This is a genomic window from Streptomyces lasiicapitis, assembly GCF_014646335.1.
Classification (GTDB): domain Bacteria; phylum Actinomycetota; class Actinomycetes; order Streptomycetales; family Streptomycetaceae; genus Streptomyces; species Streptomyces lasiicapitis.
The window spans coordinates 57,672-170,291 of record NZ_BMNG01000020.1 but is presented as its reverse complement, the minus strand read 5'-3'; the positions used below and the strand labels follow the sequence as shown (position 1 = coordinate 170,291).

The following is a 112,620-nucleotide window of genomic DNA, read 5'->3' as shown; positions in this document are numbered from 1 at the left end:
ACGGCGAGGTGCTCGAATTCGAAGAGTACGTCCGCACTCGGCAGGACGCCCTGCTGCGCAGCGCCCGGCGGCTCGTCCCGGACCCTGTCGACGCGCAGGACCTGCTGCAGACGGCGCTCGTGCGGACCTACGGCCGCTGGGACGGCATAGCCGACAAGCGCCTCGCGGACGCCTATCTGCGCCGCGTCATGATCAACACACGGACCGAGTGGTGGCGTGCCCGCAAGCTCGAAGAGGTGCCCACCGAGCAGCTTCCGGACGCGTCCGTGGACGACTCCACCGAGCAGCACGCGGACCGCGCCCTCCTGATGGACATCATGAAGGTGCTCGCCCCGAAGCAGCGCAGCGTCGTCGTGCTGCGACACTGGGAGCAGATGTCCACTGAGGAGACGGCCGCCGCGCTTGGCATGTCGGCCGGCACGGTCAAGAGCACGCTGCACCGAGCGCTCGCGCGGCTCCGTCAGGAGCTGGAGAGCCGCAACGCCGACGAGTCGTCGGCCGACCCCGCGCGCGTGCTCGAACGTGAGGAGCGGGAGCGTTGCGCGGCCTGAGTGCCCGGACCGGACCATGGCGCCGGGCCACACATGAGTGGAAGGCGGGGAGCGCGGCAGTGGCCGTGCTCGCCGCCCTCGGCCTTTTGGTCGCCGTCACCGGATGTGCCACGGGTGGTTCCGGCACGCGGGACGAGGGCCCGGCGAAGACCGGCCCGGTGGCCTCTGCCGCGCCGACGGGACCGTCCGCCTCGCCCTCGCCGAAGGACGTGGACGCGGTCCGCCTCGTGAAGAACGACCCGAAGGTCAGCGTGGCCGTCAAGCGCGATCTGAAGCCGTGCGTCGAGGACGAGTATCCGGTGGACGTGTCCTACGGCAACCTGACCGGAGCATCCTCCTCCGATGTCGTCGTCAACGTCCTGACCTGTGGGGACGCCGTCGGCGTCGGCAGTTACGTGTATCGCCCCGAAGGCAAGACGTACAAGAATGTCTTCACGGACGAGCAGCCTCCGGTCTACTCCGAGATTGACAACGGCAGGCTGGTCGTCTCCAAGCAGCTCTACGAGGAGGGCAGCTCGGTGTCCGACCCATCCGGCGAAGAGGTCATCACGTACCGCTGGTCCAAGGACCACTTCGCCCTGCGGGACCGCACGCGCAACAACTACAGCAGCGCGGTGAGCGGCGAGACCTCCGCCCCGGCCGAGAACTGAGAGCACCCGATGGCAGAACACACCCATGTCCTGTTCGTCGAGGACGACGACGTCATCCGCGAGGCCACGCAGCTCGCCCTGGAGCGCGACGGCTTCGAGGTCACCGCCATGCCCGACGGCCTGTCGGGCCTCGAGGCGTTCCGGGCCGACCGGCCCGACATCGCGCTGCTCGACGTGATGGTGCCCGGCCTGGACGGCGTGAGCCTGTGCCGCCGCATCCGCGACGAGTCGACCGTGCCGGTGATCATGCTGTCGGCGCGGGCCGACTCGATCGACGTGGTGCTCGGCCTGGAGGCCGGCGCCGACGACTACGTGACCAAGCCGTTCGACGGCGCCGTCCTGGTGGCCCGCATCCGCGCCGTGCTGCGGCGCTTCGGGCACGCCAGCGGGCCCGGTTCGGCCGCGCCCGCCGCGGAGCAGGGCGAGACCAGCGGCGGCGGCATGCTGGCCTTCGGCGATCTGGAGATCGACACCGAGGGCATGGAGGTGCGCCGCGGCGGCGAGACGGTCGCGCTGACGCCGACCGAGATGCGGCTGCTGCTCGAGTTCTCGTCCGCGCCCGGCACGGTCCTGTCCCGCGACAAGCTCCTGGAGCGCGTCTGGGACTACGGCTGGGGCGGCGACACGCGCGTGGTCGACGTGCATGTGCAGCGACTGCGTACGAAGGTGGGCCAGGACCGCATCGAGACGGTCCGCGGATTCGGCTACAAGCTCAAGGCGTGAGCTTGCGGCGTGCGGGAACACAAGGGTCTGCCATGGGTGGGGGCATGAACGGGGGTGCGAACAGGGCGTCATCGCCGGGCGGTACGCCGCGCGGGCGGCTGCGCTCGCGGGGGCTGCGCGACAGGCTGCGCGACCTGCGGCGGCCGGACGGACTGCGCGATCTGCTCGGCGCGCGGCTGCGCACCGGCGTGCGCTGGAAGATCGCCGCGGCCATCGGCATGGTCGGCGCGCTCGTCGCGGTGGCGCTGAGCCTCGTCGTGCACAACGCCGCGTGGGTGTCGATGCTCGACAACGCCCGCGACCTCCAGGACGAGCGCGTACAGCTCGCCCTGCGCACCTATCAGACACGCGGCACCACCAACGCCGTCTACGGCGCCAAGATCGAGGACCCGCAGCTCCCCGACGAACTGCGCCAGCGCGTCCTCACCGGCCGCCGCGCCACCTTCGTGCAGGAGCACGCCACCGGAGAGCCGGACATCTGGGGCGCGGTGCCGCTGAGCGACGGCCGCGTCCTGTCGGTGCACTCCCCCTTCACCGACCGCAGCGCCGCCATCATGAAGGACCTCGACCAGGCCCTCGTCATCGGCTCCATCGCGGTCGTCTTCGGCGGCGGCGCCATCGGTGTGCTCATCGGCGGCCAGATAGCGCGGCGGCTGCGCAAGGCGGCGACCGCCGCGGGCGAGGTCGCGCAGGGCCAGACCGACGTGACCGTCCAGGAAGCCATCGGCGGATACGTACGCGACGAGACCGACGATCTCGCCCTGGCCGTGGACGCCATGGCCGACGCCCTCAAGCAGCGTCTGGAGGCCGAGCGGCGGGTGACCGCCGACATCGCGCACGAGCTGCGCACGCCCGTGACCGGGCTGCTCACCGCCGCCGAACTGCTGCCCCCGGGGCGGCCGACCGAGCTGGTCAAGGACCGCGCCCAGGCGATGCGCACGCTCGTCGAGGACGTACTGGAAGTGGCCCGGCTCGACTCCGCGTCCGAGCGGGCCGAGATGCAGGACATCGTGCTCGGCGAGTTCGTCAGCCGCCGGATGGCCGTGCTCAGCCATGACGTGCGGGTGACGGTGGTGCACGAGTCGGAGGTCACCACCGACCCGCGCCGCCTGGAGCGCATCCTCGGCAACCTCGTCGCCAACGCCGCCAAGCACGGCAAGCCGCCCATCGAGGTCAGCGTCGAGGGCCGCGTGGTCCGGGTGCGCGACCACGGGCCCGGCTTCCCCGAGGCGCTGCTCGCCGACGGTCCGTCCCGCTTCCGCACCGGCTCCGCGGACCGCGCGGGGCGCGGGCACGGCCTGGGCCTGACGATTGCGGCCGGCCAGGCGCGGGTGCTCGGCGCGCGCCTGACCTTCCGCAACATCCGCGCGCCCGGTGCCTCGCCCGACGAGGCCGCCGAGGGGGCGGTGGCGGTGCTGTGGCTGCCGGAGCACGCGCCGACCAATACCGGGAGCTATCCGATGCTTCAACTTCCGGACAAATGGGACAAATAACTGCCCCTGGAGCTCAGCAGCCCCAGTCCTTGTCCAGGTCGAGCTCGCCCTCGTGCGCCTGCGTGAACGAGAACCAGTTGCCGGAGTCGTCGCGGAAGATCGCCTCGATTCCGTACGGCCGCTCCTGCGGGTCCTGGAGGAACTCGACGCCGCGCGCCTTCAGCTTCTCGTAGTCCCCGTGGATGTCGTCCGTGCTGAGGGCGCCCCCGCCGAGCACGCCCTTGGTGACCAGCTTGCGCATCGCCTCGGCCGACTCGGCGTCCATGCCCGCGCCGCCCGGCACCATCAGGGCCAGCATCAGCTCCGGCTGGTCCTTGGCGCCGACGGTGAGGAAGCGCATGCCGCCCTCGCCGAGCGTCATGTCCGTACGGACTTCCAGGCCGAGCTTCTCCGTGTAGAACTCCTTGGCCCGGTCCTGGTCGAGGACCCAGACGGTGGAGATGGCGAGTCCCTTGATCATGATGTGCTCCTGGTGAGGGGGTGCTGCGGGGGCTTTTCTGCTTGCTCGGCCACCGTAGGCAGGGCGGTTGCCGGGTCGCTTCTCAAGAATTGCGCTCCTCGCCGGAGTCGCGCTCCGCTCCGCCGGGCCCGGTCCCGCTCCTGGCCCCCGCCCCGGTCCCGTCCATCCCTGCCCGCGCGGGAAACCCCCCGGCCCACAGCAGTGCCCAGCACCCGGGGATCAGCGCCGCCCCGCGCCCCACGTGCTTGGCGCGGTACTCGCTCGGGGTGAGGCCCGTCTGCCGTTTGAAGGACGACGAGAACGTGCCGAGGCTGGTGAAGCCGACGAGCATGCAGATCTCGGTGACCGCGAGGTCGGCCGAGCGGAGCATGTCCTCGGCTCGCTCGATGCGGCGGCGCGACAGATACTGCCCGGGCGTCTCCCCGTACGCCTCCTTGAAGGCGCGCAGGAAGTGATAGCGCGAATAGCCGGCGTGGGCGGCCACCGCGGCCAGGTCGAGGGCGGGGTCGGCCCAGTCACGGTCCATCGCGTCCTTCGCGAGGCGCAGCTGCCGCAGTCTCTCCACGTATCCGATGCTGGCACGCGGCACTGACAATGGCCGCCCGGCCGACGGCGAAGGCCTCGGCCGCACGACGACGGCCCCCGACACCGAAGCGTCGGGGGCCGTACGGCCGGGCGGACCAGCGGGGTCAGACGGCCTCTGCCACCGTCTTCTCCCGCTCGCCGCGCGCGGAGTCCCCATCCGCGTCACCGGCCGGCTTCGTGTCCGCGGACGAGTTGTCCGCAGGCGTCTTGTCCCCGGGTGCGGCGCCCCGCAGCGGCGTCTCCTTCACGAAGAACGCCGCGATCAGCGCGCCCACGGCCATCGCCGCGGCGAGCAGGAACGCCACGTGCGTACCGGCGGAGACCGCGTGCTGGTAGGCCTCGCGCGCCGCCTCCGGGAGCTTGGCGAGGCTCGCCGCGTCGAGCTGGGCGGAGTGCTCGGTGACCTTGGCGGCGCCGCCGGCACCGGCCCCAGCGGACTCCGCCATCTCGTCCTGGACCCGGTTGTTGAACAGCGCGCCCATGATCGCGACGCCGAAGGACGAGCCGAGGGTGCGGAACAGCGTGGCCGAGGACGAGGCGACGCCCATGTCCTTCATCTCGACGCTGTTCTGCGCCACCAGCATGGTGATCTGCATCAGGCAGCCCATGCCGGCGCCGAGCACGGCCATGTAGATCCCGGTCGTGACGCGCGAGGTGTCGGTGTCCATCTGCGCCAGCATGAACAGCCCGACGGCCATCAGTACGCTGCCCGCGATCGGGAACACCTTGTACTTGCCGGTGGCCGTGGTGAACCGGCCCGCGATCATGGAGACCGCCATCATCGCGAGCAGCATCGGCATCAGGAGCAGCCCGGAGTTGGTCGCCGAGGCGCCCTGCACCGCCTGCTGGTAGAGCGGCAGGAAGAGCATCGCGCCGAACATCACGAAGCCGGTGAGGAAGCCGACCACGGACATCAGGGAGAAGTTGCGGCTGCGGAAGATGTGCAGCGGCATGACCGGCTCGGCGGCCTTCTGCTGGACGAACCAGAAGCCGACGAGGGAGGCGACGCCGAGCCCGATCAGCTCCATGATCACGGCCGAGTTCCAGTCGTACTCCGTACCGCCCCAGGTGGTGACGAGGACGAAGGAGGTGATGCCGATGGTAAGGAGCGCGGCGCCGAGGTAGTCGATGCGGCCCTGGGCGCGCTTCTTCGGCAGGTGCAGCACGGCGCTCACCATGAAGAAGGCGACGATGCCGAGCGGCAGGTTGATGTAGAAGGCCCAGCGCCAGCCGAGGTGGTCGGTGAGGGTGCCGCCGACGAGCGGTCCGCCGATCATCGCGACCGCCATCACGCCGGTCATCATGCCCATGTACTTGCCGCGCTCCCGCGGCGGCACGAGCTCTCCGATGATCGCCATGACGCCGACCATCAGGCCGCCCGCGCCAAGGCCCTGCACGGCCCGGAAGCCGATGAGCTGCCCCATGTCCTGGGCGAGTCCGCTGAGCGCGGAGCCGATCAGGAAGATCACTATGGAGGCGAGGAAGGCGCCCTTGCGCCCGTACATGTCGCCGATCTTGCCCCAGATCGGGGTGGAGGCGGCGGTCGCGAGGGTGTACGCGGTCACGACCCACGAAAGGTGCTCCAGGCCGCCGAGATCGCCGACGATGGTCGGCATCGCGGGGGCCACGATCATGTTGTCGAGCATCGCGAGCAGGATCGCAACCATCAGCGCGAAGATCACCACTCGTACGCTGCGGGGCTGCGGCTCGGCCGCCGCGCCCCGGTCCGTCCCGGCCTCTGCCGCCTGCCCGGCCTGTTTCTTGATGTCTGCCACGGTCCCCGCTCCCCTGTCCTCGTACTCATGCGCCCGCCGTACTTACTTGCCGCCCGGCAAGTTGGCTACAGTAGGGGAAAGTAGACCCCCAACTAGCCGGGCGTCAAGTAAGTTCCGGTGAGCACGGGGAGAAGTGCGAGGATCGCCACCATGGGCAGCACAGGCAAGCAGCGGCGCCGCGGGGACACCCGCCAGCGCATTCAGGACGTGGCGCTCGAACTCTTCGCCGAGCAGGGGTACGAGAAGACGTCACTGCGCGAGATCGCGGAGCGCCTGGACGTCACGAAAGCGGCCCTGTACTACCACTTCAAGACCAAAGAGGACATCCTCACCAGCATCTTCGACGATCTGACGCGACCCATCGACGAGCTGATCGTCTGGGGCAAGGAGCAGCCGCGCACGCTGGAGACCAAGCGCGCGATCCTGACCCGCTACAGCGAGATCCTCACCGACGCCGCCCCGCTCTTCCGCTTCATGCAGGAGAACCAGGCGACGATGCGCGACCTGAAGACGGGCGAGAGCTTCAAGGACCGGATGTTCCAGCTCCTGGACATCCTGAGTCACGACGACCCGTCGGTGCCGATGACCGCGCAGGTGCGCTGCTTCAGCGCGCTGTTCACCATGCACGGCGGAATGTTCGTCCTCAAGGACGCCGATGGCGACCCCGAGGTGAAGCGCAAGGCCATCCTCGAAGTCGCCATCGATCTGGTGACCCAGGCGCACAACGGCACCTGAGTCGGGGCGTCACACGCGGGGGATCAGACGCGGACGCCCTGCTCGCGCAGGAAGTTGACCGGGTTGACGGCCGAGCCGTAGTTCGGCGTCGTACGGATCTCGAAGTGCAGGTGCGGGCCGCTGGAGTTGCCGGTGTTGCCGGACAGGGCGATGCGCTGACCGGTGCCGACGGTCTGGCCGGGGCGGACCTCGACCTTGGACAGGTGCGCGTACTGCGAGAACGTGCCGTTGGCGTGCTTGATCACCACGGCGTTGCCGTACGCGGGGCCGTCACCGGCGCCGTTCGGGCCGGCCTTGACGACGGTGCCGCCGTGCACGGACTTGACCACGGTGCCGATCGGGACGGCGAAGTCCTGGCCGGAGTGCTTGCTGGACCACATGCTGCCGCCGAGGCCGAAGCTGGCGGAGAGGCGGTAGTTCTCGACCGGGTCCTGCCAGGCGGCGACCTTCTTGGCGGCGGCCTGCTTGGCCTGCGTGGCCTTCTTCGCCGCGGCCTGCTCGGCCTGCTCGGCGGCCTTGGCCTGGGCGGCGGCCTGCGCGCCCACGGAGGAGGCGGTCACCGACTGGACCCCGCCCTTGGCGTCGGCGGCGGCCGCGATCCCGGCACCGAGCACCGTCGTCACGCCGACACCGGCGGCGAGGACGGCCGCCCGGGTGCGACGCAGGGACGGGCCGGAATGGTGGGACTTGGCGCGCTTCGACATGGGGGAACCTCCGGGACAAGGCGTGGGGACGGGGGTACGGGATGTACCGGGTGTTGCGGGGTGGTGCTGGGTACTGCGGTGCTGCGGGTGCTGCCGGGTACTGCGGGCAAAAGGGAATCCGGCACGCGGACTGCGCATGCCGGACGGCCATCCCTTGGTAACCCCCACCCCGCCCCGCCCCCAAAACGCCCCTCTACTAGGCGCGGCCGTACCAGGACCCGCCCACGACGGCGGCCGAGGCGGCCGGTTCCGGGCCGAAAGTCCCGTCCGCGCGGCCGAAGAGCACACCGAAAAGCACCACTAATCCGCCTCGTATGTGACGTATGCCCTGTGCGTCATGTCACCGGCGGGCAAGATCCACCGCCCCGGGAGTGTGACCCCCGCTACGCCCACTACGCTCGCGCGCATGGACCCCGCGGCCCTTGGCATCCGAATCGCGTCCGGCGTCGTCACCCCGCTGATCAAGAAGCTGTTCGCGCGGCCGGGGCCTGGCGCGGGGCTCGTGGACAAACCGGTACGTATCGACGGTCTGGTGTCCTTCCGGGGCGAGCGGCGTGAGCTCGCGGAGCAGGACGTACGCGGCCTCGTGGCCGAGCTGGCCCGCCAGGCCCTGCGCACCGGCGAGCGGCACCTGCCCGAGGACGAGGTCGAGGCGGTCGTGCACGCCCTGACCCGCACGCTGCTCGCCCTCGGAACCCTCACGCTCACGGACGTGGAGGCGGTGTCCCTGGGGCACGAGGAGCTGGCGCGCCGGCTGCGGCGGGCCGGTGAGCGGCCGGAGCGCGATCTGTCGGCGGACGCGACGTACTTCTACGAGCGGCTGCTGCACACGGCCTGTCTGCACATCCTGAACTTCTTCACCCAGCGGTCGACCTTCGTACCCCGCACCCTGGTGGAGCAGAGCCGCCGCCAGGCGGAACTGATAGCCAAAGTTGACGAGTTGATCGCCAGGGACCCGCTTCGGGGTGCGGTGGACGCTGCCTTCGAGCGGCGTTATCTCGCCTACCTGGCGAAGAAGCACGGCAAGTTGACGATCTTCGGGATCGATCTCGCCGACTCGCCGGGGAAGTGGCCGCTGGACGCGGCGTATCTGAGCCTGCGGGCGACCGGGCGCGAGCAGCACCTGGGGGACATCCGGCTCGGGGACGAGTGGCGGCCCGTCTTCGAGGCGGACCTGGACACCGCCGCCCGCCCCGCCGACGAGGCCCTCGCCGCCCACGACCGCGTCCTGCTGCGCGGCGAGGCGGGTTCCGGCAAGACGACCCTCGTCCAGTGGCTGGCGGTCTCGGCCGCACGCCAGGTCCTGGACGAGCGCGACGACCGCATGGCGTACCTGTACGACCGCGTCCCCTACGTGCTCCCCCTGCGCACCCTGACCCGCCACGGCGAACGCCTCCCCGCGCCCAAGGACTTCCTCCCCGCCGTCGGCTCCCCGCTGGCGGGCACGCAGCCCGACGGCTGGGAGTCCCGCATCCTGACCGCAGGGCGCGCGCTCGTCCTGGTCGACGGCATCGACGAGGTCCCGGACACGGAACGCGCCCGCACGCGCGCGTGGCTGACGGATCTCATGGAGGCCTACCCCGGAAACCGCTGGCTGGTGACCTCGCGCCCCTCCGCCGTGCGCGAGGACTGGCTCGCCGACGAGGAGTTCACGGAGCTGACCCTCGCGCCGATGCGCGGGGCGGACGTGGCCGCGTTCATCGGGCGCTGGCACACCGCCGCCGCGACGGGCGCGCCGGACGACGAGGCCGCCGCCCTCGCCTCGTACGAGACCCAGCTCCTGGAAGCCGTGGGCACCAAGCCCGACCTGGGCCGCCTCGCCACCAACCCGCTGATGTGCGGCCTGATCTGCGCGCTGCACCGGGACCGCCGCGGCTTCCTCCCCCTCGGCCGCAAGGACCTCTACACGGCGGCCCTGTCCATGCTCCTGATCCGCCGCGACCGCGAACGCCACATGGACGTACCGGAACTGCGCGAGGAGCCCCAGCTCCAGCTCCTGCAGCGCCTCGCGTACTGGCTGATCCGCAACGGCCGCACGGAGATGGACCGTTCCCGCGCCCGGACGATCATCGCGGACGCGCTGCCCGCCGTGCCGGAGCTGGCCTCCCTGGGCGACGCGGACGCGGTGTACGCCCATTTCCTGCACCGCAGCGGTCTGCTCCGCGAACCCGGGCCGGGGACGGTGGAGTTCGTGCACCGGACGTTCCAGGACTTCCTGGGGGCGCGGGCGGCCGTGGACGAGGGGGACTTCGGCGTCCTCGCCGGGCACGCGGCCGACGACCAGTGGGAGGACGTCATCCGCATGGCGGTGGCCCAGGCCCGCCCCCGCGAACGGGCGGAACTCCTCGGCGGGCTGCTCGCGTACGGCGACGCCCACCGCGACGAGTCGGCCCGCAAGCGGGCGCATCTGCTGGCGGCGGCCTGCCTGGAACACGCGGCGGAGCTGGCGCCTGCCGTGCGGGGCGAGGTGGAACGGCGGACGGCCGAGCTGATTCCGCCCCGCAGTGCGGAGGAGGCGCGGGAGCTGGGGGCGGTGGGGCCGATGGTGCTTGGGTTGCTGCCTGGGCCTGAGGAGTTGGGGAGGTTGGAGGGGCTGGATGGGCTGAGAAGGCCGGACAGTCCAGGGAGGCTGGAGGGGCTGGAGAGGCTGGAGAGGTCGGACGGGCCAGGCAGGCCGGATGGGTCGGGCGGGCCGGACGGTTCGGGAGAGCGGGATGGCTCGGGCAGGCACGAAGGCTCGGGCAGGCCGGAAGGCTCACGCAGGCAAGAAGGCTCAGGCAGGCCGGAAGGCTCACGCAGACCGGACGGGTCCGGCAGGTCCGGCGAGCCGGACGAGGAGGTGGCCCGCCTCGTCGCCGTCGCGGCGACCCACGTCCGCTCCGACGCGGCCATCCCCTTCCTCGCCCGCTACACCGCCCATCCCTCCCTCGCCGTACGCAGCCAGCTCATGTGGGGCTGGCAGCGCTTCGACTGCCGCCGCTACGCCGAGCAGGTCATCAGCCGGCTCGACGACGGGGTCACGCACTTCACCCTGCGCACCGAGGAACAGATCGCGGAACTCGACCGGTTGGGCCTGCGCCCCAAGCACCTCGACATCCGGGCCGACCTCGCCCCCGAGACGGTGTCCCGCCTGCTCACGGACTGCGCACCGGAGACCCTGATGCTCTGGACCCCGCCCGCGCGGCTCACCCCCGAGGCGCTCGCGGCGCTGCGCGGTCTCAAGGCGCTGCGCGTGTTCGACGTCGAGGAACCCTGGAGCCTCGGCATGTTCCCGGCCGAGGCTCCCCTGAAGACCCTCGGTGTGCTCGGTCCCCGGCGGTACGTGGCCGACCTGGACGCCATGGACAGGTGGCCGGAGCTGGAGTGGGTCGTCTACGACCGCGACGACGGGCCGGGCTCGGACGCGGAGTGGCACGTACTCGCCCGGCTCCCCCGCCTCGACAAGCTGTACCTGTCGGCCGACAGCCTGTGGGACGCGCCGGAGGACCTGAGCCTGCCGCACGTCACCCAGGTGCATCTGGACCACACCGGGGCGTGGCACGAGGTCCCGGCCCGCCTCGCGAAGGTCTTCCCGGCTCTGGCCCTGCTCTACGTGAACCTCCGCTCGCGCGACGTCTCGCCCATCGACGCCGCCGGTCTGGCCGCCGCCCTGCCGACGCTGCGCGGCATCCGCGTGCCCGCCCCCCTGACGACGGGGCTCGACGCCCTCCCCGACCACCTCCACGTCGACGCGTACGACTTGGAGCCCGCGCCGGCCGGAGCCGCGCCCGCGCGGCGCCCCCGCGAGGCGGCGCCCCGCACCCGCCCGGCAGCACCGTGACGACCCATGACCTCCTGGCGTCACATCCGAACTCCCGCTCCACCCCCACACGTTCGGATGACCCGACACGGATCACCCTCCTGTAAAGCACCGCCTGCGCAAACCTCGACCCCATGTACCCCACGTACAAGGACACCGAAGCCATGGCACCCGCCCCACCGGACCCCGCCGACCCTTCGGCGTACGACGACCTCCTCGGGCAGGCCCGGGACACCGTCACCGCCGCACGCACCCGCACGCGGCAGGCGGTGAACGCCGAGCTCGTCCAGACGTACTGGCAGATCGGCAAGCTGCTGCTGTCCCACGAGGAACAGGCCGACCGGGGTGACCCGGAAGCCCCGGACGACCGGGACACCGACTTCGTGGCCCGCCTCGCCGCCGACCTGAAGGCCGCCCACCCGACCCAACGCGGCTTCTCCCGGCGGAACCTGACACACATGCGCAAGCTGGCCCGCACCTGGCCGGGACGGATCGCGCAGCGCCCCGTCGCCCAGCTCCCCTGGGGCCACATCACCGTACTGATGGACCGTCTGGAGACCCGCGCGGAGCTGGACTTCTACGCCACCGAGGCCGTCCAGCGGGGCTGGTCCCGCGCCGAACTCGACGAAGCGATCCACCGGCACCTGCACCGCGCCCACGGAGCCATTCCGCTGGACCTCGACGTGACGCTCCCCGAGGACTCGCCCGCGCAGACGGAGCTGGCCGGGGACCCGTTCCGCCTTGACTTCCTGCGGCTTGACGGCTGCGGGGACGATGCCCGCGGGGGCGCGGACGAAGGCCGCACCCCCGACGGTCGCGGCACCGACGAACGTGGCGTCGACGCCACCCCGCGCCCATGAGACGCTGCCGTGCCGCAGGGCGCACCGTTCACGGTCCACGTCACAGGGGGACACACCGCACATGGATCCCGCACTGCTCGGCACGCGGCTCGCGGCGTCCGCCGTGGCACCGCTCCTGAAGAAGCTGTTCCGCCAGGACGGCCCCGGCGCGGGCCTCACCGAGGGGCCCGTGCGCCTGGCGTCCCTCGTCTCCTTCCGTGGCGAGAAACGCACCCTCGCGGAGCCCGACGTACGGAAGCTGGCCGCCCGCCTGGTCGAGCGGGCCGCCGCGTCGCCCGGCGAACGGCCGGTGCCCCCGGACGAGGAGACGGCCGTCGCCGACGCCCTCGCCCGCACCCTCCTCGGCCTCGGCGACCTGGAGATGGACGACGTCCAGGCGGTACGTCTCGGCCACCGGGAACTCGCCCGCGAGCTCCGCGCCCGCACCCCCGCCCCGGCCCATCTCTCCGCCGACGCCACCGCCTTCCTCGACTCCCTCACCGAGCTGGCCTGCGTCCACGTCGTCCACTTCTTCACCCAGCGGTCGACCTTCGTGGCCCGCACCCTGGTGGAGCAGACGCGCAGCCAGGCGGAACTCATAGCCAAACTTGACGAGTTGATCGCCCGGAACCCCCGCCCGGACGTGGCCGCCGCCGCGTTCGAGCGCCGCTACCTCGACCACATCGCCGAGAAGCACAACCGCATCACCATCTACGGCATCGACCTCCGCGAGTCCCCCGACCGCTGGCCCCTGGAAGTCGCCTACCTGAGCCTGGAGGCGACCAGCACCGAAAGCCGCCCCCACGACGACCTCGAAGCCCTCCTCGACGCAGGGCCCGTCACCGTCCATCTCCCCGCCGACGCGGCCCTCGCCGAACACCCCCGCGTGCTGCTGCGCGGCGACGCGGGCTCCGGCAAGACGACGCTCGTCCAGTGGCTCGCCGTCAGCACCGCCACCCGCACCCGCGCCGCCCCCACCCCGTCCGCCTCCGACCGCGTCCCCTTCGTACTCCCCTTACGTACGCTGATCAGAACCGGAACCCTGCCCTCCCCGGACGCCTTCCTCACCGCCGTCGGCTGCCCGCACACGCCGCCCGACGGCTGGGCCTCGGGCGTCCTCCGCGCCGGCCGCGGGCTCGTCCTGATCGACGGCGTCGACGAGGTGCCCGCCGCCGACCGCGTTCGCACCCGCGACTGGCTCCTCGACCTCACCCACGCGTATCCCGCCAACCAGTGGCTGGTCACCTCGCGTCCCACGGCCGTCCGCCCCACCTGGCTCGCCGAGCGCGACTTCCGCGAGCTCGCGCTCGCGCCGATGAACCGCGCCGACGTCGCCACGTTCGTGCACCGCTGGCACACGGCAGCGGACGCCGAGCCGTACGCGGAACAGCTCCTTTCCTCCCTGCGCGCCAAACGCGACCTGGCCCGCATGGCCACCAACCCCCTGATGTGCGGCCTGATCTGCGCCCTGCACCGCGAACGCCGTGGCTTTCTCCCCCAGAGCCGCAAGTCCCTCTACGACGCGGCCCTCTCCATGCTCCTCACCCGCCGCGACCGCGAACGGGGTATGGGCGCGCCCGACGGCATCGAGCTCACGGAGGAGGCCCAGCTCGACCTCCTCCAGTCCCTCGCGTACGGCCTGACCCTCAGCGGACGCACGGAAATGGACCACGACGGCGCGCTGCTGTTGCTGGAGCGCGCCCTCCCGAACATCGCCTCCGCCGCCGAACAGGGCGACGCCGCGGCCGTCTTCCGCCACCTGCTGCACCGCAGCGGGCTGCTGCGCGAACCCGGTCCCGACGCCGTCGACTTCGTCCACCGCACCTTCCAGGACTACCTGGGCGCCCGCGCCGCCGTGTCCGAGGGCCACCTCGACGCCCTCGTCTCCCACGCCGACGACCCCCAGTGGGAGGACGTGATCCGCATGTCGGTGGCCCACGCCCGCCCCACCGAACGCAACACGCTGTTACGCAAGCTGCTGTCAGCCGACACCGGCCCCCGAGTCGCCCTCCTGGCCCTGGCCTGCCTGGACGACGCGACGTCCCTGTCCCCCGCGGTACGGCAGGAGGTGGAGGCCCGGGCGGCGGGCCTCATACCTCCACGCACGGCAGCGGAGTCCCGCGCGCTGGCGGAGGCGGGGCCCTTGGTCCTTGAGCTGCTTCCGGGCCCGGAGGGGCTTTCGGATGATGAGGCGTTGGGGGTGGTCCATACCGCGCGGCTCGTGGGCACGGACGCCTCTCTGCCTGTGCTGAAGCAGTTCCGGGGCCATACTGAGTCAAGTGTCCGCGTGCAGCTCCTCCAGACCTGGGAACAGTTCGACGCCGATGAGTACGCCGACGAAATCCTTTCCGGGGTGTCTCCGCAGGGCGTGTTCTTCACAGCAAAGAACAGGGCACAGGCGCGAGCATTGCGCCGGATCGGTGCACAGCCTCTGGTCACCATTTTCGGCGCTTACACAGCGCGGGACCTGCTCACTTTTGTCACCCCGGACACGCTCACCCACCTGCACGTCATCGACAACCCCGAGCTGTCCGATCTCACCCCGTTCACATCCCTGCAGCGGCTCAACGCCCTCGGGCTTTCGTCGTGCCAGGCACCGTTGGATCTCAGCCCACTCGCCACGCTGGAGTTGTCCTCGCTGACCCTGGGCACTGCCGTGCGGGGTCTGGAGCGTCTGACGACTCTGCGCACCCTTTACATCAGCTCGCTGTTGGAAGGCGGAAATCTCAACGCATCGTTGCCCACCTGCGCGCCTTTGGAGTTCCTCACTCTCATCGGCAGGGCAACGGTCAGCAATAGGCTGCGAGGCTTGGGACATTGGCAGACTCTGAGACACCTCGCCTTGGTCGCCCCCGAGGGTGAACTCACCTCTGAGCACTTCGAAGAGATGGCCGCTCATCCTTCCCTCAACGAACTCAGCCTGGAAAGGGGCCTTCTCCCTGCGTTCACGCAGTCCCCAGAACTCCTCGGAATCGAAACGCTCCGCCTATCCGGGCTGCATGGAACCGAGGACCTCACCCACCTGAGCAGGGTGTTCCCAGGAGTACGCACAGTCACCATTGGCGCCAACGGAGATCACCGATTGTCGGCCGATCGCTACACCAGCCTGTTTCCGGAAGCCAACGTCGAGGTGCGCAACACCTTCTGGAACACGCCACCCGCCTGACAAAAAGGGGCTGCCCCGAACCGTAAGGTCCGGGGCAGCCCCAAGCATGCCGCTCAGCAAAGCGCCAGCGTCACGCCTCCTTGCTCAGGTTGGGCCCAGCCCCACCCGCAGCGGACTCGATCGGCGGCACGTCCGGCAGTGCCGCCTTCTCCTCGCCACGGAACGTGAACGTGGCGGTCTCGCCCTCGCCCTCCGTGTCGACGACGACGATGTGCCCGGGGCGCAGCTCGCCGAAGAGGATCTTCTCGGAGAGCGTGTCCTCGACCTCGCGCTGAATGGTGCGGCGCAGCGGCCGCGCACCCAGGACGGGGTCGTACCCCTTCTTGGCGAGGAGCTCCTTCGCGGACTGGGAGAGCTCGAGGCCCATGTCCCGGTCCTTCAGGCGCTCGTCCACCTTGCCGATCATGAGGTCGACGATCTCGAGGATGTCGCCCTGGGTGAGCTGCGGGAAGACGACGACGTCGTCCACACGGTTGAGGAACTCGGGCCGGAAGTGCTGCTTGAGCTCGTCCGAGACCTTGTTCTTCATGCGCTCGTAGTTGGACTTGGTGTCACCCTGCGCGGCGAAGCCCAGGTTGAAGCCCTTGGAGATGTCCCGCGTGCCGAGGTTGGTCGTCATGATGATGACCGTGTTCTTGAAGTCGACGACGCGGCCCTGGGAGTCGGTCAGGCGACCGTCCTCCAGGATCTGGAGCAGCGAGTTGAAGATGTCCGGGTGGGCCTTCTCGACCTCGTCGAAGAGGACCACGGAGAACGGCTTGCGCCGCACCTTCTCGGTCAGCTGACCGCCCTCTTCGTAGCCCACGTAGCCGGGGGGCGAGCCGAAGAGGCGCGAGACCGTGTGCTTCTCGCTGAACTCCGACATGTCGAGGGAGATCAGCGCGTCCTCGTCACCGAAGAGGAACTCGGCGAGGGCCTTGGAGAGCTCGGTCTTACCGACACCGGAGGGGCCCGCGAAGATGAACGATCCACCGGGGCGCTTGGGGTCCTTCAGACCCGCTCGCGTACGCCGGATCGCCTTCGAGAGCGCCTTGACGGCGTCCTTCTGGCCGATGACGCGCTTGTGGAGCTCGTCCTCCATGCGCAGCAGACGGGAGGACTCCTCCTCCGTCAGCTTGAAGACCGGGATGCCGGTGGCCGTCGCGAGGACCTCGGCGATGAGCTCGCCGTCGACCTCGGCGACGACGTCCATGTCGCCGGCCTTCCACTCCTTCTCGCGTTTGGCCTTGGCGGCCAGGAGCTGCTTCTCCTTGTCGCGCAGGGAGGCGGCCTTCTCGAAGTCCTGGGAGTCGATCGCCGACTCCTTGTCCCGGCGCACGCCCGCGATCTTCTCGTCGAACTCGCGGAGGTCCGGCGGCGCGGTCATCCGGCGGATGCGCATCCTGGAGCCGGCCTCGTCGATCAGGTCGATCGCCTTGTCGGGCAGGAAGCGGTCCGAGATGTACCGGTCGGCCAGGGTGGCGGCCTGGACCAGGGCTTCGTCGGTGATGGAGACGCGGTGGTGCGCCTCGTACCGGTCGCGGAGGCCCTTGAGGATCTCGATGGTGTGCGGGAGGGAAGGCTCCGCCACCTGGATCGGCTGGAAGCGGCGCTCGAGGGCCGCGTCCTTCTCAAGGTGCTTGCGGTACTCGTCCAGAGTCGTCGCGCCGATGGTCTGGAGCTCGCCGCGGGCCAGCATGGGCTTCAGGATCGAAGCCGCGTCGATGGCGCCCTCGGCGGCACCCGCACCCACGAGCGTGTGCAGCTCGTCGATGAACAGGATGATGTCGCCGCGGGTGCGGATCTCCTTGAGGACCTTCTTCAGGCGCTCCTCGAAGTCACCGCGGTAGCGCGATCCTGCGACCAGGGCGCCGAGGTCCAGGGTGTAGAGGTGCTTGTCCTTGAGGGTCTCGGGCACCTCGCCCTTGACGATGGCCTGGGCCAGGCCCTCGACGACCGCCGTCTTGCCGACGCCGGGCTCGCCGATGAGGACCGGGTTGTTCTTCGTACGGCGGGACAGCACCTGCATGACCCGCTCGATCTCCTTCTCGCGCCCGATGACCGGGTCGAGCTTGGACTCACGAGCGGCCTGGGTGAGGTTCCGGCCGAACTGGTCGAGGACCAGGGACGTGGAGGGCGTGCCCTCGGCAGGACCGCCGGCGGTGGCGGTCTCCTTGCCCTGGTAGCCGGAGAGCAGCTGGATGACCTGCTGCCGCACCCGGTTGAGATCGGCACCCAGCTTGACCAGGACCTGGGCGGCGACGCCCTCGCCCTCACGGATCAGGCCGAGCAGGATGTGCTCCGTGCCGATGTAGTTGTGGCCCAGCTGAAGGGCCTCGCGGAGCGACAGCTCCAGGACCTTCTTGGCACGGGGGGTGAAGGGGATGTGCCCGGACGGAGCCTGCTGGCCCTGCCCGATGATCTCCTCCACCTGCTGGCGGACCGCCTCAAGCGAAATGCCGAGGCTCTCCAGGGCCTTTGCGGCGACACCTTCACCCTCGTGGATCAGGCCCAGGAGGATGTGCTCGGTGCCGATGTAGTTGTGGTTGAGCATCCGGGCTTCTTCCTGAGCCAGGACGACAACCCGCCGCGCGCGGTCGGTGAACCTCTCGAACATCGTTAATCGCTCCTCAGAGCGGTCAGGCAGTAAGGGGACGCTCCCCTCCCTGTCCTTCCGCAGCTTAGTCCCGCAAGCGGGGACCGCTCATTCCAACTGCCGACACCCGTCCGGATCACCCTCACTACGGTAGAGAACGCTTCCTGACTCCAACGCCGACATATGCTCCAACCTGATGGTGCGAGACGATGTTCCCGCAGGCCAGGCAGTTACCCTCACCGGCAGTACGCCGTTGGCGAACGTGAGACGCCTGAACACCGCGTGTCGCCCCTCCCCACTAGGGATGTCTTACCCGTATGCACTGACACTCCATGCAGCGCGCACCGGTTCCCTCCGCTACGGGCGAACACCCTTGCGCGACCGAGTACGCCATCACGCCCCCCTTTCGACCACCGTACGCATCCGTGTCGACACCCAGCGTGACGTGGACCGTAACCCCAGCGTGCCTCGCGCTGTTGCTCGGGGCATGGCCCTCAGCGTTCCCCACCCCAGGCCGCCGGTCGACGAGCGCGGCCCGCACGGCGCGGCCCCATGGGATCCGGCGGCGGTGCGGTGCTGGTACGAGAACGGCCTGGGCTGGGCCGTGACTCCCGGGCCGGACATCCGGCTGCTCACGGGGCTGCGCTTCGACGTGTTCGAGCTGCCGGCCGAGGCGGGATTCGCGGCGCTGCGGCATGTGGGCCCGAAGGCGCCCGTGGCCCTGCACGGCGAGACGATGCGGCTGTTCGTGGCCGCGGGCAGCGCGGACGAGCTGCCGGGGCTGCTCGACTGGCTGGAGTGGGGGGACATCCCCCTGGACCTGAAGGCGATCGGCGCGGGCGGTCTGGTCGACGCGCCCACCCCTCCCGGCCCGCCCGGTCCGCGAGGGGCCGCCGTCTGGCTGCGGCCCCCCGAGCCCGGCTACGAGGTGGAGGCGACGCTGCCGTCACTCACGGCCGCGGCGACCCTGGCGCCGAGCGCGGCCCTGTGCGCGGGCGGCAGCGGAACCGACCCCCATTCCGGCTCCGCCGCGGGCTCCGATCTCGTACGCCTCGTGGACACGGCGGCAACGCAGTGCCACCGGGTCCGGCTGTGGCGCACGAGCAGTCAGCCGTTGGCCTTCTCGTAGGCCTCGCGGATGGACGCGGGGACGCGGCCGCGGTCGTTGACCTCGAAGCCGTTGTCCTTCGCCCACGCGCGAATCTGCGCCGTGTCCTGGCTGCCGCCCGAAGCCGCGGCGCGCGCCTTGCCGCGTCCGCTGGAGCGGCCCCCGGTCCGACGGCCGCCCTTGAGGTACGGCTCGAGAAGACCGCGCAGCTTGTCGGCGTTCGCGGTGGTGAGATCGATCTCGTACGACTTGCCGTCCAGCGCGAACGTCACGGTCTCGTCCGCCTCGACGCCATCGAGGTCATCGACAAGAAGGACCTGAACCTTCTGTGCCACCGGATTTCCTTTCATCGATAACTTCAGGGCCGAACCGTGCGGCATGAGCCGCAGATTCCCCGCCCCCTGTTATATGCAGCACTGCAGTACGTCGGAAAGCAAACCGCTTTTCCTGGAAAAACACAAACCCCTGGGAGAGACCGGCTGCACGAGATCCCGGGAAACATGCGCGTTTCGGACATAGGGCACCCGGGCATGTGACTGCCCGGAATAGCTCGGTCACGATCACAGATGCAGAAGCATCCGGCTGTTGCCCAAGGTGTTCGGTTTCACTCGTTCGAGGCCGAGGAACTCCGCGACGCCCTCGTCATAGGAACGCAGCAGCTCGCTGTAGACATCTGTGTCGACCGTATCGACGGGCGTCTCACCGATCTCCACGAAGCCGTGCTTGGCGAAGAAGTCCACTTCGAAGGTGAGGCAGAAAACCCGCCGGACACCGAGCCAGCGGGCGGTCCGCAGCAACTCACCGAGCAGCCGATGCCCCACGCCCGCGCCCTTGACCTGTGGATTCACCGCCAGCGTGCGTACTTCGGCAAGGTCTTCCCACATCACGTGCAGCGCGCCGCAGCCGACCACAGGACCCGCTTTGCCGTCCTCCGCCGCGCGTTCCGCGACCCAGAACTCCTGGATGTCCTCGTAAAGCGTGACCGTCGCTTTGTCGAGCAGGATGCCCCGGCGGACGTACGGGTCGAGCAGGCCCCGGACCGCGGGCACATCGGCGGTGCGGGCCCTGCGTACGGAGACCGCATTTGCCGGGAGCACACCGCGCGCGCCGAGTTCGCCGGGCGCCTGCGGGAGTTCGTCGGGCTGTGCTGGCATGAGCGGACGCTATCGTTCGGACCCCGGCTCGGGGGCTGTGGGGTTCTGCTCGGCTTCCGCCTCGCGTTCGGCCCCGGCTTCGGCTTCCGCCCTTCGATCCGCTTCGGCTTCCGCCTTGCGATCCGTGTCGCCTTCCACCATGCGAACGGCGTCGCTCAGCGCTTCCCGCTGCTGCGGCGACATCATCCCGAAGAAGGCGACGAGAGCGGCCGCCGGGTTGTCACTCTGCGACCAGGCTTCGTTCATCAGTGCGGCGGCGTACGCGGCACGCGTGGAGACCGCCTCATATCGATAGGCCCGGCCTTCCGCTTCGCGGCGCACCCAGCCCTTCTGATGGAGATTGTCCAAAACGGTCATGACGGTCGTGTACGCGATGGACCGTTCCTGCTGAAGGTCTTCCAGGACTTCTCGAACGGTCACGGGGCGGTTCCACTTCCACACCCGGGTCATCACTGCGTCTTCGAGTTCTCCCAATGGGCGAGGCACGCTTGAACAATAGTGGGCGAGGTCACTAATGGCGTGATGGACGTGGCATACCGGGCATTTCCGCAACAAAAAGGGCGTACGACTCGGTGTCGAGTCGTACGCCGGGGGCATGGCGGGCGGGCGAGCGCTCAGGCGTCGCCGGTCTTCGGGGTCTGCCGGACCGACTCGGCGCGGGCGATCGCCGCGTCGACGGCGGCGTCCTCCTTGGCCTTGTTGGCGCCGCCCTGGGTCTTGACGATCGTCACGATGAGGCCGACGAAGAACACGGCCATCACTACGGGGGGCACGAGCGCGGAGACGTAGTCCATGCCCCCAGCGTAGCTAGCCCGCGGCGAGCTCCTGCGCCGGGGCGGCAGGCGGTGCCGGGCGTTTGGGCGGGAACACCTCGGCCGGGGTGGGCACGGGGCGGGGCCGCTCCTGGGGTGTCGCGGGGGGCTCGGCGGGCGGGGTCGGGCGGGGGGCGGGCCTCTGGTCCTTCTCGGTCTTCTCGTCGGCGGCCGTGAGCCCGCCGGGCAGGGCGAGCAGGCGGGTGCGGGACGGGGGCACCGCGGGACGGGTCTTCGCGGACGGGCCCTGCGCGGGCCGCGACGCGGGCACCGCGGGTCTGCCCGCGCCGGTCCGGGCAACGTTGCCCCTGGCCTCCGTGGCCGCCGCGAGGCGCGCCCGCACGGCCTCCTCCGCGAGCGTCCGGCAGCGGTCGAGCAGCGCGGCAGCGCGCGGGTTGCCGCGCAGGGCGCGCAGCGCCGCGAGGTCGTCGGCGCCCGGCCGGTACCCGGTGGGGAGCACGTCCTCCAGGAGCTCCAGATACCCGGCCGCGGTGCCGGGCAGCGCGGCCCGGTAGCGCGCGAGATCGGCCACCAGGAAGGCGCGCAGCCGGGCGCCCTCGCGCACCGCCTCGTCGATGTCGTCGGCGAGGCGCACGCAGGCCTGCACGGTCTGGTCGTCAAGGACACGAACGGTACTGGGGTGCAGGGCGTGGGCCAGAGCACGGCGGAGCACTCGCAGCTCCTGCGCGCCGAAGGCCATGCCGCCCCGGGATCCGTATGGCGTGGGCATGGGGTGACGATACGCGGAAGACGAACAAAATCCTCTTAACGGACACCCGTCGGGGTGGCGGCCCGGGTGGCGGCCCCTCCCCGTCGGGTCAGTCCTGTCGGCGCCGGATCAGTCCTGTCGGCGCCGGGTCGTCGCGAACGCGACCGCTCCCACGCCGAGCGCGCCCGCCGCCCCGGCCACGATCCACGGAACGATCCCCGCCCCGGTGTCCGCCATGCGCCCCGCGGGGGCCTGGGTGGACGCGGGCGACGGGGTCGCTGTCGCCTCGGGCGGGCCCGGCGTCGGCGACGAGACGGCCGGACCGTCGGCCGCCGCCACCGTCACGGGTGCCGTCACCACGGGCTCCGCCGCCAAGGACACAGCCGCCACGGGCGCCACTCCCCCCGTCAGCGCCACCACCGCGACCGCCGCCACGACACCCAGCCGTGTCTTGCCCCTCATCCGCCCCACGCTCATCAGACACCCGCACCAGACACCCGGTCAGAACCCCCCGCAGCACAGACTCTTGGAGGAGGACCCGGGTTGTCCCGCGGATGCGAAAACTTGGCGACCGTCCGCGCCTCGCGGCGTGAAACGCGCGCTCAGCCGCGTGACACGTTCCGTTCGTAGACGAGCCGAAGGCCGATCAGCGTCAGCCAGGGCTCGTGCTCGTCGATGACGGCCGCCTCGCCGAGCACCATCGGCGCGAGCCCGCCCGTCGCGATCACGGTCACTTCCTCGGGGTTGCCGTCCGGCCCCGCCAACTCGCGCGCCATGCGCTGCACGACGCCGTCGACCTGCCCCGCGAAGCCGTACAGGATGCCCGACTGCATGGCCTCCACGGTGTTCTTGCCGATGACGCTGCGCGGCCGGGCCAGCTCGATCTTGCGGAGCTGCGCGCCGCGTACGCCGAGGGCCTCCACGGAGATCTCGATGCCGGGGGCGATGACACCGCCCGCGTACTCCCCGCGCGCGGAGACCGCGTCGAACGTCGTCGCCGTACCGAAGTCCACGACGATCGCGGGGCCTCCGTAGAGCTCGACCGCCGCGACCGCGTTGATGATGCGGTCGGCGCCGACCTCCTTGGGGTTGTCCATGAGGATCGGGACGCCGGTCTTGATGCCGGGCTCTACCAGGACGGCGGGCACGTCTCCGTAGTAGCGCCTTGTGACCTCGCGCAGCTCGTGCAGGACCGACGGGACGGTGGAGCAGATCGCGATGCCGTCGATGCCGTCGCCGAGTTCCTCGCCGAGCAGCGGGTGCATGCCCATCAACCCGTTGAGGAGCACGGCCAGTTCGTCGGCGGTGCGGCGGGCGTCGGTGGAGATGCGCCAGTGCTCGACGATGTCCTCGCCGTCGAACAGGCCGAGGACGGTGTGGGTGTTGCCTACGTCGATGGTGAGCAGCATCAGCCCGCGGCCTCTCCGGAGACCGTGGCTTCGCGGAGGTCCAGGCCGATGTCGAGAATCGGCGAGGAGTGGGTGAGGGCGCCCACCGCGAGGTAGTCGACGCCCGTGCGCGCGTACGTCGCGGCGTTCTCCAGGGTGAGGCGGCCGGAGGACTCCAGGAGGGCGCGGCCGCCCACGAGGGCGACGGCCTCCTCGGTCTCGCCGGGCGTGAAGTTGTCCAGGAGGATCAAGTCGGCGCCGGCGTCGACGACTTCGCGGAGCTGGTGCAGGGTGTCGACCTCGACCTCGACGGCCAGGCCCGGGAACATCTCCCGTACGGCCTTGAAGGCCTGTGTCACGCCGCCCGCGGCGACCACGTGGTTGTCCTTGACCAGGGCGGCGTCGGCGAGCGACATGCGGTGGTTGACGCCGCCGCCCATGCGGACCGCGTACTTCTCCAGGGAGCGCAGTCCCGGTGTCGTCTTGCGGGTGTCGCGGACCTTGGCGGCGGTGCCCTCCAGGGCATCCGCCCACGCGCGCGTGGCGGTCGCGATGCCGGACAGGCGGCACAGCAGGTTCAGGGCGCTGCGCTCGGCGGTGAGCAGGTCGCGGGTGTGCGCGGTGACGCTCAGGAGCACGTCGCCGGCCTCGATCCGCTCGCCGTCCTCGACGTGCCGCTCGACCTCGAACTCGTCCTGGCAGACGACGGAGAGCACGGCCTCCGCGACCCGCAGGCCCGCGACCGTGCCCGCCTCGCGCGCGGTGAAGTCGGCCGTGGCGACGGCGTCTTCGGGGATGGTGGCGACGGTCGTGACGTCCACGGCGTCCGGCGAGAACTCCATGTCCTCGGCGATGGCGAGGTGCGCGATGTCCTCGATCTGGACGGGGTCGAGGCCCGCGTCGTCCAGCATCCGGGCGAGCGTGGGGTCGAGGCCGCACTCCATCGCGTCGGGCGCCGCGTCGCCGCAGCCGCAGGCGTCGCCGCAGCCGCCGGTACCGCCGGCGAGGGGGAGGTCGGGGGTGCTCACGTCGGTCACTGCTCCTGGGTGCTGGGGAAACGGGCGTTGTCGGTGGTGCGGGTGGCGAGGGTCCGGTCGGGATTGAGGCGTACGACGATGTGGCGTCCCCATGCCGCGTCGTCGCGGTCCGCGTGGTCCTCGCGCCAGTGGCAGCCACGAGTCTCCTCGCGCCGCCGTGCCGCCGCCACAAGAACGCGGGCGACGCACAGGAGGTTGGTGGTCTCCCAGGCCTCCACACCGGGCTCTGCGGTCTTGCCGTCCTCGGCCAGCGCGCCCGCCGCGTCCGCGTGGACGGCGGCGAGCCGGTCGGCGGCCTCGGCGAGGGACGCGGCGGAGCGCAGCACTCCGGCGCCCCGGGTCATCACGCGCTGGATGGTGAAGCGGGCCTCCGGGGGCAGCAGCGGGTGGGCGGGCCGCTCCGGGGTCGCGGTGTCGGCGGGCACGCGCGCGTGGAGGGCGCCATCGGAGTGCAGGGCGGTGATGTCGTCCGCGATGCGCTCTGCGTAGACCAGGCCCTCCAGGAGGGAGTTGGAGGCGAGCCGGTTGGCACCGTGCACACCCGTGCAGGCGACCTCGCCGCACGCGTACAGGCCCGGCACCGTGGTGCGGCCGTACAGGTCGGTGCGGACGCCGCCGGAGGCGTAGTGGGCGGCCGGGGAGACCGGCACTGGCTCGGTGACCGGGTCGATGCCGTGGGCGCGACAGGCGGCCAGGATCGTCGGGAAGCGGGTGGCCCACATGTCGGCGCCGAAGTGGCGGGCGTCCAAGTACATGTGCTCGGCGCCCTGTTCCTGCATGCGGCGCGTGATGCCCTTGGCGACGATGTCGCGCGGTGCCAGCTCGGCGAGCTCGTGCTGGCCGACCATGAAGCGCACGCCGTCGGCGTCGACCAGGTGGGCGCCCTCGCCGCGCACGGCTTCGGAGACGAGCGGCTGCTGGCCCTCCGCGTCCGCCCCCAGGAAGAGCACGGTCGGGTGGAACTGCACGAACTCCAGGTCGGAGACCTCGGCGCCCGCGCGCAGGGCGAGTGCGACGCCGTCGCCCGTCGACACGGACGGGTTCGTGGTCGCGGAGAACACCTGGCCCATGCCGCCGGTGGCGAGCACCACGGCGGGCGCGTGCACGGCGCCCACGCCGTCGTGCTGGCCCTCGCCCATGACGTGCAGGGTGACGCCGGCGGTGCGCCCCTCGTCGTCCGTGAGGAGGTCGAGAACCAACGCGTTCTCGACCGTCGGTATCCCCCGCGCGCGGACCGCTTCGACGAGGGCGCGGGAGATCTCCGCGCCGGTGGCGTCGCCGCCCGCGTGCGCGATGCGGCGGCGGTGGTGGCCGCCCTCGCGGGTGAGCGCGAGGGCGCCCTCCTCGGACTCGTCGAAGTGCGCGCCGGTCGCGATGAGGCGGTGTACGGCGTCGGGTCCCTCGGTGACGAGGGTGCGCACCGCCTCCTCGTCGCACAGGCCCGCGCCCGCCACGAGGGTGTCGTCCAGGTGCTGTTCGGGGGTGTCGCCCTCGCCGAGTGCCGCCGCGATGCCGCCCTGTGCCCAGCGCGTGGAGCCGTCGTCCAGGCGGGCCTTGGTGACGACGACCGTGTTCAGGCCGGCCGCCGAGCAGCGCAGGGCGGCGGTGAGGCCCGCCACTCCGGAGCCGACGACCACGACGTCGGCGTCGAGCGACCAGCCGGGGGCGGGGGCGTACAGCCGTATGCCGGTGGCACTCATGCGGGGGCTCCGATCCGGGTCGGGCGGGCGTCTGCGGCGATGTCGGTGACGATGGTGGTGTCAGTGACGGTGGTGATGTCGGTGACTGTGGTGCTGCCGGTGCCGACGACAGTGACGGTGGCGGTGCGGCCGTCCGGGTGCGCGCTCATGCGGGGGCTCCGAACGTCAGCGGGATGTTGTCGATCAGGCGGGTCGTGCCGACCTTGGCGGCGACGGCGAGGACCGCCTCGCCCTCGTATCCGGAGCGGATCTCCTGGAAGTCGGCCGGGTCGACCAGCGCCAGGTAGTCCAGGACCAGCGGCGGGCGCAGCCGGGCGCCCTCGTCGAGGACCTGGCAGGCGGCGGCGCGGACCGCGTCGGGCCCGGCGGGGCCGGTGGGCGCGGCCTGGGCGACGGCGTGCGCGTCGGCGGCGGCGCGGGCCTCCCCCAGGGCGTTCAGGCCGTCCACGCGCGCGTGCGTCGCGGGGGCGAGGGCGGCGCGGGCGCGCAGGGCCTCCTGGGCGGCGTGCCGGTCGCGGCCGGCGAACAGGGCGCGGGAGAGCGTGAGCGCGGTGCGGCGCTCCTCGGGCGACAGGTAGCGGTTGCGGCTGGAGCGGGCGAGGCCGTCGTCCTCGCGCACCGTGTCCACGCCGACGATCTCCACGTCGAAGTTCAGGTCGCGCACCATGCGGCGGATCACGGCGAGCTGCTGGGCGTCCTTCTGGCCGAACAGCGCCACGTCGGGCGCCGTCAGGTGCAGCAGCTTGGCGACGACGGTGAGCACGCCGTCGAAGTGCCCGGGGCGGGTGGCGCCTTCGAGGACGGTGCCCATGGGGCCCGCGGTCACGCGGACCTGGGGCTCGCCTCCGGGGTAGACCTCGTCCGCGGAGGGGGCGAAGACGACGTCCGCGCCCGCCTGCGAGGCGGTCTTGATGTCGGCTTCCAGGGTGCGCGGATAGCGGTCCAGGTCCTCGCCCGCGCCGAACTGGAGCGGGTTCACGAAGACCGTGACGACGACTTCGCCGTCGGGTCCGGCCGCCTCGCGTGCCGTGCGGACCAGCGTGGCGTGGCCCTCGTGCAGGGCGCCCATGGTCATCACGACGACGCGGCGCCCGGCACGCGCGCGGGCGCGCAGTTCGGCGGCAGTGTGCAGCAGGTCGGTCGCGTGGCTCATGCGCCCTCTCCGTCCGTGGTCCCGCCGCGCGGTCCGTCCGGGCCGCCGGGGGCGGTCACGCCGCCCGCGAGGACGCCGAGGAGGTCCTCGGCGAGCTCCGGCTTGAGGAGGCCGTGGGCGAGGGCGCGGTCGGCGGTCGCGCGGGCCATCGCGAGGTAGCCGGCGACGGTCTGCGGCGCGTGCTTGCGCAGTTCGGCGACGTGCGCGGCGACCGTGCCCGCGTCGCCGCGCGCGACGGGTCCGGTCAGGGCCGCGTCGCCGGAGCGCAGGGCGTTGTCGAGCGCGGCGCCGAGCAGCGGGCCGAGCATGCGGTCCGGGGCGGCCACGCCCGCGTCGCGCAGCAGCTCCATGGACTCGGCGACCAGCGTGACCAGGTGGTTCGCACCGAGCGCGAGGGCCGCGTGGTAGAGCGGGCGGGCCTCTTCGGCGATCCACTCGGGCTCGCCGCCCATCTCGATGACCAGGGCCTCCGCGGCGAGCCGCAGCTCGTCGGGGGCGGTCACGCCGAACGAGCAGCCCGCCAGGCGCTGTACGTCCACGGCGGTGCCGGTGAACGTCATCGCGGGGTGCAGCGCGAGGGGCAGCGCGCCCGCGCGCAGGGCGGGGTCGAGGACCTTCGTGCCGTACCGCCCGGAGGTGTGCACGAGCAGTTGGCCGGGGCGCACCGCGCCCGTCTCGACGAGGCCTTCGACCAGTCCGGGCAGCGCGTCGTCCGGCACGGTCAGGAGGACCAGGTCGGCGCGCGCGAGGACCTGGGCGGGCGCGACGAGCGGCACGTCGGGCAGCAGCGCGGCGGCGCGCCGCACGGAGCTGTCGGACACCCCGGACGCGGCCACCGGGCGGTGCCCGGCGAGCTGGAGCGCCGCCGCGAGAGCGGAGCCGACACGGCCCGCTCCGACGACGCCCACGGTGAGCCGCGCGGGGCGGTCCCTGGGGTCCGACCGGGGCTCCGGGTGCTGCTCCGGCCGGTGAGATGCGTTCACGCTCTGACGCCTTCCGTTCCAGTCCGCTCGGGGTACCGGACGATTTCTCGTCATGCTAACGCTATTGCCTCGCGCGGCGCCGTCGGCCGTCCACAGCCTGTGGGCATTCGTACGACCGCGCGCGATGATCTGTGGATGACCGCAAACGGCGCGCGGGACGACCGCGCAGGCGAGCTGGACGCACGGACCGACGGCGAGGACGGGCCGGCGGCGACGAAGGACGGCGAGGGCGCCCCGGCCGAGCCCGACGAGCGGGCCCGGCGGCTCGCCGCCGCGCGCGGCGCGAAGCTGATCCTGGCCCGCCCCCCGATGGGCCTCACCCTGGCCGAGCGGCTTTCGGACCTGGCCGCGGGCGCCGCCGGTGTCGCGGACATGGAGCAGCTCGGCGACATGTACGGCGACGGCGTGGTCGCCGACCTGGAGGACGAGGTCGCCCGGCTCCTCGGCAAGGAGGACGCCGTCTTCTTCCCCACGGGCACGATGGCCCAGCAGGTCGCGCTGCGCTGCTGGGCGGGGCGCACCGGCAACGCGACGGTGGCCCTGCACCCGCGCTCGCACCCGGAGGTCCACGAGGGGGGCGCCCTCTCCGTGGTGAGCGGTCTGCGCACCGTGCACCCCACGGACGAGCCGCGCTCCCCCACGGCCGACGAAGTGCGCGACTTCGAGGAGCCGTTCGGCACGCTGATGCTGGAACTGCCCCTACGGGAGGCCGGTTACGTCCTGCCCACCTGGGAGGAGCTCACGGACGTGGTGGCGGCGGCGCGCGAACGGGACGCCGTGGTGCACTTCGACGGGGCGCGCCTGTGGGAGTGCACGACACACTTCGGCCGCCCGCTGACGGAGATCGCCGCGCTCGCGGACAGCGTCTACGTGTCGTTCTACAAGTCGCTCGAAGGCATCGCGGGCGCCGCGCTCGCCGGTCCGCGCTCGCTGACGGAGGAGGCCCGCGCCTGGCGGCACCGGTACGGCGGCCTGATGTTCCAGCAGTTCCCGACCGCCGTGTCGGCCCTGCTCGGCCTCAAGCGGGTCCTGCCGCGCCTGCCGGAATACGTCGCCCACGCGCGCGTGGTGGCCGACGCGCTGCGGGACGGCCTCACGGCCTCGAAGGTGCCGTGGTCGCGCGTGCACCCCGATCCGCCGCACACCCACCAGTTCCAGGTCTGGCTGCCGTACCCGCCCGAGGTCCTGAACGAGGCGACGGTCGCGCAGTCCGAGGAGACCGGCACGCAGCTCTTCTGGCGCTGGTTCCCCGACGGCCCGCCGGGCCTGTCCGTCACGGAGGTCACCGTGAACGGACCGGGCCTGGCATGGACGGCCGAGGACGTCAGGGAAGCGACCGAGGAGTTCGCGCGCCGCCTCCCCTGAGACCACGCAGAAGCCGCGCAAGCGCCCCCCGCACCCGCCCCCGAGCCGGCCGCTCGTGCACGACGGCGTTGAACCGCCCGTAGTCCCGCACCTCACGCACGACCTGCCAGTCGTTGGTCCCCGGGGCGGGCGGTGTCCGCTCCCCGAGCTGGGCGGCACGGTAGGCATCAAGCAGGTACTGCTGAGTAACACTCATGGCACATAGACCTTTCACGGCAAAGGGTACTTAACGGACACTCGACGAACAACGGAGGGCCGAATCAGCCCGTCCGGCGCTTGAGGACGAGCCGCGAAGCGGCAATAGCGGGGAAAGGGGCGCAGCCCCATGAGGACAAGGAGGGCGACAACGCCGGCGCCCCGGCCGGTGCGGCTGACCGGCGATGCCCCAAACCTGCGCGAGGCCCAAGGCCCGTGTCGCGTGGATTGACGTCAGTCGTCAATCGACGACGGCGATGTCAGTGGCGCGGTGCACCATGGGGACATGAGCGTGAGCATCGACATCACCGGCCTGACGCCGGAGCGGATCCACGTCGTGCCCTCGCCCCTCAGCGAGCTCGGCACGGCACTGCACGCGCTGTCCGAGCCCGCTCACCACCCGGGGCTGCAGGGCTGGGCGACAGCCGTTTCGGCGCGGCTGTCCCCGTGCCTCGCGGACCGCATGTGCGAGGCGGACTTCCTGTGGCGGACGACGTTCTCCGACGTCTTCGCGCCTTTCGCGGGCATCCCCGGCAGGACCACCCTCCCCGGTGCCACGCTCGCCGAAGAGCTCGACCTCCTGGACAAGCTGACGGACGAGCAGTTCGTGGACGCCGCCCTGGAGTTCACCTGCCAACTGTCGTACGACCAGCGGTCGACGAACCCCCTGCACGACCCGAAGATGCGCCGCCACGCCCTGGAGCTGGCCGCCGCGCGCGGGGACCACCAAGTGCGGTTCACCAAGCGGCTGCTGGACGATCCGCCCGTCGTGCGGGCCTGGTTCCGGCAGCTGATGGAGGACTGCGACGAGGCGTTCTTCGCGGACACCTGGTCCCGGGTCAGCCAGCAGCTCGCGGCGGACGCCCGCCACAAGACCGAACTGCTGCGGCGCATGGGCTTGAAGGAAGCCCTGAAGGCCATCTCCGGAGCGGTGTCCCTGGACGAGGAGGCCCGGCGGATCACGGTCGACAAGATGGCCGTGGGCCACCATGTGACCGGCGACGGTGGCCTGGTCCTGGTGCCGACCAGCCTCGGCTGGCCCCACCTGATGGTCCTGCACCGGTACGGCTGGCAGTCCTCGATCACCTACCCCGTGAACACCCCGGGCCTGGCCGCCCCCGCCTCCGTGGAGCAGCTCACGCGCCGCATGGCCGCGCTCTCCCACCCCGTCCGCATGCGCCTGTGCCGCCACCTGGCCCGCGGGTCGTACACCACGGGAGAGCTGGCCGACGCCCACGGCATGACGGCACCCGAGATATCCCGGCACCTGAGCGTCCTGAAGAAGGCCGAGCTGATCACCACCCGCCGCCGCGGGCGGTACGTACAGCACCAGCTCGACCTGAGCGTGGTCTCACGCCTGGGCAGCGAGTTCATCGAGGGCGTGCTGCGCTGAGGCCACACACCGCGCCGAGGCCGCACACCGCGCGGGACACCCGGCGCCCGCGTGGGCGCACCGCCCCGCGCGGGGCTCAGCCCGCGCCGCCCCCGCCCGCCCGCACAAGCCCCGTCTCGTAGGCGAGCACGACCACCTGCACGCGGTCGCGCAGCCCGAGCTTGGTCAAGATGCGGCCCACGTGCGTCTTCACGGTCGCCTCGGAGAGCACCAGGCGCGCGGCGATCTCGCCGTTCGACAGACCCTGGGCGACGAGCACCATGACCTCGCGCTCGCGCTCGGTGAGCCGCTCCAGCTCCTTGTGCTGCGGCTGGCCGCCCGCGCTCGGCAGCATCGGCGCGAAGCGGTCGAGCAGGCGCCGCGTCGTGGACGGCGCGACGACCGCGTCGCCGCTGTGCACGGACCGGATGGCGGCGAGCAGTTCGGCCGGCGGCACGTCCTTCAGCATGAAGCCGGACGCACCGGCCTTCAGGCCCGAGAAGGCGTACTCGTCGAGGTCGAAGGTGGTCAGGATGAGCACCTTCGGCGGATTGGCGTCGGCGCAGATGCGCCGCGTCGTCTCCACACCGTCCAGCTTCGGCATGCGGACATCCATCAGGACCACGTCGACGGCCGTGGCCCGCAGCTCCTGCAGCGCCTCGACGCCGTCACCGGCCTCCGCAACGACCTCCATGTCCGGCTGCGCCGCGAGGACCATCCGGAACCCGGTGCGCAGCAGCACCTGGTCGTCGACGAGCATCACGCGGATCGACATCAAAGGGGTCCCTTCATAGGGGGTTCACGGGAGGCTCCCGAACACATCATCGCCGACGGCTCGGGAGGCATCGACCGGGCGTCGACCGGGCTCGGGCAGTACAGGTCCATCGACAGGTACATCGACAGGTGCAGCGGCTGGTGCAGTGACAGGTGTCAGTGTGCGGGCTTCAGTGGAAGAAGGGCGCTGATGCGGAAACCGCCGCCGGGGCGGGGGCCCGCGTCGAGCGTGCCGCCGACCATGCCGACGCGCTCGCGCATGCCGATCAGGCCGTGCCCGCTGCCGTCGGCGCCGCCGTCCTCGTACAGCTCGTGCGGGGCGCCCTTGCCGTCGTCCTCGACGAGCAGCCCCAGGCCGTCGTCGAAGTAGACGAGCCGGACGCTCGCCCCGGCGTTCTCGCCGCCGTGCTTGCGGGTGTTGGTCAGCGCCTCCTGGACGATGCGGTACGCGGTGAGCTCGACGCCGCTGGGCAGCGGGCGCGGGGTGCCCTCCACCTTGAAGTCGACCGGCAGGCCCGCGCAGCGCACCTGCTCTATCAGCTCGTCGAGCTGCTCCACGTCCGGCTGCGGGACGTACTCGCCGCTCTCCTCCGGCTCACCCGTGCGCAGCACGCCGAGCAGCCTGCGCATCTCGGCGAGCGCCTGGCGGCCGGTGCCGGAGATGGTGGCGAGGGCCTGCTTGGCCTGGTCGGGCGCCGCGTCAAGGACATAGGCGGCGCCGTCGGCCTGGACGACCATCACCGAGACGTTGTGCGCGACCACGTCGTGCAGCTCGCGGGCGATGCGGGCGCGCTCGGCGGCGACCGCGACCTTGGACTGCGCCTCTCGCTCCTTCTCGAGCCGGTCCGCGCGCTCCTCGAGCTGGGCGAGGTAGGCGCGGCGGGTGCGGATGGAGTCGCCGAGCACCCAGGCGAGCGCGAACGGCACGACCATGAAGACCGTGAAGAGGACGTTGCCCCAGACGCCCGACGTGTTCTCCGGCCAGCGCATCTGCGACAGCGGGGCCGCCGCGAGCCCGCCGACCAGGGCGAACCGCGAGGCCCACCGGGGAGCGTCCGCCGCCGCCGTGTAGATGATCACGAGCATCGCGAAGTTCGCGGGCCCCGGCTTCACGTCGATGAGCATCTGCGCGACGCCGAGCCCCGCGGCGAGCAGCAGCATCCGCTCGGTCATCCGGCGCCGCAGCGCCACCACGAGGCACAGGCCGATGATGATCGGCAGCGACGCGAGGGCCGGATCGCTGGTCTCTGTCTCGGCTACGGCCACCAAGGCAAGCCCGGAGAGCCCGAACAGGACACACGCCCAGAAGGCGTCGACCCCCGTCGGGTGTCTGCGGAGAAAGTCATAGAGGCGCTGCACGTAACCCAGCGTAGGCAACCCGTCGGGCCCCTCGGGTCAACCGGAGGTCCGATCCGTACGACCGTCTCGTACTCCCCAAGGTGGAGGCCCGATTAGCCTTCTCGATGTGACGAACGAGGCACGGGGAGCACAGGAAGCGCCAACCGGCGCGCCGCGCGGCTGGCGGGAGGCCATGGAGACGGCGCTGTACGGCCCGGACGGCTTCTATCGGCGGCCGGAGGGCCCCGCCGCCCACTTCCGCACCTCCGTGCACGCCTCGCCCCTCTTCGCGGGCGCCGTGGCCCGGCTGCTGTGCCGCGTCGACGCCGCGCTCGGGCACCCCGGGGAGCTGGCGTTCGTGGACATGGGCGCGGGCCGCGGCGAGCTGACGACGGGCGTCCTCGCGGCGCTGCCCGCCGAGGTGGCGCCGCGCGTGCGTGCGTACGCCGTGGAGCGCGCCGAACGCCCGGACGGGCTCCACGCGCGCGTGCAGTGGTGCGCGGAGCCCCCGGCCGGCGTGACCGGCCTGCTGTTCGCCAACGAGTGGCTCGACAACGTGCCCCTGGACGTGGCCGAGCGGGCGCCCGACGGCGCGCTCAGGAGGGTCCTCGTACGCGACGACGGCACCGAGGAGCTCGGCGGTCCGGTGGACGGGCCTGACGCCGCGTGGCTCGCGCGCTGGTGGCCGCTCGGCACCGAGTCCGGCCTGCGCGCGGAGATCGGCCGCTCCCGGGACGAGGCCTGGGCGGCGGCCCTGGCGACCCTGACGCGCGGCCTCGCGGTCGCCGTCGACTACGCCCACACGCGGGACAACCGGCCGCCCTTCGGTACGTTGACGGGCTTCCGCGCGGGCCGCGAGGAGCCGCCCGTCCCGGACGGCGACCGCGACATCACCGCCCACGTGGCGCTCGACGCCTGCGCGCTGCCCGACGCCCGCCTGCTCACCCAGCGCACCGCCCTGCGCGCCCTCGGCGTCACCGGCGACCGGCCGCCCCTGGCGCTCGCCTCCAGCGATCCGGCGGCGTACGTACGGGCCCTCACGCGCGCGGGCGAGGCGGCGGAGCTGACGGCGGCCGGCGGGCTGGGGGACTTCGGGTGGCTGGTGCAGCCGGTGGGCGTAGGCGTGGAGGACCTGCTCGCGCCGTGACCCGCCCTCTACGGGGAGGGCTACTTGTCGATGTCGCCGACTACGAAGAACAGCGATCCGAGGATGGCCACCATGTCGGCGACGAGCTGGCCGGGCAGCAGTTCCGTCAGCGCCTGGATGTTGTTGTACGAGGCCGAGCGGAGCTTGAGGCGGTACGGGGTCTTCTCGCCCTTGGAGACCAGGTAGTAGCCGTTGATGCCGAGCGGGTTCTCGGTCCAGGCGTACGTGTGGCCCTCAGGTGCCTTGAGGACCTTCGGAAGGCGCTGGTTGATCGGGCCCTGGGGCAGGTCCGCGATCCGGTCCAGGCAGGCGTCCGCGAGGTCGAGGGCGTTGTGGGTCTGCTCCAGGAGGCACTCGAAGCGGGCCAGGCAGTCGCCGTCCTGGCGGGTCACGACCTTCAGTACGTCGCCGAGCTCGCCGTACGCCAGATACGGCTCGTCGCGGCGCAGGTCGAAGTCCACTCCGGAGGCGCGCGCGATGGGACCGCTCACTCCGTAGGCGTGCACCGCGGCGGCGGAGAGGACGCCCACGCCGCGCGTGCGCCCGCGGAAGATCTCGTTGCCGAGCACCAGGTCGTCGTACACGTCCATGCGCGAACGCACCGAGGCGACGGCGGCGCGCGCCCGCGTCGTCCACCCGGCGGGCAGGTCCTCCTTGAGGCCGCCGACGCGGTTGAACATGTAGTGCATGCGGCCGCCGGAGATCTCCTCCATCACGTTCTGGAGCTCCTCGCGCTCCCGGAACGCGTAGAACACCGGGGTGATGCCGCCCAGTTCGAGCGGGTACGAGCCGAGGAACATCAGGTGGTTCAGGACCCGGTTCAGCTCGGCGAGGAGCGTGCGCGTCCAGACCGCGCGCTCGGGCACCTCCATGCCGAGCATGCGCTCCACACCGAGGACGACGCCCAGCTCGTTCGAGAACGCCGACAGCCAGTCGTGGCGGTTGGCCAGCATCACGATCTGGCGGTAGTCGCGCGCCTCGAAGAGCTTCTCCGCGCCGCGGTGCATATAGCCGATGACGGGCTCCGCGGCTTCGATCCGCTCGCCGTCCAGGACGAGCCGCAGCCGCAGCACGCCGTGCGTGGACGGGTGCTGGGGGCCGATGTTGAGCACCATGTCGGTGCTCTCGGCCGCGCCGCCGATGCCGAAGGTGGCCTCGGCGGGATCCGTCGTCCGCGGCTGCGTCGTGGGCGTGTGCTCCGTCGTGGGGCTCATGCCCACAGTCTGTCGTACGCGCGCGGCCGCACCACTGTCAGATCCCGTACGTACGCTTGTGGCATGGAGACCGGGACGGCGGCGGGGTCAGGCGGATCCACGGGGGAGCCCGACACGGCGCCCGAGTGGACCGGGCTGCCGCGCGGGGTGCTGACGATGCGCAGGATGCTGCTCGTGGTGTGGCTGGTGCCGCTCGCGGTGGCGCTGGGGGTGCTGCTCGGGCTGTTCGCCGGGCCCGTGTGGGCGGCCTTCGCGGCGCTGCCGCTGGCCCTCGCGGCCTGGGGCTGGGAGCTGCTCGCGCGCAACTGGCGCTCGTGGAAGTACGCGGAGCGGGCCGACGACCTGCTCATCAGCCGGGGCGTGCTGTGGCGCGAGGAGACGATCGTGCCGTACGGCAGGATGCAGCTCGTCGAGGTCACCTCCGGCCCCGTGGAGCGCTATTTCGGCCTCGCCGGGGTCCAGCTCCACACGGCGGCGGCCGCCACGGACGCCCGCATCCCCGGCCTCGACCCGAAGGAGGCCGAGCGGCTCCGTGACCGGCTGACGGAGCTGGGCGAGGCTCGATCGGCGGGGCTGTGAACATCGCCGGCGGGGCACCTGAGGCGGAGGGTCGGCCGGGGCCGGGGCCGGGGAGTGAGGTTGAACCCGGAAGCGGGCCTGGGTCCGGGGGTGTGGGGGAGCGGCGGCTGCATCCCGTCACGCCGCTGCGTCGCGCCTGGGCGCCCATCGCGATCCTCGTGGGCTGGGCCTTCCACGACCCTGACGGCACGCAGCGCCGGCTGTCGGAGCTGACGGCGGTCACCCTCGCCCTCGGTGCCACGGCCGTGGTGATCGGCGGGGCTCTCTACGGCTTCCTGAGCTGGTGGTTCACGCACTTCGCGGTGACCGACACGGAACTGCGCATCCGTACCGGCCTGCTGTTCCGGCGCACCGCGCACATCCGGCTCGACCGGCTCCAGGCCGTCGACGTCACGCAGCCGCTCGCCGCCCGCATCGTGGGCGTGGCCAAGCTGAAGCTGGACGTCGTAGGCACCGAGAAGAAGGACGAGCTGGCCTACCTGGACGAGAAGGACGCCGCCGCGCTGCGCGCCGAACTGCTCGCGCGGGCAGCCGGTTTCGCGCCCGAGACGGCGCGCGAGGTCGGCGAGGCGCCGGTGCGCAATCTGCTGCACGTGCAGCCGCGCATGCTGGCGGTGTCCCTGCTGCTCACCGGCGCGCCGTGGGTGCTGCTGGTGGCCGCGCTCGTCGTACCGACGGTCCTGTGGCTGATCACGCACAACGCGTGGACCGTCGTCGCGACCGCGCTGCCCATGCTGGGCGGTGCGTTCGCGAGCAGTGTGGGGCGGTTCGTCGCGGAGTACGACTGGCGGGTGGGCGAGTCGCCCGACGGCCTGCGCATCGACCACGGGCTGCTCGACAAGGCGCACGAGACGGTGCCGCCGGGGCGGGTGCAGACCGTACGCGTCGTGGAGCCGCTGCTGTGGCGGCGGCTCGGGTGGGTGCGGGTGGAGCTGGACGTGGCGGGGTCGGCCAACGGCGTGCTCGTGCCGGTCGCCCCGCGCGCGCACGCGGAGGCGGTGATCGAGCGGATTCTGCCCGGGGTGCGGGTGCCCGCGGCGGGCGAGTTGTCGCTGCCGCCCGCGCGGGCCGCGTGGTGTGTTCCCGTGTGGTGGCACGGGTACGGCCTCGCGGTCACGGACGCCGTGTTCGCCGCGCGGCACGGGCTGTTGCGGCGGCGCCTGTCGTTGGTACCGCACGCGAAGGTGCAGAGCGTCCGCCTTGTGCAGGGCCCCTGGGAGCGGTTCAAGGGCGTTGCCGACGTGAAGGTGGACACCGGGGCCAACAAGACGGTGACCGCGCGCCTGCGGGGCGCTGAGGAGGCCGTCGGCCTCCTGCAGGCCCAGGCGGAGCGGTCCCGGACGGGGCGGCGGGAGGCGCGGCCGGACCGGTGGATGGCCTAGGCGGCCGGCGGGCGGGATTGTGCCCTTCCGTGCACGTCATGGCGCCGTGGGCGCGGGGCACGCGGGGCTTGGGCGGTGCGGCCCACAGTCACGGGTGGGTGGGAGACGGGCGCCGCGCAAGCGGCGGCCGACGTAGGGCGTCCCTGCCCAGGCGAACGCTACGCGCGCAGTGCGGTGCGGAGGCCCTCCACGTCGATCTGTTCCGTCTCGTCATGGGCCGTCAGGTCGATGACCTGGCCCACGCCGCGCTCGGCGTCGGTCGCCGCGTCGGACGGCTTGAACTCGGCCTCGGCCTCCGCCTTGTGCACCGCGAGGACCTCCTCGCCCACGACATCGGCGAGGTCCGCGTTCTGCGCGGCCTCCAGCGCGGCCGGAGCGACACTCTTCCCGGACGTGCCCTTCGTACCGAAGAAGTCGAAGCCGCCCTCCCCCGCACGCCGCCGCCGCGGCTGCGCGGGCGGTACGACGGCCGCCGCGGCCGGAACGGTGAAGTGCCGGGCCGCCGCACGCTCGTGACCGTGCGGCTCGACCGTCCCGCCGGCCGTTCCCTCAGCCGGGCCATCGGCCGGTCCCTCGGCCGATCCCTCAGCCGGTCCGTCGTCCGGCCCAGCGGCCGGTCCCGCTACGCCCCGACCGTCACCGACAACCAAGTCCAAGTCGTCAGGGTCGTCCACGTCATTGTCGTCGGCGAGGTCGTCGGGACCGGCGGCCTCAGCCGCGTCCGCGTCACCGGCATCGCCCCGCGCCGCCGTCGGGGCCGAAGCCCGCTCCAGCCGCTCAAGCGCCGCGTTGGCGCGCCCGTACAGCGAGGGCGTCGGGCTCGCCCCCGGACGAACCGCGACCCGCGCCCCGGAACCCGAGGAAGAACCACCGGACCCACCGGACGCAGCCGACGCCCCGTCAGCCACCTCGCCCCCGGAAACCACCTCGTCCCCGGAACCCGTCTCCCGATCAGAATCCGAAGCAGCCGGCGGCAGAGCCCGAGAAGGCACCGCCGCCTCTATGGCGAGCAACCGCCGCCCCTCAAGCGCGCTGGCCCGCTCCGTCTCCGCGGTCGCGTACCGCCGCAGCAGCGCCGCGTGCTCGTTGCGCAGCGCGGCCAGCTCGGCCCGCTTGGAGCGGAGCTTGGACTCGAGCCTCGTACGCAGCTCGCGCGACTCGTCGAGGTCGGATTCGGCCTCGGCTATCCGCTCTTCGTAGCGCCACTCGTCGCTCGCCCGCGCCCGGCCCAGCTCGGCGACGCGTCTGCCCGCCGTCCGGTCCCACTGGCGCATGACGACCGACCCCACGACGGCACTCGCGGCCGCCGCGGCGACGAGGCCGCGCAGCACGACGGGTTCCGCGAACATCCAGGCCCCGCCGGCGCAGACGAGGGAGAAGCCTGCGACCGCCGACGGAGGAAGCAGCCTGTGCAGTGGTGGGGAATGGCGGTGACGTCCACGTGGCATGGCCAGAAACTTACCGCGCGTAGACGAAGTCTGGTGCCCCGCCCGCCAAATTCCCGGTGCCCCCACAGCAACTCCCCACGCCACTGAACCACTTCATCTCCGAGGCGTCACTCCATCTCCTCCGCCCGGATTCCGCAACCCGGCGCGCACCGCTTCCGCATTCCGCGACGAAGGCTCCCCGAAGGACGACGGTTCGGCCTGGCCCGGGCGCGCGCACCGCCCGGGCCCGGGCCGTCCGCGCGGCCTACTTCTTGATCAGGCCCTTCGACTCCAGATACTCCTTCGCGACATCCGCTTCCTTCTCGCGCTCCTCGTCGACCTTGCGGTTGAGTTCGATGAGATCGTCGGTCGTCAGCGCCTTGGTGACCTTGGCGAGGGCGGCGGCCATCTTCTTGTCGCCCGCCTCGTCGGCGTTGACCACGGGCAGGATGTTGTCCGCGTTCTGGAGCTTCTTGTCGTCCTCCAGGATCACGAGGCCGAAGTTCTTCAGCGTCGCGTCCGTGGTGGTGGTCAGGACGAGCTGGTCCGTGCCGTTCTTCACGGCCTGCTTGGACTGGGTGGTGCCGACACCCTTGGGGTCGATTCCGGCGACGTCGATGCCGTACTTCTTCTTCAGGCCGGGCGCGCAGAAGGGCCGCGTCTCGCATTCGTCACCGGCGGCGATCCGGACCTTCTCGCCGGACTTTCCAAGATCGGAAAGCGTCTTGAGCTTGTGCTCCTTGGCGTAATCCTCGGTCACCGCGAAGGCGTTCTGGTCGACGGCCTCGCCGGCCGGGAGGGCCTTCAGGCCGCGGCCCTCGGCGAGCTTCGTGAGTTCGCCGTACGTCGCGTCGAGATCGCTGGAGGCGACCGGCTTCGCGTCCGAGCCGTTCTTCTTCAGGTTGAGGAATTCCGTGAGCGTGGCGGCGTATTCGGGCGCCACGTCGATGGTGCCCTTCTTCAGCTCGGGCTCGTACACCTCGCGGTTCTGCACGGTCTTCACCGACGCGTCGTACCCGGCGTCGCGCAGGACGCCCGCGTACAGCTCGGCGAGCACCTTCTGCTCGGTGAACCGGGCCGAGCCCACCACTATCTTGCCGCCCTTGCCCCCGCCGTCGGAGCCCTTGTCGTCGTCCTCCAGGCTGTCCCCGCCGCACGCGGTGAGCCCCGCGGTCAGCGCCACGACGGCCGCGGCCGCCCCTGCCATCCGTCGCGCGCGACGCGTCCTGCTGTTCATCGGTGAACCACCATTTCGAGAGTTTCCACATCAAGCGTCGAGAAAGGCCATGAACCAGAAGGGCCATGAGCCAGGCGTCAAAGAAGGGCCACGGGCCCGCACAGCATCACGAAGAAGGCCGGGACCGCCCCCGCATCGGGTCGAAGAGCCGTCCCGCGAGCACCAGCACGCCCTCCACGAGCAGCGCGAGCAGCGCCACCAGGAACGCGCCCGCGACGACCTGCGGGGTGTTCTGGAGGTTGAACCCGGCCGTGATGATCCGCCCGAGGCCCCCCTCCCCCGCCATCGCGGCGAGCGTCGCCGTGGCGACGACCTGCACCGCCGCAGACCGGACGCCCGTCATGATCAGCGGATACGCCAGCGGCAGCTCGACCCGCGCGAACAGCTGACGCCCGCTCATGCCCATGCCGCGCGCGGCCTCCACCACGGCCCTGTCCACCTCGCGCATGCCGATGTACGCGTTGGTGAGCAGCGGCGGGACGGCGAACAGGACCAGGGCGATCAGCGTCGGCACGTCCCCGTGCTCGCCGAGCGGGGTGAGCGTGAGCAGGATCAGGACCGCGAGCGTGGGCACCGCACGGCCCACGTTGGAGATGTTGACCGCGAGCGCGCCGCCCTTGCCGATGTGGCCGAGCAGCAGCGCGACGGGCAGCGCGATCAGGCACGCCACGACGAGGCACACGCCGCTGAAGTACAGATGCTCGGCGAGGCGGTGCCACACCCCCTTCTCGCCCTGCCAGTTGGCGGACGTGGTCAGCCAGTCGTAGGCACCGGATATCGCGTTCATACGGGCTCAGCCACCTTGGCCACGCTCTTGGCCGCGCCCGCGTTGCGCGAGAAGCGGCCCGGTCGTATTCGGTTGGCTCGCGTCCAGGGCGTCAGGAGCCGCTGGAGGGCGAGAAGCAGCAGGTCGGCGGTGATGGCGAGGACGACGCACAGCGCGGACGCGGTGAGCACCTGCGCCTTGAACTGGGTGTCGAGGCCGTCGAGGATCAGCGTGCCGAGGCCGCCGTAGTCCACGATCGCGCCGACGGTGGTGAGGGCGACCGTGGAGACCGTGGTGATCCGCACGCCCGCGAGCAACGCCGGCAGCGCGAGCGGCAGTTCCACTTCCCACAGCAGCCGCACCGGGCCGTACCCCATGCCCTTGGCGGCTTCTCTGGCCTCTTCGGGGACCGCCTGGAGGCCCGCGAGGATGTTGCGTACGAGGATCGTCAGCGAATACAGCACGAGGCCGGTGACGACCAGCGACGCGGAAAGGCCGAAGAACGGGAGCAGCAGCGAGAACATGGCGAGGGACGGAATCGAGTACAGCACCGTCGTCACGCCGAGAATGGGGGCCGCGAGGAAGCGCCAGCGCCGCGCGAGCAGCGCGAGGGGCAGCGCCACCGCCACGCCTATCAGCACGGACACGGCCGTGATCGCCACGTGCTCGACCGTCGCGTCGATCAATTCCTGACTGCGGGACCGGACGTACTCCCCGCAGATCCAGTCGTTCGCCACAAGGCAGTTCCGCTTGCTCACCCGCCCCGCCTCCCCCGAAACTTCGTCACCCATGCCGGTTCTGACACGTGCCGAAACCCACATGTCCTTCCGACTGGCGACCCTAACCCCGAGCACTGACAATCTCCGAGACGCGGAGAGGCTCTTCGTCTCGGCGCAACACGGCCTTCACAGAACACGCGCCACAATGGGGAATCATGATCCGGTTCGAGAACGTGACCAAGCGGTACGCGGACGGCACGACGGCCGTCGACGACCTGTCCTTCGAGGTGGGCGAGGGTGAACTGGTCACGCTCGTCGGCCCGTCGGGCTGCGGCAAGACCACGACGATGAAAATGGTGAACCGGCTCATCGAGCCCACCGGTGGGCGGATATTCCTCGACGGCGACGACATATCCGAAATCGACCCCGTCCAACTCCGGCGCCGCATCGGCTATGTCATCCAGCAGGTCGGCCTCTTTCCGCACAAGACGGTCCTGGACAACACGGCGACCGTCCCGCATCTGCTCGGCGTGAAGCGCTCCAAGGCCCGCGAGCGCGCCGCCGAACTCCTCGATCTGGTCGGCCTCGACCCGGCCGTCTTCGGCGACCGTTATCCCGAGCAGCTCTCCGGCGGCCAGCGCCAACGCGTCGGCGTGGCCCGCGCGCTGGCGGCCGACCCGCCCGTGCTCCTCATGGACGAGCCGTTCGGCGCGGTCGACCCGGTGGTGCGCGAGCGCCTGCAGAACGAGTTCCTCCGGCTCCAGCAGTCCGTGCGCAAGACCGTGCTCTTCGTCACGCACGACATCGAGGAGGCCGTCCGCCTCGGCGACCGCATCGCCGTCTACGGAAACGGCCGCATCGAGCAGTTCGACACCCCCTCGACGGTCCTCGGCGCGCCCGCGACCGAGTACGTCGCCGACTTCGTGGGCGCCGACCGGGGCCTGAAGCGGCTCTCGGTGACGCCCATCGAGGAGGGCGACCTGGAGCAGCCGCCGGTCGTGCACCTCGACGACCCGCTGCCCAAGGAGTTCGACGCGGGCGCCCGCTGGGCCGTCGTCCTGGACGGCGAGAACAACCTGCACGGCTGGCTCTCCGCCGAGCACGCGCGCGGGGGCAAGGGCACGGTGCGCGAGCACGCACGCCGCATGGAGGCATGGCTCCCGGTGGGCGCGAGCCTGAAGCAGGCGTTCTCGACGATGCTCCAGCACGACGCGGGCTGGATCGCCGTCATCGACGAGAAGAGCGAGGGCCGCTTCCTCGGGGTGCTCACCCCGGCCCGCCTGCACGAGGCCCTGCGCCGCTCGACGGCGGCGGACGCGCGCGACATCGCGCGTGAGGACGTGGAACTGGAGACGGTGGCTTCGGTCACAGGGGCGTGAGCCTCCGCCTTGTAGCGGGCGTACGGCCCCTCACACACGCGTGGGCCCGCGTCCCGTCACAGGACGCGGGCCCCACGGCTCAGGGCGCGCTCAGCGCACGTCCGACCCGCCCGTAAGACGCCCGCTCATCCACACCAGCGACGCCGGGATCTCGCGCCGCCACGTGTTGAAGTTGTGCCCGCCGCTTTCGAGGGTGATCGACGACACCCGGGTCGGCGCCTTCACCTTGTCGATGAACTTCTTGGTGTCCTTGTAGTTGCCCTCGCCCTTCTTGCTGGTGGTCACAAGGAGGGAGGTCTTGGGCGGCGGCATGTGTTCGAGGTACCACAGCAGGTCCGCACGCCGCTCCAGGTCCTTGTCGCCGTGGAACAGGTTGCCGGTCGTCACGTCCTGCGCGGCCTTGTAGTAGGCCGACAGGCCGACCGCGGCGCCGTACACCTCGGGGTGGTGCATGGCCACCTTCAGGGCGCAGTAGCCGCCCGTGGAGTCGCCGATGATGCCCCAGCTGTCGGGCTTCTTGCCGACGCGGTAGTGGTCGGTGATGGCGTTCGGGAGGTCCTTGGCGAAGAACGTCTCGGACTGCGGGCCGCCGGGGATGTCGACGCACTCGGTGTCGCGCGGCGGCGCCACGGTCGGCCGCAGCATGACCAGGATCATCGGCTGCATCTTGCCGTCCTTGGCCTGCCGGTGGGCGGTCTGCGGGTAGTGCAGGCCCTTGATGAGGGCTTCGGCGGTGCCCGGGTAGCCGGTCAGGACGGCCGCCGCGGGGAAGGTGCGGTGCTTGTACTGCGGCTGGAAGTACTCCGGCGGCAGGTAGACGTACGCCGGGCTGGCGATCTTCGAGTGCCGGCCCTGGATGTCGATCTTCTGGATCTGACCGCCGACCCGCGGGATGCCGCCGCCGGGGACGTCGACGGACTTCGTGTCGACCACCCGGACGGGGCCCTTCTCGCCCTTCATGGCGTCGTGGTCGACGACCACGCCCTGCGCCGTCTCCTGGCCGAAGAGATCCGCCCAGGTGGCGTAGAAGCCGAACGCCTGATTGGCGGAGAGGCCGACCGACGCGAACACCGCGAGCTGCGTGGCGAGCAGCAGCCCGACGCGCCCCGTGATCGCGCGCCAGCTGCGCCGTGCGAGCTGCGGCCAGAGCCAGATCGTGCCGATGAAAAGCAGCACGGCCAGCGCTACCGCAAGTGCCAGCACATTATTGCTCGTGAGACCCATGGGATGATCCTGCCTGCGCTTTCTGCCTGTTCGTTCCCCGGGGGCCGGTGCGGAGGGCGGAGTCGACGGTTCCAGGTCGAACCGTTCCTTTTCCGCCAGCTTTCCGCCGGTTTTCCGGCCGGGAGTGAACCCGTGTCCCCGAAGGACCGTCCTAGAGGGCGCAATATCACCGGACGCCACCTTTGGCACCGGATGGAAGCTCTCTCGCAGAACTACGGGATGCGATGTCTGTCAGGATAGATGGGGAAATGTCGGGTGCGGTTCCAGGAGGCAATGACGGCGGAAACCGTGGGGTGCGCCGGATCCTCCGGGGGCCCCGCCCCGAAGCCGTCCCGGTCCTCGCCGCCAGAATCTGCGCACTCGTCGGCCTGCTGAACGTCGCGGCCGGCGTCTTCCCGCGCTTCCGGCACAGCCGGCTGCACACCGTCGCCGAGGTCCTGCCCGGCGCGCTCGGCCCCTTCGCGGCCGCGGCGGCGCTGAGCTGCGGCGTACTGCTGCTCCTGCTCGCGCACGGGCTGCGGCGGCACAAGCGGCGGGCGTGGCGGGCCGCGGTGGTGCTGCTCCCGGTGGGTGCGGTGGCGCAATTCACATACCGCCACTCGTTCATCGGCGCCGCGATCTCGCTCGCGCTGCTCGCGCTGCTGCTGCGGCACCGCCGTGAGTTCGCCGCGCTGCCGGACCCGCGCAGCCGCTGGCGTGCCCTCGCCAACTTCGTGCTCCTGGGCGCCGGTTCGATCGCGCTCGGCCTGGTGATCGTCAGCGTCCACCCGACCAAGGTCGTCGGCGATCCGAGCATCACGGCACGCCTCGAGCACGTCCTGTACGGCCTGTTCGGCTTCGAGGGACCCGTCGGCTACACCGGCAACACCTCCTGGACGGTCGGCTTCTCCCTCGGCGCCCTCGGCATGCTGACCGCGCTGACCACCATCTACCTGGCGTTCCGCCCCGAGCACCCGGCCGCGCGCCTCACCCAGGACGACGAGAGCCGGCTGCGCGAGCTGCTGGACAAGCACGGCGCCCGCGACTCGCTCGGCCACTTCGCGCTGCGCCGCGACAAGGGCGTGGTGTTCTCTCCCAGCGGGAAGGCCGCCGTCACGTATCGCGTCGTCTCCGGTGTGATGCTCGCCTCGGGCGACCCGATCGGCGACGTGGAGGCCTGGCCGGGCGCCATCGAGCGCTTCATGGACGAGGCCAAGGCGCACTCCTGGACGCCCGCCGTCATGGGCTGCTCCGAGACCGGCGGCCAGGTGTGGACCCGCGAGACCGGCCTGGACGCGCTTGAGCTCGGGGACGAGGCGGTGGTGGATGTCGCGGATTTCTCCCTGTCCGGGCGCGCGATGCGCAACGTGCGCCAGATGGTCAAGCGGATCGAGCGCAATGGCTACGAGACCCGCGTACGGCGCATCCGTGACCTCGGCGAGAAGGAGCTGGAGCGCATCCAGCGCGCCGCCGACGACTGGCGCGGCACCGACACCGAGCGCGGCTTCTCGATGGCCCTCGGCCGCATCGGCGACCCCGACGACGGCGACTGCCTGATCGCGACCGCCCACAAGACCGACGAACAGCCGGGCGCGTACGGCGACTTGAAGGCCGTGCTGCACTTCGTGCCGTGGGGCAAGGACGGCGTGTCGCTGGACCTGATGCGCCGCGACCGTTCGGCCGACCCGGGCATGAACGAGCTGCTCATCGTGGCCGCGCTGCAGGCCGCCCCGAAGCTCGGCGTCGCGCGCGTCTCGCTGAACTTCGCGATGTTCCGCGCCGCGCTCGCCCGCGGCGAGAAGCTGGGCGCGGGCCCGGTCCTGCGCGCCTGGCGCGGCCTGCTCGTGTTCCTCTCGCGCTGGTTCCAGATCGAGTCGCTGTACAAGTTCAACGCGAAGTTCCGGCCCCGCTGGGAGCCCCGCTTCGTGGTCTACCGCTCCAGCCGCGATCTGCCGCGCATCGGCTTCGCCGCGATGCAGGCCGAGGGCTTCGTGACCCTCGCCCTGCCGCGCTTCCTGCGCCGCGCCACCGCCCAGCGCCGCCCCTGCCCGCACCAGGCGGCCCAGACCGCCGAGCGCGAGGTGCAGGCGGTATAGCGGCCACCCCGCGCGGAAGGGCGGCCACTCCGCGCGGAACGACGCCCTCCCCGCGCGACGGTAACCGCCGCCCGCGCGGGGCCTAGGCTTGAGGCATGAGTACGTTGCGCGGGCGGGGAACGGTCGAGGGGCTGCCTCAGTGGGACCGCTGTGCGGTCATGGGGGTCGTGAACGTCACCCCCGACTCCTTCTCCGACGGCGGCCGGTGGTTCGACACCACGGCCGCCGTCAAGCACGGCATCGACCTGGCCGCCCAGGGCGCCGACCTGGTCGACGTGGGCGGCGAGTCGACCCGCCCCGGTGCCCCGCGCGTGGACGAGGACGAGGAGCTGCGGCGCGTCGTCCCCGTCGTACGGGGCCTGGCCGCCGAGGGCGTCACGGTGTCCGTGGACACCATGCGGGCCCGCGTCGCCCAGCAGGCGCTCGCCGCGGGCGCGGTGCTCGTGAACGACGTCTCCGGAGGCCTCGCCGACCCGGACATGGTCCCGGCGGTCGCGGCCGCGCAGGCACCGTTCGTGGTCATGCACTGGCGCGGCTTCCTCACCGACATCCACGCCCGGCCTTCGTACGAAGACGTGGTCTCCGAAGTCGTCGACGAGCTCCACGCGCGCGTGGAGGCCGCGATCGCCGGGGGCATCGCCCCGGAGCGCATCGTCGTCGACCCCGGCCTCGGCTTCTCCAAGGACGCCGAGCACGACCTGGCGCTCCTGGCCCGCATCGACCGACTCCTCGCGCTCGGTCGGCCGATCCTGGTGGCCGCGTCCCGCAAGCGGTTCCTCGGCCGCGTCCTCGCGGGCCCCGAGGGCGCCCCGCCACCCGCGCGGGAGCGCGACGCGGCGACGGCCGCGGTGTCCGCCCTTGCCGCCCACCAGGGCGCCTGGGCCGTGCGGGTGCACGAGGTGCGGGCCACGGCGGACGCGGTGCGGGTGGCCCAGGCGGTGACGGACGCGGCGGGCGGCCAGGGCGGCGCCGGGGAGGCGGGCGCTCAGTGACGCGCGCGCGGACGGACGTCGAGCAGGTGGAGCTCGCCAACACCGCCTTCTACGAAGCGCTCGAACGGGGCGACTTCGACGGCGTGTCGGACCTGTGGCTGGACGCCGCGGACCTCGCCGACGCGGAGACGTACGCGGGAACGCCCGACACGGGCGCGGACCCGGGCGCCGACGCGGGCACGAGCCCGGAAGTGTCCCCGATCATCCCGGTACCGGTACCGGTACCGCTCACCGACGCGGACGACGGGGACCTCCACGACACCGACGACACGGACCACGGGTCGGACGGCCCCGCGATCTCCTGCGTCCACCCCGGCTGGCCGGTGCTCACCGGCCGCGGCGAGGTCCTCAGGTCGTACGCCCTGATCATGGCCAACACCGAGTACATCCAGTTCTTCCTCACCGACCTCAAGGTCAGCGTGGCCGGTGACACGGCCCTGGTGACCTGCACGGAGAACATCCTCAGCGGTGGCCCCGCGCCCGAGGACAGCGAGGAGCTCGGGCCGCTCGTCGGCCAGCTGGTGGTCGCCACGAATGTGTTCCGGCGCACACCCGACGGCTGGAAACTCTGGTCGCACCACGCCTCACCCGTACTCGCCGATTCCGGTGACGACGAGGACGACGAGACACCCTCCTGAGTGGTGGCGGGTCCCCGCCGAGTGGGTAGGGGCACCCCCGCGAGCCCCCGCGGGGGCGCCGTCCGGCAGCCCCGCGGGCGAACACTGTCGGTGCCCGCAGGTAGATTCGAATGTGGCCGGTGTGCCGACCGCACTCGGCATGGCCGGCCGTTACCGACGACTGTCAGGAGTGATTCGCGTGGATCGTGTCGCGCTGCGTGGCCTGAAGGCCCGCGGGCACCACGGTGTGTACCCGCGGGAGCGCGAGGAGGGCCAGACCTTCATCGTGGACCTCGTGCTGGGTCTGGACACCCGTGCGGCCGCGGCGGACGACGACCTGGCGAAGACCGTGCACTACGGCATCGTGGCGGAGGAGGTCGTGGCCGTCGTCGAGGGCGAGCCGGTGAACCTCATCGAGACGCTCTCCGAGCGCATCGCCCAGGCCTGCCTGAAGCACGACGGAGTCCTGGAAGTCGAGGTCACGGTGCACAAGCCGGACGCCCCGATCACCGTCCCGTTCGACGACGTGACCGTCACCATCACCCGGAGCCGCGTATGACCCCCCACAGCGACCCCACCGTCCAGCCGGTCCCCACGTCCGTCGTGGAGCAGGTGGACGCCGCCGACACGACGCTCTCCAACCCCCAGCGCGCCGTGATCTCCCTCGGCTCGAACCTGGGCAACCGCCTGGAGACCCTCCAGGGCGCCATCGACGCCCTGGAGGACACCCCCGGCCTGCGGGTCAAGGCGGTCTCTCCGGTGTACGAGACGGAGCCCTGGGGCGTCGAGCCCGGCTCCCAGCCGTCGTACTTCAACGCCGTCGTGGTCGTGAAGACCACCCTCCCCCCGTCCTCGCTCCTGGAGCGGGCGCACGCGGTCGAGGAGGCCTTCGACCGGGTCCGTGACGAGCGCTGGGGCCCGCGCACGATCGACGTGGACATCGTGGCGTACGCCGACGTGGTGTCCGACGACCCGGTCCTCACCCTCCCCCACCCCCGGGCACACGAGCGGGCCTTCGTGCTCGCGCCGTGGCACGACGTCGACCCGGAGGCACGGCTCGCGGGCCGCGGGCCGGTCGCGGACCTGCTCGCCGACGTCGGCCGCGACGGCGTCGCGCCACGCGCCGACCTGGAACTCCGGCTGCCCGAGTAATCGTTAGGGTCCACAGGGACCACACAGCGGGCCGCGGCAGGCCACGGACCCGCACAGCAAGCCGGCAAGCACGGACAGGACCATAAGGGGCGACCTCCGGAATGAAGCAACTGCGCGTGAGGGTGCTGGCAGGCCTCTTCGCCGTCGCCGGAGTGCTGTCCTGGGCGGGGGCCCGGCTGTGGGACTCCGTGGACACGCTGCCGCGCGTGCCGCTGGCCGCGCCCATCGTCCTCGCCCTGATCGCGGTGGTCCTGCTCGCCACGGCCATCTCGCTGCGGGCGCGGCTGCGCGCCCAGCGCGAGCGGCGGCCCGGGGCGAAGGGCGTGGAGCCGCTGATGGCGGCCCGCGCGGTCGTCTTCGGCCAGGCCAGCGCGCTGGTCGCGGCCCTCGTCTGCGGGATGTACGGCGGCGTGGGCGTGTTCATGCTGGAGTTCCTGGACATCCCCGCCCGCCGCGACCAGGCGTACTACGCGGGCTTCTCGGTCCTCGCCGGCATCGGCGTGATAGCGGCGGCGTTCTTCCTGGAGCGGGTGTGCAGGCTCCCGGAGGACAGCGACGACGAACACGGCGGGACGGCACCCGCGGCGTGAGCGGCCCCGGCCATCGACCGGGCCGGGGCGCCCCTGAGTTCGGCTGAGGCTCCCTGTGTGAACGTCAACGCGCCATGATGAGGCTCATCGCCTCGTTCCGGGTGGCCGGAGCCCGCAACTGCCCCCGCACCGCAGAGGTGATCGTCTTCGCACCGGGCTTGCGCACGCCCCGCATCGTCATGCACATGTGCTCGCACTCGACGACGACGATGACGCCGCGCGGCTCCAGGATCTCCATCAGGGAGTCCGCGATCTGCGTGGTCAGCCGCTCCTGGACCTGCGGCCGGCGGGCGTAGACGTCCACGAGCCGGGCGAGCTTCGACAGGCCGGTGATCTTGCCGTCGTGGGACGGGATGTACCCGACGTGGGCGACACCGACGAAGGGCACCAGGTGGTGCTCGCAGGAGCTCATGACCTCGATGTCCTTGACCAGGACCATCTCGTCGTGACCCAGGTCGAACGTCGTGGTGAGCACGTCCTCGGGCTTCTGCCAAAGCCCGGCGAATATCTCCCGGTAGGCGCGCGCCACCCGCCCGGGTGTCTCCCTGAGGCCCTCACGGTCCGGGTCCTCGCCGACCGCGATCAGGAGCTCCCGAACGGCTTGCTCGGCCCGCTTCTCGTCGAACTCGCCGATCGAGCCCTCGCCGTCCAGCGTCACGGGGTCGGTCATCTGTGCCTCGTTCCTGGTTCCTGTGTCGTGCGGACGGCCGAAAAGAGCCGCGCCCCCCAGGCTAGAACCTGGGGGGCGCGGCATCCATTCCGGGCCTGGTGAGACGCCCGGGACGGGGTGTGGCTCAGCTCTCGGGGCGGTCCTCCGGGGCCACCTCGAGACCCTTCGTCTCACCCGTACCGGTCGTGCTCGTTGTGCTCGTCGTGCCGGTCGCGCCGGCGGTCACCGCGGGGGTGGCGCCGTTCGCGCCGTTCGTCAGCGACAGCTCCTTCGGGGAGAGCACCGGCGGGCGCGTCGACGGCGTACGCCGTGTGGAGCCCGTCCAGGCCGGGCGTGCCGGGCGCTTGACGATCGGGGCGAAGACCTCAGCGATCTCCTCCTTGCCGAGCGTCTCCCTTTCGAGCAGCTGGAGGACCAGGTTGTCGAGGACGTCTCGGTTCTCGACGAGGATCTCCCACGCTTCGTTGTGCGCGGTCTCGATGAGCTTCTTGACCTCTTCGTCGACCAGCGCCGCGACCTCTTCCGAGTAGTCCCGCTGGTGCGCCATCTCGCGCCCGAGGAACGGCTCGGTGTTGTCGCCGCCGAACTTGATCGCACCCAGACGCTCGGTCATGCCGTACTGCGTGACCATCGCGCGGGCGGTGGCCGTGGCCTTCTCGATGTCGTTGGCGGCACCGGTGGTCGGGTCGTGGAAGACGAGTTCCTCGGCCGCGCGCCCGCCCAGCATGTACGCCAGCTGGTCGAGCATTTCGTTGCGCGTGGTCGAGTACTTGTCCTCGTCCGGGAGGACCATGGTGTAGCCGAGGGCGCGGCCGCGCGACAGGATCGTGATCTTGTGGACCGGGTCCGCGTTCGGAGACGCCGCCGCGACCAGGGCGTGTCCGCCCTCGTGGTACGCGGTGATCTTCTTCTCCTTGTCGGACATGATCCGGGTCCGCTTCTGCGGGCCCGCCACGACGCGGTCGATGGCCTCGTCCAGCATGTGATTGTCGATCAGCTTCTGGTTGCTGCGGGCGGTGAGCAGGGCGGCCTCGTTGAGGACGTTGCTCAGGTCCGCGCCGGTGAAGCCCGGCGTGCGCCGCGCGACGGCGCCCAGGTCGACGTCCGGGGCGACCGGCTTGCCCTTCTGGTGAACCTTGAGGATCTCCAGACGGCCCAGCATGTCCGGACGGTCGACCGCGATCTGGCGGTCGAAGCGGCCGGGACGCAGGAGAGCCGGGTCCAGGATGTCGGGGCGGTTCGTGGCGGCGATCAGGATGACGCCGCCCTTCACGTCGAAGCCGTCCATCTCGACGAGCAGCTGGTTGAGCGTCTGCTCGCGCTCGTCGTGACCGCCGCCCAGACCGGCACCGCGGTGACGGCCGACGGCGTCGATCTCGTCGACGAAGACGATCGCCGGGGCGTTCGCCTTGGCCTGCTCGAAGAGGTCGCGCACTCGGGAGGCACCGACACCGACGAACATCTCGACGAAGTCGGAACCCGAGATCGAGTAGAACGGGACGCCCGCCTCACCCGCGACGGCGCGCGCGAGGAGCGTCTTGCCGGTGCCGGGCGGGCCGTAAAGCAGCACGCCCTTGGGGATCTTGGCGCCGACGGCCTGGAACTTCGCCGGCTCCTGGAGGAACTCCTTGATCTCGTGGAGTTCCTCGACCGCTTCGTCGGAACCCGCGACGTCGCTGAAGGTCGTCTTCGGGGTGTCCTTGGTGATGAGCTTCGCCTTGGACTTGCCGAACTGCATGACGCGGCTGCCGCCGCCCTGCATCTGATTCATCAGGAACAGGAAGACGACGACGATGAGAACGAAGGGAAGGAGGGACAGCAGGATGCCGACGAAGGGGTTCTGCTTCGACGGGGAGACGGTGTAACCGTCCGGGATCTGCTTGTCCTCGTACTTGGCCTGCAGCGACTTGGCGATCTCCACGCCCTGGTCGCCGATGTAGCTGGCCTGGATCTTGCTGCTGCCCTTGACCTTCTGGCCGTCCTTGAGCTCGACCTTGATGGTGTGATCGTCACCGGTGGTGAGCTTGGCCGACTCGACCTTGTTGTCGTTGATGGCCTGCACCACCTGGCCGGTGTCCACCGTCTTGTGGCCGCCGGACGAACCGACGACCTGCATCAACACGACCACGGCAAGGACGGCCAGAACGATCCACATGACTGGCCCACGGAAGTATCGCTTCACGTCCATCCCACGGAGCGAATGTCGCTCCGTACCTCCTGCCATAGTGAGTTTGATAAAGACTGTTCTTCGGACGGTACCCCAGCATTGTCACCCGAAGCCGCACGGGACGGCTGGCAAACCCGCCTTCGCATGCTCCAACGGCGGGAAGCGGCTGAGGGTTCCCGGGCTGTCAGCCGCCGTACACGTGCGGAGCCAACGTGCCGACGAACGGGAGGTTGCGGTACTTCTCCGCGTAGTCCAGGCCGTACCCGACGACGAACTCGTTCGGAATGTCGAAGCCGACCCACTCCACGTCGATCGCGACCTTGGCCGCCTCGGGCTTGCGAAGGAGCGTGCACACCTTCAGCGAGGCGGGCTCGCGCGAGCCGAGGTTGGAGAGCAGCCAGGACAGCGTCAGACCGGAGTCGATGATGTCCTCGACGATCAGGACGTGCCGCCCCTTGATGTCGGTGTCGAGGTCCTTGAGGATGCGGACCACGCCGGAGGACTGCGTACCGGCGCCGTAGGAGGACACCGCCATCCAGTCCATCGTGAGCGGCGTGGACAGCGCGCGCGCCAGGTCCGCCATGACCATCACCGCGCCCTTGAGCACGCCGACGATCAGGAGGTCCTTGCCCGCGTACTCCGCGTCGATCTTCGCGGCCAGCTCTGCCAGCTTCGCGTCGATCTCTTCCTTGGTGATGAGCACCGACTGAAGGTCGGTGCCCATGTCTTTCGCGTCCACCCGTATCACTTTCGGTCGTCCCACCGGCCGGTCGGGAAAAGCGCTCCCGCGTCAGCCTTGCCGGATGACCAGTCTGCCACCCTGCCGCTGTGCGACGACTTTGCCCGGGAGGTTGATGGCCCCCTGGCCGCGCCAGCCGGTGATCAGCCGGTCCACCTCTTCGATGTGCCGGGCGAACAGCGCGCCGGCCGGGGCGCCCGCCTCGATGGCCGCGCGGCGCACGATGCGGCGGCGCACCGCGGGCGGCAGCGCGAACAGCTTGGCGCACTCCAGGAGCCCTTTGGCGTCCCGCACGGAGGCCTCGGCCTGGGCGGCCCACGCGTCCAGTGCGTCGGCGTCGTCGCGGGAGAGCTGCGCGGTGCGCGCGAGGGCTTCCACGACTCCCTTGCCGAGCGCCTTCTCCAGGGCGGGCAGGCCTTCGTGCCGCAGCCGCGAACGGGTGTAGGCCGGGTCCGCGTTGTGCGGGTCGTCCCAGACCGGCAGGGACTGGACCATGCAGGCCTTGCGGGCGGTCTGGCGGTCCAGGTGCAGGAACGGGCGTCGGTAACGGCCGCCGGCCCCCGAGACCGCGGCCATGCCCGACAGCGAGCGGATGCCGGAGCCGCGCGCGAGGCCGAGGAGCACCGTCTCGGCCTGGTCGTCGCGGGTGTGGCCGAGCAGGACGGCGGCGGCGCCGTGGCGGTCGGCCGCCGCGTCGAGGGCGGCGTACCTCGCGTCGCGGGCGGCCGCCTCGGGGCCGCCGTCACGGCCGACGTGCACCACCAGGGACTCGATGGGGTCGAGGCCGAGCGCGGTCATGCGGGCGACGACCTCGGCGGCGCGCAGTTCGGAGCCGGGCTGCAGGCCGTGGTCGACGGTCACGGCGCCGGCGCGGATGCCGAGCTTGGGGGCTTCGAAGGCGAGTGCGGAGGCGAGCGCCATGGAGTCGGCGCCGCCGGAGCACGCCACGAGCACGAGCGGCGTCGGCGACGGCTCGTGTGCGAAATCCGGGGTGCCCGGAGTGCGCGGGGCGTCCGGGGTACGCGGGATGCCCGGGGTGCGGGGGGCGCCCAGGGTGTGGGGGGCTTGAGCAGGAGGGAGAGGTGCGAGGGGTGCGAGGGGAGCGTGGGGGGCGTGCGGCGGGGGGAGCTCGCGCCGGGTGGCCACGTCGGTCAGTACGTCGTGAAGAACGCGGCGGACCGCCAGGCGTATCGCCGCGACCGCAGGATGGGGACCCATTCCGGTTGGTTCCCTTCATGAAGTTCGGGGGGTGAGCCTCGGATCAGTCACTCAGAGTGTGTCGATGGTGACAGAACCGAGCCGTTACCCGAGCATTGCACGCCTACCCATGGCTCACGGTCCCTCGGACGGGTGATTGCGGGGGCGTTCTCCTGCCGTCGGCCGCATCTGTTCGCTCAGTCTGCCTTACGGTGCACCCGCGCGACCCAGTCCGCTGGTTTGGCGATCTCCGCCTTGGTGGGAAGCGTGTTCGGAGAGGTCCACACGCGGTTGAAGCCGTCCATGCCGACCTCCTCCACGACCGCCCGTACGAACCGCTCGCCGTCCTTGTACTGCCGCAGCTTGGCGTCCAGGCCGAGCAGTTTGCGCAGCGCCTGGTCCAGGCGGCTCGCGCCGCGCTGGCGGCGCTCCTTGAACTTCTCACGGATCTCGGTGACGGACGGCACGACGTCGGGGCCGACGCCGTCCATCACGTAGTCCGCGTGGCCTTCGAGGAGGGACATCACCGCGGTCAGACGGGCCAGGATGTCGCGCTGGGCGGGCGTCTGCACCAGCTCCACGAAGGAGCGGCCGCCGTCGTCGTCCTCGCCCTCGGGGCGGCCGCCCGCCAGGCTCTGGGCCGCCTCGCGAATGCGTTCGAGGACGGTCATGGGGTCGACCTCGGTCTCGCCGAGGAACGACTGGATCTCACCCTCAAGGTGGTCGCGCAGCCACGGCACTGACGAGAACTGCGTGCGGTGCGTCTCCTCGTGCAGGCACACCCAGAGCCTGAAGTCGTGCGGGTCCACGTCCAGTTCGCGTTCCACGTGGACGATGTTCGGGGCCACCAGAAGAAGGCGGCCGCCGCCGTTCGCGCCCGCCGGGAGCTCTCGGGTCGCCGGGGCGAAGGTCTCGTACTGACCGAGGACGCGGGAGGCGAGGAAGGACAGGAGCATGCCCAGTTCGACGCCCGTCACCTTGCCGCCGACCGCGCCGAGCACGGCGCCGCCGGGGCCGCTGCCGCGGCGGTCCTTCATCTTCTCCAGGAGGGGCTTGAGGACCTCCCTGAAGCCCGCCACGTTCGCCCGGACCCAGCCCGCGCGGTCCACGACGAGGACGGGGGTGTCGTGCGTGTCCTCCGTGCCCATCTTCGTGAAGGAACGGACGTGCTCCTCCGAGGACTTGGCGTGCCGGCGCAGCTCCGCGACGACCGCGCGGGCCTCGTCCCGGCTCACCTCCGGACCCGGCCGCACGAGCCGGGTCGCGGTCGCCACCGCGAGATTCCAGTCGACCATCTCCGCACCACCGAGGCTCGTCATGCCGTCAACGGTACGTGGTTGGCCGCGCCCGCGTACGGGGTTGGGGGCGCGGTGGTCCGGCAGGCCGGGCTCGCGGGAGCGGTCAGGCCCCCCGGGCCGCCAGGGCGGACGCCATCGCGTCGAGGGTGGACTGGGCGCCCTGGGGATCCGTCGTTCCCGTCGTCATGAAGGCGAAGGCCAGGAGGCGGCCGTCGGCGTCGACGACGGTGCCCGCGAGGCTGTTGACGCCGGTGAGGGTGCCGGTCTTGGCGCGTACGACGCCGGTGCCCACGGACGCGTCCGGGTAGCGGTCCACGAGCGTCCCGGTGAAGCCCGCCACGGGCAGTCCGGTCACCACGGAGCGCAGCTCGGGGCGGCCGGGCCCCGAGGCCCGCTTGAGGAGCGCGGCGAGCAGCTTCGCGGTGAGCCGGTCGTCGCGGTCGAGCCCGCTGCCGTCGGCGAACACGGCCCCGTCCAGGGGCAGTCCGAGCTTGTCCAGGCGCGCCCGCACGGCCTTCGAGCCGCCCTTGAAGCTGGCGGGCTCACCGCCGTCGACCGCCGTCTCGCGGGCGAGGGCCTCGGCGATGTCGTTGTCGCTGTGCGTCAGCATCCGCTCGACGAGGGCGGACAGCGGCGGCGACTGGGTCCGCGCCAGCTCGTCGGCGCCCTTGGCCGCCCGGCCGGACTCCGGGTCGGCCTTGATGCCGATGCCTCGCTCGCGCAGCAGGTTGGCGAAGTTGTGCGCCGCGTCCCGCGCGGGCTCGGCGGTGCGCGGCGCGGGCCCCGACGAGGAGCTGTCCAGGCGGCCCTCGTCGGCCATCAGGGCACTGACGGGCGCGATGTTCTCGTTGGGGCCGATGGGGTGCTGCGGCGGCCCGGAGTAGCGCGAGGTGTCGTACGAGAGCGAGACGTCCTGGTCGGCGCCGCGCTTCTTGAGGGCCTTCGCGGTGTCGTCGGCGAGCTCGCGCAGGCTGGCGGAGTCGGCCACGTAACGGCCCTCCCCGCGCGCGGTCAGCGTGGGGTCGCCGCCGCCTACGAGGACGACGTTGCGGGAGTCCGGCTCGACGACCGTCTTCGTGGTGAGCCGGTGCTCGGGGCCGAGGGCCGAGAGGGCCGCGACCGCCGTGGCGATCTTCGTGGTCGACGCGGGCGTCAGCGCCTGCCCCGACCCCCTGGCGTACAGCCGCTTCCCGGTGGCCACGTCCACGACCACCGCCGACCGCTCGGGGCCGAGCTTCTTGTCGGCCAGGAGGGGGCGCAGAACGTCCGCGAGGCGCGGGCCGCCGGAATCGGGCGCGGTGCGGGCGGAGCGGCCGAGTCCGGCGAGCACGGACGGCGCACTGGGGGCCACGTCCGGCAGTCCGTGACCCTCACTACCGGCGTGATCTGTGCCACCCCCGGCTTCCCGGGAAGCCGCCAGCTCCCGCTCGGCCGTACGCTGGCCGGAGGAGTCCCAGGGGCCGGCCGCGGCGATCGCCACGGCCGCGACGACGAGGCCGACGGCGGCCGAGACGGCCGTGAGCTGCCAGGTCCTGAGTTTCGCGGGAGGCTTGACGGCAAGCCGCCTCAGAAGCTGCAGCAGCTCTCGAAGCTGCTGCCCAGGCTTGCGCTCGTCCACGACGACCTGCCCCTTTCGCGATCACACATCTGCGTGAGGGACACTTAACCACCCGAAGTATGTGCTGATCATGGAGGAGCCACCCGTGGAGTTCGACGTCACCATCGAGATCCCGAAGGGGTCGCGGAACAAGTACGAGGTCGACCACGAGACCGGCCGCATCCGTCTGGACCGTCGACTCTTCACGTCCACCAGCTACCCGGCGGACTACGGCTTCGTCGAGAACACCCTCGGCGAGGACGGCGACCCGCTGGACGCACTGGTCATTCTTGACGAGCCGACCTTCCCGGGCTGCCTCATCAAGTGCCGCGCGATCGGCATGTTCCGGATGACCGACGAGGCCGGCGGCGACGACAAGCTGCTGTGCGTGCCCGCGTCGGACCCGCGCGTGGAGCACCTGCGCGACATCCACCACGTGTCCGAGTTCGACCGCCTGGAGATCCAGCACTTCTTCGAGGTCTACAAGGACCTGGAGCCCGGCAAGTCCGTCGAGGGCGCCAACTGGGTCGGCCGCACCGAGGCCGAGGCCGAGATCGAGGCCTCCTACAAGCGCGCCGAGGCCCACGGCCACTGAGCCGCACGTACACGAACGGGCCGCGCGACCTTCACCAGGTCACGCGGCCCGTTCGTGTTTCCCTGCGCATACTGACGTACGTATGGTGCGCACGACACGTACGTACACACGAGCGAGGCTGGAGTCGTGGCTGAACCGGAGGAGGAAGACCGCAAGCCGCAGTCGGACGAGGCCCACAGCGCGTTCACTCCGGTCGGCGGCGTCGACCAGACGGCTCCGCCCGAGGAGGATCACCCCTCTTCGGAGTTCACGATCCCGTCCGGTCTGAGAATTCCGCAGACGAACGAGGACACCGAGTCCTCGGCCTTCACTCCGCCCGAGACGTACGACTCCCGGCAGCCGCCGCCCCACTTCACCCCGCCCACCGGGATTCCCGTGGTCCGGCTCGTGAAGGAGGCGCCCTGGCAGGACCGGATGCGCACGATCCTGCGCACCCCGGTGGCCGAGCGCCCGGCGCCGGAGCCGACGCAGAAGCACCACGAGGACGACGAGGGGCGCGCCGTGCCGCGCGTCCTGGACCTGACGCTGCGCATCGGCGAGCTGCTGCTCGCGGGCGGCGAGGGCGCGGAGGACGTGGAGGCGGCGATGTTCGCCGTCACCCACTCGTACGGCCTCGACCGCTGCGAGCCGAACGTCACGTTCACGCTGATCGCCATCTCGTACCAGCCCTCGCTGGTCGACGACCCGGTGACGGCGTCGCGGACCGTGCGCCGCCGTGGCACCGACTACACGCGTCTGTCGGCCGTCTACCGGCTCGTGGACGACATCAGCTCCGAAGACGTCGAGATCTCCCTGGAGGAGGCCTACCGGCGCCTCGCCGACCTCCGCCGCAACCGGCACCCCTACCCGGGCTGGGCGCTGACGGCCGCGGCCGGGCTGCTCGCCGGTTCGGCCTCCGTGCTCGTCGGCGGTGACGTCCTTGTGTTCGTGGCGGCCGCGCTCGGCGCGATGCTGGGCGACCGGCTCGCGTGGCTGTGCGCGGGGCGCGGGCTGCCGGAGTTCTACCAGTTCGTGGTCGCCGCGATGCCGCCGGCCGCGATGGGCGTGGCGATCAGTCTGCTCGACCTGCCGGACGTGAAGGCGTCCGCGGTGATCACCGGTGGTCTCTTCGCGCTGATCCCCGGGCGGGCGCTCGTCGCGGGCGTCCAGGACGGCCTGACCGGCTACTACATCACCGCCGCCGCCCGACTCCTGGAGGTCGGGTACCTGATCGTCGGCATCGTCTGCGGCGTCCTGATGGTGCTCTATCTGGGCGTGACGCTGGACGCGGGCCTCAACCCGGAGACGTCGATCCACTCCAGCGACCGGCCGCTGATCCAGATTCTCGCGTCCATGACGCTGAGCCTGGCCTTCGCCATCCTGCTCCAGCAGGAACGTTCCACCGTGCTGCTCGTGACGCTGAACGGCGGGGTCGCCTGGATCGTGTTCGGCGCCCTCGCGCGGACCGGGGGCATCTCGCCGGTGGCCGCCACGGCGGTCGCGGCGGGGCTCGTGGGCCTGTTCGGGCAGTTGCTCTCGCGCTACCGGTTCGCGTCCGCGCTGCCGTACGTGACGGCCGCGATCGGGCCGCTGCTGCCCGGTAGCGCGACGTACTTCGGGCTCCTCGAGATCGCCCGGAACAACCTGAACCCCGGGCTCGCCTCGCTCTCCAAGGCGGCGGCCCTGGCCCTCGCCATCGCGATCGGCGTGAACCTGGGCGGCGAGCTGTCCCGGCTGTTCCTCAAGGCGCCGCGGCCCGAGGGCCAGAAGGCGCGCCGCGCGGCCAAGCGGACGCGCGGCTTCTAGGGCACCTCGTCGTACTTCCAGGGCACCTTGTCGTACGGAGGGCTGCGGCTCGGTCAGTGCCTGGGGTGGCCGGGCTGCTGGGGCTCTTCGGGATACGGGGGCTGCTCGGGCTGCTGACGGCCCAGGTACTGGGTCTGGTGGTCCGGGTACGGGGACTGCTGGGGCTGCTGGCTCTCGTACTGCTGGGCGTCGTACTGCTGGGCGGCGGGGTCGTACGGGGCTTGGTACTGCTGGCCCTCGTACTGGTTGCCGTACTGGCCCTGGTACTGCTGGGGCTGGGCGCCGTACTGCGGCTGCTGGGGCTGGTACTGGTGCTGCTCCGGGTATCCCTGCTGCTGGGGCTGGTGCGGCTGCTGGCGGCCCAGGAACTGGGTCTGGTGGTCGCCGTACTGCGGCTGCTGGGCCTGGTACTGCTGGCCGCCGTACTGATCACCCTGACTGCCGTACTGATCGCCCCGGCCGCCGTACTGACCGTCCTGCTGACCCGGGTACGGGGACTGGGGCTGCTGCTGGGCCTGGAACTGCTGCGGGCCCGCCGGGCCGTCCTCGTGGGACTGGGCCTGGGACTGCGCGGCCTGCGCCTGGGCGGGGGCCTTGGCGGCCTCCTTCTTGCTCTTGCCGCGGGCCCGCAGGAACTCGACGATGATCGGGACCACCGAGATGAGGACGATCAGGATCAGGATCGCCTCGATGTTCTTGTGGACGAACTCGTGCTTGCCGAGCCAGGCTCCGAGCAGCGTGACGCCCGCGCCCCACAGGACGCCGCCGAGGATGTTGAACGTGAGGAACGAGCGGTACCGCATGCCGCTGACGCCGGCGATGATCGGCGTGAACGTCCGCACGATCGGCACGAAGCGGGCCAGGACCAGGGACTTCGGGCCGTGCTTCTCGAAGAACTCGTGGGCCTTGACCACGTTCTCCTGTTTGAAGAGCTTGGAGTCCGGGCGGTTGAACAGCGAAGGGCCGACCTTCTTGCCGAAGAGATAGCCGGCCTGGTCGCCGAGGATCGCGGCGACGACGATCAGGATGCAGGCCAGCCACAGCGGGGTGTCCAGCTTGTTCGTCGTGATCAGCAGGCCCGTGGTGAACAGGAGCGAGTCACCGGGCAGGAAGAAGCCGATGAGCAGGCCCGACTCGGCGAAGACGATCAGCAGCAGGCCCCAGAGACCGAACTGGTTCAGCAGGTAGTCCGGATCCAGCCAGCTTGGTCCGAGCGCAAGCGTCGTCACGGTTCCGGGCTCCTGTGGGTGTGAGGAAGTGCGGCGGGTGGGGCTCTGTGGGCGGGCCGTGCGGTGTGATGACATCGGCCGCCGCCCAAAGTTACCAACGCAAGGTGAAGCGGGCAGGTTCCACCGGGTGCACCCGGCTTCCCCGCCCGCCCCGCCCCGTCAGCCCGCGGCGCCCGCGCGGGCCGCGTTCGCCCGGATCGCGTCGCGCATGTACACCGCGAGGCCCGGCCGGATGGCCTCGTACGTGGCCGTGAAGCGGGCGTCGGACACGTACATGTCGCCGAGGCAGACATGGAACGCGTGGTCGCAGTCGTAGGAGGTGGAGTGCATGAAGAGGCGGTGCTCCTCGGCGACGTCCATCGCCTCCGTGGAGTCGGCGGCGACACCGGCAGCGAGCAGGTCCGCCATGCGCGCGTGGATCGCGTCGAACCCACTGGTCAGCCGCTTCCAGTCCTCCTTGGTGTACGCGGCGGTGCGGCGCTGCGACTCGGCGTACGCCTCGGTGTCGCCCCAGCGGCGCTCCACCTCCTCCGCGTGCTCGTCGGGATCGAAGTCTCCGAAGACCTCGAACTTCTCCTCGGGCGTGAGGTTGATGCCCATGCGTCTCGCCTCCATGGCGGTCTCCACGGCCTCGGCCATCTGCTGCAGCTTGGCGATCCGGGCGGTCAGCAGCTCGTGCTGGCGGCGCAGGTGCGCGCGCGGGTCCGCCTCGGGGTCGTCGAGCAGGGCCGCGACCTCGTCGAGGGGGAAGCCGAGCTCCCGGTAGAACAGGATCTGCTGGAGCCGGTCGAGGTCCGCGTCGCTGTAGCGCCGGTGCCCCGCGTGGCTGCGCCCGCCGGGCGCGAGCAGGCCGATCTCGTCGTAGTGGTGCAGCGTGCGCACCGTGATCCCGGCGAAACCGGCGACCTGTCCCACGGAGTAGCTCATACCTCCGTCCCCTCCTTCTTGGTACGTGGCTTGGTACGTGGCTCAGCCTGGGTCCTCACGTCACGTGAGGTGCAAGTCCGAATTCTCGGGATGTTATGTCCCGTTTGCCCGCCTACAGTGACCGCGAGAGCCGTACGCCCCGACCGACCGGAGGCACCTCCATGTCGCTGCACCGTGGCACGGACGACCGCCGCGACGAGCGCCCGCTGTCCGTCAATCCGTTCTACGGCGAGGCGAACCCCGTCGGCGGCATGGCGCAGGCCCCGCCCAAGCACCGGCTCCCGCAGGATCCGATGCCGCCAACGACCGCGTACCAACTGGTCCATGACGAGCTGATGCTCGACGGCAACTCGCGGCTCAACCTGGCCACCTTCGTCACGACCTGGATGGAGCCGCAGGCCAGTGTGCTGATGGCGGAGTGCCGGGACAAGAACATGATCGACAAGGACGAGTACCCGCGCACGGCGGAGCTGGAGCGCCGCTGCGTCGCCATGCTCGCCGACCTGTGGAACGCCCCCGACCCGGCGACGGCCGTCGGGTGTTCGACCACCGGGTCGAGCGAGGCGTGCATGCTCGCCGGGATGGCCCTCAAGCGGCGCTGGATGCGGCGCAACACCGACCGCTACCCCTCGCGCGAGGCCCGCCCGAATCTCGTCATGGGCGTGAACGTGCAGGTCTGCTGGGAGAAGTTCTGCGACTTCTGGGAGGTGGAGGCGCGGCAGGTGCCCATGGAGGGCGACCGTTTCCACCTCTCCGCCGAGGCCGCCGCGGAGCTGTGCGACGAGAACACCATCGGCGTCGTGGCCGTCCTCGGCTCCACCTTCGACGGGTCGTACGAGCCCGTGGCGGACGTGTGCGCGGCGCTGGACGCGCTCCAGGAGCGCACCGGTCTCGACATCCCCGTCCACGTCGACGGGGCGTCCGGCGCGATGATCGCGCCGTTCCTCGACGAGGATCTCGTCTGGGACTTCCGGCTGCCTCGTGTGTCGTCGATCAACACCTCCGGGCACAAGTACGGGCTCGTCTATCCCGGTGTCGGGTGGGCGCTGTGGCGTACGCCCGCCGAGTTGCCGGAGGAGTTGGTGTTCCGGGTGAACTATCTCGGCGGGGACATGCCTACGTTCGCGCTGAACTTCTCGCGGCCGGGGGCACAGGTCGTGGCGCAGTACTACACGTTTCTGCGGCTCGGGCGTGAGGGGTATCGGGCCGTGCAGCAGGCTTCCCGGAACGTGGCCCGGGGGCTTGCCGCGCGCATCGAGGCCCTGGGGGACTTTCGGCTTCTCACCCGGGGGGACGAGTTGCCGGTGTTCGCGTTCACGACCGCGGCGGATGTTTCGGCGTACGACGTGTTCGATGTGGCTCGGCGGTTGCGGGAGCGGGGGTGGCTTGTGCCGGCGTATACGTTCCCGGCGAACCGGGAGGACCTGGCCGTTCTTCGGGTCGTCTGCCGGAACGGGTTCTCGGCCGATCTTGCGCAGCTTTTCGTGGAGGACCTGGGGCGGTTGCTGCCGGAGTTGCGGCGGCAGGCGCATCCGCTTACGCGGGATCGGGGGGCGGCGACCGGTTTCCATCACTGAGGCGGGTGGGCCCTGCCGGGGGCCTCCCCAATCCCGCCCCTTCCCGAAACTGGGGCTCCGCCCCAGACCCCGTATCGCCGCTTCGCGGCTCGTCCTCAAACGCCGGACGGGCTGGAACCTTGCCGCAACGGGCACATATTCAGCCCCTCCGGCGTTTGAGGAGCGGGGGTCCGGGGGCAGAGCCCCCGGTTTCGGGAAGGGGTGGGATTGGGGAGCGGCCCGCAACCCCTACTTGCTCAGCGCCCCGAACCTCCGCACAGCCAGCGGCAGGAAGAGGCCCACAAGGACCACCGGCCACACCACCGCAAGGAGCCCGGCGTGCTCCGCCGCCCAGGACGTGCCAAGGACCCCGGGATCATTGTCGAAGAGGTCCCGGACCGCCGTCCCGGTCGCCGACATCGGGTTCCACTCCACCGCCGCCCCCAGCCAGTCCGGCATGTTCTGCGGAACGGTGAACGCGTTGGAGAGGAAGCCCACCGGCCAGACCAGGATCTGCACGGCCATCACCAGCTCCGGCTTGCCCGCGACCATCGCGAGGTAGATGCCGATCCACAGCATCGCGAAGCGAAGCAGCATCAACAGGCCCACAGCCCCAAGCACCCCGGCGAACGATCCGTGCCAGCGCCAGCCGATCGTGAGGCCGACGCCCATCATGACGATGAGGGAGGCGAAGGACTGGAGCATGTCGGCGACCGAACGGCCCACCAGGACCGCGCCGTTGGTCATCGGCATGGACCGGAAGCGGTCGACCACGCCCTTGTTGAGGTCGGTGGTCACCGCGACCATCGTGGCGTCCAGGCCGAACACCATGGTCAGCGCGAACATGCCGGGCACCAGGAACTCGGCGTAGTCCCCCTGGATGCCCTTGCCGCCGCCGATGAGGTAGTTGAACATCAGCAGCATCATCACGGGGAACGCGAGCCCCACGAAGACCTGCACCGGCTGCCGCGCCCAGTGGGCGAGTTCGCGCCGCGTCATCGTCCAGGAGTCGGTGACCGCCCAGCCGATCCGCGAGCCGCCCGCCCCGGGCTCCGCCACCGCCATGGGCGTATCGCCAGTCGTCGTACTCACACGGCCTCCTTCATGCGGTCCTGATCCTCGGTACGTCCCGTCAGGCGCAGGAACACCTCGTCGAGGGTCGGCCTGCGCACCGCGATGTCCTCCGCCTCGATGCCCTCCTCCTGGAGCGCCTGTACGACCCGGGTCAGCGCCTCCATGCGGTCGGCCACCGGCGCGCTGGCCAGGCGGCGGTCCGCGTCCACCGTGACGTCGTCGTGGTCGACGCCGGGGCCCGGCAGCAGCCGTGCCGCGCGCACCAGTTGGGCGCCGTCGCGCACCACGACGTCGATGCGGTCGCCGCCGAGCTTCGCCTTCAGGTCGTCCGCCGTGCCCTCCGCGATGACCTTGCCGTGGTCGATCAGGGAGATCCGGTCGGCCAACTGGTCGGCCTCTTCCAGGTACTGGGTGGTCAGGAGCACCGTCGTGCCGCCGCCCACCAGGGAGCGCACCGCCTCCCACACCTCGGCGCGGCCGCGCGGGTCCAGGCCCGTGGTCGGCTCGTCGAGGAACAGCACCTCCGGTTCCGTGATCAGCGACGCCGCGAGGTCCAGGCGGCGCCGCATGCCGCCGCTGTACTGCTTGACCGCCTTGCGGCCGGTGTCGGCGAGGCCGAAGCGGTCCAGGAGCTCGTCGGCCCGCACGCGCGCGTGGCGGGCGCCCAGGTGGTAAAGCCGGCCGAACATCTCCAGGTTCTGCAGGCCGCTGAGCTCCTCGTCGACGGCGGCGTGCTGGCCGAGCAGGCCGATGCGGCGGCGCAGCTCGCGCGGCTGCCGGGCCGCGTCGCACCCGGCGATCTCCACGCGGCCCTCGTCCGCCCGAAGCAGCGTGGCCATGATCCGCACCGCCGTGGTCTTGCCCGCGCCGTTCGGCCCGAGCACGCCGTGCACCGTGCCCCGCGCGGCCACCAGGTCGAGCCCGTCCAGAGCCCGCTTCTCGCCGTACCTCTTCCGTACGCCTTCGACGACGATCGCGTCCGTCATGCGTCTCCCTCCAGCCCCCCGCGCCCCTCTAGTCAAGCTTGACTAGGTGGTCGAAGGTATCCCCGAAGGGCCGGTTAGTCAAACTTGATTAACCAGAAAGAAGAGTGGCCTGCGTCACATTCTCAGTGTGTCTTCGGGGCGCCTCAGGCCTCGTCCCCGGGGTGCCTCTCCCCCGTCGCGAACGGGTTCTCCTCGCCGTCCGCGAGCACCGCCACGAACGGCTCGCCCTCACCGGCGAAGGTGTACGCGCCGTTCTCGATGCGCTCGATCAGGCTCTTGGTCCACTCCTCGCCCGCGTCGGCCGAGTGCAGCCAGAGATTCATGATCTCGCCGATGTGGCCGAGCTGTTCGGGGCCGTCCTCCGGCGTGTAGTACTCCGTGATGGAGTGGCGCCAGCCCTCGATGGCGCGCACCCGCTCCTTCAGGAGCGAGACGACCTCCTCGCGCGGCAGGTCGACCATGAAGCCGACCGCCGACGAGAGCACATCGGACTTCTGGTCGTGCGCGACGGCCGTCAGGGCGCTGCGGAGCAGGGCGAAGAACTCCTCGGCGCCCCGCTCCGTGATCTCGTACTCCGTGCGCGGCGGGCCGCCCGCCGTGGACGGCGCCGTCTCGTGCTCGTGCAGCAGGCCTTGCTTGGCCAGCTGCTTCAAGGCGTGGTAGATCGAGCCCGGCTTGGCGTTGGACCACTCGTGGGCGCCCCAGAACTCCAGGTCGTTGCGCACTTGATAGCCGTGCGCCCGCCCGTGCTGACGGACCGCCCCCAGGACCAGCATCCGGATCGCCGACATTCACCGCACCTCTCCGAGACAGCCATTGCGCTCAGCCGTTCAGAACGGCCATTCAACTTTGACTAGCGTATCCCTGAGCCATCGCGACCAGCTCGAAGGCCGTCTTTCCGTCCAGGGTCTCCCGGATGATGTCGGCGTGCCCCGCGTGCCGGCCGATCTCCTCGACCAGGTGCAGCATCAGCCAGCGCATCGACACCGCGCCGTCGTCGGGGAACCACGGCTGGTCCGGCAGCGGGAAGGTGTCGTCCAGGCTCGGCACGGCGCGGATGAACTGCTCGGTCTCGGCTGCCACTTGCTCCCAGAAGGTGAGCACGTCGGCGAGCGTCTCGCCCTCGACGAGGCGGAAGCTGTCGCCCCAGGTCGCCTCGGTGCGCTGCCGCTCGTTGGGCTTCTGCTGGGCCATGCGCAGCCAGTTCAGCTCGGTCTCGGCGACGTGCTTGACGAGCCCGCCGAGGGTCAGCTCGCTGGCGCTCGGCCGGGACGAGGCCTGCTCGTCGCTCAGGCCGAGCACCGAGCGGCGGATGCCGCCGCGCTGGGCCTCGACGAAGGCGATCAGCGCGCCGCGCTCGTCGCCGGGGGCTTCCGCGTTGACGTGGGTGACCATGGTGTCCGCCTCTCTTCGCCCCTCAAGGGGCTGGGCTGCCGCCGGGCTTTCCGACACCACAGACGCTACGGACCCTTGCGGACAGGTTCTGTCCGCAAGGGTCCGCGACGTACGAGAGATGAGAATTCAGAACGGGAAGCGCGAGCGGCCGTGCTGGACCGAGATCCACTTGTGGGTCGTGAACGCCTCGATCGTCGCGTCGCCGTTGAGGCGGCCGATGCCCGAGTGCTTCTCGCCGCCGAAGGGCACGATCGGCTCGTCGTGCACGGTGCCGTCGTTGATGTGGACCATGCCGCTCCTGATGCGCCGCGCCAGCCGGACGCCGCGCTCGGTGTCGCCGGTGTGGACGGCGCCGCTGAGGCCGTACGGAGTGTCGTTGGCGATGCGGACGGCCTCGTCCTCGCCGTCGAAGGGCAGCAGGAGCGCGACCGGGCCGAAGATCTCCTGGCGCAGCACGGGGGCGTCGTCGGGCAGGTCGGTGAGGACGGAGGGGGCGACCAGGTTGCCCTCGGTGCGGCCGTGCAGGAGGGCCTTGGCGCCCGCCTGGATGGTCTGCGCGACGAGTGAGGTGACGCCGTCCGCCTGCGAGGAGTTGATGAGCGGACCGATGTGCGTGGCCGGGTCCGCGGGGTCGCCGACCTTCAGGGACTTGACCTTGGCGACGAACTTCTCGGTGAACTCGGCCTCCACGGCGCGGTCCACGAGGATGCGGTTCGCGGCCATGCAGACCTGACCCTGGTGCACGAAGCGGCTGAAGACGGCGGCGTCGACGGCGTAGTCCACGTCGGCGTCCTCAAGCACGATCAGGGCGCTGTTGCCGCCCAGTTCGAGGACGCAGCGCTTGAAGTTCTGGGCGCAGACCGTGGCGACGTGGCGGCCGACGGCGTCGGAGCCCGTGAAGGAGATGACGCCCGGCACCGGGTGGTCGATCAGCGCGTCGCCGATCTCCGCGATGTCCGTGATGACGACGTTCAGGACGCCCGGCGGAAGGCCCGCGTCCTCGAAGATCCTGGCGAGCAGGCTGCCGCCGAGCACCGGCGCGTTCTGGTGCGGCTTCAGGACGACGGCGTTGCCGAGCGCGATCGCGGGGGCCACCGACTTGATCGACAGCAGGAAGGGGAAGTTGAACGGGCTGATGACGCCGACGACGCCCACCGGCAGGCGGTAGAGGCGGTTCTCCTTGGTGTCGTCGGGCGAGGGGAGTATGCGGCCCTGGGGGGCGAGCGCGAGATGTATCGCCTCGCGCAGGAACTCCTTGGCCAGGTGCAGCTCGAAACCGGCCTTGACGAGGGTGCCGCCGAGCTCGGCGACGATCGCCTCGGTGATCTCGGCCTCGCGGTCCTCGATGATCCGCAGGACCCGCTCGAAGATCGCGCGCCGGGCATAGGGGTTCGTCGAGCCCCATGCCTCCTGTGCGCGCTGCGCCGCCCGATACGCCTGGTCCACCTCGTCGGCCGTGGCGACCGTGATCGACGCCAGCTTCTCCCCGTTGTACGGATTGAAGTCGATGATGTCCCAGGAACCGGAGCCGGCCTTCCACTCACCGTCGATGTACTGGTGAGCCAGATCGGTGAAGAAGGACATGACGCGAGACCCCTTGCCGCAGAATGTGCAGACACCTGATTTCACGTCATCCTACTGACGATTCAGGTCAGTTGGAGTAGACCACGGAGAAGGTCACGGCTGTCGGCCGGATTCGGACAGTCCTGCTGCAACTCGGCCATCGCCCCTCCGTACTGGGCGACTTCTTCGCGCTTGTCCAGATAAAGGGCGCCGGTGAGCTGCTCCAGGTAGACGACGTCGGAGAGGTCGGACTCGGGGAAGCTGAGCATGGTGAACGCGCCGGACTCGCCCGCGTGCCCGCCGAAGGTGAACGGCATGACCTGCAGCGTCACATTGGGGCGCTCGGAGATGTCGATGAGATGCTGGATCTGACCGCGCATCACTTCCCGGTCGCCGTACGGCCGTCGGAGCGCCGCCTCGTCCAGTACGCAACTGAACTTGGGGGCGCGCTCGGACACGAGGAGCTTCTGGCGCTCCAGGCGCAGGGCCACACGGCGGTCCACGTCGGCCTGATTGAGCCGTCCGCCGCGGCCGGACTTGCCGCTCGCGGCGGGCTTGCCCGCGGCGGCGGCCTTCATGCCGCGCTCGACGACCGCGTGGGCGTACGCCTCGGTCTGCAACAGGCCGTTGATGAACTGGACTTCATAGACGCGGATCAGCGAGGCGGCGCCTTCCAGACCGATATATGTCTGGAACCAGCCGGGCAGGACGTCCGAGTAACTGTGCCACCAGCCCGTCAGGTTGGCCTCCTTGGCGAGCGAGAGGAGTGCGTTGCGCTCCGCCTCGTCCATGACGCCGTAGAGCGTGAGGAGGTCCTCGACATCCCTCGACTTGAAGCTCACCCGTCCCAACTCCATGCGGCTGATCTTCGATTCGGAAGCACGGATCGAGTAACCGGCCGCCTCACGGGTGATGCCCCGCGACTCCCTCAGGCGCCTCAGTTGCGAGCCCAGCAGAATGCGCCGTACCACCGAGCCGCTCGACTCCCCAGCGGTCACTTCGCTCAGTCCTCCCCAAGATGTGAGACCCAGCAGTCTGCCATTAAACGCTTCAGGCCGTGCTCGTTCGGTTACGGAAAGGAAAAGCCTCCGGAAGGTCTGCACAAGAAGTCGTAGGAAGAAATGGGCCAGAAGCAGCCTAGGAACGGTCAAGTCCGGCGCGTGCACGTGCATCTGCCCTTGCATCTGCTGTACGCATTCGGAACCATGGTCCGCGCGTCACTGCTGCGCCATCGCTGTGCCGCCCGGCTGTACCGACCGCGCCACCGCACGATCGCTTTGTACCGCGAACCGCGAAAACCGGGGAGTGCCTCGCATGGGGACGAATGGATCGACCATGCTCGAGCCGTTACGGCAGGGCCTTCCTCCGCTCGACCCCTCCGCGGTCTCCAGTGCGGCCTCCTGCGCTCTTCCCGCGCGCTACGAAGCCGTCGGCAGCGCACGGCAGTTCACCCGCAAGACGCTGGTGTCGTGGGAGATGGACGAGCGCTTCGACGACATCGCGCTCGTCGTCTCCGAACTCGTCACCAACGCCCTGCGGCACGCGCTGCCCGCGGACACCCCGCGTGCCGCGTGTCCGGTCGCGGGCACCGAGGACGCGCCCGTGCGGCTGCACATGATGCGCTGGACCTCGCGCCTGGTGTGCGCGGTGCGCGACCCCAGTGACGAGAGTCCCGTCGCGCGCGAGGAGGCGGAGGACGACTTCTCCGCGGAGTCGGGCCGCGGCCTCTTCCTGGTGGACTCGTTCAGCGACGGCTGGGGCTGGCATCCGCTGGCGGGCGCGCTGAACGGCAAGGTGGTGTGGGCGCTGTTCCAACTGGCCTAGGCCGTGAGCTCGCCGGCCCTCGGGCCGGCGGCCGTTGGAACAGCTCTGCCCCCCGTTTCCTTCTCCCGTCGACTCATCGACTCGGCGACTCAGCGACTCAGCGACTCGGCGTGGTCAGCCGCCGATCAGCCGATCAGGTCGTCGAACTCGCCGTCCTTCATGCCGAGCAGCATGCACTCGATCTCGGCGCGCGTGTAGACGAGCGCGGGTCCGTCGGGAAACCGCGAGTTGCGGACCGCGACGTCGCCGCCCGGGAGTTTCGCGAACTCCACGCAGGCACCTTGCGAGTTGCTGTGCCTGCTCTTCTGCCAGACCACCCCGTGAAGATCCGTGGCCGCCATGCCGTTGAACACGTGGTGCACAGGTCGCTCCCCGGTGGTGCCGTGGCTGTTGTTGTAGCCGTCAACTGTCCCGGATCATAGCCGTGTTCATGTGCCGATGCATGGGCAGATGCACGTGCACGCGGCGTGGTGAGCTGGTTACAGCCCCTCCCGCCGCTTCCCCAATGCCCGCATGACATGCGAACGACAGCCCCCGTCCATCTGCGTCGGCGGTGTTCCGCCGCTGGTTCGACCCCGGGTTGTCCGGATCGAATGCCTCGTGCACTTAGGCAGACGCAGGGGAAGCCGTTCTGGCTCCTTTTTGGCCGAAGACGCAACACAGCCGCCGCCCGAGGGACACTTCCGCGCCTGAACCCTACTTCCCGGTAACGGGTGGGCGGGCGGGAGGTGTCGCTCGCGCGGCGGCGGCGTGGTGAGTCGGCGCCTCAGCGGGACGCGTACGGAAGAAGCCCCATCTCGCGGGCGTTCTTGATGGCTTTGGCCAGTTGGCGCTGTTGCCGCACGGTCACGCGGGTGACCCGGCGGCTGCGGATCTTGCCGCGGTCGGAGATGAATTTCCGCAGCAGGTCGGTGTCCTTGTAGTCGATGTACGTGATGCCCGCGACGTCCAGGGGGTTCGGGCGGGACTTGAGCGCCTTGCCGCGATCGGCACGACGTACGGACGAGGACGAGGAAGAGGACGAGGAGCGGGACGGGGACAACGTCAGACCTCCAGGAGGGCGTCGAAGGCGGGGGGCAGGGATTTCCAGGCGGCGCGCCCGGCGGCGTACTCCTCGTCCGTGAGCAGGCAGGACTCCAGGACCTGGGCGAGCCCGTCGCGGTCGAGGCCCGGCGAGGTGAAGACCAGGTGCTGGCAGCAGTCCCCGTGCTCGGGATGCCAGTCGAGCGCGGCGGCGGCCCGGCGCACCGGCGGCACCATCTCCCAGGCGGCGTCCGGCAGCGAGGCCAGCCACGGCCCCGCGTTCTCCACGCACAGCGCGCCGCCCGCCGCGTCCCACGCGAGCAGCGTGTCCGGCCGGTCGGCGAGCCAGAAACGGCCGCGGCTGCGGGCGGCGGCGCAGGTCAGGTCCTCAAGGGCGGCGTAGAGACGCTCCGGGTGGAAGGGCCGCTCGCGGTGCCACACGAACGTCACCACACCGCTGTCGTCGGCCTCGGCGGGCAGCAGCGCGCAGGCCGGGTGCTGGGCCGCGGCCGCCGCCTCCACGTCGAAGCCGCCGAGCGCGGCGCCCGCCAGATCACCGTGGCCGATCGGGACCTGGCGGGCTGTCGGATGGAGCTGCGCGAGCAGCGCCCGGTCTTCTTCGTCCGCCACCTCGGACTCCAGGACCGCGAGCACGGGCGGGTATTCGAGCTGGCGCGCCCAGGTGTCGGCGACCGTGCGCTGGTCGGAGGCGGCCGCGGCCAGCCCCGCCTCCATCAGGTCGTCGCCGTTGGCGAGGCAGGGAAGCAGCAGGCTCGGGTCGACGGCGGTGAGCACGCCGCTCAGCCGCAGCAGCTCCGAGCCGTACCCGGCGATGACCTCGGCCATCGCCTTCGGCTCGACGGAGTCCCAGAGCTCGACGACCGCGAGCCGGGTGAGCCCGCTCTCGGCGAGCCGCTCCAGCTCGGGCACCAGGTCCTCGCGCAGCGCGCAGCACGCGCAGTCGTTGACCAGCGGCGCCTCGCCGGTGGAGAGCACTCCGCCGGCGTCGCGCACGGTCCGCGTGACCGTGCCGTGCGCGGCGGTCGACAGGTCGTGGTGGAGCGCGACGCTGCCCGGCACCGTGGCGAGGAGCCGGTCGACGGCGGCGGCGCGGGCGTCGGTGTGCAGTCCGGCGACGACGGCGACGTCCATGCGGCCGTCCGCCGCGCCCCGGCCTTCGCCCCCGTGGGCGCCCATCAGCGCCCTCCCCCGTAACGCCGCTCGAACCGCTCCACGCGGCCCGCGGTGTCGAGGACACGCTGCTGCCCCGTATAGAAGGGGTGGCTCGCGGAGGAGACCTCGACGTCGACGACGGGGTAGGTGTTGCCGTCCTCCCAGACGACGGTCTTGTCGCTGGTCGCGGTGGAGCGGGTGAGGAAGGCGAAGTCGGCGGCCTTGTCGCGGAAGACGACGGGCCCGTACGGCGGGTGGATTCCGGGTCGCACGGTTCAGCGCTCCTCTCGGAAGTCGACGTGCCGGCCGGCCACCGGGTCGTACTTGCGCAGGGTCAGGCGGTCGGGGTCGTTCCGGCGGTTCTTGCGGGTGACGTACGTGTAGCCGGTGCCGGCGGTGGACCGGAGCTTGATGACCGGGCGGAGTTCGTTGCGAGCCATGAGGGCTAGTATATGAAAATGAATCCCGTTTCCAAATGGGCGGGAGGAAAACCGAGCGAGAGGTGCGTCACCATGTCCGCCCACTGCCAGCTCACCGGCGCGAAGCCGGGGTTCGGCCACCACATCTCCCATTCGCACCGGCGCACACCGCGCCGCTTCGACCCGAACATCCAGCGCAAGCGGTACTGGCTGCCGAGCGAGGGCCGGTACGTACGCCTGCGACTGAGCGCGAAGGGGATCAAGACCGTCGACACGATCGGCGTCGAGGCGGCCGTGGCCAGGATCCGTGCGCGCGGGGTGAAGGTCTGATGGCCAAGCAGAGCAAGATCGCGAAGAACGAGAAGCGCCGCGTGATCGTCGCGCGGTACGCGGCGCGGCGGGCCGAGCTGAAGGAGATCATCCGGCGGCCGTCCACGCCGGCGGCCGAACGGCTCGCCGCCCAGCGGGAATTGGCCCGCCAGCCGCGTGACGCGAGCGCGACGCGGGTGCGCAACCGGGACAGCGTGGACGGGCGTCCGCGCGGTTACGTGGGCACGTTCGGCCTGTCCAGGGTGCGGTTGCGTGAGCAGGCCCACGCCGGATTCCTGCCCGGCGTGCGGAAATCCTCCTGGTAGCTTGGCGCGCGATTCATCGGGCCAACGGCCCGGAACGACGCTCCACATAGGGGGACTTCAGTGCGTACGCGTGTCCGTAGTGTCCGCGGCATCACGATCGGCGCCGCGGTGGCCTCGCTGGCCGCCGCGCTCGTCCTGACCGGTTGCAGCAGTGACGGCGACGACGGCGGGGACGAGGGCAAGGACAAGGGCGCGTCGGACAGCGCGTCCAAGACGCCCGGCTCCGGCTCCGACGGCTCCGAGGACGCGGGCTCCGGTGACGGGGGCGGCGACCTGGAGGGCAGCTGGGTCACCACCACCGGCGGCAAGCCGGTCGCGCTCGTGATCACCGGCAAGCGGGCGACGCTGGTCGGCGAGCACGTGTGCAACGGCACCGCCGACGGGGCGGGTGACGCGCGCACCATCAAGCTGAAGTGCGCCGACGGCGACATGGACCGCACCGACGGTCGGATCGAGTCCGTCGACGCCAAGACGCTGAAGATCGCCTGGCAGGGCTTCGGGAAGGACGAGTTCCTGAAGACGAAGGACGGGAAGCTGCCGGAGGGGCTGCCGACGGCGGGCATGCCGCAGTCCTGACGGTTCGTTCCGTCGGTCAGCGGGTCGTGGGGCCTTACGGGCCCTGCGGCCCGTTCGGCGTTTCCGGGGTCGGCGTTTCCTGTTTGCGTACGTCGCTTTCGCTCTTGCGTACGTTGCTTTCGCTGCCGTCGACCAGCATCGGCGGGGGCGACGTGTCCAGGGCGTCGGAGAGGTCGTCCAGGGACTTGAGGAGGAGGGTGCCGCCGCGGCGTACGACGCGGTCGGGGGCCTCGCCGGACTCCCAGGCGTCCAGGGCCTCGCGGACCGGGTCCCACCGGGGGACGCGGCGGTCGCGTACGGCCTTCGCGCCCTGCTCGGTGGCGGTGCGCAGGGCGTCCGCGAGGCGGGCGGCGGCGGGGACGGGGGGTGTGCCCCGGTCGGGGAGGTGGGCCTCCAGGAGCATGGCGACGCGGCCGACCTGGGCCAGGGCGTGTTCGGCGTCGGCGGCCGCGGCGCGGGAGAGGCCGCGGTGGCGTACGGGTTCGTGCTCGGCGCGTTCCACGGCCTCCTGCCAGGCGGCGCGGGTGTCGCGGGCGGTGAGGAGGGCCTCGCGGACGTCGGGGCAGTTCTTGCCCGCGGGGTCCGCGTAGTGGCCGACGACCGCGGCGGCGTAACGGCCGTACGCCGTCAGCCAGTCGGCGAGGCGGGTGCGCAGGCGCGGGGTCTCCCAGGCGGGGTACAGGGCGTACGCCGTCATGGCGAGGATGCCGCCGACGAGCGTCAGGACGACGCGCTCGGGGACCGTCTGGGTCCACTGTTCGCCGCCCATGCCCAGGAGGAAGACGACGTACGCGGCGACGCAGGCCTGGACGGCGATCTGGCCCGTGCGCATCAGGAGGTACATCAGGCCCGCGCTCGCCACCGCGAGGGCGCCCGAGAGGTAGGTGTCGGGCTGGGCGAGCCTGACCACCGCCGTGGCCAGGGCCACGCCCACGAGGGTGCCGCCGAAGCGGGCGACCGCGCGGGCGTACGTCTGGGAGAAGTCGGGGCGCATGACCATGACGGAGGCCATGGGGGCCCAGTAGCCGTGGCCGAGGGGGAGGTAGTGGCCCACGGCGTAGCCCGCGGTGGCGACGGTGGTGACGCGTACGGCGTGGCGGGTCACCGCGGAACGGACCCTGAGCTCGGCGCGCATGGCCTTTGCGGCTGCGGGGACCAGGGCGGTGAGCCCCGGGCGGACCAGGTTGCCGCTCGTCGTCGCGGCGGCGTCGGCCTGGGCTGTACCCGCATCGGACGCATCGGAAGCTTCCCCCGCAGCGGGTGACGCGGCGTTCGACGTACCGCCCGCCACCTCGACCACGTCCCGTAGCAGCGTTCCCAGGCGGCGGGCCGCTCGGTGGGGTGGGCCGGTGAGGATGGCTCCCGTGTCCGGGGTGCGGAAGGTGGAGACCGCGGCCGGGGGGAGGTCGACGGGGCGGCCGTGGCGGATGGCTCGGGCGGCGGCGTCGAGGATGGCGCCCGCGGCGTCGAGGAGTTCGCGGACGCGGTCACGTTCGGGGCCCTCCGCGGGTACGCCGAGGGCCGGGTCGGCGAGGGAGGCGAGGACGGGGCGGATGCGTTCGGCGAGGCCGCGGGCGCCGTGGAGTTGGGCGGGGCGGGTGCGGGCCTGGCGCGGGGTGATGTGGGCGGCGGCGCGGGCCGTCATCAGCGGGGCCGCGTCGAAGGGGGCGACGGGGTCGTGGCGCAGGCGGCGCGCGTAGTCCGCCTCGGCGGCCAGGGCGTCGGCGAGGGCGTCGCGGTGGGCGCCCCAGCGGCGTACCGGGAAGACGATCACCAGGGCGGCCTGGATGGCGCCGCCCGCGACCATCATGGCGGCGTGCCCGGCCGCGGCGGCGACGGAGGTGGGCAGGGTGATCGTGACGAGCATGATCGCCACGTTGGAGGTGGCGATGAGGCCGATGGTCGGGCCCGCCGCCCAGCTCAGGCCCGCGAGGAAGGTCCAGAGGGCGAGCAGGGCGAGGAAGAGGAGGAGATGGCTGCCGGTGAGGTAGCCGAGGAAGGTGGAGAGCGCGAGGCTGGTGCCGGAGGCGATGGCGAGTTCGGGCCGGGGACGCCAGCTCCGCTGGAAGGTGGCGATGGCGGCCTGGAACGCCCCGAAGGCCGAGCTGGCCGCGACGGCGGGCCCGAAGAGGCTGAGGCTGACACCGATCACGACCGCGAGCCCCACCGCGGCCCGCAACGCGACCAGCGGCTCGAGCCGCCCCCGCTCCACGGCAAGACCGGAGCGCGCCGTCTGCTTCAGCGATCGCCACCAGGTCACTCCGGCGATGATACGGGGCATATGGGGCACACCCACCTCCTGGGGCGAGCCTCAGGCAGGCTGCCTCAGCCCCTCCTCGCGCTTCGCGCGGACCGTCGTCAGGTACTCGTCGATCGCGTCGCGGTTGCGGGCCAGGCATTCCACGCGCTGGGACATGCGGTCGCGTTCGCGTTCCAGGGTGGCCAGCATCTCGGGGGTGGCGTCGGGGAAGTGGATGGCGCGGGGCTTGTCGAGGCAGGGGAGGATCTGCTTGATGAGGCGGGTGGGCAGGCCCGCGTCCAGGAGGCCGCGGACCTGGATGACGCGGTCCACCGTCGACGCGTCGTAGTCGCGGTAGCCGTTCGCGGCGCGGTCGGCGACGATCAGGCCCTGTTCCTCGTAGTAGCGCAGCAGCCTGCGGGGCGTGCCGGTGCGTTCCGAGAGTTCTCCGATGCGCATGGTTCCACCCCGTTGTTCGCGTGCGTCCAGGTGTCTTCGCGTGACTCTTCGCCTGGTCCTTCACATGCGTGTGAAGGTTAGCGTTCCAGGGGCGCCGCGTGCCCGACCCGTGCCCGGTCCGCGGCCGCCGCGCCCTGCGCCCAGCCCTCCCCGTCGCGTACGCCGCGCACCCGCGTCGTGGTCGTCTCGGGGAACATCCGCTCGGCGCGGTCGGTGACCGCGACGTCCCGGGCGGCGAGGACGGGGAGCAGCGCCCCGCCGTCGCCGTCGGTGTGCGTGACGGGGGCCGCGGCGGCTTCGAGGCGGGCGCCGAGGCGCTGGGCGTACGCCATCAGGAAGGCCTGCCGGAACGTCTTCGTGCGCTTGCGGCCGCCCGCGCGCTGACCCGCCTCGGCCTTGGTCATCGCGGCGGTGCCCTGCACGAGGAGGGAGGTGTAGAGGAGCTCCACCACCTCCAGGTCGGGCTCGAAGCCGACGACGGTGGAGAAGGAGAGGGCGTCGTTCCAGACCGCGCGGCAGCGGTTCGCGCCGGCGACGGCGTCCAGGAGGATCGCCTTGGCCGTCTCGTACGGGGCGTCGACGCCGACGCGGCAGGCGCCGGGCGCGTCCTTGGCGTGCGTGCGCGCGGCGAGCAGCGCCTCGTCGACGCTGTGCCGCGCCATCAGCTCCTGCGCCTTGGCGGTCAGCGCCTCCGCCTCCTCCGGGTACCCGGTCGCCTCGGCCTTGGCGAGCAGGGCACGGATGCGGGTGAGGGCGCGGGGTTCGTCGCCGGGGTGCGGCGGGGGTACGTGGAGGGGGGTGCCGGGGGCCGGGCCGATGGGCTCGATCGGGGGGAGGCGCAGGAGCAGGCGGTAGAGGGCGAGTACGGCGGTGGCGTGGGCGAAGCGGTCGGGGGCCCGCCAGGGCGCGTACTCGTCCTCGTCGAGGGCGGCGAGCTGGGCGGGCCAGCGGGCGGGGAGCCGGTCGGGGGCGTAGCGGCGGGTCTCGGCGCGGACGAGTCCTGCGGCGAGGCGTACGTGGGGTTCGTCGAGGTCGCGGCGGACCAGGCGCAGGACGTCGGCGGGCTGCCAGCCGCGTTCCCACGCGCGGCGTATCAACTCCTCGCCGCGGGTGGCGAGTTCGGCGTCGGCAAAGGGGGCGGCGGCGAGCAGGGACGCTCCGGTGTCGAGGCCGTCGTCGGCGTGGCCGGTTCCGGGCCGCGCGCGTCCGGCCTGGGCTTCTCCCCCGTACAGCGCCGCCGCGAACGCCCTGTCGATCACCGATTCCATACCCCTAAGGGTAGGCCTGGCCCTACCTGTCACCCGCCCGCTGGTGGTCGTGAGCGCGGGGCCCCGGAGCGGTTGGCTTCGGAGCATGGTTCTTACGTCGCTCCGGGCCCGGTGGGCCGGATTTCTGGGTGCTTTCGTGGCCGTGGCCCTCGGGGTCGCGCTGACCGCCGCGATGGGGGTGGGGCTGGCGGCGAGCCTGGACTCGCCGGTGCGGAAGCCGGTGCGGTTCGCGGGGTCGCCGGTGGTGGTGGCGGGGCGGGACACGCTGACGGTGCCGGTGCGGCGGGGGCCGGAGGTCGGTCACGTCACGAAACCGCTCGCTCATCCACAGCCTGTGGACAACGAACTGCTGCGGGAGCTCGGCCGCTTGGGGAAGATCGACAAGGGGGTGGGGCAGAAGCGTACAGACCGTAAGGCATCGGACCGTACGAGATCAGGCCATACGGCATCAGGCCGTACGACATCAGGCCGTACGAGATCCGACCGCGCGGCGCCGGACGCCGTGGGCGTGACCGCGCCGGTCAACGCCGTGCGGGCCGTCGTCGCCGCGTCCGGGACCGGGGCGCGGGTGCTCACCGGGGACGACCGGCGCCTCGTCGACCCCGCCACCGGGCGGGACGCGCGGGCGCTGGTGGCCGTGAACTCCTTCCTGGGCACGGCGGGCGGGGTCGCCGCGTTCGTGTCGGCGTTCGTGACCGCGTCGACGTTCGCGTTCGTGGTGGCGCTGCGGCGCCGGGAGTTCGGCCTGCTGCGGGCGGCCGGGGCGAGCCGGGGGCAGGTGCGGCGGTGGCTGCTCGGGGAGGCCGTGGTCGTGGGCGCGGTGGCCTCGGCGGCCGGGTGCGCGGGTGGGGCGTGGGGGGCGCCGGTGCTCGCGGGGGCGCTGGTCGACGCGGGGGTGGCGCCGCCGTGGTTCACCGTCGCGTCGGGGTTCTCCTGGACGTGGTGGCCGTACCAGCTCGCCTTCTGGACGGGGCTTGTCGTGGCGGTCGCCGGGGCGTGGAGCGCGGTGTGGCGGGCGGGGCGGGTGAGCCCGGTGGAGGCCCTGCGGGAGGCTTCCCTCGACATCGGGGCGATGCCGCTGGGGCGGCGGGTCGTGGGGGGTCTGCTGCTCGCGGGAGGGCTGGGGCTGCTGGCGTGGACGTGGTGGTCGGAGCCCGCGGAGCTGCTGAAGCGCAAGACGTACACGACGCAGCCGATGGTACTGGCCACGGGGGTGGCGGCGTTGGCGCCGGCGCTCGTCCGGTACGTGGTCCCGCTGTTCCGTCGGCCGGGGTTCCTGACACGCCGTGGCGCGTCGGGGGCGGCCGGGGTGGCTGTCGGCCGGGGCGGCGACGTCGGCCTGGGCCGCGCCCGCCTGTTCTGCCCTCTGGGCCGGAAGCGGGCCCGGAGTTGGGTGGGGCTCGGGCGGGTTGCCCGCGCCAATGTGGCTGGTTCTGTGCGGCGTACGGGGGCTGTTGCCGCGCCCGTGTTGGTGGTCGTCTCGCTCGCGGGGTGTCTGTTCGGGTCGGCTGCGACGGTGAGTGGGGCCAAGGCCGCGGAGGCCGGGCAGCGCACCGCCGCTCAACTCGTCGTCACCGGGGATGAGTTGAGGCCGGTCGGCGGCGGGGACGTGCCGGGGGCGACCGTCGCCGCGTCCGCCGCGACCGCCGTCTTCGTACGCGAGGACGGCGGCACCGCGCTCGTCCGCTCCGAGGCCCGCGCGGTGCCGGACCCCGAGGCGTTCGCCGCGGTGACGCGGCTTCCGGTGGTCGCCGGCGACGTACGCCGTCTCGACGACCGTTCGATCGTCGTCAACGAGGAGTGGGAGCGGCACCGGGTCGGCGAGCGGGTGGACGTGTGGCTGGGCGACGGGCGGCGGGCGCGGCTGCGGATCGTGGCGGTGCTCGCGCGCGGCATGGGCGACAACGGGGCGTACGTGACGGCCCGCAACGCCCCGTCGGCCCCGCTCGACCGCATGGACGTGACCCTGCGGGACGGCGCCGACCGTACGGCCGTGGCGGCGGCGCTGCGGACGACGACCGGCGGGCAGGTGCGGACCGCCGGGGAGTGGCTGGCCGCCGAGTACCCACCGGGCATGAAGCACCAGACGCGCCTCGGGCTGCTGATGCTGCTCGCGATCTGCCTCACGTACACGGCGATCTCGCTGCTGAGCACACAGCTCATGACGGCACCGGTACGGGCACCGGAACTGCGCACGCTGCGGCTCGTGGGGGCGACCCCGGCGCAGATCCGGCTCGTGGTCGGTGCGGAGGCGGCCCTCGCGGTGACGGTGGGCGCGGTGCTCGGCCTCGCGGTGACGGCGATCGCCCTCGGCGGCCTGACCGCGGCACTGGCAAGCCTGTCGGCTCCGGTGGGGGTGGTGGTGCCGTGGGCCGTGATGGGGGTGAGCGTGGGGGTGTGTGGGGTGGTGGCTGTGGGGGGTGGGGTGTTGGGGGTGCGGAGGATGCCGGGAGCGGCGGCATAGGTGGCCCTGGACGGCCCCGCCCCCCCTCGACTAGGAGTCCCCGCCCTCGTCGATCAACCGGCGGACCTCCCGGTCGATGAGGCCCAGGCGGGCCTCCGCCACCAAGGGGACGACGCGGCGTTGGCGGCGGGCCTCGTGGACGTCGATGTCCACCGTGACCAGGGCCGGTTCCCACTTCGGGGCCTGGGCGACCACCGTGCCGCGTGGGTCCACGACCCGCGAACCGCCCCAGAACGTGGCCCCGTTCTCGTTGCCGACCCGGTTCACGAAGACGACCCAGCACTGGAGCATGCGGGCGGTGTAGGAGAGGAGCGTGTCCCAGTACAGGCCGGTGTCCATCGCCTCCGGGTCGAGGCTCGCGGCGCTGTTCGTCGGTACGACGATGACCTCGGCGCCGTCCTGCACGGCCAGCCACGGAAGCACCGGCTGCCAGGCGTCGTTGCAGACGAGGGTGGCGGCGCGGCCGAGGTCGCCGGGCAGGTCGTAGGCGCGCAGGTGCTGGCCTGGGCTGACGTGCTTGCGCTCCTCCCAGGCGAGGTAGTTCGGCAGGTACAGCTTGCGGTGGGCGTGCAGGAGGGCGCCGCCGGAGTAGTACGCCGACGTGTTGTACGCGCGCAGGCTGGTGTGCTCGTGCAGGCCGACGAGGACATCCGGGCCGTGCAGGGAGAGGCCGAGGAGGCGGGGGTCGGCGGCGGCGAGGGACTCGTCCCGCTCCAGGGCGCCGAGGTGGTAGCCGTGCAGGCTGAGTTCCGGGAAGACGACGAGGTCGGCGCCCTGTGCCGCCGCCTGGGCGACCTGTTCCCGGGCGACCTCGAGGTTGCCCTCCACGTCTCCCAGTACGCAGTCCGTCTGCGCCAGCGCGACTCGCATGGGGCGAGCCTCGCAGGGGGTTCGGGGGGTGGCACGCCGGGCGGGGCCACCCGGGCGCCCCGGGCGTCAGTCGCGGGCCGGGCCGTTGGGCCCGGAGATGGCGCCGAGCTGGGCGAGGCCGGACAGGACGTCCGTGCAGGTCCAGTACGCGACGAACTTGCCGCCGGACACCCGCAGGATGTCGTGCCCGCTGAAGGAGATGGCCGTGCCGACGGGGGCCGTGGCGTGGGGCAGGCCGCCGGTGTACCGGGCGCGCAGGGTCCAGCGGCCGGCGATCAGGTCGCCGTCGACGATCGGGCCGAGGTCGACGGTGAGGTCGATGTCGCCGAACACGGCCATCGTCTGCTCGATCTCGGGGAGCAGCCGGGCCGGGCCGCGGGTCGCGCCCGAGTCGGTGCCGTCGGGGCGGGCCTGGTGGACGACGAAGTCGGGGTCGAGGATGTCCTCGGCGTGGCTGAAGTCGCCGCGCCAGAGCTCGCACCAGCGGTCGTACAGCTCGTGCGCCTCCTGGTGGTCGAGGGGCGGGGTGGTGGGCAGAGTGGTGCCAGTGGTCATGGTGATGCTCTCCTCGGATAGAGTGTGCGTCACGCAATATCTGCGTCACGCAGACAATTAGACGGAGGGCACCGGGCCGTGTCAAACCCGATTCCGAAGCCGAAGCTGAACCCGAAGCCGAGCCCGAAGCCGAACCGCGCGGAGCTGCTCGCGGCCGTCACCGTGGCCGCGCGGCGCCAGCACGCCGCGTACACGCTGTTCAACCAGGCCATGGCCGACCGCCTCGGGCTGCACCCGACGGACCTGCAGTGCGTGAGCCTGCTCGGCCTCGAACCCGACCCCCTCACCACCGGCGAGATCGCCAAGCTCACCGGCCTGACCTCGGGCTCGGCCACCCGCCTCGTGGACCGCCTGCTCCGCGCGGGCCTGGTCGAACGCCACCCCGACCCCCACGACCGCCGCAGAACCCGCATCTCCCTCACCGCCGACCGCGCCCCGGAGCTCACGGCGGCCTGGGACGCCCCCGGCACGGCGTTCGCCGAGGCGCTCGACGAGTTCACGGAGGAGGAACTGGGGGCGATCGAGCGGTACTTGGCCCGGACGACGGAGGTGGGGGTGGAGCAGGCGGAGCGGTTGCGGGGGCAGTGAGGGAGGCTGCGCCTGGCAGCTGCTGAGAGGTCCGGGCGGGCGCCGGGCGGCGCGGTGCGTCCGGCGCATGGCCGCTGCCCTGGGGCGGCGGGCGCCGACGCTGCGGGGCGTTGTCAGTGGGGGGTGGCATCGTCGGGGGTATGGACGGCGGTGAGCGGTGGGTGGTGGCCGAGGTGGACGGGGGCGCGGCCCTGGTCGTGCCCGTGGGCGAGGACGGCCGCGCCGTGGGGGACGTACGCAAGGAGCCGGACGTCGTCGCGGCGGTCAGGAACCGCCCCGAGGTGACCCGCTGGGTCTGGCGCTCCACGGCCGACGTGTACCCACGACTGCTCGGCGGCGGCGCGCACGTCGAGCGGTGCTACGACATCGAGGCCGCCGAGAGCCTCCTCCTCGGCCACGAGGGCCGCCTCGGCGAACCCCGTTCGGCCGCCGCCGCGTGGGCGCGCCTGCACCGAAGACCCGTCCCGCCCGATCCCCCGCCCCGCGCGGCCGAGCCCGGCTCGCAGGACTCCCTCTTCGAGCCGTCCCCGACGGCTTCCCTCCCCCTCGAAGCCCTCCTGGAGGTGTACGCGGACCAGCTCCGCCGCCACGACGCCACCGCGCACCCCGGCCGCATGCGTCTGCTCACGGCGGCCGAGTCGGCGGGCATGCTCGTGGCGGCCGAGATGAACGCCGCGGGCCTGCCCTGGCGTGCCGACGTGCACAAGGACGTCCTGCGCGAACTCCTCGGCGAGCGCTACGGAGGCAGCGGCGAGCCGCGGCGCCTGGCCGAGCTCGCCGACGAGGTCTCCGCCGCGTTCGGCCACCGCGTCCGCCCCGACCTGCCCGCGGACGTGGTGAAGGCCTTCGCCCGCGCGGGCATCCGGATCAAGTCCACGCGCAAGTGGGAGCTGGAGGAGATCGACCACCCGGCGGTGCAGCCCCTCCTCCAGTACAAGACGCTGTACCGCATCTGGACCGCCCACGGCTGGTCCTGGCTCCAGGACTGGGTGCGCGACGGCCGCTTCCGCCCGGAGTACACGCCGGGCGGCACCGTCACAGGACGCTGGACCACCAACGGCGGCGGTGCCCTCCAGATCCCGAAGATCATCCGGCGCGCGGTGGTCGCCGACCCCGGCTGGCGCCTGGTCGTCGCCGACGCCGACCAGATGGAGCCGCGCGTACTCGCCGCGATCTCCCGCGACCGCGGCCTCATGGACGTGGCGGGCAGCGGCGAGGACCTCTACACCCGCCTGTCCGACCGCGCGTTCTCCGGCGACCGCGAGCACGCCAAGCTGGCGCTGCTCGGCGCGGTGTACGGACAGACGTCCGGCGACGGCCTGAAGAACCTGGCGGCGCTGCGCCGCCGCTTCCCGCTGGCGGTCGCGTACGTCGACGACGCCGCGAAGGCCGGCGAGGAGGGCCGCCTCGTACGGACCTGGCTCGGGCGGACCAGTCCCCCGGCGGCCGGGGCGGGGGCCGATGACGACGAGGCGGGCATCCCCCAGGAGCAGCCACCGCCTGCGGAACTGGGCTCCCCCGACACCGAGTTCACCCCCGGCTACGCCTCCACCAACGTCCGCGCCCGTGGCCGCTTCACCCGCAACTTCGTCGTGCAGGGCAGCGCCGCCGAGTGGGCGCTCCTGATGCTCGCCGCGCTGCGCAGGGCCACCGCCGGGATGCGGGCCGAGCTGGTGTTCTTCCAGCACGACGAGGTGATCGTGCACTGCCCTCAGGAGGAGGCGGAGGCCGTCGCGGCGGCGGTGCGGGAGGCCGGGGAGTTGGCGGGGCGGATCGCGTTCGGCGAGACGCCGGTGCGGTTTCCGTTCACGGTGGCGGTGGTGGAGTGCTATGCGGACGCTAAATAGAACGTTCGTTACAGAGCGCAAGTAGGTCCTTGAGCTCGACGACGACCTTGGCGCCCGCGCCGTCGAGGGATGCGAGGGCGGCGAGCGCCGACTCCCACGCGGTGTACGCCTCCCGGGTGCGGCCCTGGGCGTGCAGGAGCAGGCCGTGCTGGTGGCGGGCGAGACCGGCCATGTGGGTGTCGCCGCGCTGCTCGGCCCGGTCGAGGAGCAGGCCGCACTCACGGGCGGCCTCCGGGTGGCGGGCGAGCTCGCGCAGGGCGCGGACCAGGCCGAGGCGGGACTGGGACTCGCCGTGCCAGTCCTCGTACTCGCCGTGCAGGCGCAGGCTCTCCTCGAAGTGGGCGAGGGCGGCAGCGGGTTCGCCGAGGGTGAGGCGGGCGTAGCCGATGTTGCAGTGGGCGGACTGGCGCACGATGACGTGGCCGATACGGTCGCCGATGGCGAGGCTGCGTTCGTGGTGGGTGATGGCGGTGCGGGCGTCGGTGTGTTCGTAGAGGTTGCCGAGGTGGCTGAAGGTGATGGCCTCGCTGAGGGGGTCGTCGAGGGTGCGGGCCAGAGCGAGGGCCTGGCGGAGCGCCCCGGCGGATTCCTCGTGGCGGCCGAGGCCTTCCAGGAGGAGGCCCCGGTGGTTCAGTCCCCGGCGTACGCAGGAGGCCGCGCCGAGGGTGCGCCAGAGGGCGAGGGCCTCGTCGTTCAGGTTCAGCGCTTCGCCGGCGCGGCCCGCCATGAAGCGGTGGCCCGCGAGGTCGGAGAGGGCCTGGGCGGTTGCCCGGGGGTCGCCTGCGCGGCGGGCGGCCTCCACGGCGAGGGTCCCCAGCAGGGCCAACTCCGTGAGCCTGCCCCTGCGTTGGAGGTAGGGGAAGAGATTGCGTACGAGCGCGGGCACGAGGCCCGTGGCGTCGTGGGGGTGGCGCTCGGCGAGGCTGACGATGTTGGGCAGCTCCTGGTCGGCCCAGGTGAAGGCTTCGTCGATGGTGGCGAAGGTCGGGGTGTCGGCGCCGTCGGCGGCGGGCTCCGCCTCCCCGAGCCGGTCCCGCTTGTCCTGGCCCTCCGGCATGATCGTCAGGAGGGTTCGGTGGGCTGTGGCGGCGTACCAGGTCAGGGCCTCGTGGGCGGCCGGAGCGGGGGCCGCGTGTTCGCGGGCGAAGTCGCGGACGAGGTCGTGGGGGGCGTAGCGGCCGTACGCGGTCTCGTCGAGGAGGGCCACGTCGACGAGGCGGTCGAGGGCCGACTGGGTGCGGCGGCGGGGCAGCCGGAGCAGATGGGCCAGGAGTGGGGCGCCGTGGTCCGGCAGGTCCAGGGCGCCGATGGCGCACAGGGCGCGGGCGGCGTCGCGGTCGCGCTCGCGGTCGGAGGCGCGCAGCGCTTCGAGGGCGACGTCCAGGGATCGACGTACGCTCAAGTCGTCGTGTTCCAGGTGGTGGAGGCGGTCGCCGCAGTCGGTGAGGAGGTCCGCGAGGGCGTCCGGAGTGAGGGCGCGGCGGGCGGCCAGGCGGGCCGCGACGATGCGCAGCGCGAGCGGCAGCCTGCCCGCGAGCGCGACCAGCGGGTGGGCCGCGTCGAGCCCCGCGCGCCCCGACGCGGCCCGGAGCAGCGCGGCGCTGTCGGCGTCGGACAGCGGCCGCAGCGGGAAGCGGGCGGCGCCGTCCAGCGCGGTGAGCTGGGAACGGCTGGTCACGATGACCGCGCAGCCCGAGCCCCCGGGCAGCAGCGGCCGCACCTGCGCGGCGCTCGCGGCGTCGTCGAGGACGAGCAGAGTACGGGTGGGCGCCAGCAGGGACCGCAGCAACGCGGCCGCCGCGTCGGTGTCTTCGGCGTCTTGGGGGGCGTGCCGCCCCTCGGCCCCGAGATCACGCAGGAGGGCAGCGAGGGCCTGGCCAGGGGTGAGCGGGGTCATGCCCGGGGTGGCGCCGTGCAGGTTGAGGTGCAACTGCCCGTCGGGAAACTCGCCCCGCAACTCGTGCGCGACGTGCACGGCGAGCGCACTCTTGCCGACACCGGCCATACCGGAGAGGACGGCTAGTGGTGGGGGGCCTTGGGGGTGGGGGGTGGTGGCGGTGCCGGTGGCGGTCCCCGTGCCGGTGAGGAGGGCGCGCAGGTGCTGGATCTCGGCCGTGCGGCCTGTGAAGTGCTGGGGTTTTGGCGGGAGTTGGGCTGGGCGGGGTGGGCGGGTTGGCGAGGAGGTGGTTTGGCGGCCTGCGGCGAGGAGGGCGCGGGGCGCCTGGGTTGGTGGGACTGGGCTGCCGCCGGGGTGGGCGGGGGCGTGGGCGTGGGGCGCTCGGGGAGCGGCCGGGGCGCCGTCGGCGGATGCGTCGGCATCGGCACCGTGAGGGCCATCGCCACCGCCGACGGCCGGTCGGCCTGGGTCGACGGCCGACCGCTCCGCGCGACGCGCAGTCGAGCCGCAGTTCACACTCCGGGGCTCGGCTCCTCCCACGCCGCGTACGTACTGAGCGGCCGCATCGGCTCCGGCCCCGGCCTCGGCCTCGGCGGTCGCGTCCCCGCGGAGGATCTTTCCGTGGGCCTCGCGTATCGCCTCGCCGGGTTCCACGCCCAGTTCGTCGACGAGGCGGCGGCGCAGGGCCCGGTGGACGGCCAGTGCCTCTGCCTGGCGGCCTGCGCCGTGGAGGACGAGCATCAGGTGGCGGTGGAAGGGCTCGCGGAGGGGGTGCTCCGTGACCAGGGAGGTCAACTCCGGGAGGAGGGTGGCCGGTTCGGTCAGTGGGGTGTTGGTTGTCGCGGACTCCAGCAGCGCGTCGTAGCGGCACTCCAGGAGCAACAGCCGCGCCTCCTCCAGGCGTTGTACGACGGCGTGGCCCGTCGCCCCCGTCGGCAACCCGGACAGCGGGGTCCCGCGCCAGAGGGCGAGGGCCGCGCGGGCGGCGCTTTCGGCGGCGGCCCAGTCGCGCTCCGCGTGCGCCGCGCGGGCCTGCGCGAAGCGGCGTTCGAAGACGCGTACGTCGAGTTCGTCGTCGCCGACGCGCAGACGGTAGCCGGGTGGTACGGCACGCAACCGGTCCGGGTCGTCCAGCAGGCGGCGCAGCCGGGTCACATGGTTCTGCAGGGACGCGTGCGCCGAGGCGGGCGGGCGGCCCGCCCACAGCGCCTCCTTGAGGGCGTCCGCCGAGACCACCCGGTCGGGTTCGAGGAGCAGCGCGGCAAGGAGGGCGCGGACCTTGGGGCTGCGTACGGGGTGCGGCTCGCCGTCCGCGTCGAACACGGCGGGCACGCCCAGGAGCCCGAACCGCAGCTCGTCCGCCATGCGCGCCCAACTCCCCCGTCCCGCCGGTACGGCCACGTACGCCGTCCCGTCGGCCTTGCCGTTCCGGCCGTCCGCCCCGTTTCGGAGAACCGTTGGCCACATGTTAGCCATCTGTTGGCGGGGCCTGATGTGATCACTACATCGGACCTGGCCCCGCCGGTGTGCGCGTTCTGACGCGTGGCTCGGGGGAGTGTCACCGCCGCGGCCGGGTCCGCCCAAGCTTGACCTCTGGCCCGCTGCCCGATTCCCCGCCTCGTTGTTCCCGTGCGGGCGGGGCAGCTCCCGCCGATCGCGCTTCGCGCTCGTCCTCAATCGCCGGACGGGCTCTACTTATTACCTCAGGCTGTCTTGAAGGGTCCCCGCCGGGAGAACCCGGGCCTGCGCGTCCCGACTTGGTCACAGTGGCCTGCCACGGCCGGCCCCGTCCCGCCCGGCGGTAGCTCGTGGGACCACGTGTGGTCGGGGACCGGTGTCAAGGTCTACGTGAAGGAGCGCGGAGACATAATCTCCGTGTGCGACACGGCCGCGAACGGTCACTCGGCCTGGACGACGGTGGACCGTCTGAACCCCGACGTCGAGGGCTACAAGATGTACGCCCGTGGCGGCAAGGGATCCTGCACGTCCCACTCGGCTGCCGAAGGCGGCAGGTACAACCTGGCGGAGGGCGGCCAGTACACCCTCAACTTCGAGGGCCGCGGCGACAACGGCGGCACGGTCGCGGGCTTCATCAACGACCACTGAGCATCAGCGTGGCCGCCGGCCCGTGCACGGCGTGCACGGGCCGGCGGCCCTCCTGACCTCTCTCGCACGCAGCGCTCAGTCCTGCGCCCGCTGCGTAACCGGCGCGTCCGTCCGGTCGCCCAGGAACTCGTACCAGCGGCGTTGCAGGCATACGTAACGCGTGTCGGCCTCCACCAAGCGCAGGAAAGAATCCGCCGCGTCCGCCAAGCGGTCCTGGAGGCCCGTGTCCGACAGGTCGCCGTTCTCGGTGAAGCCCTCGTGGGCCTTGGCGAGGCTGAACATGTCCGGATAGACGCGGGTGCCCAGGTGCTCGAGGGGGACCCGGAGCGCCCACAGGCCACGGTTGCCTCCGACCATGGAGGGCGAGGCCGAGACGAGCAGCGCGTGCTTGTCCTTGAAGGGCTGGGGGCGGACCCGCGACACCCAGTCGACGGCGTTCTTCAGCACCCCGGGCACCGACGCGTTGTACTCGGGCGCCGAGATCACGAACGCGTCGCACGCCTCGAGCCGCTCCCGCAGCGCCAGCGCGCCCGGCGGCAGCCCCTCGGCCGTCTCGGCGTCCCCGTCGTACACCGGCATCGGGAACTCCCGCATATGGGCGAGGTCGACGGTCGCGCCCGCGCGTTCCACAAGGCGGGCGACCAGCGCGGCGAGGCGGCCGTTCAGGGAGTCCGCGCGCAGCGAGGCCCCGAAGACGAGCACTTTGATGGGTCCACGCCCCGGCTCCTGCCTGGTGTCTTCGGCCATGGAATCGGACCTCCAGAGGACGACGGGGGTACGGGGATACGGGGGTACAGGGGTCGCCTGCCCATCCTCGCCTCCCCTCGCACCACCGGCGACTCGGCCCGACCATGGGAGAGACAGGGGGGCGAGAGCCCGAGGAGGTGCGTCCCGGTGACCGCGTTCCCCGCCGAGGACATGGAAATGACCCGACTGCTCGTCGTCTCCGACGTCGCGGTCTCGCGTCAGTGGTACGAGGAGGTGCTCGGCGCCCACGTCCACAGCGCGTACGAGTCCGCGTGCGTGCTGAGCCTGCTGGGCAACTGGCTGCTCCTGGTCTCGGGCGGCGGGCCGACCGACGACAAGCCCACCGTGACCATGGCGCCGCCCGCGGACCCCGACCGGGTCAGCGCCGAGCTGATCTTCCGGGTACGGGACTGCCACGGGGCGTACGAGACCCTCCGGGCGCGCGGGGCCGCCTTCCTCACCCCGCCGCTGGACCGCGGCTACGAGATCCGGGCGTTCTTCCGCGACCCCGACGGGCACCTTTTCGAGATCAGCGAACTGGTCACGTAACCGGCAGCCACACCGTGAACACCGCCCCCTTCCCCCGCTCGCTCCGCACGGACACCGTGCCCCCGTGCGCCTGCACGAGGTTGCGGACGATCGCGAGGCCGAGGCCGCTGCCTCCCGTCGCGCGGGTGCGGGACTTGTCGGCGCGCCAGAAGCGGTCGAAGACGTGCGGGAGATCCCCGGCGGCGATGCCGGTCCCGGTGTCGACCACCTCGATGGCCACACCCGGCGGCCCGTCGGGCCCCTCGGCCTCGCAGCGGCACACCACCGTCACCTTCCCCCCTTCCGGCGTATGCCGGATCGCATTGGAGACGAGGTTCCCGATGGCCTGCCGCACCCGCAGCGGGTCGGCGGTGAGCCACGGTTCGCCCTCCGCGTGGGCGGTGAGGCGGACGCCGGCCGCGTCGGCGCGGGCCTGGTGCGCGGCGACGACCTGTTCGGCGAGCTCGACGGCGCGTACGGGCTCGCGGTGCAGCCGCAACGTACCGGCGTCGGCGGCGGCGAGGTCCTGGAGGTCGTTGACGATGTGCTGGAGGAGCAGGGCCTCCTCAAGGAGGGAGGTGACGAGTTCGGGGTCGGTCGCGACGACGCCGTCCTCCGCGGCCTCCAGCCAGCCGCGGATGTTGGACAGCGGTGTCCGCAGCTCGTGCGCGACGTCGCTGACCATGGCCTTGCGCTGCTCCTCCAGGGCCTTGCGGTGCGCAGCCATGTCGTTGAAGGCGGCGGCGAGCTGGCTGATCTCCCCGGCCGAGCGGGCGGGCACGGGCTCGGTGGCCTCGCCGGTCTTCATCCGCTGCGTCGCCGTGGTCAGGGCGCGCAGCGGCCGGGTGAGACGGGTCGCGGCGAACGCGGTGGCGGCCACGGTGACGGCGAGGATCGCGGCGGCGAGCCCGACCAGGCGGGTGGTGTTGGCGCCGGACAACTGGAAGCCGCTGTCGGAGGGACGGGAGCCGTCCGGGCTGGTGATGAACAGGAGCGCGGGCGACGACACGTACGGACCGAGCTGCTCGCGGCGGGCGCTGTCGACGCAGTTGGCGGCGAGCGCCTCCTCGGCCTGCTCGGCCTCGCTGCGTCCTGCCTTGGCCTTGCGCGCGAGGTCCTCCTCGCGGCGCAGGGACTCCGCGGCGGCCTTGTCCGTGGGGGGCGGCGGCGTGCCGGCGGGGGCGGACGGCGTCGCCTCCGGGGTGACCACCGGAACGCTCGCCAGGTAGAGGCGCGGGGTGCCGCCGCGGCCGATGGTGAGGCCGAACTTCACCGGCTCGGAGCCCTTGCGGCGCATGCAGGCCCAGGCCAGTTTGTTGACCTTGTCGAGTGCCTTGCGTTCGGTCGCGGTGATGTTGATCAGGTCCTGGGGACCGCACCTGTACTCCGTGACGCGGCTGTCGGCGTCCTCGGGCACCTGGACCTGCGGGCGTCCGCTCGGCCCGATGACGAGCTTGGCGTCGACGCCCTCGGCCCGCAGGCAGGCCAGGTTCTTCTCGGCGACCGCCCGCAGCGTGCGGCGCTCGCCGGCGGGCAGCCGGAAGGGGCCGACGGCACGCGGGTCGATGCGGTCGACGGCGCCGGTCCCGGTGCCGAGGCCCTCGCCGGTGCCGAGCCCGCTGCCGCCGCTGCCGCCGCCGCCGCCGAACCCGGTGCCGCCGGGGTCGCCGCCGACGAGGCCTCCGTCGGAGCCCGGCGCCCGCGCGTCCTGCTTCGGCTGCTCGCTCGGGGCGGGCGCGGGGTCGGGTTCGGGAGTGGCGCCGGTGCCCGTGCCCGACGCCTCGTCCTTCCGCCCCGCCGCCAGCGTCGAGTCGACGGCGAGCGGGTCCACGACGGCGGAGGCGCGCGCGGGCAGCCGCGCCCCGCGCTGGCTGCCGGGCCCGGCGGAGTCGGCGATGACCTTGCGGTTCTCGGTGGTGAGCGCGATGCGGCGGCCGGTGTCGGCGGCGAGCCTGCGGACCGTGCGGTCGGCGTCGCGCCAGTTGGGGCGGGTCGCCGCGAGGCCGAGGAGTTTGTCGTAGATCCGGGCGTCGTCGGCGAGCACCTGCCCCTGCTCCTGCCGGATCGCACCGGAGGTGGTCTGCGCGGCGAGCCAGGCGGTGGCGGCGATCGACATGACGGAGACGAGGACGGAGACGGCGAGCAGCCGGGTCAGCAGGCTCTTGCGTACGGGGACGCGGGTGCGGGCGGCGCCGCCGGGATCGGTGTTTCGCCTACGCCTCATGGCGGGCCGCCGCCCCGGTGCGCCCCTCGGCCCCGTGGTGCGCGACGAGTTTGTACCCGACGCCGAACACCGTCACAAGGCGCTGCGGCGACCGCGGATTGGCCTCGATCTTCTTGCGCAGATTCAGTACGTGGACGTCGACGGTGCGCGCGGATATGTACCCCGACGAGCCGTGGATGCGGTCCAGGAGCTGCGGCCGGGTGAACACGCGCTCCGGTTCGGCGGCCATGGTGGCGAGCAGTTCGAACTCGCCGGGTGTGCACTCGACCCGGCGCTCGTCCACGGTCACCTCGTGCCGCCGCTCGTCCACGACGAGGCCCCCGGCCCGCAGCACCCGGGCGTCCGGGTCGGGCGGCGGCAGATGGGCGGTGCCCCCGGCGCGCCGCAGCAGGGTGCGGACGCGGGCCATCAGCTCGCGGGGGCTGTAGGGCTTGGTGAGGTAGTCGTCGGCGCCCAGGTCGAGGCCGAGGAGCAGGTCGTCCTCGGTGGAGCGGGCGGTGAGCATGAGGATGGGCAGCGCGCTGCCGCCCGCGGGCGCGCCGGGCGCCGGATACTCGCCCGGCCGGGGGGCGGCGCGCAGCACGCGGGTCACCCCGAGGCCGTCGACCTCCGGCATCATCACGTCGAGGATGAGCAGGTCGGGCTCGCGCCGCCGCACTTCTTCCAGGGCCGCGCGGCCGTCGTGGACGACGCCGACGGTGTGGCCCTCGCGCTCCAGATAGCGGCGGATGAGCTCGGCCTGTTTCTCGTCGTCCTCCGCGACCAGGACAAAAGCGCACATGCGCCCGAGCATAAGTGGACCTCAGCGGTCCGCGGCCGTCGCGGAGACGCCCTGACAGGAATCACATAACTCGCGGGCCGCTCCGGGCCGGCCTCGGCAGGTGGGCCGACCCGCCGTTGTTACCGGCCAGTTATTCTGGGACCTTTCGCCTCAGGAGGTGCAGGACAAGTGGAGTTCCGGCTGCTCGGAACGGTGTCCGTCGCCACCGAGGCCGGTGATCTGCCGCTCGGCCCCGCGAAGCGCCGCAGCCTGCTCGCCACGCTGCTGCTGCGGCCCAACCACCCCGTTCCCGTACAGCGGTTGACGGAAGCCCTGTGGGACGACGAGCCGCCGCCCCGGGCCCGCGGGGTCATCCAGGGGCATGTGTCGCGGCTGCGCACCCTGCTGGTCGCGGCCGACGCCGAGATGTACGGCGTCGAGCTGCTCACGCAGGGCACGGCGTATCTGCTGCGGATGCCGGAGTCGCTCCTCGACGCGCACCGCTTCGAGGAACTGGTGTCGCTGGCCCGCGGGCAGCGCGCGGCGGCCGACGCGGTGACGATGTACGAGGAGGCGCTCGCGCTGTGGCAGGGCCCGGCGCTGACCGGGGTGCACACCGGACCGGCCCTCCAGGCGGCGGCGCAGGCCCTCGAGGAGACCCGGCTCGCGTCGGTGGAGCGCCTCGCGGCCGGGTATGGGCAGTTGGGCGAGCACGCGCGGGCGGCCGCGCTGCTGCGCGCGGAGGTGACGGCGCACCCGCTGCGCGAGTCGCTCTCGGCGGCGCTGGTGACGGCACTGCGGCGGGCGGGCCGCCGCTCGGAGGCGCTGGACTGGTTCCACCGCACACGACGCGTGCTCGCGGACGAGCTGGGCCTCGACCCGGGCCCCGAGCTGGCCGACGCCTACGCGCTCGCGCTGCGCGGGGAGGGCGAGGAGGCCGGGCGGGGCGGCGGGGCACCGGCGTCGGCACAGGCACCGGCACCGGCACCGGCACCGTCGGGCGCGGCCCCGATGTCGGCGCGCACCGTAGCGCCGGGTGGGGCGGCGGCCGACCTCCTCCCCCGCGCCCCCCGCGGCTTCCACGGCCGGGCCGCCGAGTTCACGGAGCTGTCCCGGGCCGCCGCGGGCGAGGCCCCGGTGTGCCTCGTCACCGGACCCGCGGGCGTCGGCAAGACCGCGCTGGTGGTGCAGTGGGCGCACCGCAACCGCGCGGCGTTCCCCGACGGCCGCCTCTACGCCGATCTGCGCGGCTTCGCCGACACGGGTGAGCCGCCGCTCCTCGACGTGCTGCGCGAGTTCCTGCTGGCGCTCGGCGTGCCGCCGCGCCGGATACCCGAGTCGGCGAACGCCGCGGCCGCGCTGTTCCGGTCCCTGGCCGCCGACCGTCAACTGCTCCTCGTACTCGACAACGTACGAGAATCCGAGCAGGTCAGGCCGCTGCTGCCGGGCGGGGCGCGCTGTGTCACCGTCGTCACGAGTCGCTACCGCCTTCGCGGTCTGATCGCCACCGACGCGGCCCGGCCGCTGCCCGTGGACGTGCTCGAGGCGGACGACGGCACGGCGCTGCTCGCCGGGGTGCTCGGCAGGGAACGGGTGCTCGCGGAGCCGGTGGCCGCGCGGCGGCTCGCGGAGCTGTGCGGCGGGCTGCCGCTGGCGCTGCGGGTGGTCGCGGCGAGGCTCGCGGACCAGCCGCGGGGCACGCTGGCCGCGATGGCCGCCGAACTGTCCGACGAGTCGCGGCGCGCGGTGCTGCTCGACGTGGAGGACACCGGGGTGCGGGCGGCGCTGCGGCTGACGCTGCGGCAGCTTCCCGCGGCCGTGGGGCACCAGTTCGCGCAGCTCGGCCGCCACCCCGGCACCCACGTGGACCGGTACGCGGCGGCGGCCCTCGCGGGCACGGACCCGGCGGCGGCCGAGGCGGCGCTCGACCGGATGGCCGCCGCGCACCTGCTCACCCGGACCGCGCCGGACCGCTGGACCCCGCACGACCTGGTCCGCCTGTACGCCCGCGGCCTGGACGCCGACCCCGAGGCCCTGCCGCGCGTCCTGGACCACTGCGTGGCCACCGCCCTGGCGGCGGCCGAGGCGGCGGAGCCCGGCGACGAGCCGTGCTTCACGCTCCCCGCGGACTTCCGGACGCCGTGCGCGGTACGGGAGTTCGCGGACCGCGCGGCGGCCATGGACTGGTACGCGGCAGAGCGGGAGGACCTGACGCTGGCGGCGGTCGCGGCGGACGGGGCCGGGCTGCACGACCGGACGTGGCGGATCGTGCTCGCGCTGTGGCCGCTGATGGTGTGGCGGGTCCGGGAGGGCTGGGCGCCGCTCCTGGAGACGGCGCTGCGCGCGGCGCGGGCCTGCGGCGACGCGTACGCCGAGGCGCGGGTGCTCGCCCTGCTCGGCTGGGTGCTGACCGAGGAGGGCCGCACGGCCGACGCGCTGGCGTGCCTGGAGGCGGCGGTGCCGCTGGCGGCGCGCGCTGCCGATCCGCGCGGGGAGGCGACGGCGCTGGTCAACCTGTCGCTGGCGCAGGCGGCGCTCGGCGACACGGAGGAGGCGGTGGACGGCTGCGTACGCGCGGTGGAACTGGCCCGCGGCGCCGCCGACGGCCACACCGAGCGCCTGGCCCTGCACCATCTGGCGCGCCACCAACTCACCACGCGGGACTGGCGGTCGGCACTCGACACGGCCACCGAGGCACTGGCCCTGACCTCCCAGGACCCGGCGGACACCCCGAGCGCCGCCCGGATCCTCCTCACCATGGCGGCCGGCGAGGCCCTGCTCGGCCTCGGCGACGAGCCGGAGGGCATCCGCCGCCTCGACCACGCGGCCCACGAGGCGGAGACGACGGGCTTCGACGAGGGCGCGGTGCGGGCGCTGGGGGCGCTGCTGGGGGTGTCGGGGGACGAGGGGTTCCGGGACCGGCACGCGGCGGCGGTGGAGCGGATGGCGCAGGTGGGGGCGGAGACGGAGAGGTAGGCGGAGGCAAAGGCGGAGGCGGAGGCGGACGCGGCGGCCGACGCGTTCCGGGGACAGGAACGGGGGACGTGAGCGGGACGGCAGCGGAGCGTGAGCGGGACGGCAGCGGGTGCGTCCAGGCTGGTCCCACCGGCGGGAACGACCACCGGTGAGACCAGACCACCCCAAGGGGAACACCATGCGCACGTCCCGGATCCGCACCGCCGCACTCGCCGCCGCCACCGCCGCCCTCGGCCTCGCCCTGACCGCCTGCGGCGGCAGCTCGGACGACAACGGCGGCGGCAAGGCGTCCGACGGGGGCAGGAGCGCCGGCTCCTCCGGTTCCGCCGAGGGCGCGACGGTCAACGCCGACAAGGGCGCGACGGTCGGCGCGGGCAAGGACTCGGCCTCCGCCTCGGCCTCTGCCTCGGGCGCGAGTGCGGGCACGGGCGCGGGCACGGGCAAGGAGGCCGCCGCCAAGGGCAACGGCGCGAAGGCCTCCGCCGCCGGGGTCCGGGCCTGCGACGGCCAGGAGATGTCGTACTCCGTACTGCACCGCTTCGCGAAGCAGCGCGGCGAGCACCTGCTCATCACCGCCACGAACGCCGACACCAAGCCGTGCTACGTCACTTCGTACCCGTCGGTCATGCTCGGCGACACCGTGGGCGTCCTGCCGCACTCGGGCAAGGACACCCCGGGCGGCGGCAAGGCGCTCGTGGTGAAGCCCGGCGGCAAGGTCTACGCGGCCGTGAACCTCTTCTCCGACAGCGCCAGGACGCACACCTCCTCGGACCTCAGCATCGCCATGCTGGACCACACGGGCGACGCCGGTCCCGGCGCCGGGACGGAGGCCTTCGACGCCAAGGGCGTGCCGTCGAAGTTCACGTGGACCAGCGCGGATGTCACCAACTGGAACACGGCGAAGCCCTACGACTACTGATCGTGCGCACGCGGTACGACGACGATCTGGACGTCGTCCTCGTAGACGACGCGGCCGGGGTCCGCCGAGCGGAGCGTGCGGACGGGGATGCCGTGGGCGGCGAGGATGTCGAGGTAGCCGGGCACGCGCTCGATGAGGTGGGTGGCGGTGGCCTTGAACCAGGCGACCGCGCCGGGGTTCACGTCGAGGTCGTAGACGGTGGGGTCGACGTGCGTGGGGTTCGGGTACGCGGCGTCGTACCAGTCGTTGTTGGCGCGCCGGAAGCGCTCCTGCTCGGCGGTGAGTCTGCCGTCCCTGGCGAGTCCGTTCACCAGGACGAACACGCCCGGGTAGTGGCCGCGTTCGTGTCGTACGGGGGATTCGAAGCGTATGTACGCCGTCTGCTGATCGGTCACGGGCGCATCCTCGCATCGGTGATCCGCCAGTGGGGTGCGCCGGCGCGGGCCGCTAGGGCGCGGGCCTGACGGTAATGGGTGGCCGCGGTGGCCGTCCGGCCGAGAGCGGTCGCCAGGTCACCCAGGTAGACGGCCACGGGCTGAAGCGTCAGCACCCCACTCCCGGCCCCGGCCAACTCCCCGTGGGCGGGGAGGAGTTCCCGGTAGAGGGAGTCGAGTACGTCGCGCGGGGCGCCGCCGCGCAGGGCCGACCGGGCCCGCAGGCACAGGTGCGCTTCCAGCAACTGGTCCCCACGGGCGGCGAACCCGGTCGCGGAGGTGTCCCCCCGGACGGCAGACCCGGCGACGGCCACGGAGGAGTCCCCTCCCCCGCCGCCCCCGGCAACCTCGCCCCCGTCGCCCTGCACCCGAAGGCACAGCAACGCCAACTCCAGCAACCCGTCCGCCCCTGTCGCCGCCCCCTCCATCCCGCTCATCCCGCTCCCCCGCATCAGCTCCGCCGCCGCCCGGCTCGCCGCCTCCGCCTCCTCCACCCGCCCCGCGACCGCCGCGCGCAGCGCCCCGTACCACTGCGTGAACACCCCGACGAGGGGCAGCCCGTGCCGCTCGGCGAGGCGGTCGACGGCGGCGGCGTGGCGGTCCGCGCGGTCGAATTCGGCGAGGGCGGAGTGGGCCTGGAGCAGCATCAGGTGGCCGAGGACCTCGAAGGTGACGAGCCCGTGGCGGGCGGCGAGGGCGGTCAGCTCGGCGCCGATGCGGGCGCGTTCGGGGGCGAGTCCGGGGCGGTGGAAGGTGTGCAGGTAGCGGGCGTTGAGGGCGTAGGCGAGCAACGCGGCGGCGTCGCCTGCGGCGGCTTCTACGGGTTCTACGGCCGCTTCGCTCACGGCGCCCCCTTCCGCCCAGGCGCCCCGTTCGGCTGCGGCGGCTCTTTCGACTCCGGTGCTCCCTTCGACTCCGGCGTTCCCTTCGGCCCCGGCGACTGCGCCAGCCTCTTCGGCTCCCTTGGCCGCCTCGGCCTCGGCGGCTCCGCTGACCCTTTCAGCCCCGCCCGACACCTCCTCCACCGCCGCCCGCGCCAGCGCCTCCGCCTCCCGGGCCGCCTCGGCCCCGATCCCCGTACGCGACCCCCGTGTCTCCATCGCGACCGTGCTGAGCAGTCGGCAGCGCACGGCCCGGCGGCCCGAACTCCCGTCGGCAGGAAGGGCGTCGAGCGTACGCAGAGCCGCGGCGACGATGCGGCGGGAGAGGGCCTCGTCGTCGTTGCGGGCCCAGATGCCGGGTACGTCGAAGGCGCCGATGACGCGGGCGGTCAGCTCGGGGTCGCCGGTGGCCTCGGCGGCGAGGAGCGCGTCGGCGCGGTGGCGGCGGGCCTCGGCGAGCGCGCCGGTGACGGCGAGGTTGCGTACGAGGCCCATGAGGAGGGTGAGGCGTTGCGGGGTACGGTCGCGGGCCGCGGGCGGGGCGGGGGCGGCCCCGTCGTACGCGGCGAGCGCCGCACCCCAGAGCCGCGCCGCCTCGTGCGGCGCACCCCCCGCCTCGGCGCGCCGGGCGGCGCGGGCCGCGAAGTCGACGGTGCGGGCGGCCGGGGCGCGGGTACCGGCGCTGAGCAGGTGGTGCGCGATCGCTTCGACGGCGTCGGGCCGCACCCGCGCCAGGGTCTCGCCGACGGCGGCGTGCAGGCGGGCGCGGCGGGGTGCGGAGAGGTCGTCGTACAGGACCTCGCGGACGAGATCGTGCGCGAACTCGACGCGGTCGGGGCTGGGTTGGCCAAGGGGAGGCAGGCCGGACGGCTCAGGTCGGCCCACCGTCAGGAACCCCGCCCCACCCCCCGCCTCCACCGCGTCAAGCACCGCCTCCTCGTCCCCCACCACCTCGACCAGCACGTCCAGGTCCACGACCGACCCGAGCACCGCCGCCTTCCGCAGCACCGTGCGGGTCGGCTCGCCCGGCAGGGCGGACAGTCTGTGGCGGACGATGTCCCGTACACCGGTGGGGACTTGGGACAGTGCCGCAGCACCATCGGCCGCGTACAGGCGGGCGATCTCGCGTACGAAGAAGGGGTTGCCGCCGCTGCGGTGCCGCACCGCGCGGGCCGTCACGGGGGTCACCGCGCGCCGCGCCACGACGCGCATCAGCTCGCCCACCGCCTCCTCCGGCAGCCCGCCGAGCCGCACCCGCACCGGCTCCGCCCGCGCCACCCGGCCGAGGAACTCCCCCAGCCGGAACGGTGGTTCTGGTCGGTCCCGGTACGTTCCCACGACGAGTACGGGCCGCTCGACCGGGCGGTCCACCAGCTCGGCGAGCAGTTCCAAGGTCTCGGCGCCCGCCCACTGCAAGTCGTCGAGTACGAGCAGCATGGGGCGCCCCTCGTCAGCAGCCCCCACAATCCGGTCCCCCACCCACCGACGCCACCGGAACCGCGCACCGGCCACGTCCAGGCCGTCGGCCGCACCCGCACCCGCACCCGTGGACGGCGACGGCACCTCACCTCCCGCCGCCTCAAGCACCCCCTCCACCCCAAGTCCCCTCAGCACCTCAACCCAAGGCCACCCCGCCGGCACCCCACTCCGCTCCGGCGCCCTCCCCCACGCCGCCGTCCACCCCTCCCCCTCAAGGCGCTCCGCCAGCCCCCGCACGAGCGCCGTCTTGCCCGCCCCCGCCTCACCGGAGACCAACGCGAGCGTGAGCCGCCCCTCCCGCACAACGCCCCGAGCCACGGCATCCAGGACGGCCAACTCCCGTTCCCGACCGACCAGTTCACGCCCGCGCCCCGACACCCCCGCCACAGAATCCGCTTCCGGTACCGACACCGGTTCCGCTTCCGGTTCCGGTTCCGACTGCGCCCACGGTCGCCGCCCCGGCCCCCCACCGGACTCCAACAGCACCCCCGCCCCCAACCCCAACCCCACCCCCTGAGCCAGAATCTCCCCCTCCAACCGCCGCAACCCCACCCCCGGCTCCACGCCCAGCTCCCCCGCCAACCGCTCCCGAGCCCGCCGCAGCGCCCCCAGCGCGTCCCCCTGCCGCCCCACCCGGTAGAGGGCGACCGCGAGCAGCCCCCACGCCTCCTCCCGCCAGGGGTGCCGGTCGACGTGGGGCTCCAGGTCGAGGACGGCCTCCGTCGCGCGGCCGAGCGCCAGCGCCGCCCCGGCCCGGCGTTCCACGGCGAGCAGCCGCAGCTCGTCGAGGCGCGCCGCCTCGGCCCGCGCCCAGTCCTGGTCGGCCCACTCGGCGTAGGCGGGCCCACGCCAGGACGCGAGCGCGTCGTCGAGCAGCACGAGGTCGGCCTCAGAGGCACCGCCGACACCAGCGGCACCGACCGCACCCACAGCCGCCCCCACAACCCCCTCGAACCGCCACCCATCCACCGCCCCACCCTCCGCGAGCAGCGCATACCCGGTCCCCGAAGTCACCAGAAGCCGCGCAGGCGCCCGCCGAGCCCGCTCCGGCTCCAGCGCCTTCCTCAGGTCGCCGACGAACGTACGGATCGCGCCGACGGCGGCGGGCGGCGGTTCCTCCCAGAGGTCGTCGACCAGCCGGGACACCGGGACGGTGCGGCGGCGGGCGATCAGGAGGCGGGCGAGGACGGCCCGGTGGCGCGGGCCCTTGAGGTCCAGGGGCCGCCCGTCGGCGTCGTACGCGGCGAGGGGCCCGAGCACCTGGAAGGACACGGAACGCACGGCCTCAACGTACCTCCCCTCACCTGCACGGACCCGCTACTGATCCATTGCTGATCCACAGCCCGCAGGCTGATCCCATGACAACGAACGAACTCCGCGAGGAACCCCGCATCCCGGGCTTCACCTACCACCACCTCCCCGTGGCCGACGCCGGCGTCCACCTGAACGCGGCCGTCGGAGGTGACCCCGACGCCACCCCCGTCGTCCTCCTGCACGGCTTCCCCCAGACCCACCTCATGTGGCGCCACGTGGCGCAGGACCTCGCCGCCGACCACCACGTGATCTGCCCCGACCTGCGCGGTTACGGGGCGAGTGGCAAGCCGGCGGAGACGGCGGACGGGCAGACGTACGCCAAGCGGACCATGGCCGCCGACGTGGTGGCCCTGGCCCGCGCCCTCGGGCACGAGCGGTTCGCGCTCGCGGGGCACGACCGGGGCGCACTGGTCGCGATCCGGGCGGGCCTCGACCACCCGGACGCGGTCACCCACCTGGCGTCCCTGGACGTCCTGCCGACCCTGGACATGTGGGACGTCCTGCGCGGCACGACGGCGGCCATCGGCTTCCACCTGTACCTGATGGCGCAGCCGCCCGGCCTCCCGGAACGGATGATCTCCGCGGACCCGGACGCCTTCTTCGGCCACTTCCTCGACCTGTGGTCGCAGTCGCCGGAGGCCATGCCCGCCGACGTGCGGGCCGCGTACCTGAGGGCGTGCCGCGAGGCGGTCCCGTCGATCGTCGCGGACTACCGCGCCTCGGCCTTCGTGGACGTCGAGCACGACACGGCGGACCGCCTCGCCGGGAACGCCCTGCGGATGCCGGTCACCGTCCTCCAGCAGGACTGGGGCGCGGCCCTCGGCTTCGACGCGGAGGAGCTGTGGCGCCGCTGGGCCCCGGACCTCGCGCACCGCACCGTGTCGTGCGGCCACTTCATGGCGGAGGAGGCGCCGGACGAGGTCACGGCGGCGCTGCGGGAGCTCTTGAAGCGCTGAGCCCCGCCGGGGGACCTGCGCAGGCCCCGCCTAGCCTGACCCCATGCCAACTGCACAGCTCAGCAACGGAATCCACCTCGCGTACGACGACCACGTCGGCCGCGGCGGCCACGACGACCCCGACATCGACCCGGCCGTCCCCCTCGTCCTCGTACACGGCCACCCCTTCGACCGCTCCCTCTGGCACCCGCAGGTCGCCGCGCTCGCGGGCACGCACCGCGTCATCACCTTCGACCTGCGCGGCTACGGCGATTCAGCCGCCCCGTCCACCCCACCGGTCACGGACTTCGGGGACTTCGCCCGCGACCTGGAGGCCCTCCTGGACCACCTGGGCGTGGCGCGCTGCGCGCTGGGCGGCGTGTCCATGGGCGGTCAGATCGCGATGGACGCGTACGCCCGTTTCCCGGAGCGGATCGCGGGGCTGCTGCTCGCCGACACGTCCCCGGCGGTGGACACGGAGGCAGGGAAGGCGTTCCGCCGCGAGACGGCCGAGCGGCTCCTCGCGGAGGGCATGAAGGGGTACGCGGACGAGGTGCTGCACAAGATGGCGGCGGCCTACAACCCGGAGGCCGCCGCACACGTGCTCCGCATGATGCTCGCGGCCCCGCCGCAGGGCGCCGCCGCGGCCCTGCGCGCCCGCGCCGATCGCCCCGACTACAGCCAGGTGCTGCCGAAGGTCACGGTCCCGTCCCTGGTGGTCGTGGGCCGAGACGACACGTACACGCCGGTGGCGGACGCGGAGGCGATGCACGCGGCGATCCCGGACTCCCGCCTGACCGTGATCGAGCGCGCGGCACACCTGCCGAACCTGGAACGCCCGGAGGAGTTCAACGCGGCGGTACGGGACTGGCTGGCCCGCCTCACGTAGGCACGTATCCGCTCCCGAAGAGGGGAGTTTTTACCACTGCCTTCCAGCCACCCCGCTTTCCATAATGCGTACATGAAGAGCAAGCGCACACGACAGGCCAAGGCATGCAAGGCCTTCCGCCGCACCCTGACCCTCTGGGTCCTCTCGCACCGCGCGTTCTGGCTGTCGATGTGGCTCCTCACGGTCTCGTCGATGCTGCGTGGCCCGCTGGGCCTGAAGCTGCTGCCGGGCACGGTCCGCCAGGTCCGCGCGCTCGCGGACCGGCAACGGGCGTACGCCGCCCAGTGGACGGGTGTCGACATCCCGGCCGTGTACGCGGAGTTGCCGCCCACCGGCGCCGGCCAGGCGAAGGCGTTGCGCGCGCAGCTCCTCGACAAGGGCAACCAGGTGCACCGGGACTGGCGTTGGGCGCACATCGACGCGTACGCGGGCGGCACGATCGCCGCGGGCCCGCTGGTGCTGCTCCTGACCGGGGTGTGGGGCCTGTGGACGGCGGCGGTCGGCACGGAGCTGTCGACCGAGTGGGACAGCATGTGGTTCCTGTTCATCCCGGTCGGCGACCCGGCGACGGCGACGCTCGCGGGGGTGCTGGGCGCCGCGTGCCTGCCCCTCTCGGTGTTCTGGGCGGCCCCGCGCGCACTGAAAGTGCACGCCCGCTACCTGCGTACGCTGCTCGCGCCCAGCGAGACCGAACTCCTCGCCGCCCGCGTGGAGCACCTCAAGTCCACCCGCACCGACGCCGTGGACACGCAGATGTCCGAGATCCGCCGCATCGAGCGGGACCTGCACGACGGCGCGCAGGCACGCCTGGTGGCGATGGGCATGACCCTGAACGCGGCCGAGCACCTCCTGGAGACCGAGCCGGAGGCCGTCCGCGACCTGCTCATCGAGGCCCGCGAGTCCTCGACGGCCGCCCTCAAGGAGCTCCGTGACCTGGTCAAGGGCATCCACCCGCCGATCCTCGCGGACCGCGGTCTCGCCGATGCCGTACGCTCCCTGGCGATGATCAGCCCGCTGCGGACCGAGGTCGTCATCGACCTGCCGGCCCGCCCCGAACCGCCCGTCGAGTCGGCGATGTACTTCGCCGTGTCGGAGCTGCTCACCAACGCGGCCAAGCACTCCGAGGCCGAGCGGTGCTGGATCGACCTGCGGTACGAGGCCGGGGCGCTGCGGGTGTCCGTGGCCGACGACGGGCAGGGCGGCGCCGACGTGTCGGCGGGGACCGGTCTGCTCGGCGTGGAGCGGCGTCTCGCCCACTTCGACGGCGTCCTCGCCGTGAGCAGCCCGCCGGGCGGCCCGACCCTGCTGACGATGGAGCTGCCGTGCGAGTTGTCCTCGCCGAAGACCACTTCCTCCTGAGGGACGGCGTCACCCGCCTCCTCCAGGCCTTCGGCCACGAGGTCGTGGCGGCCGTCGACAACGGCCCCGAGCTGCGCCGCGCCCTCATCGACCTGAAGCCGGACGTCGCCGTCGTCGACGTCCGGCTCCCGCCGGACTTCACCGACGAGGGCCTGCGCGCGGCGGTGTCGGCCCGGACGGAGGTCCCTGGCCTGCCCATCCTCCTGCTCTCGCAGTACGTGGAGCCTTTGTACGCCCATGAGTTGCTGGCCACGGGCTCGGAGGGCGTCGGCTACGTACTGAAGGAACGCGTGTCGAACGGCGCGGAGTTCATCGCGACGATCGCCCGGGTCGCGGGCGGCGGCACGGCGATGGACCCCGAGGTGGTGTCCAAGCTCGTCACCGGCAAGTCGCGCGACGAACCCCTCAACTCCCTTACGCCGCGCGAGCGCGAGGTCTTGGAGTGCCTGGCGCAGGGCATGTCCAACGCGGGCATCGCGGAAGCGCTGTTCGTGACGGAGAAGGCCGTGGCCAAGCACGTCAGCAACATCTTCATGAAGCTGGCCTTGCCCCCGTCGGAGTCCGCCAACCGGCGCGTGCTGGCTGTATTGGCCTACCTGGACAGGTAGGCGAGGAACGCGTTCCAGGCGGGGGCGCCGAAGAGGCACACGGACACCTGCGGGAACGGTGATTTCCGCGTGCACGACTGCGAAGTCGGCGCTGCCGGTTGCTGAAACTACCTGCCGGGTGACACCTGCACAGGCTCTCGGGGTTCCTTACGCCCGGATTTCCCACGAGGCAGAGATGCCACACTCTGGGTCCCATTGCGCCGGAAACGCTCCTTGCCTCTGCGCCGGATTGACACCGGCCATCCGGGTATCCTTTCTTGCCAGTCACCGCGGTAGGTGAGTCACTAGGGGTGTTAAGTGACCGGCCGGTCAGGGCGGCCCGCTGTCCCATCGCGTCCTGCGCGTTCTTGCGTTCGCCGCAGGAGCACCACCTGCCTGCATGACGGAACCTGCCGCCAGGACTCCCTGTACCCCTCATGAACAGGGCGCTCCGGTCTTCCAGCGATCTCCATCGGTCCTGCCCCGGACGGCAGTCGTCTGCGCGCGCGTCGGCGGGAAGGATTCACACTCTCCCGTGTCGCCTCCGGAAAGCCGGACGCTTTGGGAAAGGCATTGCATCGTCGGCAGTAACAACTCGAATCGGGGAGTTCATGACGAAGATCGCGGTGGTTGCAGGTGCGAGTTCCGGGATTGGGGCGGCCACGGCAGGCGTGCTCTCGCGCGCGGGTTACTCCCTGGTCCTTGGGGCCCGCCGCATGGACCGTCTGCATTCCGTGGCGGCTCCGCTGGGGGCGAAGGCCATTCCGTTGGACGTCACTGACCGGGACTCGGTGGCGTCCTTCTGCGTCGACGTCCCGAAATGCGACCTTCTGGTGAACAGCGCCGGCTGCGCCCTAGGGCTCTCAGAGGTGGCGGACGCCGACGACGCGGAGTGGCGGTGGATGTATGAGGTCAATGTGCTCGGGACGATGCGGATGATCCGCACCCTGTCACCGGCCCTGAAGACCGCACCGGCCGGACACGTCATCCTCGTGGGTTCCATCGCCGGATACCAGCCGTACGCGGGCGGAGCGGGCTACAACGCGGCGAAGTTCGCGGTGCGAGGAGTGGCCGGGGCGCTGCGGCAGGAGCTCCTGGGTACCGGTGTACGGCTGACCGAGATCGCGCCAGGGCACGTGCGTACCGAGTTCGCCCTCGTCCGGTTCGGCGGGGACCGGAGCCGCGCGGATGCCGTGTACGCGGGAATGACCCCGCTGGCCGCCGAGGACGTCGCCGAGGCCATCGGATGGGCTGCGTCGCGTCCTTCGCATGTCAATGTCGACCATCTGCGGATCCAATCGGTGGATCAGGCGACCACGACCCTCGTACACCGTGAGGGGTCGCAGGAAAGTACCGGGGCCTGGTCGTGAGGAACCGCCTGCCGCTGGGCATCGCCGCGGTGGTTTCGTGGTTCCCGCCGGATCGGGATCGCGTCCAGGACGCGGTGGCGGCTGGACGCGTCGACGCCGGCGCGGCCGAGGCCATGCGCTATACGGAACTTCCCGTGGCCGCGGTGGATTCGGCCCCTGAGATGGCGGTGCGCGCCGCGCGCGCGGTGCTGCGGCGGGCGCACTGCGCACCTGAGCGCGTCGGGCTGCTGATGCACGCCTGGATGCATTTCCAGGGACACGAGGTCTGGTCGCCGGCGCACTACCTGGCCTCGGAGCTCGGCGCGGTGAAGGCCCTCCCGGTCGGGGTCCAGCAAGCCTGCAACGGCGCGGCGATGGCGCTCGAACTGGCGGCTGATCACTTGGCGGCACGTCCGGATTCGGGGTATGTGCTGGTGACCGCGGCAGACCGGTTTCCCGCAGAGGGCTTCGACCGTTGGCGCGGGGACTACGGGATCGCCTACGGCGACAGCGGCACGGCGGTCCTGCTGCACCAGCCGGATCCCGCGGCGGACGAACTGCTGCTGTTGTCCCTCGCGACGGCCGCGGCCCCCGAACTGGAAGGGATGCACCGCGGGGACGACCCGTTCGCGCCGGTCTCGCGGTGGTACGGCGACCAGGTGGACATCCGGCGGACCAAGGCGGCGTATGTGCGCGCCCACGGCCCCGAAAAGTTCGCTCACGCCAGCCGCACCCGGCTGGCGCATGTGATCAGAGAAAGCCTGAAAGGGGCAGGACTTGGCCCCCGAGACCGCCGGCTGCGTGCAGTGCTCCTGCCCCGCCTGGGGCACAGGCACCTCCAGGAGACGTACGCCGAGGTGATCGGAGAGCTGGTGGGGGCCGAGATCCTGGAACTGGGCCGGAACAGCGGCCACCTGGGCCCCGGCGATGTCCTCGCCAACATGGCGTCGCTGCGCGAGCTTCGACTCCTGGAGAGCGGGGAGGTCGCTCTGATCGTCAATGTGGGCGCAGGGTATACCTGGTCCAGTCTGGCCGTCGAAGCATGCGCCCGCTCCCCCCGCGCCTGAAACGCCGTGCGCGAAACCCGCAGCGAACCCGCCCCGAGCAAGAGCCTTTCGCCCCGGGGGACGGCAAGTCTCCTGACAGCCAAGCCCCACCCGGGCGCGGCCGGGGCCGAGCACGCCGCGCCGCGCGCCGTGTACCACCCGGCGTTCGGGGCAACACCTGCATATCGACCGTAAGGGGAGGGCAAGGGATATCTGTTTCATCTGGTCCCGAAACCATCCCTCCCTGCGATCGGATCATCACTTGAACCTCCACACCCACAAGACCCTGGGCGTGTCCGCCCTCGCCCTTCTCCTGGCCGGTTCCACCGTGGCAGCCGCACAGGGTCGCCAGGCAGTCGCGGAGAGGACACCCGCCGCACCGGTGGATCTGGCCCTGGATGTCACGAACCTGTCCGTCGCCCCCCAGGGCTCGGGGAAGCAGACGTTCACGGTCGTCAACCAAGGCAAGCGGGCGACCACGGAGCCGGGACGCCTGGTGTACGTGACGCCGACGTACTTCAACTTCGCCTCCGTACCCAAGGGCTGCCAGCGCAAGCTGCGCAACCCGGATCCGCTCGTGCCGGAAATCATGGAGTGCGCTGTCCCCAAGGGACTGGGCCCGGGGAAGAAGTTCAAAGTCGACTTCACCCTGAGCGCGACCAAGACGAACCTCGTCGGCTCCGTCTACGGAGCCGCCCTGGTCTCGCCGGATGTGGAGGCCGATCCGGAGACGAACTTCAGCGACAACTACAACGTCCCCGACGCCGCGATCCGCCGGAGCGCGCCTCCGAACATCACAGGCCACCGCGCCAACGTCCACCTCAGCTACACATCCCCAGCCGTGGCCCCGGACGAAAGGGCCGAACAGACATTCACCTACGGCAACCAGGGCCCCGACGCCACGGTCGACCCGGTGCGCCTGGTCTACGTCACCCCCTTCTTCGTCAACTTCAGCGAGAAACCGCTTCCACGCGCCTGCCGACTGCTGCTGGACGATCCCGACCCGCTGATCCCGCAGGTCGTCGAGTGCGACCGTGACCGGCCGCTGGAGGCAGGCCGCAAAGGCTCCTACACCTTCGAGATCACCGCCGTAGAGGGCGGACCCAGTGGCATGGTGTTCTCTCCAGCCGTGGTAGCCGAGGCCAAACCGGGAATGGCTTCCACCCATGACCCGTCCGTCATCGACAACCTGGCCAACGTCGGCGTCAACGAGCTCCCCTCTCTGTCCCAGCAGTAAGGGGGCTCTCCGTGCCGCCCCGCGCGAGCCGATCAGGCATAGCAGTGCTCCCGAAACCGCGGAACCCAGAGTTTCGCCGCCTGGGCCGCGCCCCCGTCGGAGTCCGCCAACCGGCGGGTGCTGGCTGTGCTGGCCTACCTGGACAGGTAGGCGAGGAACGCGTTCCAGGCGGGGGCGCCGAAGAGGACGGCGGGGCCGTGGGGGTTCTTGCTGTCGCGGACCGGGACACTCACCTCGCGGTGGGCATCGTTGACTTCGAGGCACGAACCGCTGTCGGCGCCGCTGTAGGTGGACTTGCGCCAGGCGTCGTTGACTTCGAGGCACTCGCCACTGCTGGCGCCGCTGTAGCTGGATTTGCGCCATGCCGTCAGGACCGAGCCGTCCGGGATGCTGATGGGCTGCCGCTCACGGTTGCTGTGCATGCTCGTAATCCTCTGCGATGGACCTAATCAGCGCCAGAGACTTTCGGTGCGACAAGGCATCACCCAAAGCGTGATCGTAGACCGCCTGGCACTCGCGCACTACGGCCGGATTCTCCAACACCCTGCCGGTTTTCAACGCCTCCACGTACGCGACGGGCGGCAGGTCCTTGAACCACATCAGGGACACAAAGCCCTCCAACAGGGCGTGTGGGCCCACAGAGAACGGAAGCACGTGCACCCGGATGCGGCGCCTCTCGCCCAACTCCGCGATGTGACACAGCTGTTCGCACATCACCCCAGGACCTCCCACCGGCCTCCGCAGCACCGCCTCGTCCAGCAGGTACCACGTCACCGGTGTCTTGAAGTTTTCGAGCAGGCTGGCGCGCCCCAGCCGCGTGACGAGCAGCGCGTCACGCTCCTTGTCTGCCTTGGGCGGGAACCCGGACTGCAGCACTTCGCTGGCGTACGCCTTCGTCTGAAGCATTCCGGGCACCAGCTTGGGTGCGTACTCCCGAATCACCGTCGCCTGCCGCTCCAACTCCAGCGCCTCCGCGAAGTGTTCGGGCAGAGTGCGCCCCTCACCGTGGGACGGGAGGAACCGCACGAGCACGCCGCCCGCCTGCAAGGCGTCGTCCAGACGCTGCGCATCCTCCAAGTTGGGCCGCCGTCGCCCCGCCTCAATGTGGGCGATATGCGTACGGGACATGATGGCCCGCGCACTCAGCTCCTCCTGCGTAAGCCCAGCCGCCTCCCTGCGGGAACGCAGCTCCTCCCCGTAGCGCAGCCGGGACTCCGGGCTGTCCTCGATGGCCATCGCAACTCCCTACCGTGCCAGCACAGTTGTCAACCCCCGCCCACTGGCGAGCCTAACCTCGCCCAACGCACAGTGTGATCGGAACACCACACACAGCGAGAGGCCGCACGATGGAAACCGGAACCCCACACCAGCAGGGCGCGTACGTGGCGCACGCGACGACCGACATCTACGGCCCCGGCAAAGTCCTCTCCGCCGAAGGCGACTTCCGCCGCGTACGGTTCACGCACTTCGTGGCGACGATCCGGGTGGACGACCTGCGGGCGGCGACGCCGGTCGAGGAGAGCGAGATGAAGACGTGGTGGCAGCGGAAGGCTGAGCTTTACGGGAACGACTGGTAGGCGGCACACCCGCCTCGTACGCTGTCGGCATGACGACGGCGGGAGCAGACCGGGGCTCGGGGTACTACACGCCCCGGAGCCTCGTCATCGTGGGTGCGCACGGGCTGTCGGACGACCTCTGGGACCGCTACAACAACGCTGTCGTACTGGATGGTCAGCACCGCGTCAGCTCCCTCTGGTCGGTGCTGTCCGCGAGTATCCGCCTCCACGAATACCTGGAGAGCCGGCCGGACGGCGCCGAGTGGGCGCTGCGCGCGACGATCGCGCGGACGGCGGAGAAGGACACTCTCCTGCCGCAGGCCACGGCGCCGTCACTGCACGGCGTCGGTGAGCCGTTCCGGCTGACGTACCCGGCCGTGTACGCCGATCGGGCGCGCCGCCTCGCCGACTCGATGAGCGCCCTCATCGCCCTGATCCGCGAGGACTTGGCGAAGGCGCTCGGCCCGTGCGACTACGAGTACGTGGACACGGTGCCGAGACACGACCGCTCACCGTGCGGTGTGGTCCGCCTGGCCACGCCCACGATCCCCCGGGCGCCGGGGCGGCCGAACTCCCCATCGATCACCACTCGATGGGGCGTCTCGGCTGCGCGCCCTCCGGGAGAGGCACACGCGGCGTAGCCGACACGCCCCCGGCTCAGGCTGGGAAGGCCCCTGATGTCTCTGCTCGATCTGCTTCTGGACGCGCCATGGTGGGCGGTCTGGATCCTCGTCTTCCTGATGGTCGCCGCGTACTGCGTGGGGCGCGTCGCCAAGGCGGTCCTGCCGCCCCCGCAGGACCGGGGCCAGTGGTGGCGGGACTTCTGGGAACACCGTCGCACCCGGCGGCAACGCGCCGGCATGCGCCGACGAAGCGTCAGGCGGCCGAAGCGGCGCGCAGCAGCCGCAGTTGGCCGATCTCGGCGGCGTTCTTCATGAGTTCGGCGTTCACCCACGCGGCCGTGTGGGCGACGGTGTGCTCCGGGTCGCCGTCGGTGGGCCAGGGGAAGGGGGCGGGGGCGTCGAGGTCGGCGTCGGTGAGGCCGTCGAGGACGGTCAGCCACTCGTCGCGGAGGGCGCGCAGCCAGACGACGGCGGGCTCGCCGGGGCCGGGCCAGGCGACGGCGGTGCGGTCGCGCGGTGGGCGCCCCTGCGCGTGGTCGAGGGTCACGCCGAACCACCAGCCGATGTGCCAGCTCAGCCACGCGACGGTGGGCACGGGGACGGGGTCGGGCTCGGTGTCGGCCCAGTCCGGCGTCCACTCCCCGCCGTCGCCGCGCCGGAGCGTCCAGGTGCGGGCGGCGGGCTCCCACAGGTGGTCGTCGTCCTCGAGCCGCTCCAAGTGGTACTCGAACAGCGACCAGGTGAGCTCGAACTGCCAGCGCAGCAGGGCGTGTCGGGAAACGTTCACCGGCCGACCCTGACACACCTGCGGCAAACCCCGTGGCCGTTCCCGTAGTTGAGGGGTTAATAACGGCTGAAACCGGGCCGTATCGGGATCACGGCCCACGCTCCTAGGCTGACGCACGGCGCACCACGGGTGCGTGCCCCACCCGACGTTCCGGGAGGTTGACCGTGGCAGCACAGGCAGCACTGTCCGAGGGCATCTACCTGATCAAGAACGAGGCGAGCGGACTGTACGCGGGGGTGCAGCCGGGAGGAGGCGCCAAGCAGGGCGCGAAGGTCGTACTGGGGGAGCTGCACACCGAAGGGCCTGAGCGGCACCGCCAGTTCTGGCACCTGAAGCCGCACAGCGCGCGCGAGGGCGCGTGGACGCTGCAGAACGTACACAGCGTGCTGCGCATGGACATCATGGCGGGCCGCAGCCGCGCGGGCGCGGCGGTGCAGCAGTGCCCGCCGGAGTCGCGGGACGACCTGCTGGTGTCGCAGCTGTGGAAGCCGGAGCAGATAGCGGATGACGTGTACGTCTGGGTCAACTCCAGCGGCAAGAACCTCGCGGTGCGCGGTGAACGCCCGCAGGCCGAGGCAGAGTTGGAGCAGGCAGAGCCGAAGACGGGCGAGGACCGGGGCACGCAGGCGTGGCGTGTGGAACGCGTGCAGGCGCGCGGCGAGTCGAAGGCGTTCGACGCGCTGACGGCGCGGGTGGTGTCGCCGGGCACGTTCAGCACACCCGCCAACGTCCTCGCGTCGGCGCTGAAGGGGATCCTGGACGCGGGCGGCGGCATCTTCGAGACGATGGCGAAGACGGTGCCGGACCCCCGGGCCCCGTACCTGCGGTTCGACGGCTTCCGCGGGGACGAGTTCATCCGCTTCTCGCCGAGGCTCGGGATCGAGGAGGGCCCGAAGAAGATCAGCGAGCAGTTCCCGCAGGTGCCGACGGGGTTCCCCGGTGCGGCGGACGACGTCATGAACGCGCGTAAGGGCAGCGGCTACACGCACGCGGCGATCATGGGCAGCACGGTCCACGAGTTCTCGGAGCGGTCGGCGAACCGGGGGGTCGCCCATCTCGAACTGGGTCCCGTGAAGGACCAGCGGATCAAGGCGGCCACGACCGCCGAGACCAAGGGCGAGGCGGTGGCGGCCTTCCTCGACCTCCAGGCCGTACTGCTCACTCCGGACTACGAGCACACCGGTGAGTTCCGGCTGCCCCACGCCCCCGCCGAGTTCCTGACCGAACTCGACACCGCGACCTCCGCCCCCTTCGACGACGCCATGCACTTCTTCCTCGTCAAGGGGGAGGAGTTCGTGATCGTGAGCCAGGGGAAGCTGGTGCAGGGCCCGACGAAGCTGACGGACGCGTATCCGTTCCTCACGGGGGTGTGGATGTAGGAAGCTGCTCGTCCTGCCAGGCCGGGCCGGGCCGCCGCGAACGCGAGTGACCGCTCCTGACAAGTAGGGAGTGAGACCGCCGACCGGCGGTCCGGATACGGAGGTCCCATGACGACGGACCTGGACGACGAGGAGCTGCTGTCCCGCACCGCGCGGGACCCGGCGGCCTTCGAGCCGCTCGTGGTGCGCCATTCGGCGGCGCTGCACGGCTACTTCGCGCGCCGGGCGCCGCACGCCGCCGACGACC

Annotated in this window: 104 protein-coding genes (2 of these 104 running past the window's edge); 46 read left to right on the top strand and 58 right to left on the bottom strand. The window is 71.9% G+C overall.

The genetic code is table 11. From position 1 onward, the window contains the following. The 4 genes in view from IEY91_RS36370 to cseC are tightly spaced (at most 32 nt apart) and all read left to right on the top strand, a layout consistent with a single transcriptional unit that may run on beyond the window. A protein-coding gene (locus IEY91_RS36370; RefSeq protein WP_164322172.1) for a SigE family RNA polymerase sigma factor crosses the window boundary here: on the top strand, window positions 1-551 show its 3' portion. 7 nt of this gene lie to the left of the window's left edge; the window shows 551 of its 558 coding nt (coding positions 8-558); the start codon falls outside the window, past its left edge; the stop codon is at window positions 549-551. Next, window positions 539-1,201, top strand: coding sequence for a hypothetical protein (locus tag IEY91_RS36365; protein WP_373288099.1), 663 nt, complete (start codon window positions 539-541; stop codon window positions 1,199-1,201). The genes IEY91_RS36370 and IEY91_RS36365 overlap by 13 nt, the downstream gene beginning before the upstream one ends. Window positions 1,202-1,210: 9 nt before the next feature. Next, window positions 1,211-1,924, top strand: coding sequence for a two-component system response regulator CseB (gene cseB, locus IEY91_RS36360; RefSeq protein WP_164322174.1), 714 nt, complete (start codon window positions 1,211-1,213; stop codon window positions 1,922-1,924). Window positions 1,925-1,956: 32 nt separating this feature from the next. Beyond that, a complete protein-coding gene (gene cseC, locus IEY91_RS36355; RefSeq protein WP_164322176.1) occupies window positions 1,957-3,417 on the top strand; it encodes a two-component system sensor histidine kinase CseC in 1,461 nt (486 codons plus the stop codon). A 13-nt stretch (window positions 3,418-3,430) separates the two neighbouring features. Here the strand turns inward: cseC and IEY91_RS36350 are convergent, their stop codons facing one another. The 3 genes from IEY91_RS36350 to IEY91_RS36340 form a co-directional block, all read right to left on the bottom strand. Further along, entirely contained in the window at window positions 3,431-3,877 is a 447-nt protein-coding gene (locus IEY91_RS36350) for a VOC family protein (RefSeq protein WP_189177191.1), read from the bottom strand. Window positions 3,878-3,959: 82 nt separating this feature from the next. After that, the gene (locus IEY91_RS36345) at window positions 3,960-4,403 is read right to left on the bottom strand and encodes a helix-turn-helix transcriptional regulator (RefSeq protein ID WP_373288101.1); all 444 of its coding nucleotides are present in this window, start codon (window positions 4,401-4,403) and stop codon (window positions 3,960-3,962) included. A 163-nt stretch (window positions 4,404-4,566) separates the two neighbouring features. Then, window positions 4,567-6,237: an MDR family MFS transporter gene (locus IEY91_RS36340; RefSeq protein ID WP_373288098.1), complete on the bottom strand. Its 1,671-nt coding sequence runs from the start codon at window positions 6,235-6,237 to the stop codon at window positions 4,567-4,569. A 150-nt stretch (window positions 6,238-6,387) separates the two neighbouring features. On the opposite strand from IEY91_RS36340, the gene IEY91_RS36335 reads away from it, so the two are divergent. After that, window positions 6,388-6,972 carry a TetR/AcrR family transcriptional regulator gene (locus IEY91_RS36335; protein ID WP_164322180.1) on the top strand — a complete coding sequence of 195 codons (585 nt, stop codon included), beginning with the start codon at window positions 6,388-6,390 and terminating at the stop codon, window positions 6,970-6,972. Window positions 6,973-6,995: 23 nt separating this feature from the next. Here IEY91_RS36335 and IEY91_RS36330 read toward each other — a convergent pair whose 3' ends face one another. Next, entirely contained in the window at window positions 6,996-7,676 is a 681-nt protein-coding gene (locus IEY91_RS36330) for a M23 family metallopeptidase (protein WP_164322182.1), read from the bottom strand. Window positions 7,677-8,082: 406 nt separating this feature from the next. Between IEY91_RS36330 and IEY91_RS42150 the strand changes: the two genes are divergently transcribed. The 3 genes from IEY91_RS42150 to IEY91_RS36315 all read left to right on the top strand — a co-directional run bounded on the left by IEY91_RS42150 (window position 8,083) and on the right by IEY91_RS36315 (window position 15,480). Beyond that, window positions 8,083-11,496: an NACHT domain-containing protein gene (locus tag IEY91_RS42150; protein WP_229697458.1), complete on the top strand. Its 3,414-nt coding sequence runs from the start codon at window positions 8,083-8,085 to the stop codon at window positions 11,494-11,496. A gap of 113 nt (window positions 11,497-11,609) precedes the next feature. Continuing rightward, a complete protein-coding gene (locus IEY91_RS36320) occupies window positions 11,610-12,335 on the top strand; it encodes a DUF1016 N-terminal domain-containing protein (protein WP_189177190.1) in 726 nt (241 codons plus the stop codon). A gap of 61 nt (window positions 12,336-12,396) precedes the next feature. Continuing rightward, window positions 12,397-15,480: an NACHT domain-containing protein gene (locus IEY91_RS36315; protein WP_189177189.1), complete on the top strand. Its 3,084-nt coding sequence runs from the start codon at window positions 12,397-12,399 to the stop codon at window positions 15,478-15,480. Between the two features lie 70 nt (window positions 15,481-15,550). Here IEY91_RS36315 and IEY91_RS36310 read toward each other — a convergent pair whose 3' ends face one another. Continuing rightward, on the bottom strand, window positions 15,551-18,076 hold the full coding sequence (locus IEY91_RS36310; RefSeq protein ID WP_164322188.1) for an ATP-dependent Clp protease ATP-binding subunit: 2,526 nt from the start codon (window positions 18,074-18,076) through the stop codon (window positions 15,551-15,553). 466 nt (window positions 18,077-18,542) lie between these two features. Between IEY91_RS36310 and IEY91_RS36305 the strand changes: the two genes are divergently transcribed. Next, window positions 18,543-19,184 (top strand): SCO3374 family protein, encoded by a 642-nt coding sequence (locus IEY91_RS36305; RefSeq protein WP_189177188.1) that lies wholly within the window; start codon window positions 18,543-18,545, stop codon window positions 19,182-19,184. Here IEY91_RS36305 and IEY91_RS36300 read toward each other — a convergent pair. The 12 genes from IEY91_RS36300 to IEY91_RS36245 form a co-directional block, all read right to left on the bottom strand. Further along, window positions 19,163-19,498 (bottom strand): histone-like nucleoid-structuring protein Lsr2, encoded by a 336-nt coding sequence (locus IEY91_RS36300; protein WP_164322192.1) that lies wholly within the window; start codon window positions 19,496-19,498, stop codon window positions 19,163-19,165. The genes IEY91_RS36305 and IEY91_RS36300 overlap by 22 nt on opposite strands. Before the next feature lie 225 nt (window positions 19,499-19,723). Next, window positions 19,724-20,317 (bottom strand): amino-acid N-acetyltransferase, encoded by a 594-nt coding sequence (locus IEY91_RS36295; RefSeq protein ID WP_229697457.1) that lies wholly within the window; start codon window positions 20,315-20,317, stop codon window positions 19,724-19,726. 9 nt (window positions 20,318-20,326) lie between these two features. Next, entirely contained in the window at window positions 20,327-20,803 is a 477-nt protein-coding gene (locus IEY91_RS36290; protein ID WP_229697456.1) for a BlaI/MecI/CopY family transcriptional regulator, read from the bottom strand. Window positions 20,804-20,931: 128 nt separating this feature from the next. Continuing rightward, window positions 20,932-21,111 carry a hypothetical protein gene (locus IEY91_RS36285; protein ID WP_016644144.1) on the bottom strand — a complete coding sequence of 60 codons (180 nt, stop codon included), beginning with the start codon at window positions 21,109-21,111 and terminating at the stop codon, window positions 20,932-20,934. 13 nt (window positions 21,112-21,124) lie between these two features. After that, window positions 21,125-21,859: a hypothetical protein gene (locus IEY91_RS36280; protein WP_229697455.1), complete on the bottom strand. Its 735-nt coding sequence runs from the start codon at window positions 21,857-21,859 to the stop codon at window positions 21,125-21,127. Between the two features lie 108 nt (window positions 21,860-21,967). Further along, on the bottom strand, window positions 21,968-22,300 hold the full coding sequence (locus IEY91_RS36275; protein WP_189177187.1) for a hypothetical protein: 333 nt from the start codon (window positions 22,298-22,300) through the stop codon (window positions 21,968-21,970). Between the two features lie 140 nt (window positions 22,301-22,440). Beyond that, on the bottom strand, window positions 22,441-23,247 hold the full coding sequence (locus IEY91_RS36270) for a type III pantothenate kinase (protein ID WP_164322196.1): 807 nt from the start codon (window positions 23,245-23,247) through the stop codon (window positions 22,441-22,443). Beyond that, window positions 23,247-24,254 carry a carboxylating nicotinate-nucleotide diphosphorylase gene (gene nadC, locus IEY91_RS36265; RefSeq protein WP_189177186.1) on the bottom strand — a complete coding sequence of 336 codons (1,008 nt, stop codon included), beginning with the start codon at window positions 24,252-24,254 and terminating at the stop codon, window positions 23,247-23,249. Before nadC ends, IEY91_RS36270 begins: the two co-directional genes overlap by 1 nt. A gap of 5 nt (window positions 24,255-24,259) precedes the next feature. After that, entirely contained in the window at window positions 24,260-25,963 is a 1,704-nt protein-coding gene (locus tag IEY91_RS36260; protein WP_189177185.1) for an L-aspartate oxidase, read from the bottom strand. Next, complete coding sequence (locus IEY91_RS36255; protein ID WP_189177184.1) at window positions 25,960-26,112, bottom strand: hypothetical protein; 153 nt, start codon at window positions 26,110-26,112, stop codon at window positions 25,960-25,962. Before IEY91_RS36255 ends, IEY91_RS36260 begins: the two co-directional genes overlap by 4 nt. Next, a complete protein-coding gene (panC, locus tag IEY91_RS36250; RefSeq protein WP_189177183.1) occupies window positions 26,109-27,116 on the bottom strand; it encodes a pantoate--beta-alanine ligase in 1,008 nt (335 codons plus the stop codon). Before panC ends, IEY91_RS36255 begins: the two co-directional genes overlap by 4 nt. Next, the gene (locus IEY91_RS36245; RefSeq protein ID WP_229697464.1) at window positions 27,113-28,024 is read right to left on the bottom strand and encodes a Rossmann-like and DUF2520 domain-containing protein; all 912 of its coding nucleotides are present in this window, start codon (window positions 28,022-28,024) and stop codon (window positions 27,113-27,115) included. The genes panC and IEY91_RS36245 overlap by 4 nt, the downstream gene beginning before the upstream one ends. 210 nt (window positions 28,025-28,234) lie before the next feature. On the opposite strand from IEY91_RS36245, the gene IEY91_RS36240 reads away from it, so the two are divergent. Continuing rightward, window positions 28,235-29,464, top strand: coding sequence for a threonine aldolase family protein (locus tag IEY91_RS36240; RefSeq protein WP_189177182.1), 1,230 nt, complete (start codon window positions 28,235-28,237; stop codon window positions 29,462-29,464). A gap of 481 nt (window positions 29,465-29,945) precedes the next feature. After that, a complete protein-coding gene (locus tag IEY91_RS36235) occupies window positions 29,946-31,052 on the top strand; it encodes a DUF5937 family protein (RefSeq protein WP_189177181.1) in 1,107 nt (368 codons plus the stop codon). A 76-nt stretch (window positions 31,053-31,128) separates the two neighbouring features. Here IEY91_RS36235 and IEY91_RS36230 read toward each other — a convergent pair whose 3' ends face one another. Together IEY91_RS36230 and IEY91_RS36225 are read right to left on the bottom strand one after the other, a co-directional pair. Next, window positions 31,129-31,806 carry a response regulator transcription factor gene (locus IEY91_RS36230; RefSeq protein ID WP_164322211.1) on the bottom strand — a complete coding sequence of 226 codons (678 nt, stop codon included), beginning with the start codon at window positions 31,804-31,806 and terminating at the stop codon, window positions 31,129-31,131. A 155-nt stretch (window positions 31,807-31,961) separates the two neighbouring features. Continuing rightward, the gene (locus IEY91_RS36225) at window positions 31,962-33,164 is read right to left on the bottom strand and encodes a sensor histidine kinase (protein WP_164322213.1); all 1,203 of its coding nucleotides are present in this window, start codon (window positions 33,162-33,164) and stop codon (window positions 31,962-31,964) included. Between the two features lie 172 nt (window positions 33,165-33,336). Between IEY91_RS36225 and IEY91_RS36220 the strand changes: the two genes are divergently transcribed. Beyond that, entirely contained in the window at window positions 33,337-34,290 is a 954-nt protein-coding gene (locus tag IEY91_RS36220) for an SAM-dependent methyltransferase (protein WP_189177204.1), read from the top strand. Between the two features lie 20 nt (window positions 34,291-34,310). On the opposite strand, the gene IEY91_RS36215 is transcribed toward IEY91_RS36220, so the two are convergent. Then, window positions 34,311-35,504, bottom strand: a complete 1,194-nt coding sequence (locus IEY91_RS36215) for an NADH-quinone oxidoreductase subunit D (protein ID WP_373288096.1) — start codon at window positions 35,502-35,504, stop codon at window positions 34,311-34,313. A 63-nt stretch (window positions 35,505-35,567) separates the two neighbouring features. Here IEY91_RS36215 and IEY91_RS36210 point away from each other — a divergent pair, with 63 nt between their 5' ends. Both IEY91_RS36210 and IEY91_RS36205 read left to right on the top strand, forming a co-directional pair. After that, window positions 35,568-36,083, top strand: coding sequence for a PH domain-containing protein (locus tag IEY91_RS36210; protein WP_164322224.1), 516 nt, complete (start codon window positions 35,568-35,570; stop codon window positions 36,081-36,083). Continuing rightward, window positions 36,068-37,465 carry a PH domain-containing protein gene (locus IEY91_RS36205; protein WP_373288100.1) on the top strand — a complete coding sequence of 466 codons (1,398 nt, stop codon included), beginning with the start codon at window positions 36,068-36,070 and terminating at the stop codon, window positions 37,463-37,465. The genes IEY91_RS36210 and IEY91_RS36205 overlap by 16 nt, the downstream gene beginning before the upstream one ends. A 158-nt stretch (window positions 37,466-37,623) precedes the next feature. Here the strand turns inward: IEY91_RS36205 and IEY91_RS36200 are convergent, their stop codons facing one another. The 4 genes from IEY91_RS36200 to IEY91_RS36185 form a co-directional block, all read right to left on the bottom strand. Continuing rightward, window positions 37,624-38,913, bottom strand: coding sequence for a coiled-coil domain-containing protein (locus IEY91_RS36200; protein ID WP_189177180.1), 1,290 nt, complete (start codon window positions 38,911-38,913; stop codon window positions 37,624-37,626). 244 nt (window positions 38,914-39,157) lie between these two features. Beyond that, window positions 39,158-40,129: an ABC transporter substrate-binding protein gene (locus IEY91_RS36195; RefSeq protein ID WP_189177179.1), complete on the bottom strand. Its 972-nt coding sequence runs from the start codon at window positions 40,127-40,129 to the stop codon at window positions 39,158-39,160. 106 nt (window positions 40,130-40,235) lie between these two features. Next, the gene (locus IEY91_RS36190; RefSeq protein WP_164322238.1) at window positions 40,236-40,916 is read right to left on the bottom strand and encodes an ABC transporter permease; all 681 of its coding nucleotides are present in this window, start codon (window positions 40,914-40,916) and stop codon (window positions 40,236-40,238) included. After that, window positions 40,913-41,653, bottom strand: a complete 741-nt coding sequence (locus IEY91_RS36185; protein WP_164322240.1) for an ABC transporter permease — start codon at window positions 41,651-41,653, stop codon at window positions 40,913-40,915. Before IEY91_RS36185 ends, IEY91_RS36190 begins: the two co-directional genes overlap by 4 nt. 176 nt (window positions 41,654-41,829) lie before the next feature. On the opposite strand from IEY91_RS36185, the gene IEY91_RS36180 reads away from it, so the two are divergent. Continuing rightward, on the top strand, window positions 41,830-42,993 hold the full coding sequence (locus tag IEY91_RS36180) for an ABC transporter ATP-binding protein (RefSeq protein ID WP_164322242.1): 1,164 nt from the start codon (window positions 41,830-41,832) through the stop codon (window positions 42,991-42,993). A gap of 90 nt (window positions 42,994-43,083) precedes the next feature. Here IEY91_RS36180 and IEY91_RS36175 read toward each other — a convergent pair whose 3' ends face one another. Continuing rightward, window positions 43,084-44,217 carry an alpha/beta hydrolase gene (locus tag IEY91_RS36175; protein WP_164322244.1) on the bottom strand — a complete coding sequence of 378 codons (1,134 nt, stop codon included), beginning with the start codon at window positions 44,215-44,217 and terminating at the stop codon, window positions 43,084-43,086. Between the two features lie 248 nt (window positions 44,218-44,465). Here IEY91_RS36175 and IEY91_RS36170 point away from each other — a divergent pair, with 248 nt between their 5' ends. The 6 genes from IEY91_RS36170 (at window position 44,466) to IEY91_RS36140 (ending at window position 49,643) form a co-directional block, all read left to right on the top strand. Continuing rightward, complete coding sequence (locus IEY91_RS36170) at window positions 44,466-46,292, top strand: phosphatidylglycerol lysyltransferase domain-containing protein (protein WP_164322245.1); 1,827 nt, start codon at window positions 44,466-44,468, stop codon at window positions 46,290-46,292. Window positions 46,293-46,387: 95 nt separating this feature from the next. Continuing rightward, entirely contained in the window at window positions 46,388-47,284 is an 897-nt protein-coding gene (gene folP, locus IEY91_RS36165; protein ID WP_189177178.1) for a dihydropteroate synthase, read from the top strand. Further along, the gene (locus tag IEY91_RS36155) at window positions 47,281-47,922 is read left to right on the top strand and encodes a nuclear transport factor 2 family protein (protein WP_229697452.1); all 642 of its coding nucleotides are present in this window, start codon (window positions 47,281-47,283) and stop codon (window positions 47,920-47,922) included. The genes folP and IEY91_RS36155 overlap by 4 nt, the downstream gene beginning before the upstream one ends. Window positions 47,923-48,100: 178 nt before the next feature. Then, window positions 48,101-48,460, top strand: a complete 360-nt coding sequence (gene folB, locus IEY91_RS36150; RefSeq protein WP_030361050.1) for a dihydroneopterin aldolase — start codon at window positions 48,101-48,103, stop codon at window positions 48,458-48,460. Further along, window positions 48,457-49,053 (top strand): 2-amino-4-hydroxy-6-hydroxymethyldihydropteridine diphosphokinase, encoded by a 597-nt coding sequence (gene folK / locus IEY91_RS36145; protein WP_164322249.1) that lies wholly within the window; start codon window positions 48,457-48,459, stop codon window positions 49,051-49,053. The genes folB and folK overlap by 4 nt, the downstream gene beginning before the upstream one ends. A 101-nt stretch (window positions 49,054-49,154) precedes the next feature. Beyond that, complete coding sequence (locus tag IEY91_RS36140; RefSeq protein ID WP_164322251.1) at window positions 49,155-49,643, top strand: DUF3180 domain-containing protein; 489 nt, start codon at window positions 49,155-49,157, stop codon at window positions 49,641-49,643. Window positions 49,644-49,707: 64 nt separating this feature from the next. Here the strand turns inward: IEY91_RS36140 and folE are convergent, their stop codons facing one another. The 6 genes from folE to dacB form a co-directional block, all read right to left on the bottom strand. Further along, window positions 49,708-50,313 (bottom strand): GTP cyclohydrolase I FolE, encoded by a 606-nt coding sequence (folE, locus tag IEY91_RS36135; protein WP_164322254.1) that lies wholly within the window; start codon window positions 50,311-50,313, stop codon window positions 49,708-49,710. 124 nt (window positions 50,314-50,437) lie between these two features. Next, window positions 50,438-52,501, bottom strand: coding sequence for an ATP-dependent zinc metalloprotease FtsH (ftsH, locus tag IEY91_RS36130; protein ID WP_229697451.1), 2,064 nt, complete (start codon window positions 52,499-52,501; stop codon window positions 50,438-50,440). Window positions 52,502-52,664: 163 nt separating this feature from the next. Then, on the bottom strand, window positions 52,665-53,204 hold the full coding sequence (gene hpt, locus IEY91_RS36125; protein ID WP_164328315.1) for a hypoxanthine phosphoribosyltransferase: 540 nt from the start codon (window positions 53,202-53,204) through the stop codon (window positions 52,665-52,667). Window positions 53,205-53,270: 66 nt separating this feature from the next. Further along, complete coding sequence (gene tilS / locus IEY91_RS36120; protein WP_164322258.1) at window positions 53,271-54,437, bottom strand: tRNA lysidine(34) synthetase TilS; 1,167 nt, start codon at window positions 54,435-54,437, stop codon at window positions 53,271-53,273. Between the two features lie 176 nt (window positions 54,438-54,613). Then, window positions 54,614-55,735 carry an Rv3626c family coenzyme F420 biosynthesis-associated protein gene (locus IEY91_RS36115; RefSeq protein ID WP_164322260.1) on the bottom strand — a complete coding sequence of 374 codons (1,122 nt, stop codon included), beginning with the start codon at window positions 55,733-55,735 and terminating at the stop codon, window positions 54,614-54,616. A gap of 82 nt (window positions 55,736-55,817) precedes the next feature. Then, window positions 55,818-57,332: a D-alanyl-D-alanine carboxypeptidase/D-alanyl-D-alanine endopeptidase gene (gene dacB / locus IEY91_RS36110; protein WP_189177177.1), complete on the bottom strand. Its 1,515-nt coding sequence runs from the start codon at window positions 57,330-57,332 to the stop codon at window positions 55,818-55,820. An 85-nt stretch (window positions 57,333-57,417) separates the two neighbouring features. Here dacB and IEY91_RS36105 point away from each other — a divergent pair, with 85 nt between their 5' ends. Then, complete coding sequence (locus IEY91_RS36105) at window positions 57,418-57,906, top strand: inorganic diphosphatase (RefSeq protein ID WP_164328316.1); 489 nt, start codon at window positions 57,418-57,420, stop codon at window positions 57,904-57,906. 126 nt (window positions 57,907-58,032) lie between these two features. Continuing rightward, on the top strand, window positions 58,033-59,691 hold the full coding sequence (locus IEY91_RS36100; protein WP_189177176.1) for a threonine/serine exporter family protein: 1,659 nt from the start codon (window positions 58,033-58,035) through the stop codon (window positions 59,689-59,691). Window positions 59,692-59,744: 53 nt separating this feature from the next. Here IEY91_RS36100 and IEY91_RS36095 read toward each other — a convergent pair whose 3' ends face one another. Both IEY91_RS36095 and IEY91_RS36090 read right to left on the bottom strand, forming a co-directional pair. Beyond that, window positions 59,745-60,920 carry a DedA family protein gene (locus tag IEY91_RS36095; protein WP_189177175.1) on the bottom strand — a complete coding sequence of 392 codons (1,176 nt, stop codon included), beginning with the start codon at window positions 60,918-60,920 and terminating at the stop codon, window positions 59,745-59,747. Window positions 60,921-61,079: 159 nt separating this feature from the next. After that, on the bottom strand, window positions 61,080-61,847 hold the full coding sequence (locus IEY91_RS36090; RefSeq protein WP_164322268.1) for a MerR family transcriptional regulator: 768 nt from the start codon (window positions 61,845-61,847) through the stop codon (window positions 61,080-61,082). A gap of 161 nt (window positions 61,848-62,008) precedes the next feature. Here IEY91_RS36090 and gad point away from each other — a divergent pair, with 161 nt between their 5' ends. After that, window positions 62,009-63,424: a glutamate decarboxylase gene (gad, locus tag IEY91_RS36085; protein WP_189177174.1), complete on the top strand. Its 1,416-nt coding sequence runs from the start codon at window positions 62,009-62,011 to the stop codon at window positions 63,422-63,424. Between the two features lie 228 nt (window positions 63,425-63,652). On the opposite strand, the gene IEY91_RS36080 is transcribed toward gad, so the two are convergent. The 6 genes from IEY91_RS36080 to IEY91_RS36055 form a co-directional block, all read right to left on the bottom strand. Then, window positions 63,653-64,468 (bottom strand): ABC transporter permease, encoded by an 816-nt coding sequence (locus IEY91_RS36080; protein WP_164328317.1) that lies wholly within the window; start codon window positions 64,466-64,468, stop codon window positions 63,653-63,655. Between the two features lie 23 nt (window positions 64,469-64,491). After that, on the bottom strand, window positions 64,492-65,463 hold the full coding sequence (locus tag IEY91_RS36075) for an ATP-binding cassette domain-containing protein (protein ID WP_164322272.1): 972 nt from the start codon (window positions 65,461-65,463) through the stop codon (window positions 64,492-64,494). A gap of 143 nt (window positions 65,464-65,606) precedes the next feature. Next, complete coding sequence (locus IEY91_RS36070) at window positions 65,607-66,254, bottom strand: PadR family transcriptional regulator (protein ID WP_164322273.1); 648 nt, start codon at window positions 66,252-66,254, stop codon at window positions 65,607-65,609. Between the two features lie 52 nt (window positions 66,255-66,306). Continuing rightward, the gene (locus IEY91_RS36065; protein ID WP_164322275.1) at window positions 66,307-66,858 is read right to left on the bottom strand and encodes a DinB family protein; all 552 of its coding nucleotides are present in this window, start codon (window positions 66,856-66,858) and stop codon (window positions 66,307-66,309) included. 126 nt (window positions 66,859-66,984) lie between these two features. Beyond that, a complete protein-coding gene (locus tag IEY91_RS36060; protein ID WP_164322277.1) occupies window positions 66,985-68,442 on the bottom strand; it encodes an aldehyde dehydrogenase family protein in 1,458 nt (485 codons plus the stop codon). A gap of 62 nt (window positions 68,443-68,504) precedes the next feature. Continuing rightward, window positions 68,505-69,419, bottom strand: a complete 915-nt coding sequence (locus tag IEY91_RS36055) for a Sco1979 family transcriptional regulator (RefSeq protein WP_164322279.1) — start codon at window positions 69,417-69,419, stop codon at window positions 68,505-68,507. A 316-nt stretch (window positions 69,420-69,735) separates the two neighbouring features. Here IEY91_RS36055 and IEY91_RS36050 point away from each other — a divergent pair, with 316 nt between their 5' ends. Then, the gene (locus IEY91_RS36050; RefSeq protein WP_164322281.1) at window positions 69,736-70,245 is read left to right on the top strand and encodes an ATP-binding protein; all 510 of its coding nucleotides are present in this window, start codon (window positions 69,736-69,738) and stop codon (window positions 70,243-70,245) included. 125 nt (window positions 70,246-70,370) lie between these two features. On the opposite strand, the gene IEY91_RS36045 is transcribed toward IEY91_RS36050, so the two are convergent. The 5 genes from IEY91_RS36045 to rpmG form a co-directional block, all read right to left on the bottom strand. Next, window positions 70,371-70,607 carry a DUF397 domain-containing protein gene (locus tag IEY91_RS36045; RefSeq protein WP_016645555.1) on the bottom strand — a complete coding sequence of 79 codons (237 nt, stop codon included), beginning with the start codon at window positions 70,605-70,607 and terminating at the stop codon, window positions 70,371-70,373. 404 nt (window positions 70,608-71,011) lie between these two features. After that, window positions 71,012-71,197, bottom strand: a complete 186-nt coding sequence (gene rpsR / locus IEY91_RS36040; RefSeq protein ID WP_229697463.1) for a 30S ribosomal protein S18 — start codon at window positions 71,195-71,197, stop codon at window positions 71,012-71,014. Window positions 71,198-71,289: 92 nt separating this feature from the next. After that, entirely contained in the window at window positions 71,290-72,465 is a 1,176-nt protein-coding gene (locus tag IEY91_RS36035; RefSeq protein ID WP_229697450.1) for a CobW family GTP-binding protein, read from the bottom strand. After that, on the bottom strand, window positions 72,465-72,713 hold the full coding sequence (locus IEY91_RS36030) for a type B 50S ribosomal protein L31 (RefSeq protein WP_164322287.1): 249 nt from the start codon (window positions 72,711-72,713) through the stop codon (window positions 72,465-72,467). The genes IEY91_RS36035 and IEY91_RS36030 overlap by 1 nt, the downstream gene beginning before the upstream one ends. Window positions 72,714-72,716: 3 nt before the next feature. Continuing rightward, on the bottom strand, window positions 72,717-72,881 hold the full coding sequence (rpmG, locus tag IEY91_RS36025; RefSeq protein WP_030361075.1) for a 50S ribosomal protein L33: 165 nt from the start codon (window positions 72,879-72,881) through the stop codon (window positions 72,717-72,719). A 72-nt stretch (window positions 72,882-72,953) separates the two neighbouring features. Here rpmG and rpmB point away from each other — a divergent pair, with 72 nt between their 5' ends. Genes rpmB through IEY91_RS36010 form a run of 3 tightly spaced genes read left to right on the top strand, consistent with a single transcriptional unit; the run spans window position 72,954 to window position 74,071 of the window. Then, a complete protein-coding gene (gene rpmB, locus IEY91_RS36020) occupies window positions 72,954-73,190 on the top strand; it encodes a 50S ribosomal protein L28 (RefSeq protein WP_164322289.1) in 237 nt (78 codons plus the stop codon). Next, window positions 73,190-73,495: a 30S ribosomal protein S14 gene (gene rpsN / locus IEY91_RS36015; protein WP_164322292.1), complete on the top strand. Its 306-nt coding sequence runs from the start codon at window positions 73,190-73,192 to the stop codon at window positions 73,493-73,495. Before rpmB ends, rpsN begins: the two co-directional genes overlap by 1 nt. Before the next feature lie 60 nt (window positions 73,496-73,555). Beyond that, on the top strand, window positions 73,556-74,071 hold the full coding sequence (locus IEY91_RS36010; protein WP_189177172.1) for a hypothetical protein: 516 nt from the start codon (window positions 73,556-73,558) through the stop codon (window positions 74,069-74,071). A gap of 34 nt (window positions 74,072-74,105) precedes the next feature. On the opposite strand, the gene IEY91_RS36005 is transcribed toward IEY91_RS36010, so the two are convergent. From IEY91_RS36005 to IEY91_RS35995, 3 genes are all read right to left on the bottom strand, one after another. Next, complete coding sequence (locus IEY91_RS36005) at window positions 74,106-76,331, bottom strand: FUSC family protein (RefSeq protein ID WP_229697449.1); 2,226 nt, start codon at window positions 76,329-76,331, stop codon at window positions 74,106-74,108. A gap of 51 nt (window positions 76,332-76,382) precedes the next feature. Further along, window positions 76,383-76,769 (bottom strand): MerR family transcriptional regulator, encoded by a 387-nt coding sequence (locus tag IEY91_RS36000; RefSeq protein ID WP_189177171.1) that lies wholly within the window; start codon window positions 76,767-76,769, stop codon window positions 76,383-76,385. A 77-nt stretch (window positions 76,770-76,846) separates the two neighbouring features. Continuing rightward, on the bottom strand, window positions 76,847-78,037 hold the full coding sequence (locus IEY91_RS35995) for a DUF2786 domain-containing protein (RefSeq protein ID WP_189177170.1): 1,191 nt from the start codon (window positions 78,035-78,037) through the stop codon (window positions 76,847-76,849). Window positions 78,038-78,173: 136 nt separating this feature from the next. Here IEY91_RS35995 and IEY91_RS35990 point away from each other — a divergent pair, with 136 nt between their 5' ends. Beyond that, window positions 78,174-80,501: an ABC transporter permease gene (locus tag IEY91_RS35990; protein WP_306309944.1), complete on the top strand. Its 2,328-nt coding sequence runs from the start codon at window positions 78,174-78,176 to the stop codon at window positions 80,499-80,501. Window positions 80,502-80,531: 30 nt separating this feature from the next. On the opposite strand, the gene IEY91_RS35985 is transcribed toward IEY91_RS35990, so the two are convergent. Together IEY91_RS35985 and IEY91_RS35980 are read right to left on the bottom strand one after the other, a co-directional pair. After that, window positions 80,532-81,371, bottom strand: coding sequence for a nitrilase-related carbon-nitrogen hydrolase (locus tag IEY91_RS35985; RefSeq protein WP_189177168.1), 840 nt, complete (start codon window positions 81,369-81,371; stop codon window positions 80,532-80,534). Between the two features lie 66 nt (window positions 81,372-81,437). After that, window positions 81,438-81,926 (bottom strand): ester cyclase, encoded by a 489-nt coding sequence (locus tag IEY91_RS35980; RefSeq protein ID WP_164322307.1) that lies wholly within the window; start codon window positions 81,924-81,926, stop codon window positions 81,438-81,440. A 78-nt stretch (window positions 81,927-82,004) separates the two neighbouring features. On the opposite strand from IEY91_RS35980, the gene IEY91_RS35975 reads away from it, so the two are divergent. Together IEY91_RS35975 and IEY91_RS35970 are read left to right on the top strand one after the other, a co-directional pair. Continuing rightward, the gene (locus IEY91_RS35975) at window positions 82,005-82,514 is read left to right on the top strand and encodes a MarR family winged helix-turn-helix transcriptional regulator (protein WP_373288095.1); all 510 of its coding nucleotides are present in this window, start codon (window positions 82,005-82,007) and stop codon (window positions 82,512-82,514) included. Window positions 82,515-82,654: 140 nt separating this feature from the next. Continuing rightward, window positions 82,655-84,361: a bifunctional 3'-5' exonuclease/DNA polymerase gene (locus IEY91_RS35970; protein ID WP_164322309.1), complete on the top strand. Its 1,707-nt coding sequence runs from the start codon at window positions 82,655-82,657 to the stop codon at window positions 84,359-84,361. Here the strand turns inward: IEY91_RS35970 and IEY91_RS35965 are convergent. After that, entirely contained in the window at window positions 84,354-87,623 is a 3,270-nt protein-coding gene (locus IEY91_RS35965; RefSeq protein WP_189177167.1) for an AfsR/SARP family transcriptional regulator, read from the bottom strand. The two genes, IEY91_RS35970 and IEY91_RS35965, sit on opposite strands and share 8 nt — an antisense overlap. A 483-nt stretch (window positions 87,624-88,106) precedes the next feature. Between IEY91_RS35965 and IEY91_RS35960 the strand changes: the two genes are divergently transcribed. After that, window positions 88,107-88,364: a hypothetical protein gene (locus IEY91_RS35960; protein WP_189177166.1), complete on the top strand. Its 258-nt coding sequence runs from the start codon at window positions 88,107-88,109 to the stop codon at window positions 88,362-88,364. Window positions 88,365-88,439: 75 nt separating this feature from the next. On the opposite strand, the gene IEY91_RS35955 is transcribed toward IEY91_RS35960, so the two are convergent. Further along, window positions 88,440-89,111: an NADPH-dependent FMN reductase gene (locus IEY91_RS35955; RefSeq protein ID WP_189177165.1), complete on the bottom strand. Its 672-nt coding sequence runs from the start codon at window positions 89,109-89,111 to the stop codon at window positions 88,440-88,442. A gap of 147 nt (window positions 89,112-89,258) precedes the next feature. On the opposite strand from IEY91_RS35955, the gene IEY91_RS35950 reads away from it, so the two are divergent. Beyond that, window positions 89,259-89,660: a VOC family protein gene (locus IEY91_RS35950; protein WP_229697448.1), complete on the top strand. Its 402-nt coding sequence runs from the start codon at window positions 89,259-89,261 to the stop codon at window positions 89,658-89,660. On the opposite strand, the gene IEY91_RS35945 is transcribed toward IEY91_RS35950, so the two are convergent. Both IEY91_RS35945 and IEY91_RS35940 read right to left on the bottom strand, forming a co-directional pair. After that, window positions 89,653-91,863 (bottom strand): sensor histidine kinase, encoded by a 2,211-nt coding sequence (locus tag IEY91_RS35945; protein ID WP_189177164.1) that lies wholly within the window; start codon window positions 91,861-91,863, stop codon window positions 89,653-89,655. The genes IEY91_RS35950 and IEY91_RS35945 overlap by 8 nt on opposite strands. After that, window positions 91,853-92,644 (bottom strand): response regulator transcription factor, encoded by a 792-nt coding sequence (locus IEY91_RS35940; protein WP_164322319.1) that lies wholly within the window; start codon window positions 92,642-92,644, stop codon window positions 91,853-91,855. Before IEY91_RS35940 ends, IEY91_RS35945 begins: the two co-directional genes overlap by 11 nt. 168 nt (window positions 92,645-92,812) lie before the next feature. On the opposite strand from IEY91_RS35940, the gene IEY91_RS35935 reads away from it, so the two are divergent. Continuing rightward, window positions 92,813-95,599, top strand: coding sequence for an AfsR/SARP family transcriptional regulator (locus IEY91_RS35935; RefSeq protein WP_189177163.1), 2,787 nt, complete (start codon window positions 92,813-92,815; stop codon window positions 95,597-95,599). A gap of 178 nt (window positions 95,600-95,777) precedes the next feature. Beyond that, entirely contained in the window at window positions 95,778-96,518 is a 741-nt protein-coding gene (locus tag IEY91_RS35930) for a DUF4232 domain-containing protein (protein WP_189177162.1), read from the top strand. On the opposite strand, the gene IEY91_RS35925 is transcribed toward IEY91_RS35930, so the two are convergent. Beyond that, complete coding sequence (locus tag IEY91_RS35925) at window positions 96,512-96,913, bottom strand: hypothetical protein (RefSeq protein WP_164322325.1); 402 nt, start codon at window positions 96,911-96,913, stop codon at window positions 96,512-96,514. The genes IEY91_RS35930 and IEY91_RS35925 overlap by 7 nt on opposite strands. After that, window positions 96,910-100,593, bottom strand: a complete 3,684-nt coding sequence (locus IEY91_RS42440; protein ID WP_268240945.1) for an ATP-binding protein — start codon at window positions 100,591-100,593, stop codon at window positions 96,910-96,912. The genes IEY91_RS35925 and IEY91_RS42440 overlap by 4 nt, the downstream gene beginning before the upstream one ends. 77 nt (window positions 100,594-100,670) lie before the next feature. On the opposite strand from IEY91_RS42440, the gene IEY91_RS35915 reads away from it, so the two are divergent. From IEY91_RS35915 to IEY91_RS35885, 7 genes are all read left to right on the top strand, one after another. Continuing rightward, window positions 100,671-101,582, top strand: coding sequence for an alpha/beta fold hydrolase (locus IEY91_RS35915; RefSeq protein ID WP_164322326.1), 912 nt, complete (start codon window positions 100,671-100,673; stop codon window positions 101,580-101,582). Window positions 101,583-101,625: 43 nt separating this feature from the next. Next, window positions 101,626-102,450 (top strand): alpha/beta fold hydrolase, encoded by an 825-nt coding sequence (locus tag IEY91_RS35910; protein ID WP_189177161.1) that lies wholly within the window; start codon window positions 101,626-101,628, stop codon window positions 102,448-102,450. A 72-nt stretch (window positions 102,451-102,522) separates the two neighbouring features. Then, the gene (locus tag IEY91_RS35905) at window positions 102,523-103,809 is read left to right on the top strand and encodes a sensor histidine kinase (protein ID WP_189177160.1); all 1,287 of its coding nucleotides are present in this window, start codon (window positions 102,523-102,525) and stop codon (window positions 103,807-103,809) included. After that, entirely contained in the window at window positions 103,773-104,417 is a 645-nt protein-coding gene (locus IEY91_RS35900; RefSeq protein ID WP_189177159.1) for a LuxR C-terminal-related transcriptional regulator, read from the top strand. The genes IEY91_RS35905 and IEY91_RS35900 overlap by 37 nt, the downstream gene beginning before the upstream one ends. A gap of 590 nt (window positions 104,418-105,007) precedes the next feature. Continuing rightward, window positions 105,008-105,766: an SDR family NAD(P)-dependent oxidoreductase gene (locus IEY91_RS35895; protein ID WP_189177158.1), complete on the top strand. Its 759-nt coding sequence runs from the start codon at window positions 105,008-105,010 to the stop codon at window positions 105,764-105,766. Then, window positions 105,763-106,812 (top strand): ketoacyl-ACP synthase III family protein, encoded by a 1,050-nt coding sequence (locus tag IEY91_RS35890; protein WP_164322337.1) that lies wholly within the window; start codon window positions 105,763-105,765, stop codon window positions 106,810-106,812. The genes IEY91_RS35895 and IEY91_RS35890 overlap by 4 nt, the downstream gene beginning before the upstream one ends. A 241-nt stretch (window positions 106,813-107,053) precedes the next feature. Continuing rightward, complete coding sequence (locus IEY91_RS35885) at window positions 107,054-108,028, top strand: hypothetical protein (RefSeq protein WP_189177157.1); 975 nt, start codon at window positions 107,054-107,056, stop codon at window positions 108,026-108,028. Between the two features lie 134 nt (window positions 108,029-108,162). Here the strand turns inward: IEY91_RS35885 and IEY91_RS35880 are convergent, their stop codons facing one another. Further along, window positions 108,163-108,450 (bottom strand): DUF397 domain-containing protein, encoded by a 288-nt coding sequence (locus IEY91_RS35880; RefSeq protein ID WP_189177156.1) that lies wholly within the window; start codon window positions 108,448-108,450, stop codon window positions 108,163-108,165. Further along, window positions 108,434-109,264 (bottom strand): helix-turn-helix domain-containing protein, encoded by an 831-nt coding sequence (locus IEY91_RS35875; RefSeq protein ID WP_189177155.1) that lies wholly within the window; start codon window positions 109,262-109,264, stop codon window positions 108,434-108,436. Before IEY91_RS35875 ends, IEY91_RS35880 begins: the two co-directional genes overlap by 17 nt. A 110-nt stretch (window positions 109,265-109,374) precedes the next feature. On the opposite strand from IEY91_RS35875, the gene IEY91_RS35870 reads away from it, so the two are divergent. Both IEY91_RS35870 and IEY91_RS35865 read left to right on the top strand, forming a co-directional pair. Further along, on the top strand, window positions 109,375-109,605 hold the full coding sequence (locus IEY91_RS35870) for a hypothetical protein (protein WP_164322343.1): 231 nt from the start codon (window positions 109,375-109,377) through the stop codon (window positions 109,603-109,605). 29 nt (window positions 109,606-109,634) lie between these two features. Next, window positions 109,635-110,225, top strand: coding sequence for a hypothetical protein (locus tag IEY91_RS35865; protein WP_189177154.1), 591 nt, complete (start codon window positions 109,635-109,637; stop codon window positions 110,223-110,225). Between the two features lie 235 nt (window positions 110,226-110,460). Here the strand turns inward: IEY91_RS35865 and IEY91_RS35860 are convergent, their stop codons facing one another. Beyond that, window positions 110,461-110,994, bottom strand: a complete 534-nt coding sequence (locus tag IEY91_RS35860; RefSeq protein WP_189177153.1) for a DinB family protein — start codon at window positions 110,992-110,994, stop codon at window positions 110,461-110,463. Between the two features lie 164 nt (window positions 110,995-111,158). Here IEY91_RS35860 and IEY91_RS35855 point away from each other — a divergent pair, with 164 nt between their 5' ends. Together IEY91_RS35855 and IEY91_RS35850 are read left to right on the top strand one after the other, a co-directional pair. Continuing rightward, window positions 111,159-112,373, top strand: a complete 1,215-nt coding sequence (locus IEY91_RS35855) for an RICIN domain-containing protein (protein ID WP_189177152.1) — start codon at window positions 111,159-111,161, stop codon at window positions 112,371-112,373. Between the two features lie 108 nt (window positions 112,374-112,481). Next, window positions 112,482-112,620 carry the 5' portion of an RNA polymerase sigma factor gene (locus tag IEY91_RS35850; RefSeq protein ID WP_189177151.1) on the top strand. The gene runs 413 nt beyond the window's last position, so 139 of the gene's 552 nt are visible here — the first part of the coding sequence; the start codon lies at window positions 112,482-112,484; its stop codon lies beyond the right edge, outside the window.

Bases quoted from the DNA above. Each gene is read 5' to 3' on its own strand.
- cseB (WP_164322174.1), top strand. From the start codon at position 1,211: ATGGCAGAACACACCCATGTCCTGTTCGTCGAGGACGACGACGTCATC.
- cseC (WP_164322176.1), top strand. From the start codon at position 1,957: ATGGGTGGGGGCATGAACGGGGGTGCGAACAGGGCGTCATCGCCGGGC.
- IEY91_RS36350 (WP_189177191.1), bottom strand. From the start codon at position 3,877: ATGATCAAGGGACTCGCCATCTCCACCGTCTGGGTCCTCGACCAGGAC.
- IEY91_RS36345 (WP_373288101.1), bottom strand. From the start codon at position 4,403: ATGGACCGTGACTGGGCCGACCCCGCCCTCGACCTGGCCGCGGTGGCC.
- IEY91_RS36335 (WP_164322180.1), top strand. From the start codon at position 6,388: ATGGGCAGCACAGGCAAGCAGCGGCGCCGCGGGGACACCCGCCAGCGC.
- IEY91_RS36330 (WP_164322182.1), bottom strand. From the start codon at position 7,676: ATGTCGAAGCGCGCCAAGTCCCACCATTCCGGCCCGTCCCTGCGTCGC.
- IEY91_RS42150 (WP_229697458.1), top strand. From the start codon at position 8,083: ATGGACCCCGCGGCCCTTGGCATCCGAATCGCGTCCGGCGTCGTCACC.
- IEY91_RS36320 (WP_189177190.1), top strand. From the start codon at position 11,610: ATGTACCCCACGTACAAGGACACCGAAGCCATGGCACCCGCCCCACCG.
- IEY91_RS36315 (WP_189177189.1), top strand. From the start codon at position 12,397: ATGGATCCCGCACTGCTCGGCACGCGGCTCGCGGCGTCCGCCGTGGCA.
- IEY91_RS36310 (WP_164322188.1), bottom strand. From the start codon at position 18,076: ATGTTCGAGAGGTTCACCGACCGCGCGCGGCGGGTTGTCGTCCTGGCT.
- IEY91_RS36305 (WP_189177188.1), top strand. From the start codon at position 18,543: ATGGCCCTCAGCGTTCCCCACCCCAGGCCGCCGGTCGACGAGCGCGGC.
- IEY91_RS36295 (WP_229697457.1), bottom strand. From the start codon at position 20,317: ATGCCAGCACAGCCCGACGAACTCCCGCAGGCGCCCGGCGAACTCGGC.
- IEY91_RS36285 (WP_016644144.1), bottom strand. From the start codon at position 21,111: ATGGACTACGTCTCCGCGCTCGTGCCCCCCGTAGTGATGGCCGTGTTC.
- IEY91_RS36280 (WP_229697455.1), bottom strand. From the start codon at position 21,859: ATGCCCACGCCATACGGATCCCGGGGCGGCATGGCCTTCGGCGCGCAG.
- IEY91_RS36275 (WP_189177187.1), bottom strand. From the start codon at position 22,300: ATGAGGGGCAAGACACGGCTGGGTGTCGTGGCGGCGGTCGCGGTGGTG.
- IEY91_RS36270 (WP_164322196.1), bottom strand. From the start codon at position 23,247: ATGCTGCTCACCATCGACGTAGGCAACACCCACACCGTCCTCGGCCTG.
- IEY91_RS36260 (WP_189177185.1), bottom strand. From the start codon at position 25,963: ATGAGTGCCACCGGCATACGGCTGTACGCCCCCGCCCCCGGCTGGTCG.
- IEY91_RS36255 (WP_189177184.1), bottom strand. From the start codon at position 26,112: ATGAGCGCGCACCCGGACGGCCGCACCGCCACCGTCACTGTCGTCGGC.
- panC (WP_189177183.1), bottom strand. From the start codon at position 27,116: ATGAGCCACGCGACCGACCTGCTGCACACTGCCGCCGAACTGCGCGCC.
- IEY91_RS36240 (WP_189177182.1), top strand. From the start codon at position 28,235: ATGACCGCAAACGGCGCGCGGGACGACCGCGCAGGCGAGCTGGACGCA.
- IEY91_RS36235 (WP_189177181.1), top strand. From the start codon at position 29,946: ATGAGCGTGAGCATCGACATCACCGGCCTGACGCCGGAGCGGATCCAC.
- IEY91_RS36230 (WP_164322211.1), bottom strand. From the start codon at position 31,806: ATGTCGATCCGCGTGATGCTCGTCGACGACCAGGTGCTGCTGCGCACC.
- IEY91_RS36220 (WP_189177204.1), top strand. From the start codon at position 33,337: ATGGAGACGGCGCTGTACGGCCCGGACGGCTTCTATCGGCGGCCGGAG.
- IEY91_RS36215 (WP_373288096.1), bottom strand. From the start codon at position 35,504: ATGAGCCCCACGACGGAGCACACGCCCACGACGCAGCCGCGGACGACG.
- IEY91_RS36210 (WP_164322224.1), top strand. From the start codon at position 35,568: ATGGAGACCGGGACGGCGGCGGGGTCAGGCGGATCCACGGGGGAGCCC.
- IEY91_RS36200 (WP_189177180.1), bottom strand. From the start codon at position 38,913: ATGCCACGTGGACGTCACCGCCATTCCCCACCACTGCACAGGCTGCTT.
- IEY91_RS36195 (WP_189177179.1), bottom strand. From the start codon at position 40,129: ATGAACAGCAGGACGCGTCGCGCGCGACGGATGGCAGGGGCGGCCGCG.
- IEY91_RS36190 (WP_164322238.1), bottom strand. From the start codon at position 40,916: ATGAACGCGATATCCGGTGCCTACGACTGGCTGACCACGTCCGCCAAC.
- IEY91_RS36180 (WP_164322242.1), top strand. From the start codon at position 41,830: ATGATCCGGTTCGAGAACGTGACCAAGCGGTACGCGGACGGCACGACG.
- IEY91_RS36175 (WP_164322244.1), bottom strand. From the start codon at position 44,217: ATGGGTCTCACGAGCAATAATGTGCTGGCACTTGCGGTAGCGCTGGCC.
- IEY91_RS36170 (WP_164322245.1), top strand. From the start codon at position 44,466: ATGTCGGGTGCGGTTCCAGGAGGCAATGACGGCGGAAACCGTGGGGTG.
- folP (WP_189177178.1), top strand. From the start codon at position 46,388: ATGAGTACGTTGCGCGGGCGGGGAACGGTCGAGGGGCTGCCTCAGTGG.
- folK (WP_164322249.1), top strand. From the start codon at position 48,457: ATGACCCCCCACAGCGACCCCACCGTCCAGCCGGTCCCCACGTCCGTC.
- IEY91_RS36140 (WP_164322251.1), top strand. From the start codon at position 49,155: ATGAAGCAACTGCGCGTGAGGGTGCTGGCAGGCCTCTTCGCCGTCGCC.
- folE (WP_164322254.1), bottom strand. From the start codon at position 50,313: ATGACCGACCCCGTGACGCTGGACGGCGAGGGCTCGATCGGCGAGTTC.
- ftsH (WP_229697451.1), bottom strand. From the start codon at position 52,501: ATGGACGTGAAGCGATACTTCCGTGGGCCAGTCATGTGGATCGTTCTG.
- hpt (WP_164328315.1), bottom strand. From the start codon at position 53,204: ATGGGCACCGACCTTCAGTCGGTGCTCATCACCAAGGAAGAGATCGAC.
- tilS (WP_164322258.1), bottom strand. From the start codon at position 54,437: ATGGGTCCCCATCCTGCGGTCGCGGCGATACGCCTGGCGGTCCGCCGC.
- IEY91_RS36115 (WP_164322260.1), bottom strand. From the start codon at position 55,735: ATGACGAGCCTCGGTGGTGCGGAGATGGTCGACTGGAATCTCGCGGTG.
- IEY91_RS36090 (WP_164322268.1), bottom strand. From the start codon at position 61,847: ATGAGCTACTCCGTGGGACAGGTCGCCGGTTTCGCCGGGATCACGGTG.
- gad (WP_189177174.1), top strand. From the start codon at position 62,009: ATGTCGCTGCACCGTGGCACGGACGACCGCCGCGACGAGCGCCCGCTG.
- IEY91_RS36080 (WP_164328317.1), bottom strand. From the start codon at position 64,468: ATGGCGGTGGCGGAGCCCGGGGCGGGCGGCTCGCGGATCGGCTGGGCG.
- IEY91_RS36075 (WP_164322272.1), bottom strand. From the start codon at position 65,463: ATGACGGACGCGATCGTCGTCGAAGGCGTACGGAAGAGGTACGGCGAG.
- IEY91_RS36070 (WP_164322273.1), bottom strand. From the start codon at position 66,254: ATGTCGGCGATCCGGATGCTGGTCCTGGGGGCGGTCCGTCAGCACGGG.
- IEY91_RS36065 (WP_164322275.1), bottom strand. From the start codon at position 66,858: ATGGTCACCCACGTCAACGCGGAAGCCCCCGGCGACGAGCGCGGCGCG.
- IEY91_RS36060 (WP_164322277.1), bottom strand. From the start codon at position 68,442: ATGTCCTTCTTCACCGATCTGGCTCACCAGTACATCGACGGTGAGTGG.
- IEY91_RS36050 (WP_164322281.1), top strand. From the start codon at position 69,736: ATGGGGACGAATGGATCGACCATGCTCGAGCCGTTACGGCAGGGCCTT.
- IEY91_RS36035 (WP_229697450.1), bottom strand. From the start codon at position 72,465: ATGGGCGCCCACGGGGGCGAAGGCCGGGGCGCGGCGGACGGCCGCATG.
- rpmG (WP_030361075.1), bottom strand. From the start codon at position 72,881: ATGGCTCGCAACGAACTCCGCCCGGTCATCAAGCTCCGGTCCACCGCC.
- rpmB (WP_164322289.1), top strand. From the start codon at position 72,954: ATGTCCGCCCACTGCCAGCTCACCGGCGCGAAGCCGGGGTTCGGCCAC.
- rpsN (WP_164322292.1), top strand. From the start codon at position 73,190: ATGGCCAAGCAGAGCAAGATCGCGAAGAACGAGAAGCGCCGCGTGATC.
- IEY91_RS36000 (WP_189177171.1), bottom strand. From the start codon at position 76,769: ATGCGCATCGGAGAACTCTCGGAACGCACCGGCACGCCCCGCAGGCTG.
- IEY91_RS35995 (WP_189177170.1), bottom strand. From the start codon at position 78,037: ATGGAATCGGTGATCGACAGGGCGTTCGCGGCGGCGCTGTACGGGGGA.
- IEY91_RS35985 (WP_189177168.1), bottom strand. From the start codon at position 81,371: ATGCGAGTCGCGCTGGCGCAGACGGACTGCGTACTGGGAGACGTGGAG.
- IEY91_RS35980 (WP_164322307.1), bottom strand. From the start codon at position 81,926: ATGACCACTGGCACCACTCTGCCCACCACCCCGCCCCTCGACCACCAG.
- IEY91_RS35970 (WP_164322309.1), top strand. From the start codon at position 82,655: ATGGACGGCGGTGAGCGGTGGGTGGTGGCCGAGGTGGACGGGGGCGCG.
- IEY91_RS35965 (WP_189177167.1), bottom strand. From the start codon at position 87,623: ATGGCGGACGAGCTGCGGTTCGGGCTCCTGGGCGTGCCCGCCGTGTTC.
- IEY91_RS35955 (WP_189177165.1), bottom strand. From the start codon at position 89,111: ATGGCCGAAGACACCAGGCAGGAGCCGGGGCGTGGACCCATCAAAGTG.
- IEY91_RS35945 (WP_189177164.1), bottom strand. From the start codon at position 91,863: ATGAGGCGTAGGCGAAACACCGATCCCGGCGGCGCCGCCCGCACCCGC.
- IEY91_RS35940 (WP_164322319.1), bottom strand. From the start codon at position 92,644: ATGTGCGCTTTTGTCCTGGTCGCGGAGGACGACGAGAAACAGGCCGAG.
- IEY91_RS35930 (WP_189177162.1), top strand. From the start codon at position 95,778: ATGCGCACGTCCCGGATCCGCACCGCCGCACTCGCCGCCGCCACCGCC.
- IEY91_RS35915 (WP_164322326.1), top strand. From the start codon at position 100,671: ATGACAACGAACGAACTCCGCGAGGAACCCCGCATCCCGGGCTTCACC.
- IEY91_RS35910 (WP_189177161.1), top strand. From the start codon at position 101,626: ATGCCAACTGCACAGCTCAGCAACGGAATCCACCTCGCGTACGACGAC.
- IEY91_RS35905 (WP_189177160.1), top strand. From the start codon at position 102,523: ATGAAGAGCAAGCGCACACGACAGGCCAAGGCATGCAAGGCCTTCCGC.
- IEY91_RS35895 (WP_189177158.1), top strand. From the start codon at position 105,008: ATGACGAAGATCGCGGTGGTTGCAGGTGCGAGTTCCGGGATTGGGGCG.
- IEY91_RS35880 (WP_189177156.1), bottom strand. From the start codon at position 108,450: ATGCACAGCAACCGTGAGCGGCAGCCCATCAGCATCCCGGACGGCTCG.
- IEY91_RS35875 (WP_189177155.1), bottom strand. From the start codon at position 109,264: ATGGCCATCGAGGACAGCCCGGAGTCCCGGCTGCGCTACGGGGAGGAG.
- IEY91_RS35870 (WP_164322343.1), top strand. From the start codon at position 109,375: ATGGAAACCGGAACCCCACACCAGCAGGGCGCGTACGTGGCGCACGCG.
- IEY91_RS35865 (WP_189177154.1), top strand. From the start codon at position 109,635: ATGACGACGGCGGGAGCAGACCGGGGCTCGGGGTACTACACGCCCCGG.